The sequence below is a fragment of the Achromobacter sp. JD-1 genome (assembly GCF_038594925.1).
In the GTDB taxonomy this organism is placed as follows: Bacteria; Pseudomonadota; Gammaproteobacteria; order Burkholderiales; family Burkholderiaceae_B; genus Achromobacter; species Achromobacter spanius_C.
On sequence record NZ_JBCGCS010000012.1, the window covers coordinates 1 to 114,529 of the forward strand.

The window sequence follows — 114,529 nt, forward strand, 5'->3', positions numbered from 1 at the left end:
GAGCACGCCAATAGGATAAAAACCTATGTGTTACCCATGTCCCCGAACATGTGTCACCCATGTCCCCGGTCCATACAATCGCGCGTAACCCATCAGACGGCGGCGGTGCTGTGACCAGCTTCGTGTAGAACCCAACGGTGCTGTGGCGGATATTGTTGCGAGCCCTTGCGCTGCTTGATGGGTTTCGCGCGTTGGGGTGTTTTGGTTCTTGCGTTGACCGGCGCGCGCTGCACCCATCCTACGTTGCATCGCGTGATCGTAGGATGGGTGAAGCGCGAACGAATAGCGGCAAGAACCCGGCTGCGGATCGCGCGGAACCCATCAGACGGCGGCGGTGCTGTGACCAGCTTCGTGTAGAACCCAACGGTGCTGTGGCGGATATTGTTGCGAGCCCTTGCGCTGCTTGAGGGGTTTCGCGCGTTGGGGTGTTTTGGTTCTTGCGTCGATCGGTGCGCGCTGCACCCATCCTACGTTGCATCGCGTGATCGTAGGATGGGTGAAGCGCGAACGAATAGCGGCAAGAACCCGACTGCGGATCGCGCGGAACCCATCAGGCAACCGTCCCTGACAACCATCCATCCATTCGGGTATTCCCCTACCAAAAATCCACTCATCTAGGCTTGTATATACAACCATAGGCATCCTATGATGCGGGCAACCGCTGCGTGGGGAACTTCGCGGCAGAACCGATCAAGGAGACTCTCTTGGACCAATCGAACCGATACCGCGATGTCGTGATCCGCGCCGCACGTGGCAATAAACTGACGGCCAAGAGCTGGCTGACCGAAGCGCCGTTGCGCATGTTGATGAACAACCTCGACCCCGACGTCGCCGAAAATCCCAAGGAACTGGTCGTGTACGGCGGTATCGGTCGCGCCGCGCGCAACTGGGATTGCTATGACAAGATCGTCGAGTCGCTCACCAAGCTGAACGACGATGAAACCCTGCTGGTGCAGTCGGGCAAGCCGGTCGGCGTGTTCAAGACCCATGCCAACGCGCCGCGCGTGCTGATCGCCAACTCCAACCTGGTGCCGCACTGGGCCACCTGGGAACACTTCAACGAACTGGACGCCAAGGGCCTGGCCATGTACGGCCAGATGACGGCGGGCAGTTGGATCTATATCGGCAGCCAGGGCATCGTGCAGGGCACCTACGAAACCTTTGTGGAAGCTGGCCGCCAGCACTATGGCGGCAATCTGACCGGCCGCTGGGTGCTGACCGCGGGCCTGGGCGGCATGGGCGGCGCGCAGCCGCTGGCCGCCACCTTGGCTGGCGCATGTTCTCTGAACATCGAATGTCAGCAGGCCAGCATCGACTTCCGCCTGCGCACCCGCTATGTGGACGAACAGGCCACCGACCTGGACGACGCACTGGCGCGCATTGCCACGTACACCAAGGAAGGCCGCGCCGTATCCATCGCGCTGTGCGGCAACGCCGCCGACATCCTGCCCGAAATGGTGCGCCGTGGCGTCAAACCCGACATGGTCACCGATCAGACCAGCGCGCACGACCCGCTTAACGGCTATCTGCCCGCCGGCTGGACCTGGCCGGAATACCGCGAGCGCGCCAAGCGCGAGCCCGCCGTCGTCGTCAAGGCCGCCAAGCAATCGATGGCCGTCCACGTGCAAGCCATGCTGGCCTTCAAGCGCCAGGGCATTCCCACTTTCGACTACGGCAACAACATCCGCCAGATGGCCAAGGAAGAAGGCGTGGCCGACGCCTTTGACTTCCCCGGCTTTGTGCCCGCCTACATCCGCCCGCTGTTCTGCCGAGGCGTGGGTCCGTTCCGCTGGGCCGCACTGTCCGGCGACCCGCAAGACATCTACAAGACCGACGCCAAGGTCAAGGAACTGATTCCGGACGACGCACACCTGCATCACTGGCTGACCATGGCGCGCGAGCGCATCAGCTTCCAGGGCTTGCCCGCGCGCATCTGCTGGGTGGGTCTGGGCCAACGCGCCAAGCTGGGCCTGGCCTTCAATGAAATGGTCCGCTCGGGCGAACTGTCCGCACCGGTCGTCATTGGCCGCGACCATCTGGATTCCGGCTCGGTCGCCAGCCCCAACCGCGAAACCGAATCCATGCGCGACGGCTCGGACGCCGTGTCCGACTGGCCGCTGCTGAACGCCTTGCTGAACACCGCCAGCGGCGCCACCTGGGTGTCGCTGCACCATGGCGGTGGCGTGGGCATGGGGTTCTCGCAGCACTCCGGCATGGTCGTGGTGTGCGATGGCACCGACGAGGCCGCCGAGCGCATCGCCCGCGTGCTGACCAACGACCCGGCCACGGGCGTGATGCGGCATGCGGACGCGGGTTACGACATCGCCATCGACTGCGCGAAAGAGCAGGGCTTGAACCTGCCCATGGTCACGGGCCAGCGCTAAGGCCACACTCAATCCTATTCCGCGATACGCGGATTGCGGCGCACGTGCCCGCATGACGGCCGGCCTGACCACCCCATTGCAAGACGCCGACGCACCGGCGCAGGAGAAAAAAATGGAATTGCACTTGAAACCCGGCCACCTGACCTTGGCCGATTTGCGGCGCGTCTACCGCGAGCCGGTCCGGCTGACGCTGGATGCGGGCGCGGCGGACGCCATTGACGCCAGCGTGGCCACCGTCGAACGGCTGATTGCCGAGGGCCGCACGGTGTATGGCATCAACACGGGCTTTGGCTTGCTGGCGTCCACCAAGATCGCGCGCGAAGACCTCGAAGCGCTGCAAAGTTCCTTGGTGCGCTCGCACGCGGCGGGCGTGGGCGAACCCCTGGATGACGCCATGGTGCGGCTGATCATGGTCTTGAAGATCAACAGCCTGGCGCGCGGCTATTCCGGTATCCGCCGCCACGTCATCGACAGCCTGATCGCGATGGTGAACGCGGGTGTTTATCCGCATATTCCGCTTAAAGGGTCGGTGGGCGCCTCGGGCGACCTGGCGCCGTTGGCGCATATGTCCATCGTGCTGCTGGGCGAAAGCCGCGCCCGCCATCAAGGCGAGTGGCTGCCCGCGCAGGAAGCGTTGGCGCGCGCCGGCCTGGTGCCGTTGACGTTGGCGGCCAAGGAAGGGCTGGCGTTGTTGAACGGCACGCAGGTGTCCACGGCCTATGCCTTGCGCGGCTTGTTCGACGCCGAAGACATGATGGCCGCCGGGCTGGTGTGCGGCAGCCTCAGCGTGGAAGCCATGCTGGGTTCGCGCGTGCCCTTCGATGCACGCATCCACGCCGCGCGCGGCCAGCCGGGCCAGATCGCCGTGGCCGGCGTCTATCGCGACCTGCTGGGCCAGGACAGCGAAGTCGGCCATTCGCACGCCGATTGCGAAAAGGTGCAAGACCCGTACTCCCTGCGCTGCCAACCCCAGGTAATGGGCGCCTGCCTGACGCAGATCCGCCACGCGGCGCATGTGCTGCAAATTGAATCCAACGCCGTATCCGACAACCCGCTGGTGTTCGTGTCCCAGGGCGACGTGATCTCGGGCGGCAACTTCCATGCCGAACCCGTGGCCATGGTGGCGGACAACCTGGCGCTGGCGCTGGCCGAGATTGGCGCGCTGTCTGAACGACGTATCGCGTTGATGATGGACAAGCACATGTCGCAGTTGCCGCCGTTCCTGGTCGCCAAAGGCGGCGTGAATTCGGGCTTCATGATTGCCCAGGTGACCGCCGCCGCGCTGGCCAGCGACAACAAGGCGCTGGCGCATCCGGCCAGCGTGGACAGCATGCCTACGTCGGCCAACCAGGAAGACCATGTATCGATGGCGCCCAACGCCGGCAAGCGGCTCTGGGCCATGGCCGACAACGTGCGCGACATCCTGGCCATCGAATGGCTGGGCGCCTGCCAGGGGCTGGACTTCCGCGTAGGTTTGAAGACCTCGCCCCAGCTTGAACAGGCGCGCCGCGTGCTGCGCGAGCAAGTGCCGCACTACGAAGAAGACCGTTTCTTCGCGCCGGATATCGCCGCGGCCAGCAGCCTGATATCGGCGCAGGTCCTGAACGGGCTGATGCCCGCGGGGCTGCTGCCTAGCCTCTGATTTTCCTCTTTGCGGCCGTCGCCTGACGGCTGCATTCGCGCGCTGTGCGTACGCGTCCGTAGAAGACGCCCGCACGGCGTGATGCTGCACGCCTATAACAATTACGGAGACGGAAATGCAAGCAGAAACGCAGGATCTGAAACGGGGGCTCAACGCCAGGCACATACGCTTCATGGCATTGGGGTCGGCCATTGGAACCGGCCTGTTCTATGGGTCGGCCAAGGCCATCCAGGAGGCCGGCCCGTCGGTGCTGATCGCCTACCTGATCGCCGGCGCGGCCGTGTACATGGTGATGCGCGCGTTGGGGGAAATGGCGGTCAGAAACCCGGTGTCCGGGTCCTTCGGGCAGTACGCCACCAGCTATCTGGGGCCCATCGCGGGCTTTCTGACCGGTTGGACGTATGCCTTCGAGATGATCATCGTCTGCCTGGCCGACGTGACCGCCTTCGGTTTTTACATGGGCTTCTGGTATCCCGACGTGCCGCGCTGGATCTGGGTGCTGTCCATCGTGTTCTTCATCGGCGCCATCAACCTGTGTTCGGTCAAGGTGTTTGGCGAGCTGGAGTTCTGGCTGTCATTGCTGAAAGTGGGCGCGATTATCGCCATGATTGCCGGCGGACTGGGCATCATGCTGTTCGGCTTCGGGCTGAACGTGGATAGCGCGGCGACGGGTGTGCATAACCTGTGGGAGCACGGCGGTTTCATGCCCAACGGCGTGGGCGGGCTGATTGCATCGCTGGCGGTGGTGGTGTTCGCCTTTGGCGGCATCGAAATCATCGGCATCACGGCGGGCGAAGCCAAGGACCCCGGCCGCACCATCCCGCGCGCGATCAACGCGGTGCCGCTGCGCATTCTGCTGTTCTACGTGCTGACGTTGTTCGTGCTGATGTCTCTTTTTCCGTGGACGCAGATCGGCAGCCAGGGCAGCCCCTTCGTGCAGATCTTTGACGGGCTGGGCATCAAGTCGGCGGCCACCATTTTGAATATCGTGGTGATCTCGGCGGCCGTGTCGGCCATCAACAGCGACATCTTCGGCGCGGGCCGCATGCTGTACGGCATGGCGCGCCAAGGACAGGCGCCGCGCGGTTTCGCGGCAGTGTCGGAATCCGGCGTGCCGTGGATGACGGTGGTCGTGATGACCGTTGCTCTGCTGCTGGGCGTGTTGCTGAACTACCTGATCCCCGAAGACGTGTTCGTGCTGATCGCGTCCATTGCCACCTTCGCTACCGTGTGGGTGTGGCTGATGATTTTGTTGTCGCAGGTGGCGATGCGGCGCAAGATGAGCCCTGCGGAAGTCGCCGAGCTGAAGTTCCCGGTGCCGTTCTGGCCGATCGGGCCGCTGCTGGCTATCGCGTTTCTGGTGTTCGTGATCGGGGTATTGGGATATTTCCCGCGCACGCAGATGGCCTTGGTGGTGGGCGCGGTGTGGATCGCGTTGTTGTGCGTGGCCTACCGCTACCTGGTCCTGCCGCGCGGCCCCAGCGGCGGCATCTCGGTGCCGGTGGCGCAGGGGTCCGACTGAAAGGGTTTGACTGATGGGTCTGAATGACCGAGCACGGCGCCCGCCGCCCCTGGTGGCGCGGCGCCGGTTTCAAGGAGTACGTGCATGAGACAGATCTGGCGACATTGCCACGCCGCCACCATGGCGGGCGGCGCCTATTCGGTGATTGAAGACGCGGCCATCGTGACCCATGCCGATCGCATCGAATGGATCGGCCACGAAGCGGACTTGCCGCCGGTGGATGCGGCGCAGAAACACGACCTGGGCGGCGCGTGGGTGACGCCCGGGTTGATCGACTGCCACACGCACCTGGTCTTTGGTGGCAACCGCAGCAAGGAGTTTGAACAGCGGCTGCAAGGCGTGGACTATGCAACGATCGCCGCGCAGGGCGGCGGCATCGCCAGCACGGTGCGCGCCACGCGCGAGGCGTCCGAAGACGCGCTGTATGTCAGCGCCCGCCAACGCGCACTGCATCTGCTGCGCGATGGCGTGACCACGGTAGAGGTCAAGTCAGGCTATGGCCTGGACCTGCCCAATGAACGCAAGATGCTGCGCGTGGCGCGGCGTTTGGGGCAGACATTGCCGATGACCGTGCAGGCCACCTGTCTGGCCGCGCACGCGCTGCCGCCGGAGTTTGCGGGGCGCTCGGATGACTACATCGACGAAGTGGCGCGGCGCATGCTGCCGGTGCTGGCGGCCGAAGGGCTGATTGATGCGGTTGATGCATTCTGCGAGCATCTGGCGTTTTCGCCCGAGCAGGTTGAGCGGGTGTTCCAGGCCGCCAAGCATCTGGACCTGCCCGTGAAGCTGCATGCCGAGCAGTTGTCTTCGCTGCATGGCGCGACGCTGGCCGCCCGCTACGGGGCCTTGTCGGCGGACCATCTGGAATATCTGACCGAAAGCGATGTGCGGGCGATGGCCGAAGCCGGTACCGTCGCGGTGCTGTTGCCGGGTGCGTTCTATGCGCTGCGTGAAACGCAGTTGCCACCCTTGGACCTGCTGCGCCGCCACGGCGTGCCCATTGCCATTTCAACCGACCTGAACCCGGGGACTTCACCCGTGTTGTCGCTGCGCCTGATGTTGAGCATGGCGTGCACGCTGTTCAAGATGACGCCGGAAGAGGCCCTGGCGGGGGCCACGGTAAACGCGGCGCGCGCGCTGGGCCTGCATGCCACGCACGGCGCGCTGGAACCCGGCAAGGTGGCGGACTTTGTCGCGTGGCGCGTGGCGCATCCGGCTGAGCTGGCGTACTGGATCGGCGGTGACATCCCGAAGCGCGTGGTGCGTCATGGCGCGCTGGTGGACGTAGCGGCGCTGGCCTGAAGCCGCCTGGGTTCAGGCCAGCGTGCGCACCTCGCGTCAGGCGGCGATAGCCATCTGCCGTTGGTCCTGTATCAACGCTGGCAGGCGGAACGTACTGACCGCGCCCTGCAGACGTTGCGCCTGGGTTTCCAGCGACATGGCCGCCGCCGCGGCCTCTTCTACCAGCGCGGCGTTCTGCTGCGTGACCTGGTCCATCTGATTCACGGCGGTGTTGACCTGGTCGATGCCCGTGACCTGTTCCTGCGACGCCGTGGCAATGTCATTGACCAGCAGCGTCAGGCGTTCGATGGTCTGCAGGATTTCCTGCATGGTGTGCCCGGCTGCTTCGACCTGCGCCGAGCCAGCCTGCACGGTGGCGCTGGATGCCGACAGCAGTTGTTTGATCTCTTTCGCCGCCCCGGCGCTGCGCTGCGCCAGTGACCGCACTTCGGCGGCCACCACGGCAAAGCCCTTGCCCTCTTCGCCCGCGCGCGCGGCCTCGACCGCCGCATTCAGCGCCAGGATGTTGGTCTGAAAGGCAATGCCGTCGATGACGCCGACAATGTCTTCGATGCGGCCCGAGTCCTGAGCGATTTCTCGCATGGTGCTGACCGCTTCCTGCACGGCCATGCCGCCGCGCTGCACCACCTGGCTGGCGGTGGTCGCCATCTGGTTGGCCTGGCGGGCATTTTCGGCGTTGCTGGTCACGGTGGACAGCAACTGTTCCATGCTGGCGGCGGTTTCTTCCAGCGACGCCGCCTGCTGCTCGGTGCGGCTGGACAGGTCCTGGTTGCCGGCCGCGATTTCGCTTGAACCGGCGTTGATCTCGACCACGCCCTCGCGCACCGCGTGCACGGTTTGCACCAGGCTGTTCTGCATTTCCTGCAGATAAGGAATGAGCTGCCCCACGCAATTCTTGCCATACGAGGCGATGGGCGTGGTCAGGTCGCCGCTGGCGATGCGCTGAAAATGCGCCTGAACCATATCCAGCGGGCGCCGCACGAATATCACCACGTAGCGGTCGCCCAGCACCAGCAGCAACAGACAGACGCCCAACGTAAGCCCCATGCCGACATAAGCCTGCTGGCGCTTCGCGGCGGCGTCTTCCCACATTTGCGTTTCGCGGTCTTTTGCATAGGCTTCGTAGTTTTCCATGCTCTTGCCGAAGGCGCGGCTGGCCGTCACCACCACAGTGGCGGCGTGCTCTCGTGCACGCGCGATGTCGCCCGCTTCCAGGTGCTGGCGTTGCACGGCGATACCGCCGTTGACCAGCGCATCAAAACCCGCTTGCATGGGTTGCAGGATGCTGGCGGGGGCGTCGTTGCTGGCCAATTCAACAAAGATGGCCTGCTGCTTGCGCGCTTCGTTGAGCGCGGTGTCGATGCTGCGGCCTTCTTCCGCCACCTTGGCGGCCTGGCCTTCGGCGGCATATTCCAATTGCCGCGACAAGCGCAGGCGGGCGCGCATGATCTGGTCATTGACCCGGGATAGCGACGAGACCTCGTGGAGCAGGTCGGCGCTGGTGGCAAGCGCTTCCCCGGCGCTGCGTAATCCGTTGACGCTGATGGCTGACAAGCCCGTGACCAGCGCGCTGATGGCGAGCAAGGTGCACAGAATCATGCGTCGGATCGTGATGTTTTTCAGTATCTGTGTCATAGCGAGTCGTCCGATATACAGCGAGTGCTGCACTACGAACAACGACGCCGGTCAGGGGATATTTAGCAACTGTTTCACAACTTACGAATATATCGGTCTGTTCGACGAATATATCGATAAATAGTGCAACATTATTGCGTTTTGGATGCTATTTCATGGATCGTGGCGCGGGGCATGCCATCGGTTCAGAGGCATCAAAGCGCAGGCGCGAAAAGCTGGCGATGCAGGCCAAGGCGGCACACAAGCCGCCCAGCCACAAGGCGGTTATCGCGCCGTGCGTGGTGGACACGTGAAAACACGCGGCCACCAGCGCCGCGCCGGACGCCTGGCCCAGCAGTCGCACGGTGCCGATCATGCCGCTGGCGCCGCCCGCGCGGGAGGCAGGCGCCGACGTCATGATGGCCCGCAGGTTGGGCGACTGGAAAAAACCGAAGCCCGCGCCGCAGATGGCCATGCGCCAGCAGATATCCCACGCTGAAGGGGCGGCCGGCAGCAGCGCCAGCAGCACCATGCCCAAGGCCAGCAAGGCCAGGCCGACTCCCCCCAGGATGCCGGCGGGATAACGGTCCGACAGCCGGCCGGCAATCGGGGCCATGAAGGCCACCACCACCGGCCACGGCGTAATCAGAAAGCCGGTATGTACCTGGCTGTAGCCCAGCACGGTCTGAAGCATGAACGGCAGCGACACGAAGGCCAGCCCCTGGGCGGCGAAGGCGCAGACGGCGGTGGCGGCGGACAGGGCGAACAAAGGGCGCCGCAGCAGGTCAACGGCCAGGATGGGCGCGGGGTGGCCGGCCTGGCGCCGCATCAGCAGCCACAGGCTGGCGATGGCGCCGCCCCATTCCAGCGCGATGCGCGGCCAGGGCGCGCCATGCGCCAGTTCATTGGAGCCCAGCACGAACAGGCCCAGCGTCAACGCGCACAACACGGCGGCGATGCCATCAAACCCATGGCGCGCGCGCGCGGTTTCGGGCAGGCCGCGCAAGCCCAGCACCGCGGCCAGGATGCCGATGGGCACGTTGATCAGGAACAGCCAGTGCCAGGACCCCAGCAGCAGAATGGCCGACGCGGCGGTGGGGCCGGCCGCGAATGACAGCCCCACCACCATCGCGTTCAGCCCCAAGCCGCGTCCCAGCATGGAAGACGGATAGATAAAGCGCAGCAAGGCGCCATTCACGCTCATCACGCCGGCCGCGCCCAGGCCTTGCAGAATGCGCGCCACCACCAGCGTGGGCAAGGACGGCGCCAGGCCACAGGCCAGCGACGACAAGGTGAACACCACCAGGCCCACCATGTACACGCGCCGATGCCCCAGGATTTCGCCCAGCGCGGCGGCGGGCAGCAGGCCGGCCACCATGGCTAGTTGATAGCCGCTGATGACCCAGATCGACCCGGCGTCGCTGGCCTGCAGGTCGCGCGCGATGGTGGGCAGCGCCGTGTTGGCAATCGCCGTGTCCAGGCTTGCCATGCAAACCGCCAGCATGACGGCGAGCAAGGCGCCCAGGCGTTCTGAAGCGGGCAAGCCGGCGCCTGCCGGATAAACGGTATTGCGTAAGAACGGGAGCATGAGGCGGCAGAAGGCGAGGCGTGCGGGGCGGGGTGTCCGGCACCAAGAGGACTGATTCTAATGCGGCATCAGGCCTGCCTGGATGCGGGCCGGGGTTTGACCGGCCAGAAAAGCGTGGCGGGCCGCTGCCAGATGCGCTGGCGCACGCCGGCCGACAACGAATCGCGGTCGCCACGACGCAGTTCGCGCGAACGCAGCGCCACATTGAAGGCCAGCGCGAAGCTGACCGCCACGTTCAGCAGGCCCGTGACGGCCAGGCCGGCCACGGCCAGCCAGAACGTCTGCGTGCGCACGATGTCCCATCCCAACGTGCCGATCACCGTGCCCAACTGCCCGGCGCTGAGCGTCACGTGGCGTGCTTCCACATGCGCCCCTAGCAAGCCGATCAGCGCCGGCCCCAAGCCCAGCATCAGTCCCAGGGACACGTTGGCCGCGATGCCAGAAATATTGCGTTGCCAGAAGCCGGCCCAACGCACCGCGCCGCGCGCGCCAAACAGGCGCCGCGTTCGGCGGCTGTAGGCCATGACGTCGTGTACGCGGTGCAGCGCGAACCAGTTGTCGGCCCAACCGGCGATCAGGCTGGACAGCCACAGCAGCACGCCGGTGGCGGCGGCGTAGAGCGGGGTTGCGCCCCAGATCGAGAACGACGCCAGCGTTTCTTCCGCCTTGTCCGCGCTGATCAGCGGCCGCTCCAGGGCGTGGACCGCCACCCACTGTACGGCCCAGGCCAGCGGGAACACCACGGCGAGGTTGCCCGCGATGGCCGCGGCATTGGACCGGATCATGGCCAACGTGTCGTCCAGGAAGGCGTCGCGCCCTTCCGGCGAGTGGGAGTCATCCAGGCGGTGAGCCAGCGTGGGCCCGGTCATGGCGGGCTGCTTGGTGGCCAGCGAGAAGTGCGCAAAGTGGATCACCAGGAAGCCGCCCGCGTAGTTCAACGCCGCCAACAGCCCTTCGAGGAGCTTGTCCAGGTGCAGCGACAGGATGAAGAACTTCAAATACACCGTGAACACCATGACGAAGCCGCCGCCCAGCGCCGCCTTCAGCATCGCCAGGTATTCGACGCTGTCGCGCGCGATGTAGTGTTCGCCGGTCTGGGCCGTGCGTTCCATCACCCGGCGCGCCAGTTGCGCGAACGCCGAGCTCACCAGGTGGCGGATGCTGTTGCGCGCCTGGGTGGACCGGATCAGCTCGGTGGTCAGGTGTACGAATTTGTGGCGCTGAGTGGGGTCCACCCATACGTTCAGCAGCAGTTCGATGCGCGCCAGGCGCAGCTTCATGCGTTCGATCTGAAACACGACGTCGACCGACACGCCGTTTTTTGCGAGCTCGTCATAGACGCCTTGCGCGGCCACGCGGCAGCTATCCAGCAGCGCGCGAAACATGTTCAGGCGGCGTGCGAAGACGTCATCAGGCGTGTCGGGCGCGCGGTCGCAGAGTTCGGCCACGGCGGGGGCCAGCGCAAAGAACGGCGAGTCTTGCACCGGGCCAGGCAGGCGAGATCGAATGTCCTGGCCCAGGCCGGTGGCGCGCACCTGGCTGACCAGTACCTGGATGCTGCTGGTCAGGGCTTGTTCGATGTGTGGGGGAAACGGTTCAACGGCGGGCGCGGCGGGGAACTCGGGCGTGTCACCCGCGCGCAAGCCGGTGCGAAACACGGCGGACATGCGGGCCAGCGTTTCGTCGTCCAGCGCCTCGATCCATTCCACCGCGCCACGGCGGCGGAAGATCTGCGAGAACAGGTTGAACATGTCGCCACGAGTGGGGGGCGGCGGCAGCAGGCGTGTCTGGACACGGTTCCAGAACTCGTTCCAGAAGCCGGGATGCGCGGCCACGCCCGTGTCGCACAGCAGCGAAGTCGGGTCGTTGTCGTTCATCAGCGAACGCAGGGTGGCGGCAACCCGCTCGGCGCGCTCGGGGGTGTGTTCCAGCACTTGCAGCAGGTAACGCAGGCGCGCGTGCTGCGGGTAGCGCGGGCTTGGCGCGGCGTCAGAGGCAGCGGCCTGGGCCTGCGGCGTGTCTTGAGCTGGGACGCCGGGGCGGTCCAGCCAGCGGCACAGGTCCACCAGCCATAAATTGCGCTCGGCCAGCGGCGCGTCCGGATCGGCGTTGGCCAGTATCACGTCCAATTGCGGCCCGCCGTGGCGCGCGGCCTGCCACTTGCGCCATAGGGAGGTAAGCATCGATGGCCTCGCGGTTCAGGGGGGAATCGGGGGAATCGGGGGAATCGTGAAGACAAGCGGGGCGTTGCGCGGTGATCAATGGTACGCCTGAAGACGCCGTCCGGGCAGGGGCCGTCGGTGGATAACTATGTGGGCAAGCCGGTGGAAAACGGGTGGATAGCCAGTGGATAGGCGGTGGATAGCCGGTGGACAACACGGGATAACTTTTGGTGACGCATACGCGATCTCTGTTTCCGGGTATTCCCGTAGATTTCGGGTACGCTGCCCGGTGCTTCGCGCGTGCCGCTAAGGCTACCGCGTTTGCCCGTGTCGCCATGGCGGTGCGTCAGGGTATATGGGCGCCGTCCGTCGTCCGTGTCCGACGATATCTCCCGCCTTCCGTTCGCCGTCCGTTTTCACCCTTAGCTGCTTCTTGCCATGACCCTGACTTTCAATGGGCGCGCGTTCGCCGCCCTGCTTGCCGTAACCGCGCTGTTGGCGCTGATTGCCCTGTATGGCGCGCCCTATCCGTTCCTGCGCGGGTTCATGGGTGACGTGGTGGCGGTGGGTTGGGCCTTTCTGCTGTACCGCACGTTCATCCGCGCGCGCGTGTTGCCGTTGGCGGTTGCAGCCCTGTTGACGGGCTACGCGGTTGAATTCTGCCAATACCTGGCGCGGCTGTACGGCCTGCAAATCCAGCAGCCGGTGCTGCGCGTGGTGCTGGGCAGCGTGCCCGACTGGTGGGACGTGCTGGCCTATACCGTGGGGTTTGTGGTGGTGCTGATGCTGGCTGGCGCCAATGAACGCCGCCAACACGCGGCGTCCCTGCAACACGCGCGGATGCGGGCCAGTCTGCGCGCGCGCCGTTAGGCGGCACAAGGCAGCGTCCGGGGTCTGCGCCCCGGCGCGGCGACCGGCGCAACGCTACCCGGTCAGCAATACTTCAACCTGCCTGACACACCGGTTCGTCGTCGTGCCGACGAACCGTGGGGGCTGCTGCGCGCAGCGGTTGCAGACGGGCGCTGCGGAACGGGGCAAACAGCTCGGCCCAGGACGAGGGGAACAGGGGCGTGGCGTGGCGCACCGCATCGCGGCGGGCGTAATGCGTCAGCAGTTGCTGGCCGATGGGGGCGTCTCCCAGAGGGTGGTGGGTATTCATGGTATTTCCGTATTGCATTGATAATGTATTCATTGTACTCAGCACGCGCGGCGACGTCCACCCAGCCTCCTGCCGCTACATCTGCCACAACCCATTGATTTACATCGTTCCGGCCCTTTTTCTCCCGGCTTCTTCGGGATTGCCCTAACAGTCCAAAACAGTAGACGGTATACAATGTTCATCATTCCCGGGCTAAACCCAGCCTGGTATCCCTCCCTACTGGACTGGAGCGCGTCATGGCAGAACTGATGAACCGAGATGAATTCCGTACCGCGTTGGAAAACGCGATCAAGGGCAAGAGCGCCAATGCGTCGCCCTTTTCCATTGCCTGGGCCGAAGGCAAGCTCAGCCGCGAACATCTGTCGCGCTGGGCCGAGAACCACTACCACTACGTGGGCCCGTTCGCGGACTACCTGGGGTATCTCTACGCCCGCACGCCCGACACCTACACCGAGGCCAAGGATTTCCTGCTGGCCAATATGTATGAAGAAGAGATTGGCGGCGACCGCCATACCGACCTGCTGATCCGCTTTGCCGAAGCCTGCGGCACGACGCGCGAACGGGTCACCAACCCGGACAACATGTCGCCCACCACGCGCGCGCTGCAAAGCTGGTGTTATGCCGTGGCCATGCGCGAGGACCCCATCGTGGCGGTGGCGGGCCTGGTGGTCGGGCTGGAATCGCAAGTGCCGTCCATCTATCGCAAGCAAACGCCCACGCTGCGCGAGAAGTACGGCTTCACCGATGAAGAAGTGGAGTTCTTCGACTTGCACATCGTGTCCGACGAGATTCACGGTGAACGCGGTTATCAGATCGTGCTGGAACACGCGAACACGGTCGACTTGCAGCAGCGCTGCCTGAAGATCTGCGAAATCGGCGCCCAGATGCGGCTGCTCTACACCACGGCGCTTTACACCGATTACGTGCAGCACGAGATCAAGCTGCCCGAACTCGGCCTGGCCGCCTGATTGTTGTGGGTGTTTTCCCGGGCCGCGCCGCGCCGCGCAGGCGCCGCGCCCGGCCCGCAGTTCCTGGACGACAGACTCATGCCTACCGTTGTATTTCATAAAGGCGGCCAGACCTACACCGACGTGGTGAAGGACAACACCAATCTGGTGGTGCGGGCCGGCATCAAGCAGTTTCCGTATCCGCATCTGCGCTACGAATGCGGCATGGGCAAGTGCGCCAAGTGCGCGTGCCGCGTGCTGGCCGGCGCCGAGCATCTGCCACCCGTTAACTGGAAAGAGAAAAAGCAGTTGGGCGAGCGCATTGATCAAGGCTATCGGCTGGCCTGCCAACTGTGGTTGAACAACGATATCGAGCTGGTCCAGGACGGGGAGGCCTAGCGCGATGGATGCCGTGTACGTAATCCTGACGTCCAAACCTGGCGTGTTTCGCACCGAGGTCGGCGACGACGTCGACATCATTGAAACGTATGACTACGAGTTCTACGGGCGGGCCTTGGCCGTGTTCTGCATTGCGCGGCTGCACGGCGATACGCGCCTGATCGTGACGGAAGAAACGCCGCCCTACGTCGTCAATCGCGTGCCCTCCAAGTTTCTGGAGAAATTCGCGTCGGTGGAGGCGGCCCGCAAGGAACTTGCCCATCTGACTCGATTTGGCAGTATGGAATCCACCTTGACGCTGCGCCCCGCCGCCGCCGTCGCAAGGCATTGAAAAAAATGGTTCAGATTACATTCGTCTCGAACGGCGGCAAGGTCGCCACCGCGCCTGAGAACAGCAATTTGCTGCGCGTGTCGCTCAAGGAAAAGGGCGGCATCCCCTTCAAGTGCGGGGGCGGCCTGTGTGGCACCTGCAAATGCCGCATCGAGGAAGGGCTGGAGCACACGGACGCCATCAAGCCCAAGGAACGCAAGCACCTGCGGCCCGAAGACTTCGAAGCCGGCTACCGCATGGCCTGCCAAACTTTTGTGACCGGCGACGTGAAGGTGTCGTGGGTGGTGCAGAACGGCAAGGGCGTGGTGGTGGGCGTGGCCTCAGACGCGGCCGACGCGCCGGTGCCGTCCGCCTGACTCGGCGGGCGCCACGCCCGTGGCGCTGTCGCTTTTGATTTTTGACTGATCAGTCAACCGCGCCGTGCGGCTGTTGAGCGTCTGTATAGGCTTTGGCAGCGTTGTGCACGTGTTGGCTGGCCAACAAGGCGGCCAGGTCGCCATTGCCGGCAATCACCGCATTCAAGATCTGCGAATGTTCGTCCCAGTTCGCCTTGGCGCGATGCATGTTGCTGGGCGCGAACAAGAGCGCCGTGCGGTCACGCAACGAGCGCATCAAATCTGTCAGCACCACGTTGCCGGCAATGGTGGCCAGCATTTCGTGAAACTGGGAATTCAACGCCAGGAACTTGTCCAGTTGTTCCCCGCGCGCGGCTTCCGTGCCTTCGCGCAGGAATGCCTGCAAGCGTTCCACGGTTTTTGCATCGCGGCGTTGCGCCGCCAGCTTGGCGTTCAAGCCTTCCAGCGTGGCGCGCACTTCCACCATGTCGTAGGCGATGGCGTCGGACAGCACCGATACGGATGCGCCACGGCGCGGCTCGATGGTGACCAGCCCTTCGGCGGCCAAGGCGCGCAGCGCTTCGCGCACGGGGATGCGCGACACGCCCATTTCTTCAGACAAACGGCCTTCCACCAAACGGTCACCGGGGGTGAATTCCCCGCTGAGAATGCGTTCGCGCAGTTTGTCGCGGATAACGGCGAACAACTGCGGGTGCTGCTCGCCGATCTTCAGCGGAGCGGAAGACGGGGTCTCTGCGGCTTGCGGGCTGACGGGCGAAGTGGTCATGGCGAGCTGGGTTGGATTAATGGATACAGTCCGCATTGTATTACCCGGTGTAGCCGAATGCCGCGACGACAAGCGTGCATTGCGGCGCCGGACCCCGGGACTTCCGGCAGCGGGGTGGCCAACGTCGAGGCCGCCAATGTCGAGGCCGCCAACCTCAGGCGCCCCAGAACGCCTTGGCCAGCACCCCCACGGCGCTTAGCGCGCATACCGCCAGCAGCACGCTGCGCACGGCGTGTGGAGGCAGTCGGTGGCGCAAGCGGTTCGAGACCGCAAAACCCGCCAGCAAGAAGGGCGCCAGGCTAAGCGCCAGCCCAAGGTGGTAGCCCGTGTACCGCTTAGCCAGCGCCAGCATGGCCAGCGAGAAAATCGAACCCAGGAACAGCACCACGCCCAGCGTGGCGCGCAGTTGCGGCGGCGCGGTGTGCTGCAACACGATGGCGATGGGCGGCGCGCCCACCGACGTCATCGTTCCCATGATGCCGGAGGCCACGCCGGCCCCGGACACCCGGCCCGGGGTGGCGGTAAAGCGCAAGCCGGCCACGCTCAGGGCCACGGCCACGAGGATCATGCCGGCAAACAGCACGCCCAGGGTCTGGGGCGCAAAGCGCGCCATCGCATAGATGGCCAGCAGCGTGCCGACGGCGCGGCCGGCCAGCGCATACGACACGGACGACCAGTCGATAAAGGCCCGCTCACGCAAGGCAGTCAGTAGGGAAATGAAGCCGCCCAGCGTCAGTAGCGGGCCCGGAGCCAGTTGCGGAAAGAACATTGCCGCCACCGGGGCCGCGAACATCGCGAAGCCGATGCCACCCACGCCTTGCGCCACGGCGGCGCCAAACACCACCACGGCCATCGCGGCGTAATGCCAGACATCGGGAAAAGACAGGGCGGACATGGGCTAGGCCTATTGTTGTATACGATAGTCAGGCATGCATTTCTACCGCAATGCGACGCAGCTGTCGGATCTAGGGTGAACCCTTAAAATTCGGGCTGTATTCATGAGATTTTCAGAATTATCGGTTTCCCTAGGCACTGCATATTTCGATTGGTATGCCTGCAAACGAAATATAGTATACCGATTGTGGCGACCTAACAGCCACGTCACAAGGGGAATCACGCATGCAAGCGGACGTCGTGCTCACTGCTGCTCATTGGATGTATCTGATCAGCGTGGCCGCCATCATCCTGACGATGATTTTGCGGGCCAACGTGGTGGTGCCATCGGTAATCGGCACCTTTCTGGTGGTGCTGGCCATCACCGGCAACCCGATCAGTGCACTGATCGGCATCTTTTCGGCCAGCTTCGTGGCCGCCAAGGAATTGTTCAACATCTTCCTGGTCATCACCTTCATGACCGCCCTGCTGAATTCCCTGAAGACCTTGCAGGCGGACGTGCGCATGGTGCAGCCGTTTCGGCGCGTGATGCGGGGCGGCCATTCGTCGTTCATCATCATCGCGCTCTGTACCTATGTGCTTTCTCTGTTCTTCTGGCCCACGCCCGCCGTGCCGCTGGTGTCCGCCATCTTGCTGCCCGCCGCCATCGCCGCTGGCCTGCCTCCCTTGGCGGGCGCCATGGCGATTGCCATTGCCGGCCAAGGCATGGCCTTGTCGTCGGACTATGTGATTGGCGTGGCGCCCAGCATCAGCGCCAAGGCGGCGGGCGCGGGGGTCAGCGCGGCCGTGGTGGCCGACCGTGCGCTGGTGTTGTCGCTGATCACGGGCGCCGTGGCGCTGACAGCGGCCTATCTGCTGATCCGCAAGCACATCGTGCCGGCCAACGCGGGGCTGTTGGACGCCTGGCAGGCGCGTGCCCAGGACGGCAGCCTGGCGCGCATCGAGCAGTCCGGCTCGTTCGACAAGGCCGAACTCGCCCGCGGCACCATGGGCGCCGACCCGGCCTTGCCCAGCGGCCCCAGCGTCAGCGATGAAGAACGCCGCCGCGTGCGCTGGTCCAAGACCTTTGCCGTCGTGACGCCGCTGGCCTTCCTGGCCGTGATCGGCGTGATGGTGCTGCCCCGGCTGTTCCCCACGTTGCCCGCGCTGCGCGGCGGCGACGCGGCGGCGCTGGTGGGCGGCGTTGCCTTCGTGGTGATGATGCTGGTGACGCTGGCCGCCGAAGGCCCGCGCAAGATGCTGGACGTGTGCCCCGAGCACGTCACCGACGGCTTTGTGTTCGCCTTCAAGGCCATGGGATCGGTCCTGCCGATTGCCGGCTTCTTCTTCATCGGCGCCAATGAAACCGCGGCGCAGATCCTGGGCGTGCCGCAGGCGCAGGCCCCTGGGCTGTTGTTCGAAGCCATCTCGGCCGGGCAGCACCTGATACCCGAAAACCACTTCCTGGTCGCGTTCGGCGTCTTGCTGGTGGGCATGATTACCGGCATCGATGGCTCCGGCTTCGCCGGGCTACCGCTCACGGGCACCCTGTCTGGCGCGTTGGGTCCGGTGGTGGGCGTGGACCCGGCCACTTTGGCCGCGGTAGGTCAGATGGGCGCGGTGTGGACGGGGGGCGGCACGTTGATCGCGTGGTCGTCCTTGATTGCGGTGGCCGGCTTCGCCCGCGTGAACGTGCTGTCATTGGTTCGGGCCCTGCTGCTGCCGGTGGTGCTGGCGCTGTCGGTATCCACCATCTGCGCGGTGCTGATCTGGCGCTGACCTAGCTCTGATCACGCCATTCAAGCTGTCAAAAGGGGCCTACGGGTCCCTTTTTCACGCCGCTGCCTGGGGTTTCCACGTATCGTCGCGTAGAGATTAAAGTATACAATGTTCATAAGCTATCTCAGGCGACCCAATTCGGGCCACTCCCGTACCGGCAAAGGAAGCGCTTCCGTGGACGATCTTTCGCAGCAAACCTTCATGAACCATATCGGCGGTGCCTGGGTGCCCAGCGCCTCCGGCCGCACGGCCCCCAATATCAACCCGGCGGATACCAGCGACATCGTGGGCAACTTCCCGGTATCGGACGCCGACGATGCGCGGCGCGCGGTACAGGCCGCCGATGCCGCCTTCGCCGGCTGGCGCGACACGCCAATCTCGAAGCGCGCAGCCATCCTGTTCCGCGCGGCGCAGTACCTGGAAGACCATGCGGACCAATTCGCCCGCGAACTGACGCGCGAAGAGGGCAAGGGCCTGAACCTGGCCAAGGACGAAGTGCTGCGTTCAGCGCAGACGATCCGTTTCTACGCCGTCGAAGGCCAGAGCTTTACGGGCGAAACCTTCGTCAACGATGACCCGGACATGGTCGTCTACAGCCAGCGCGAACCGCTGGGCGTGGCCGCCGTGATCTCGCCCTGGAACTTCCCCATTTCCATCCCGGCCCGCAAGATCGCGCCCGCGCTCATCGCCGGCAACACGGTGGTGTTCAAGCCGTCTTCCGACGCGCCGCTATCCGGCTACCGCCTGACCGAAGCCTTTGTGCAGGCCGGCCTGCCGGCGGGCGTGCTGAATCTGGTGATCGGCCCCGCAGCGGCGGTGGGCGCCGCCATTACCAGCGCGCCGGCCGTGCGCGCCATCTCGTTCACGGGCTCCACCGCCGCGGGCGAACAGATCCACCGCAGCGCGGGCCTGACGACGCGCACGCAGATGGAATTGGGCGGCAAGAACCCGCTGATCGTGCTGGCCGACGCCGACCTGGACCGCGCCGTGGACCTGGCGGTGAAGGGCGGCTTTTCGCTTAGCGGCCAGGCCTGCACGGGCACCAGCCGCGTGCTGGTCGACGCCAAGGTGCGCCAGGCGTTCACCGACAAGCTGCTGACGCGCGTCAAGGCGCTGACCATCGGTAATGGCTTGAACGGCAACTTCGACCTGGGGCCGCTGGCCACCCGCAAGCAGTTGGACAACGTGCTGAGCTACGTGGCGATCGGCAAGGAAGAGGCCACGCACTTGTGTGGCGGCGAGCAACTGACCGGCCCGGACTTTGATGGCGGCTACTACGTTACGCCCGCGCTTTTCACCGACGTGACTCAGCAGATGCGCATCGCACGCGAAGAGATCTTCGGGCCGGTGATTGCGTTGATTGAAGTCGATGGCTATGACGACGCCATCGCCAAGGCCAACGACACGGAATACGGCCTGTCCGCCGCCATCGCCACCACCGACGCGCGTTACGCACACCGCTTCGCGCGCGACATCCAGGCGGGCACGGTGAAGATCAACCGCACCACCACCGGCAACCTGATCAACGCGCCATTTGGCGGCTTGAAGCATTCCAGCACGTCCACGTTCCGGGAATCCGGCCGCGTGGGCCTGGAGTTCTACACGCAGATCAAAACCATCTACCGCGCGGGCTGAACGCGCGCGATCAATCACTGAAGAGGCTACGAATATGAAGCAGATCTACCGCCTGGAACTGGAAGAAGCGCGCGTGATGGTGCGCGCCGCCATGGCCAAGTCTGAAGAAATCGGCGTGCTGGAATCCATTTGCATCGTGGACGACGGCGGCTATCCCATCGCGCTTGAGCGCATGGATGGCGCCCGCATCACCGGCCCGCAGATCGCCTGGAACAAGGCCTTTACCGCCGCCGGCCACAAACGGTCGACGCACCTGTTCAACACACCGCCCAATGGCCCCGCGCTGCCGGGCAACGAAGCCTTCGGGATCCAATGGAGCTTTGACGGCAAGTTCGCCGTGTTCGTGGGCGGCTTTCCCATCGTGGTGAACGACGAGGTGATTGGCGGCGTGGGCCTGAGTGGCGGCAACGGCGAACAGGATACGCAGGCGGGCCTGGCCGCATTGGCGGCCTTGGCCGAACTGCTGGAGCCGCGCGGCATGAAAGTGCTGGTGCAGGCGGACATCAAGAAATAAGCGAGGCCCGTCATGGCATACCGCGTGCACCTCCTGCAGACCGGCGAGACCTTTGTTGCCGGCGCCGACGAATCCCTGTTGGACGCCGCCGAACGCGCGGCGGTGAAGCTGCCGCACGAATGCACGTTCGGCGGCTGCGGCACCTGCCGCATCAAGCTGGAGACCGGTGCGGTGCGCTATGACGAATTTCCGATGGCCTTGACGCCGGAGGAAGCCGCCGAGGGCTACGCGCTGGCGTGTCAGGCGCGGGCAGAAAGCGATCTTTGCATCAGTGTGCCCAGCAGCCGCCAGGTGTTTCCCGAGCCGCGCCAACTGCCCGCCACCGTGCACCGCATTGAAGCCTACACGGACGACATCATCCACCTGACGCTGGCGCTGCCCGACGGCGGGCTGGACTATGTGCCGGGCCAGTACATGAACGTGCTGATGCCCGATGGCGAAACGCGCAGTTTTTCCATGGCGTCGGCGTCGGCGTCGTCGGAGGGGCTGGTCGACTTCCATGTGCGCCGCATTCCCGGGGGCCGTTACACGGACCAATGGCTGGGCCAGGCGCAAGCTGGCGCGGCCCTGACGATTGAAGCGCCCTTGGGTGTGTTCAGCTACCACGAGGAAGACTGGCGCCCGCTCATCATGGTGGCCACGGGCACCGGCATCGCGCCCATCAAGGCCATTCTGGAATCCTTGCTGGACCAGGAAGACTGCCCGCCCGTGACCCTGTATTGGGGTATGCGCGCGCAGGCGGACCTGTATCTGCAAGATGAAATCGCGGGCTGGGCGGGGCGCTTGTACGAATTCAATTTCGTGCCGGTGTTGTCGCGCGCCGACGCAAGCTGGCAGGGCCGGCGCGGTTACGTGCAGGACGCCGTTGCCGAAGACCACGACAACCTGTCCGAACACGCCATCTACCTGTGCGGCGCGCCCGCCATGATCCAAGACGCCAAGCACGTGCTGGCCGCGCGCGGCGCCAGCCTGGAGCATATCTACGCCGACAGCTTCACCTTCCAGCACGCGCTGGAGCCGGCGGTCTGAAGGCAATGGCGTCTGGCCTGGAAGCGCGGTCGCGCCGCGTCAGGCCGTGCCGCGTCAGGCCGTGCCGCGTCAGGCCGGGCCGCGTCAGGCCACGCCACCCCGCGCGCTAGCGGAACACCAGCACGGGCAGCCGCGTCTTGGCCAGCACGCGCTGGGTTTCGCTACCCAGCAGAAAGCCCGTCATGCCATGGCGCCCGTGCGACCCCATGATGATCAGGTCGCAGCCCTGGCCCTTTGCGGTTTCCACAATGGCCTCGTGCGGGTGGTCGTTGACCAGCACGACACAGTTGCACGGCACCAGCGCGTGGCGGGCTTCCATTTCAAGACCATTCAGGTAGTTTTCCGCGTTCTTGCGCGCCTGATCGGTGTGATGCGTTTGCGTGGTGCCCAGCATTTCGGCCTGGTGAACCAGTAGATGGTCCTCCGGAATGGCGCGGATGAGCGTGATGGTTGCGCCCATTTCCTTGGCGAAAATGAGGGCGCGCTTGAATGCCGATTCGGACAGCAGGGAGCCATCCACGGCGATGAGCAAGTGCCTGTACATGTTGCCTCTCCTTTAGGAAAAGGAATGTCGAGCAACGGCGAAATCAGTATAGGCCTGGCCCTGCTGGCAATCCAGTCCCGCAAACGGACGAGGCGCGCGGCGCCGGGCCTTCCCATGACAGAGTGATAGGCATATATTGACAGCGCGTTATCCGGCAGTTCCCTCGTGGCTTTCAGCTTCATGCGTTGCTTCACGGAGAACGGTTCATGCGTCGACTGCAGCGGTGGTTAATCGCTTGTTTGTGCCTGGGGCTGGCGGTGTGCCTGCCCGCGGCGGCGCAAACCAAGCTGGACAACGGGCAATTGGATCAGTTGATGGCGCCGGTGGCGCTGTACCCCGATTCCTTGCTGTCGCAGATCCTCATGGGGGCTACCTACCCCGACGACGTCGCCGCGGCTGCCAAATGGTCGGCCGCGCATACGTCCGAATCAGGTGACCAGGCGGTCAAGGCGGTGGAAGGCGAGGCCTGGGACCCCAGCGTGAAATCACTGGTGGCGTTCCCGTCCGTCATGGACATGATGGGCCGCCAGCCTGACTGGGTGAAGTCCGTGGGCGATGCCTTCCTGGCGCAGCCGGACGCCGTGATGGATTCAGTCCAGCGCTTGCGCACGCAGGCGCAAAAGGCCGGCAACCTGAAAAGCACGCCGCAGCAGACGGTCACCACCAACACCACCAACGATAAGACGGTGGTCGTGATCGAGCCGGCTGATCCGCAGGTGGTTTACGTGCCCAGTTACAACCCCACCGTGGTCTACGGGGCGTGGGCCTATCCTTCCTATCCGCCTTACTACTATCCGCCGCCGCCCGGGTCTGTCTTTGCGACCGCGCTGGTTTCCGGCATCGGTTTTGGCTTGGGCGTGGCTGCGGTGAATTCGATGTGGGGCGGGTTTAACTGGGGAAGCAACGACGTCGACATCGACGTCAACCGGTACAACAACATCAACGTCAATCAGCGGATCGACAACGCCCGCAACAATAATGTGTCCTGGAAACACAACCCGCAGAACCGAGGCAACACGCCTTATGCGGACCAGGCCAACCGTCAGCGCTTCGATAGCGAACGTCAGGCGGGCCTGCAGAACCGGCAAGCGGGCCAGCGGCAGGGGCAGGGCGCACAGGGCGGCCGTGTTGCCGGCGCTGCACCCGCGCCGAATTCACGCGACGCTGCGCGCGATCGCGCGGCACAGTCGTTCGAGGGACGTACCGGGGAACCCATTGCGGGCCATTCACAATCTGGCGCAGGACGTGGTCAGGGCGCCGCTGACCGTAGTGGCCAGGGGGCGGCGGGCCGTAATGGCCAGGGCGCGGCAGGACGGCAAGAGGGCCAAGGGGCGCGCAGCACGCAGACCGGCACCCCCAGCCCGCGCTCTTCAAGCGTTTCCACGCAAAACCAACAGGCGGCGGCCCAGCGCCAGCGGGCGGATGAAGCCGCGGCCCGCGACCGCGCCCGCACCGCCAACAGCAATAACGCGCTGCGCGATTCCGGCAACGGCGACCGCATGCGCCAGCAAAGCCAACGAAGCGACATGAGCCGCAGCGGTGGTGGCGCTCCTCGCGGCGGCGGCGGACACGCAGGCGGTGGCCGTTCCGGCGGCCGGAGGTAGCACCATGGATAAGGGAGCTTTCATGACGAATGCCTGGGTTCGTGCACGTGCGATGGGCGCCGCGACGTTGCTGGTGCTGGGGCTGACCGCGCCAGCGGCGGCGCAAAGTCTGTATCCCACCCCGCAGGCGGCGGCCGATGCTTTCGCCGACGCCCTGGCCACCAGCGATTCCGTTGCCATGGCAAAGGTGCTGGGGCCGAACCACAACCAACTGGTGCCGGGCGGTGTGGCGCAAGACGACATCTACCGCTTCCTGGCGGCCTGGGCCAAGAAGCACGAGGTCGTCACCGACGGCGGCCGTTCCTGGCTGGCCGTGGGCGATTCCGGCTGGACGCTGCCCGTGCCCATCGTGAGCGCGGGCAAGGGCTGGCGCTTCGACCCCGTGGCGGGCAAGGCCGAACTTCAGCGCCGTGCGATCGGCCGTAACGAACTGACCGCCATCGAAACGCTGCAACAGCTTCAGGCCGCCCAGGCCCGCTACCAGCAGGGCGTGGGGCAAGGCCGCTACGCCAGTCGCCTGGTCAGCCGCCCCGGCGCCATGGACGGCCTGTACTGGCCGGAAGTGCCAGGCGCCCCGCCGCAAGTCTTGGGCCCGGACGCGCTGGTCATGGGCCCGGAGGTGCCGGTGGCCGATGCCTATTACGGCTATCGCTACAAAATCCTGCCGGGCGGGAAATTGGCCGGCGAAGACTCGCCGTACCGCATCGTGGCATGGCCCGCGCGATACGGGCGGACGGGCATCGGCACCTTCGTCATCGGCCCGCAGGGCGGCGTGCGCGAGGCCGACCTTGGCCCCGCGTCCGCCACCCGAGCGCCAGCGCTGCGCGACCGCGACCTGGACGCTGACACCTGGGTCGATGCCGACGCGCAGCCCGCTGGCACCCAATAGCTTCTTGGCGCGTTCAGGGCGTCGTCTGTCGGGGTTGTTGCTGAGTCGCAACAGGCGCAAGCGAATGCACCCCCGCCCCTGCCTGATGCTCTTTTGAAAGGTGCGTGTGCATAAAATGTCGAGCACTGGGATCGGTGCCCGATCCTTCTTCGCCGGACCTTGAAATTGAACCCCTTGCATTTTGTCCGCTACGCCTTGGCCGGCGTAGGGATGGCGCTTAGCGCAGCGGCGGCATCCGCCCCGATTTTTGTCCTGAATTCTCTGGACGCCAACGTCAGCATCGTCGACCCGGTTTCCTACAAGGAACTGCGGCGCGTGCCCACCGGCAAAGAACCGCACCACCTGTACCTGACGCCCGACGAAAAGTCGCTGATGGTGGCCAACGCAACCGGCAACACCATCACCATGATGGATCCGAAAACGGGCCAGGTGCAGCGCACCCTGACAGATATCGTCGACCCCTATCAGTTGCAGTTTTCGCCGGACATGAAGTGGTTCGTCACCGCCGCCAACCGGCTGGACCATATCGACATCTATGCCTGGCAGCCGCAGCATGTGGGCGCGGAACTGAAGCTGGTCAAGCGCGTGCAGGCGGGCAAGACACCCAGCCACATCATGATCGACAAGAACAGCACCACGGCCTACGTCACCCTGCAGGACAGCGACCAGCTGATCGCCATCGACCTGGCCACGCAGACGCCGAAGTGGACCGTGTCGGTGGGCAAGACGCCGGCCGACGTGTTCCTGACGCCCGACCAGAAAACCCTGCTGGTGGCCTTGACGGGCGATTCCTTCGTGGAAGCCTATGACGTCAGCCACGGTCCCGCCAAGCTGGTCAAGCGCATCCCCACCGGGGCTGGCGCGCACGCCTTTCGCGCGCAGGGTGACAAGCACCACTTGTTCGTCAGCAACCGCACGGCCAACTCCATCAGCCGCATCGATATGCTGACGCTGACCGTCACCGACACCTTCCCCGTGCCGGGCGGGCCGGACTGCATGGATGTGCTGGCTGACGGCAAGACGCTGCTGGTCACGTCGCGCTGGGCACGCAAGCTGACCGTGGTGGACCTGGAGCAGAAAAAGGTGGTGCAGCAAGTGCCGGTAGGAAAATCGCCGCACGGCGTATGGACGCTGAACCATGCACCAACCCGTTAAGAGCCTGCTGGCCGCCGCCCTGGCATTCGCCGTTCCGATGGCGCATGCCGCGGCGCCGACGACCTGCGACAAGCCGGTCTACCTGACCTTCGACACCGGCCACATGGGCGTGGCGCCGCTGATCGCCGACGTGCTGGCGCGCCATCATGTGAAGGTCACCTTCTTCCTGGCCAACGAACGCACCAAGACCGACGGCGCAAGCCTGGACGACGTGTGGGCGCCCTGGTGGAAGGCGCGCGTGGCGGAAGGCCATGCGTTTGCCTCGCACACCTACGACCACGTTTACTGGCAGGGCGACCTGCCCGGCGGCAAATTCCGCGTGAAGCCCAGCGCCGGCCCCAACACCGGCAAGCGCGCTGAAATGTCGGCCGAACAGTACTGCGCCGAGATCAAGCGTTCCGCCACCCGCTTCCATCAGATGACGGGCGCCACCATGCTGCCGCTGTACCGCGCGCCGGGCGGCAAGACCTCGCCCGCCTTGCTCAAGGCCGCGAAGGCATGTGGCTACGAACACGTGGGTTGGTCGCCAGCAGGTTTCCTGGGCGATGAGCTGCCCAGCGACAAATTCCCCAACGCAAAGCTGCTGGACCAAGCCCTGCGCACCATCAAGCCGGGCGACATCCTGCTGGCGCACCTGGGCATCTGGTCGCGCAAAGATCCCTGGGCGCCCGCCGTGCTTGAGCCCCTGATTGTCGGCCTGCAGCAGAAAGGCTTTTGTTTCGCCACCCTGGACAAGAACCCCGTCTATCGCGACTGGATCGCCACGCATCATTGATCATGGACACGCTTAGCCAATTCTTCGGCGCAAGCCAGCAATGGCTCTTCGAAACGCTGATTCAGCCCGCGCTGTTTCACCTGGGCATGAGCAACCTCATCGAAGACGGCTACGACGCCACCATGTGGCTGCTGGTCGGCCTGGTGCAGGTGGCCGTGCTGGTGCTGGTGCTTGGTCCGCTGCAACGCCTGCGGCCGGTCGAGGCCGTTACCGACCGCCGCCAGATTGGCATCGACGTGCTTTACACCTTGATCCACCGGCTGGGCGTTTTCAGGCTGGCGTTGTTCTTCACCATCGATCCCTTCTGGGACAGCGTGTTCGGGCAGTTGCATGTGTGGGGTTTCGCGCCGTTCCAGCTTGACCAGTACTGGCCCGGCGTCACGGACAAAGCCTGGGTCAGCCTGATCATCTATCTGCTGCTGTTCGACGCGGTCGACTATTTCTACCACCGCGCGCAGCATCGCTTCGGCTGGCTATGGGCGCTGCATGCCGTGCATCACAGCCAACGCCAGATGACCGTCTGGAGCGATGACCGCAACCACCTGCTGGACGACATGCTGCGCGACGTGCTGGTCGTGTTCGTGTCGCAATTGGTGGGCGTGCCGCCCGCGCAGTTCGTGGTGGTGGTGGCCATTACCCAGCTTGCGCAGAGCCTGTCGCACGCAAACTTGCGCATGCACTTTGGCGCGTTGGGTGAACGCTTGCTGGTCAGCCCGCGCTTTCACCGACATCACCATTCCATTGCCTACGACGCATCCACCCCCGGCCCCGTCGGCGGCTATAACTTCGCCGCGCTGTTCCCCATCTGGGACGTGTTGTTTCGCACCGCCCGTTTTGGCGTGGGCTATGGCCCCACGGGTATTCATGACCAGCAGGCCGAATTGGGCGGACGCGACTACGGCCGCGGATTCTGGTCGCAACAATGGCTGGGCTTGAAGCGCATGGTGGGGCGTGATCGCGAGCCGGCGTCCGCACCGCCCGCGCCGCCGGGAGCGGCGGAACGGGCCTGATGTCGTGGCAGTTTTCACACGGGGCGGCGCCGGTTGGCGTCGCCCCGTGTGCTTTGGTTAGCCCTAAGACTCAGCCTTAGAAATCAGATCCAAGAATCAGACTTCTCCAATAGTCTTTTTGCCGGATCGGCACCACCCTGGTCGGTTGAGTGATTCGCTTGCGCAACGCCACGCACGCTTCGAAGGCCATGCGTTTGGCCGCTTAGGAACCCGCCATGACCGACACCGCCCCGACCGCACCGCGTTTCGCCCCGATGTCCTACGATGCCCGGGGCCACCCCGTGTTCCACTGGACCCTCACGCCCACGGCCCTCTGCGATCCGGTCATTCTGCTGATTCCGCCCGAAGCGATCCTGCCAGTCGTGTTCATCCCCGGCATCATGGGGTCAAATCTGAAGTCCGTCCCTGAGGCAGGCCAGGAGTCGGAACCCGCCTGGCGTCTGGATGCGGGCCTGGCAGGCAAGCCTATTGCTTTGTTCAAACGCTGGAACGGGGCTCCCCCGGGTATCCGGCAGGCGGTGTTGCATCCCGACCGCGTCACCGTCGATGACGGCGGGGCCGTGCCCGAACGCAGTGCGGGCACGGTGATCGTGCCTACTGTCGAATCCGCCGCGCAACGCAAACAGGCGCTTATCGATCGCTATCGCGAACGGGGCTGGGGCGAAGTCAGCGAAAGCAGCTATCACCCGTTCCTGCTCTGGCTTGAAGACTCGCTGAACAACTCCTACCGGCCGCACGAGTGGCCGGAATTCCAATTGAAGTCCATGCACCTGGACATGCCCGACGACGCCTCGCTACAGCCACGCCTGAAGCCCGGGCTGGAGGTGCCGCTGGCGGGCCTGGGCGAACACCTGTTGCACCAATTGCCGCATCTAAAGACGGACGACCTCTCCGCCCGTGCCGCGTACCGGATGCCGGTGCACGCGTTTGGCTACAACTGGCTGGCGGACAACGATGCGGCGGCAATAAAGCTTGCCGGGCGGATCGAAGAAATCAGGCATCAGTACGGATCCCAATGCCGGCAGGTCATCCTGGTTACGCACTCGATGGGAGGGCTGGTGGCACGGCGTTGTGCGCAATTGCCCGGCATGAGCGATGCAATTGCCGGCGTGATGCACGGCGTCATGCCAACCAATGGTGCCCCGGTGGCTTACCGGCGATGCAAAGTGGGAATGCAGCAAGAAAGTGAGATGGCCGCCGCCGTGATCGGCGTGACCGGCCAGGACGTCACAGCGGTATTCGCCCAGTCGCCGGGTGCGCTGCAATTGCTGCCCACCAAGAACTATTCGCTGGGATGGTTACGACTGCGAGACCCCGATCACGCGCCCGCCATGCCTGCGCTTCCGGAGGCAGACCCGTACCAGGAAATCTATCTGCGCCGTGATCGCTGGTGGGCATTGCTGCGCGAAGAGTGGTTAAAGCCGAAGGATGGAGTTCCCATCGAGTGGGTCCACTACGCAAGGAATATCAAAAAGGCGAAGCAGTTTCACGAAAGGATAGGCGCCGCCTATCACCCCTACACCTACGTGTATTACGGGGCCGACGCCAAACAGCCGAGTTTCGAAACCATTACCTGGCAAATGCGACCCGGACGGGGTGATCTGAATCGGCCCCTGGGCGTGCCCCCGGAGGCCTTCGTCGTGTCCACCATGCAGATGGAGCAGGTGCGCGATCAAGGATCCAGCCCCTTGTACGTTGGGGGCAGTCGCGTCGTAGAACACCTGCCGGCCAGAGCAGGCCGGCTAGCCCTGTCCATGGAAGTCAGTCATTGGGAACTGCATTGCGAGATGCAGGACGGCATCGGTGACGGCACGGTTCCGGTCAGTTCAGGCCAGGCGCCGGCCGCGCAGGCGCGTGAAGGCCAAGTGCGGGTGCAAGTCTGTGCCACGGGCTTTGACCATGAAGGCGCGTTCAAAGTGATGCAGACCCGGCACTTCACGCTGTATAGCCTCATCAAGATCGCAGCCCAAGCCAAGCGTCCGTCATGCGTCGCTTGATCCCGCTGCTTTGTCTGTTGGCCGGGCTCGCCGCTGGCGCGATGGCCCTATTTCATTCAAAGGAGGAACCCGCCGTGAACGAGATTACCGGCCCCATGCGAACGTGGGCGGTAGGCAGGCAACTGATCGAACTTCCTGCCGACTGGGGGTCGCCTTCCAGCGGGTTCGCGAAGATTTACTACGGAGGAGGGGCCGATCATACGAGCATTGAAATCGATATTCTGGGGCAAGACATCACGCTGGCTCAGTTTGACGAGGCGCTATCAGAACGAGCCCGCCGCATCCGCGCCGTCCAAAGTTCTGAAACCGGGAAGTCCATGCTTCTCGGCGCGGAGGAATTGGCTCGGGGCAAGTGGCTATTCCAATTTCAAGAGAGTCTGGGCGGTACATGGTCGCAGACCTATGAACTGCATCTGCTGGTGAACGGCACGCACGTCAAGCTGGCAGCAGACTCGTACGAGGGCAGCAACGCACAGGTCGAGTCGCGCCTGCTTGAGCTCGCTCCGCAAGTTGTCGCCGTCAAGCAAGCCGAAGCGGCCGGCCCCGGCATTTCGTTAGGCCCCGTCATCATCCGAGGCACGCACGACCACGAGATGGGCATCGTGAGCTTCATGGCGCGAGGCTCGAACGTCAAACTGCAAATCTACTTCAGTGACTCCGCGCGCAATGAGTCGCCCCGTCTTATCGAACGCATGGTCCGCGACTTCAAAGCCTTCCGCGTCTGGGACCCTGATCTGCTGCGTAAGGGGCATACCACGCTGGCCGGAAATCCCGCCGAGGAATACCTGATGCGGTATGACATGAAAGACCATCGCGGGTTGTTGTTCGTCGCCGAAAACTACCGTGATAGCCGTTCCTTGGCGAGTCCATCGGTCAATTTCCGCCTGACCGCGGGCGGCGTGCCCAGGCTGCACGTCGACCCGGAGATGACTCCGGACAAGTTGCTTAATTGGCTTCTGCCCAACTTTGTCCCTCGGGGCGATCCTCCGTTATGGCAACGAAAAAGGCCCCGTCCGCCCGTCGACTCCACCTTGAGCAAGGATCAGGCACTGGCAATCTGGGACCACGCCATGCGTTCACTGCGCCCGCGTTACGGGGCCGTTGTGCCTCCCCGCGGCGAACCGGAAAGGGCTTTCCGTGGTCCTACCCCCGCCCAGGCGGAAGCCGACCGGAAAGCTCTGGACGCCTTTATCGCAAGCAAACCCGGCACAGAGACATAGCGCGGCCGAATCGACCGGGCCCTACGCCGCGTCGTGCGTGGTTTCGCGCTTGATCTCGTTGTGGCGGCGTTCCATTTCCTGGCGCAGTTCGCGGCGCAGGCGGGCGGCTTCGAAGCGCTGCCTTTCTTCCAGGTTGCGCGGGGCCAGTGGAGGCACGGCAGTTGGCGCACCCTTGTCGTCCACCGCCACCATCGTGAAATAACAGCTGTTGGTGTGGCGCACGAGCTTCTGGCGGATGTCTTCGGTGACGACTTTGATGCCGATCTCCATCGACGTGCGGCCGGTGAAGTTCACGGCCGCCAGGAAAGTCACCAATTCACCCACATGGATGGGTTCGCGAAACACCACCTGGTCCACCGACAGCGTCACCACGTATTGGCCGGCGTAGCGGCTGGCACAGGCGTAGGCCACCTGGTCCAGGTACTTCAGGATGGTTCCGCCGTGGACGTTTCCTGAAAAGTTCGCCATGTCCGGCGTCATCAGGATGGTCATCGACAATTGGTGGCTAAAGGCGTCGTCCATGGCGGGCGCTCATCACTAAAAAATAAAACGCCTATGGTAGCGGCAGTGGCTGTCATGGTGCCGACATCAGGGCGCGTCCTAGGGTTTATTCGCGGGCGCCGCCTGCGCGACTGGCGATGCGGCGTCGGGCAATGCCTCTTGCCCGTCGCGCACCAGTGGTGGCGGCATCCACAAGCCATCCAGCAGCGCGGGGCGCGGTTCGTACACGCGCAGCAGCAGGGTTGCCGACCCCACCGACGGTAGCGGCAACCAGTTGGCCTGCTGTTCTGGCTCGGGCGGCGCGTGGCTGAGGCGCAATTCCAGCGAACCGTCGGCGTTGTAAAGCAAGGGCGAGCGGTCACCCAGGGCATAACGGTTCAGGATATTAGCCACTGGCATGCCCTGACCGTCGTAGGCCGCCAGCGACCACAACGCGCCGGCGGGCGGCAACTGCCCGGCTTCAAAGCGCATCACGTAGTGATGCGCGCCATCAATGGGCGCACCCTGGCTGTCGGCCGCCAGCAGCAGCACGGACAAGTCTTCGGGCAGGCCGGCGCCCGGCTGGGCCTGGGCGGCCAGCGCGCGGCGCAGATAGGCGTTGCCATACACGCCCACACTGGCCGTCTCCTGCTGCCACCCGTTCAGGCTGCGCAAGCTGGCGCCCGAGGCAGCAGCCATGCGCTCGCGCGCGGCGCGCAGGCCACGTCGCATGCCTTGCTTCGCGGGGTGGTCCAGCTTGTCGAAGTCAAAGGGCCTGCCGGTTATCAATCCCACCCGGCGCAGCATGGCCAGCACTGGCTGGTCGGTGGCGTGCGGCGGGTGCTTGCGCAGCAGCGCGGCGGCGTAGGTGAAGAAGGCATCGGTCGGCATGGATTCCACCTGTTCGCGCACCGGAATCTTCAGGTCCAGGTTCGGGTCGGACCTCACGCGTTGCGATTGCGCGGGCAGGTTCCATTGCGACAGCGGCGTCAGCGTGTAGCCGTCCTGCAAGGCGTGCACGGCCGCATAGTCGGCGGGTCCGTTGGTCTGGATGAGGATCTTGGCCCAGGCGTGGCGGGTCGGTGCGTCGATGCGCGCCATGCCCGAGGGCAGCGTGCCCGTCCAGCCGGGCGGCACGATGACGGTGTTGGACTTGGCGGTGCCCGTGGTGCGCGGGCCCAGCGTGGCGAAGACGTCCGTCCACATATCCAGCAGGGTCAGCGTGGACAGCCGGCCCTGAGTGTCGGGCACCGACAGCACGACGGGGCCAGCCGTCAAATCCACCCAGCCGGTGCTGCGCAGCATGTCGGGGTTGGCCCAGGGCGAGGCCGCAACGGCGCCGGCCTGGGGCAGCGCGCGGCCATGCAGAAAGGTGTTGGCGGCCGCGCCTTTGTCGCCTTGCGACGGGTGCGTGAACTGGCGCCGGGTCAGGTCCATCGTGACCAGCGGATAAAAGTACAGATAGCCCTCCATGGCCGCTTGATGCGCGGCTTCGGTGGCGGCGGCGGCGGGGGTGGGCTGGCCGGACGCGGGGGCGGCATGCACGGTGGGGGCGGGCGTTGCAGCCAGGCAGGCAAGCAAGAGGGCCGAGAGGGCAAAGCGGTCCAGACGGTCCAGACAGTCCAAGCGGGCAAAGCAAGCAAAGCGGCGCATCGGCGTTCCAACGATCAGGCAGTGAACGCGAAATGTAGCAGCCGCCAGGCAATCCAAAATCTGCGAACAACTTCCATTTCGCTTTCATTTCCGCAGTGCAGCGTGCGTTATGCATGGCGTGGGCGTCCGCCTTGGGCATATACTTTTGCAATGTCCTTCAGGGCCGTGGGGCTTTTCCGCATCGGGCGAGCCATCAGCCTTGTTCATTCACCAGGAGAGGAGTGCTTCATGGTCAACATGAATCGCCGCCAGTTCTTCAAGGTGACGGGTGCAACCCTGGCAGGCTCCAGCCTGGCATTGCTGGGGGTAGCCCCCGGCACGGCCATGGCCGAGGTCCGCCAGTACAAACTTGCGCGCATGACTGAAACGCGCAACACCTGTCCCTACTGTTCGGTCGCCTGTGGCTTGCTGATGTACGGTCTGGGCGATGGGTCCAAGAACGCGCGCGCCAGCATCATGCACATCGAAGGCGACCCCGATCACCCCGTCAACCGCGGGACGCTCTGTCCGAAGGGGGCGGCGCTGATTGACTTCATCCATAGCCCCAACCGCCTGAAGTACCCGGAATACCGGGCGCCCGGGTCGGACAAATGGCAGCGGATGTCGTGGGACGAAGCACTCACTCGCATCACCAAACTCATGAAGGCCGACCGCGATGCGAACTTCGTGGAAAAGACCGCGGACGGCAAAACGGTCAACCGGTGGCTGACCACCGGCATGCTGGCCGCCTCGGCAAGCAGTAACGAGGTGGGCTACATCACGCACAAGACCGTGCGCAGCATGGGGATGTTGGCGTTCGATAATCAAGCACGTGTCTGACACGGCCCGACGGTGGCAGGTCTTGCCCCGACGTTTGGCCGTGGAGCGATGACGAACCATTGGGTCGACATCAAGAACGCGGACGTAGTGTTGATCATGGGCGGCAATGCCGCCGAGGCCCACCCCTGCGGGTTCAAGTGGGTGACCGAAGCCAAGGCCCATAACAAGGCGAAGCTGATCGTCGTGGATCCGCGCTTTACGCGCTCGGCATCCGTGGCGGATTTCTACGCGCCCATACGCAGCGGCACCGACATCATCTTCCTGGGTGGCGTCATCAAGTACCTGCTGGATAACGACAAGATCCAGCACGAGTACGTGCGCAACTACACCGACTTTTCCTTCATCGTGCGCGAGGACTTTGCGTTCGACGCGGGCCTGTATTCGGGCTACAACGCCGACAAGCGCACCTACGACAAGGCAAGCTGGGACTACGAGCGCGGCGACGACGGCTACGTCAAGACAGACCCGACGCTGGCGCATCCGCGCACCGTCTACCAACTGCTGAAGAAGCACTATTCGCGCTACACCGAAGACATGGTCGAGCGCGTGTGCGGCACACCGAAGGACAAGTTCCTGAAGGTGTGTGAAATGCTGGCGTCCACCGCCAGCCCCAACCGCGCGGCAACCGTGCTTTACGCACTGGGCTGGACGCAGCATTCCGTCGGCTCGCAGATCATCCGAACCGGCGCGATGGTGCAACTGCTGCTGGGCAACATCGGCATCGCGGGCGGCGGTATGAACGCGCTGCGCGGGCACTCGAACATTCAAGGGCTGACCGACCTGGGCCTGATGTCGAACCTGCTGCCGGGCTACATGACACTGCCCAACGAACCCGAGCAGGACTACGCCAAGTACATCGAGACTCGTACGTTAAAGCCGCTGCGCCCCAACCAGCTCAGCTACTGGCAGAACTACAACAAGTTCCACGTCAGCCTGATGAAGGCCTGGTGGGGCAACGCCGCCACGGCGGAAAACAACTGGGCCTTTGACTACCTGCCCAAGCTGGACAAGCTCTACGACATGCTGCAAGTCTACGAGCTGATGGTCCAGGGCAAGATGAACGGCTACATCGCACAGGGCTTCAACCCGCTGGCGGCCGCGCCCAACAAGTCCAAGATGAACGACGGCTTCGCCAAGCTGAAGTACCTGATCATCATGGACCCGCTGGTCACCGAGACCTCGGAATTCTGGCGCAACGCGGGCGAACTCAACGATGTGGACCCGTCCAAGATCCAGACCGAAGTCTTCCGCCTGCCCACCACCTGTTTTGCCGAGGAAGATGGCGCGCTGGTGAACTCCGGGCGCTGGCTGCAGTGGCACTGGAAGGGCGCCGAGCCACCCGGCGAAGCCAAGAGCGACATCGAAATCATGTCGCTCATCTTCACGCGCCTGCGCAAGATGTACCAGGAAGAAGGCGGCAAGTATCCGGACCCCATCGTCAACCTGTCCTGGCCGTACTCCAACCCGCAGAACCCCACCGCGGAAGAGCTGGCCAAGGAATATTCCGGTCGTGCGCTGGCGGACCTGGTTGACCCCAAGGACCCCACCAAGATCACCCGCAAGGGCGGCGAGCAATTGGCGGGCTTTGCGGAACTGCGCGACGACGGCACCACGGCCAGCGGCTGTTGGATCTTTGCCGGCGCCTGGGGCCCCGGCGGCAACCTGATGGCGCGGCGCGACAACAGCGACCCCACCGGCATTGGCCAGACCCTGAACTGGGCGTGGTCGTGGCCGGCCAACCGCCGCATCCTGTACAACCGCGCGTCTTGCGATGTGACGGGCAAGCCGTTCGACCCCCGCCGCAAGCTGATCAGCTGGAACGGCAAGATCTGGGCGGGCGCCGACATCCCTGACTTCAAGGGCGATGAAAACCCCGCGGGCGGCATGGGCCCGTTCATCATGAACCCGGAAGGCGTGGCGCGCTTCTTCGCGCGGGCGGGCATGGCCGAAGGGCCGTTCCCCGAACACTACGAACCCTTCGAGACGCCACTGGGCTACAACCCGCTGTACCCGAAGGCCAAGGGCGTAACCAGCAACCCCGCCGCGCGCATCTTCAAGGACGACCTGGCCGCGATGGGCACGGTGGAAAACTTCCCGTATGTGGCCACCACCTATCGCTTGACCGAGCATTTCCACTACTGGACCAAGAACGTCGAGATCAATGCGATTCTCCAGCCGGAGCAATTCGTGGAGATCGGTGACGCGCTGGCCAAGGAACTGGGCATCGCCAACGGGTCGCGGGTGAAAGTGACGTCCAACCGTGGCTACATCAAGGCGGTGGCGCTGGTCACCAAGCGCTTGCGCGCCTTGACCATCGAGGGCAAGACGGTGCACCACGTGGGCATTCCCATCCACTGGGGCTTTGTGGGCCTGGCCAGACCCGGCTTCCTTGCCAATACCCTGACGCCATTCGTGGGCGACGGCAATTCCCAAACACCGGAATTCAAGTCGTTCCTGGTCAAGGTCGAAAAGGTTTAGGAGAACCGACATGTCCATGCAATCCCTAGACATCAAGCGGCGCTCCGCCACCACCACGCCGCCGCCCGGCATCCGGGAACCTGTCACGGGTTCGGTGGCCAAGCTGATCGACGTGTCCAAGTGCATCGGGTGCAAGGCCTGCCAAAGCGCCTGTATGGAATGGAACGATCTGCGCGACGAGATCGGCACCAACGTCGGCGTCTACGACAACCCGGCCGACCTGACCGAGCATTCCTGGACCGTCATGCGCTTCTCGGAATACGAGAACCCCGCGGGCGACCTGGAATGGCTGATCCGCAAAGACGGCTGCATGCACTGCGAAGACCCGGGCTGCCTGAAGGCCTGCCCGTCGCCCGGCGCCATCATCCAGTACACCAACGGCATCGTGGATTTCCACGAAGAAAACTGCATCGGCTGCGGCTACTGCATCACCGGCTGTCCGTTCAACGTGCCGCGCATCGCCAAGAAGGACAACAAGGCGTACAAGTGCACCTTGTGCTCCGACCGCGTGGCCGTCGGCCAGGAGCCGGCCTGCGTCAAGGCCTGTCCTACCGGCGCCATCGTCTTCGGCACCAAGGAAGACATGAAGCAGCATGCCGAAGAGCGCATCGTGGACTTGAAGTCGCGCGGCTTCGACCAGGCGGGCCTGTACGACCCGCAAGGCGTGGGCGGCACCCACGTCATGTATGTGCTGCATCACGCCGATCAGCCCGGGCTGTATCACGGCCTGCCCAAGGACCCGCAGATCAGCCCCATGGTGTCGCTGTGGAAGGGCCTGGCCAAACCGGTGGGCGTGGCCATGATGGCCCTGACCGCCCTGGCGGGCTTCTTCCACTACGCCCGCGTGGGCCGTAACGAGGTGTCGGAAGAAGACGAACGCCGCGCCGAAGAGGAGATGCGTCATGACTGAAGACCGCCATCACCGCCGCATCAAACGCTATTCGCCCGGCGAGCGCACCAACCACTGGATCATCGCGCTGACGTTCATCCTGTTGGCCTTGTCCGGGCTGGCGCTGTTTCACCCGTCGATGTACTGGCTCACCAACCTGTTCGGGGGCGGTCCGTGGACGCGCATTCTCCATCCCATCATCGGGGTGGTGATGTTCGTGTGCTTCGTGGTGTTCGCCGGCCACATGTGGCGGCACAACATGCTGACGAAAGCAGACCGCCAGTGGCTCAGGCAGTTGAACGACGTGGTTGAAAACCGCGAAGAAAAGCTGCCCGAAGTCGGCAAGTACAACGCTGGCCAGAAGCTGCTTTTCTATGTGCTGGTGCTGTGCATGCTGGGCTTGTTCGTAAGCGGCATCGTGATCTGGCGCGAGTATTTCGCGTTCTATTTCCCGATCTGGGTGGTGCGGGCTGCGTCGGTCGTGCATGCGGTAAGCGCGCTGGTATTGATCTGCTCGATCATCGTGCACATTTATGCGGCGATCTGGGTCAAGGGATCCTTGACGGCGATGCTGCGCGGTTACGTGACGGCGGGATGGGCCTGGAAACACCACCGCGCCTGGTTCCGCGAGCAAGTCAAGAAATAGGGTTCGCCCGACCCGCCCGGGGCTTGCCCTCGGGTAGCCAACGGCTGCTATCCTTCTTTTCACGAAGGCTGGCAGCCGTGTTTGTTTTCTTGGAGACGCAATTGCAGCGAATTCTTCCGCGCGGTGAGATCGAAGCGCTAGACCACAATGTCATCCCCCGCGTCAGCCTGCCTGAACGCGGCTCGGTTTTTTCGACGCGCGCCGCGCGCCTGCGGCAACTGGCATCAGACAGTCCGGTGGCCGATTACCTGCTCTTGATGGCGCAACTGGTCGACGCCCAACACCGTGCCTTGCAGGATTGCGCCGCGCCCGGCGTATCCGAAGACCGACTGGCGCTGGCGCAGGCCCATGGCATGCCGCCGTTGCAGGCGGTGGGCTGGCCGCGTGACCCGATGTGGCGCGGCATCCTGGCGCGGCTGGTGGATGACGTGGCGCGCGGCCAGGGCGTGCCGGCCGAAGCCATTGACGTCTGTACGGCGCTGCGCCGCGCGGTGGACGAAGACCCCGAATCGTTGGAAGACCTGGCCGAAGCCGTGTTGTCCGAGCAGGACCAGGGCGTGGACGGCGCCGCCGCGCCCTTCGTGATGGCGGCCCTGCAGGTCTACTGGACCGATCTGGCCAGCCGCTTCGACGCCAAGCAGTTGCCGGTGGTCAGCCCCTTTGGCGTGTGCCCCGTCTGCGCCAGCCTGCCCGTGGCCAGCGTGGTGCGGGTGGGCGGCCAGTTCGAGGGCTACCGCTACCTGTGTTGCAGCCTGTGCGCCACGCAGTGGCACATGGTGCGCGTCAAGTGCACGCACTGCGAAGACGTGGAATCCGTCGCTTACCAGGCCATCGACGGCCGCGCGCCCGCCATCAAGGCCGAAACCTGCGACCACTGCCACACCTATCGCAAGATCTTCTATCAAGACAAAGACCTGTACGTTGAGCCGGTGGCCGATGACCTGGCCAGCCTGATGCTGGATGTGCTGGTGGGCGAGGCCGGCTATTCGCGTGCCAGCGGCAACCCCCTGTTGTGGCATGGCAACGAGGAATAGCATGGCCCAGCAACCGTCTGGCGGTGAAGTGGCCGCCGTTTCGGATATCCCGCCGCTGGATCGTCTGCTGAACGCCGATGCCTTGCGCGCCGCCCTCGACACGCATGGCCGCACGCAAGTGGTGGCGGCGTTGCGGCGCGACCTGGACGCCTTGCGCCAACGCGCGCTGGCGGGCGGCTTGATGCGAGCGGAACTCGAAGCCGCCGCCGTGGCGTCCCGCGTGACGGCGGCCTTGGACAAGGCCGCGCAGCCGCGCCTGCGCGCCGTCTACAACCTGACCGGCACCGTGCTGCACACCAACCTGGGCCGAGCCCTGCTGCCCGACGAAGCGGTGGCCTCGGTGATGCGCGCGCTGACCACGCCGGCCAATCTGGAATTCGACCTGGACACGGGCGGGCGCGGCGACCGCGACGACCTCATCGACGAGCTGCTGTGCGAACTGACCGGCGCCGAAGCCGCCACCGTCGTCAACAACAACGCCGCCGCCGTGCTGCTGATGCTGAACGCCCTGGCCGACCGGCGCGAGGTCGTGGTGTCGCGCGGAGAGCTCGTCGAGATCGGCGGCGCGTTCCGCATTCCCGACATCATGAAGCGCGCGGGCGCCAAGCTGGTTGAAGTGGGCACCACCAACCGCACCCACGCCGCCGACTACGACGGCGCCATCGGCCCGCGCACCGCGATGCTGATGAAAGTGCATTGCAGCAACTACGCCGTTACCGGCTTCACCAAAAGCGTGGGCCTGGCCGAGGTGGCGGCGTTGGCGCATGCCAAGGGCCTGCCCGCCACCGTGGACCTGGGCAGCGGCACGCTGGTGGACCTGACGCAGTTCGGCCTGCCGCGCGAAGACACAGTGCGTGACACCATCGCGGCGGGCGCGGACCTGGTCACCTTCAGCGGCGACAAGCTGCTGGGCGGGCCACAAGCGGGCCTGCTGGTGGGCCGCGCCGACCTGATCCGCAAGATCAAGAAGAACCCGCTCAAGCGCGCATTGCGTGTCGGCAAGCTGACGCTGGCGGCGCTGGAACCCGTGCTGAACCTGTACCGCGCGCCGGAATTCCTGGCCCAGCGCCTGACCACCTTGCGCTTGCTGACCCGGCCGCAGCGCGACATCCAGCCGCAGGCCGAACGGCTGCGCGCCGTGCTGGCGCACGCGGTGGGCACGAACTACGCGGTTGAAGCGGTGCCCATGTTCAGCCAGATCGGCAGTGGCGCTTTGCCCGTGGACCAACTGCCCAGCTTCGGCCTGGCGGCGCGCTACACCGGCAGCGGCCGCCCGGGCCGGCATCTGGACAAGCTGGAAGCACTGCTGCGCGGCTTGCCTACGCCCGTCATCGGCCGGATTGCCGACGACGCTTTGTGGCTGGACCTGCGCTGCCTGGAAGCGCGTGACGAAGCCGCCTTCGTCGAGCAACTGGCGGAGCCGCTGGCATGATCATCGGCACCGCCGGCCATATCGACCACGGCAAGACCACGCTGGTGCGCGCCCTGACCGGGGTCGACACTGATCGGCTCAAGGAAGAGAAGGCGCGCGGCATCTCCATTGAACTCGGCTACGCCTACACCCCGCTCGCCAATGGCGACGTGCTGGGGTTCATCGACGTGCCCGGCCACGAAAAGCTGGTGCATACGATGGCGGCCGGCGCCAGCGGCATCGACTTCGGGCTGCTGGTGGTGGCGGCGGATGACGGCGTCATGCCGCAGACGCGCGAGCACCTTGCCATCCTGTCGCTGCTGGGCGTGACCCAGGGCGCGGTGGCGTTGACGAAGGCCGACCGCGCCGACGCCGCGCGGCTAGACGCCGTGCGCGCCGAGATCGCGGCATTGACTACCGGCACCTTCCTGGATGGCGCACCGGTCTACGCCGTATGCGCGGCGCAAGTGGACGACGCCGGCACGGCGCAACTGAAGCAACACCTGCATGCGCAGGCCGAACACCTGCAACGGCGCGACGCCGCCGGCCTGTTCCGACTGGCGGTCGACCGCGTCTTTACACTGGCGGGCCACGGCACGGTGGTGACCGGCACGGCGCATGCCGGACAGGCGCGCGCGGGCGACGACAGCGCCGACCTGCGCGTGATGCCGGCCGGCACGCGCGTGCGGGTGCGCAGCATCCACGCGCAGAACCAGCCCAGCGACACGGGCACGGCCGGCCAGCGTTGCGCCTTGAATCTGGCCGGCATCGACAAGCAGGCCATCGCGCGTGGCGATTGGATCGCGGATGCGCGCTGCTTTCAGCCGTCGCGCCATGTTGACGTGGCGCTGACCCTGCTGCCATCGGCCGACGCGCCCTTGCGGGCCTGGGCGCCCTTGCATGTGCACATCGGCGCTGCGCGCCAGGTGGCGCACGTGGTGCCGCTGAGCGCGGAGACGCTGGCGCCGGGGCAATCGGGCTGGGTGCAACTGGTGTTCGACGAGCCGGTGTGCGCCATGCCCGGTGACCGCTACATCGTGCGCAATGCGCAGGCCACCCGCACGGTGGGCGGGGGCCGCGTGCTGGACCCCAACGCGCCAGATCGCAAGCGCCGCGCGGCGGCGCGCATGCAAGGCCTGCAGGCCTTGTCCGACATGCTGGATGGCAGCGGGCTGGAACCGGTATTGGCACATGCGCCCTTGGGCTTGGACGAAGGCGCCTTGCAGCGCCTGACCGGCAAGCCCGTGCAGGACATCGCCGCGCCGCACGGTGCCTTGTGGATCGAGCCGCGCCACGCGCAGGGCCCGCGCACGCTGATCGGGTCAGCCCATTGGGATGCGCTGCTTGGCCGCGTGGAACAGGCGCTGGCAAGCTTCCATCTAAGTGCGCCGGACGAACCCGGCCCGGACAGCGCGCGCCTGCGCCGCATGGGCATGCCAGTGGGTTCGGATGCGTTGTGGACGGCGGTGCTGGACCATTTGCAACGCGATGGGCGGGTGGCGCGCAACGGCCCCTGGCTGCATCTGCCGTCGCATACCGCCACGCTGGCCGACGAGGAAAGCGCGCTGGCGCAGCGCTTGTTGCCGCTGCTGGATGCCGGCGCATTCGATCCGCCTTGGGTGCGGGACCTGGCGCGCATGCAAGGCGAACCTGAAGAGCGTGTGCGGCAACTGATGCGCAAGCTGCTGCGGCGTGGAGAGGTCGCGCAGGTGGTGAAGGACCTGTTCTATCACCGTGACCAGATGCGCGAGCTGGCACGCCTGGCGGCCGAATTGGCCGGTCAGCCGCAAGGCCTGAACGCGGCGGTGTTCCGCGACCGCACGGGGCTGGGACGCAAGCGCGCCATCCAGATCCTGGAATTCTTCGACCGCGTGGGCTACACCCGGCGCTTGCGCGACACCCACGTCCTGCGCGGTGAAAGCGCGTATGCAGCGCTGCAAGAGGCGACGTAAAACCCGCCGCAGCCGGTATCATAGGCAGTCCGCCACGGAAGGCATCCGTGCCCGGCGGCACGGCTGGGCTTCAAACCCAGTTGGGGGCGTCAGACGTTCCCAGGTAGGTTCGACTCCTGCTGCCTTCCGCCACCTCCTTCCTTTCTGGCCCAGGCGGCGTGTCTTGCCGTCTCAGACGGACACGGGTTTCGCGCTGATCCGATACCGGAAGCCGTCGGCGTCCAGGCTGTCCAGCCGGCCCGCGCTGGTTTCGCCATTGGGGTACATCAGGAACGGCACGGGGGCGTGGGCCGAGCCCGGCAGCACGACGTCGTGGCCATGGTTGTACGCCACCCAGTTCATTTCCCAAGCGCCAAACAGCATGACGCGCGCCGCGCGCACTTTGGCGTTGGTCAAGGGCAGTTCGCCCGGCGGCTCTTCCAGCATCACCTTGCGCACATCGGCCGGGTCGACCGGCACCCAGCCATAGCCCGCCGCGTAGAACTCGGCGCGGCAGTGCTGCGCCTTGGTGACGTCGCCTGCCTTGCCCAGGCTTTTGTAGCCCAGCTCGGAGTTGGCCACGCGCACGCCATAGGCATCGCGCGCCGGAATGCCCGAGGCGCGCGCCAACGCGACGAACAGCGCATTGATGTCGGCGCATTTGCCGTTCAAGTCGTTGGCGCTAAGCATGTAATGCACGTCGCCCACGCCGCAGCCCGGCGTTGATGCGGTGCGGCACGTGTTTTCAACGACCCATTCATAGATGGCGCGGGCGCGGGCCACGTCGCCCTGGTGGCCGCGTGCGATCTGGTCGGCGGTGGCCTTGACGATGCCGTCGGTGGGTAGCAGGGCTGTCGGCTTCAAAAATTCGCGCAGTACGGCCGGGTCTTCAAGCACGGCGTTGGCCGGGGGCGGCTGCGTCAGGTCGACGCGACGGTTGCGGGTCTGGAAGCGGCTGGTCACCGTCACCCTGCGTGGTGCGCGGGCGTCCGGCCATTGCACGGCCAGCATCTGCACGTCGTAGCCGGGGGCTTGCGTCAACTGCGCGATGCCTCCGCCGCTGACGTCCCAGGTGGTGGCCACGCCGCGCTGGTAGTCCGTGTCGGTAGCGTAGGGCACCGGAATCCAGATGCGCGTGTGTGCGGCGGAGTCCGCAACGCTGATGTCGGTAGTGAGTTCAAAGCCACGCCAGCCCACGGTAACGGGCGCCTGCTGCGCGCGCAGCACCTGGGGCAACGCGGTGGTGGTGGCGGCGCACAATGCGCCAGATAAACGGAGAAAGTGTCGGCGATCCATAGAGCCCTCACGCACGGTGAAGATTGGCTGTCGGTGCGCCCGGGGCCGGGCGGCCGTCCGTTGCTGCTGAAGTCGAGCATACTGCGGCATTGCCTGCCGCCGAAACATCATAGGACCATCGGCGGGCGCGGTGCTATTCTTTTTTGATTGATCCCCGGAGACTGAAATGACCCAGGAAGTCGCGTCCGCGGCAGTGCCGCGTTTGACATCGCTATCGCACGGTGGCGGCTGTGGCTGCAAGATCGCGCCGGGCGTGCTGTCCGAATTGCTCAAGCGTTTCGGCCCCGCCGCAAGCTATCCCAACCTGATGGTCGGCACCGAAACCGCCGACGACGCGGCGGTCTACCGGCTGAACGACGAGCAGGCGCTTATCGCCACCACCGATTTCTTCATGCCCATCGTGGACGACCCGCACGACTTCGGCCGCATCGCGGCCACCAACGCGCTGTCGGATGTGTACGCCATGGGCGGCACCCCCATCATGGCGTTGGCCATTGTCGGCATGCCGATCAATGTGCTGCCGCACAGCGTCATTGCCGAGATCTTGCGTGGCGGCGAATCGGTTTGCGCGGAAGCGGGCATTCCGGTGGCGGGCGGGCACAGCATTGATTCGGTCGAGCCCATCTACGGCTTGGCCGTGATGGGGCTGGTGCACCCCAGCCGCGTCAAGCGCAACGCCGACGCGCGCGCGGGCGATGTGCTGATCCTGGGCAAGGGGCTGGGCGTGGGCATCTTGTCGGCCGCGCTGAAAAAGAACCGCCTGGATGACGCCGGCTACCGCGTGATGATCGACACAACGACCCGGCTGAACCGGCCCGGCGCCGCCTTGGCGACGCTGGACGGCGTGCATGCCGTCACCGATGTCACCGGCTTTGGCCTGGCGGGCCACGCACTGGAAATGGCGCGCGGCGCGAAGCTGACGGCGCGGTTGCGCCTGGACGCGCTGCCGTGGTTGCCGGGGGTGGAAGCCTTTGCGGCGGATGGCGTGATTACGGGCGCATCGGGCCGCAATTGGGCGTCTTATGGTGAATCCGTGCAATTGGGCGCCAATGTGAGCGACACGCACCGCGCCTTGCTGACCGATCCGCAAACCTCGGGCGGGCTGTTGGTGTCATGCGCGCCGGAAGCGGCCGATGCGGTGCTGGCGCTGTTTCACAGCCAGGGCTTCGACGACGCCACGGTGGTGGGCGAAATGCTCGAAGGCGATGCGCGGGTGTTGGTGGAATAAGCGTGGAATAGGCGTGGAACAAGCGGGCGGACTGAGCGGCGGACTGAGCGGCGGACTGAGCGGCGGGCCGAGCAGGTGGGCTGACAGGCTCGGGCCGCCTCAAGCTGCCCGATGTTGCGCTCAAGCTCGCAGATCTTGCGCGGTGGTCGTGGCTTGCTCGATCAGCCATTGGGCCACGACGTCGGCGTCGGGCGTGCTGCGGCGCGCGTTGCGAACCAGCCAATAAGCCAGTTCGGTGGCGTGGGCGGTCTGGCTGCCCACCGCTTGCAGCCGGCCGTCGGCCAACATGGGCGCAATCAAGGCCAGCCGGCCCAGCGCAATGCCATGGCCGGCCAAGGCCGCCAGCACGATCTGGTCGTACTGGTTGAAACGCAGCATGCCCCGGGCACGCGTGCGGCCCAGCCCGCGCGCGCTCAGCCATTCCGACCATTGCAGCCAGGGCCGCGTCGGGTCGTCGAATTCCAGCAGGACATGGCGTTGCAGTTCACGCGCGTCGAGCTCGCACGCGTTCAGCGACGGGTGAGCCACCGGCACCACCGACTCCCCGAACAGCCAAACGGCGGCGTCCGGCACCTTGTCGCGCGGGCTATAGCGGATGGCGATGTCCACGCTTTCACGATCAATGTCGATCAGCCGGTTGTCGGCCGCCACGCGCACGTCGATGTGCGGATGCGCCGCCTGGAATGCCCCCAGGCGAGGCAGCAGCCATAACGAGGCCACGCCGATGGTGGTGGTGACGGTGACCGGGGTGCGCCGTTCGGGCGCGCGCAGTTGTTCGGTCAGCTCACCCAATTGGCTGAGCCACTCGTCGGCCATGCGGAACAGTTGCGCGCCTTCGGACGTGAACGACACGCTGCGAAAGCCACGCACCAGCAGGGACACGCCCAGATGTTCTTCCAGCGCGCGGATCTGGCGGCTGACGGCGGACTGCGTCACGTGCAGATCCTGCGCGGCCAGGGTGATGCTCATGCGGCGGCCCACGGCGACAAAGCCTCGGACCAAATCCAGCGGTGGGAGCTTGGCTAGCGGGTATGGCATTCGTGAAACTCATGCGTGTTGAACGGAAATGTCGCTTGAGGAATAGTACGCCGACAGCGTTCAATGGCAAGCATGCGATGGGCGAATGGGCTAGGCCCTGATGCCTGACGTGATCGCCGCCGTCGCGGCCTGGGGGTTGCCATGATTCAGCTACGCTGCACCACGGGAATGTCATTCCGTTTGAATGACGGCTCGACTATGCTGCTCAAGCGCGCTTCGGGCGTTCGCATCGTGTGCCATGCCGGCGCCGTGTGGATTTCCGAATACCGCCGCTTCGATGACAGCGTGCTGCAAGCGGGCGACTCGCTTACCGTCGCCAGCGATCGCGATGTCGTGCTCAGCGGCCTGCCGGATGCGCAGGTCGCGCTACTTTCCCAGCCGGAGTCTCCCGAATGACCACGCCTTTGCCCGATGGCCCCCGCATGCAGATGTGGTTCGATTTTGCCAGCCCATACAGCTATCTGGCGATCGAGCGCATCGACGCCCTGGCGCGCGACGCCGGCGTGCGGGTTGACCTGCGCCCCTTTTTGCTGGGGCCGATTTTTCAGGCGCAGGGCTGGAACGATTCGCCGTTCCGGCTGTTTCCGGGCAAGGGCGCGTACATGATGCGCGACATCGCGCGCCTGGCCGACAAGTACGGCGTGGTCTACAAGCGCCCGCGTCTGTTTCCGCGCATGAGCGTGCTGCCGGCCCGCATTGCGTTGCTGGGTCAGGATGAGCCCTGGTGCCGGGATTTCTGCGTGGCGGTGTTTCGCGCCAACTTCCAGCACGACGAAGACATCCAGGCGGAAGACGTGGTGCACGCTTTGCTGAACAGCCTGTCGCTGGACGCCGACGCGCTGATCGCGCGCGCCAAGTCCGAGGCCGCCAAGGAAGCCTTGCGCCGCCAGGTGGATCGGGCGCGCGACCTGGGTCTGTTCGGCGCACCCACGTTTTTTGTGGGCGATGAAATGTTCTGGGGTAATGACCGGCTGGAGGATGCGCTGGATTGGGCGCGGCGCGGGCAGGGCTGATTCACAGCCTGGCGCGCTATCCCTTCGTCACGGGCGCCACGCGCGCCCATTCGTCGTCCGAATACAGTCGCGAGCGCAGCAGAAAGCGCTTGCCTTCCGCGCTGTCCAGCGAAAACGCGCCACCGCGTCCGGGCACGGCGTCGATGATGAGCTGGGTATGTTCCCAGTACGCGAACTGGTCCTCGCCCATGTAGAACGGGCAGCCTTCAAGCTGGCCCAGCAACACGTCCGACCCGCCCACCATGAACTCGCCTTGTGCATAGCACATGGGCGAACTGCCATCGCAGCAACCGCCCGATTGGTGGAACATCAGCGCGCCGTGCTTGGCGCGCAACGTGTCGATCAACTGGCGCGCCGCGTCGGTCGCGACCACGCGCGGGGTGGGTTCATCCATGGAGTTTTCCTTGTCGCTTGCCTGGCGGCATTCCTTACTGCAAATACGCGCACCGGACCCCAGAGCCCGGTGCGCGTGTCGCGGTGTGATGCTTAGAAGAAACCCAGCTTCTTCGGCGAATAGCTCACCAGCAGGTTCTTCGTCTGCTGGTAGTGGTTGAGCATCATCTTGTGATTCTCACGCCCGATGCCCGACTGCTTGTATCCGCCAAACGCCGCATGCGCGGGATAGGCGTGATAGCAGTTGGTCCACACTCGGCCTGCCTTGATGGCGCGTCCCATCCGATAGCAGGTGTTGGCGTCGCGCGACCATACGCCCGCGCCCAGCCCATACAGCGTGTCGTTGGCCAGCGCCAGCGCGTCGTCGGCATCCTTGAACGTCGTCACCGCGACGACCGGCCCAAAGATTTCCTCCTGGAACACGCGCATCTTGTTGTGGCCCTTGAAGACCGTGGGCTGCACGTAGTAGCCGCCTTCCAGCGCGCCCTGCATCTGCGCGCGCGAGCCGCCCGCCAGCACGTCGGCGCCTTCCTGCTTGCCGATGTCCAGGTACGACAGAATCTTTTCCAACTGCTCGGTGGATGCCTGCGCGCCCAGCATGGTGTCGCCGTCCAGCGGGTTGCCCTGCTTGATCTCGGCCACGCGCTTCAAGGCGCGTTCCATGAACTTGTCGTAGAGCGATTCCTGGATCAGCGCGCGGCTGGGGCAGGTGCACACTTCGCCCTGGTTCAGCGCAAACATCACGAAGCCTTCCACGGCCTTGTCCAGGAAGTCGTCGTCTTGCGCGGCTACGTCGGCAAAGAAAATGTTGGGCGACTTGCCGCCCAGTTCCAGCGTGACGGGAATGATGTTCTGCGAGGCGTACTGCATGATCAGCCGGCCGGTGGTGGTTTCCCCGGTGAAGGCGATCTTGGCGATGCGCTTGCTGGAGGCCAGCGGCTTGCCCGCTTCCAGGCCAAAGCCCGTCACCACGTTCAGCACGCCGGGGGGCAGAATGTCGGCTATCAGTTCCATCAGCAGCAGGATGCCCAGCGGCGTCTGTTCGGCGGGTTTGAGAACCACGCAGTTGCCGGCCGCCAGCGCGGGCGCCAGCTTCCACGCCGCCATCAAGATGGGGAAGTTCCACGGAATGATCTGTCCCACCACGCCCAGCGGTTCGTTGAAGTGATAGGCGACCGTGTCGCTATCGATTTCCGACAAGCCGCCTTCCTGGCTGCGGATGCACGAGGCGAAGTAGCGGAAGTGGTCGATGGCCAGCGGGATGTCGGCGGCGCGGGCTTCGCGTATCGGTTTGCCGTTGTCCCAGGTTTCGGCGGTGGCCAGGCGTTCCAGGTTGGCTTCCATGACGTCGGCAATCTGCATCAGCATGCGCGCGCGTTCGGCCGCCGGGGTCGCACCCCATTTCGGCGCGGCGCGGTGCGCGGCGTCCAGCGCCAGCTCGATGTCGCGGTCCTTGGAGCGCGCGTTACGCGTCAACACCTGGCCGGTCACCGGCGTCACGTTGTCAAAGTATTCGCCGTCAGCCGGCTTCTGCCATTTGCCGTCGATGAAGTTGTCGTACTGCGTTTTCAGGTCCAGACGGGTGCCGTACGTGTCCGGGGTGATGCGGGTCGCGATGTCCATGCTTGTCTCCGATATTGTTGGGATTGCGGCAGTGGGCTGCCTGCTTCTTATCAAGCAAAGAGCATGCCAAGCTTGGGGCTTCCCCGCTGGACAGTGCGGCCTCCCGCGTGCGAAAGTTGATTTCGACGCGCCCCGACGGGCGTGCACGATTTTTGCCCTTTCAAGATGACGTTTTTTGCGACGTTGTCGCGGAACAGGTGTCGCAGAACACCCGTCCAAGGAGACATGCATGGCCAGTCAATCCCGTCAGCACGCGCTGACGCAAGCGCGCCTGCTGTTCAACCAGCAGGGAGCGGTGCCCGGCGGCATCGTCGCTGAACCCATCCTGCGATCGTGGCGGCGCTGCGCCGATTTGGGCTTTGACATGCGTGGCGTGCGCCGCGCCGAACTCATGACGCAAGGCGAACTGCGCGAAGCCCAGCAGCGCAACGAGGCTCTGCGCCGGCTGTCCGAACCCGCCATGTCCTACCTGCGCCGTCAGGCCGGCGGCAATGGCAATCTGGTGATCTTGTCGGACGCGCAAGGGCTGGTGCTGGACAGCGATGGCGACACCAGCTTCGCCAGCCGCGCGTCCCGCGTGGCGCTGATGCCCGGCGCGCCCTGGGACGAGGCCGCCGCCGGCACCAACGCCATCGGCACCGCGCTGGTCGAAGGCCGGCCCATCGCCGTGCATGGCGCGGAACATTACTTTGAACCCAATCGCATCCTGACCTGCGCGGCCGTGCCCATCACTGACAGTGAAGGGCGCATGCTGGGGGTGCTGGACCTGTCCAGCCAGGCGCGCGACGTTCGCCCGGATGTGCTGGCACTGGTGCGCGCGGCCGTGGACGTGATCGAACACCGGCTGTTCGAACAAGCCTACGAACATTACGCCGTGCTGCGCCTGCATGCCGATGCGTCCGGCCTGGGCGCGCCGGGCGAGGGCTTGCTGGCGTTTCAGGGGGATGTGTTGATTGGCGCGAACCGCCGCGCCTTGCAGGCCTTGGGCCTAGCCGCGACCGCCTTGGGCGTGTACCGCTACGCCGATGTCTTCGACGGCGAGCTGGAACGCTGCCCAGACGCGGCCGGCCGCGTGCAGGCGCGCGCGGGCACGAGCTACCACGCGCGCCTGCGGCTGCCGCGTTCGCGCCCGCCGCGACCGGCGGCGCCCGCGCTGCCGCTTACCGAGCCGCCCACCGAGGCCAAGCGCCCCGTGGCGCCCAGCTTCGACGCGGCCACCCTGGGCGCGTTGGCGCGTGCCGTGCATTTGTCGGATGCGGGCGTGTCGATTTTGCTGCAAGGCGAAACCGGCGTGGGCAAGGAAGTGTTTGCCCGCGAATTGCATGCGCGCGGCAAGCGCGCGGCAGGGCCGTTCGTGGCGGTCAATTGCGCGGCGCTGCCCGAAAGCCTGATCGAATCCGAACTGTTTGGCTACGAGGACGGCGCCTTCACGGGCGCGCGTCGCCAGGGCAGCAAGGGCTTGCTGCGCCAGGCGCATGGCGGCGTGTTGTTCCTGGATGAAATCGGCGATATGCCGCTGCTGCTGCAATCGCGTTTGCTGCGTGTGCTGCAAACGCGTGAAGTGTCGCCGCTGGGCGCGGCGCGGCCGGTGCCGGTGGACTTTGCGCTGGTGTGCGCCACCCATCGCCCGCTGGCGCATGAGGGGGCGGATGCGCCGGTGCGTCCTGACCTGTATTTCCGTATCGCCGAATACACGGTCACGCTGGAACCGCTGCGCGCGCGCGCCGATCGCCTGGAATTGCTGCGCGGGCTATGGGCGGCGCAAGGCCCTGGGCCGATGCTGCCGCCGCACATTGAAGCGTTGCTGGCGGCGTATCCCTGGCCGGGTAACTACCGGCAACTGGCGGCGGTGCTGCGCAACATGCATGTGTTGGCGGGGCCATCGGGCGTGGTGGATGCCGACATGTTGCCGGCCGAGTTGTTGCAGGCCAAGGTGTCGCCGACCGCATTGTTGTCGGCTTCGGTGCTGCCGACCTCATCGATGCCAACCGCGGCCGCGCGTCACGACGACACGGCCGCGCCCGCTTCCGCAAACAGCGGCATGGAAGATCTGCAATCGATCACCGACACGGCGATCCGCGACGCACTCGCCGCGCACGGCGGCAATGTCAGCCGCGCGGCGCGGGCCCTGGGTGTGCACCGCAGCACCGTGTACCGGCGCGCGGGCGGGCTGGGCTTGCCGCGATCACGCTAGGCCCTGGACCTCTTGGCTTTGGACATATCGGCCCTGGATGTCTGGGCCATGACGTCTGGCCCATGACCTCTGGGCCCCTGGCCCAGAGCCCGTGGCGCCTTAGTGCATCAGGCGGGCAAGTTCGCTGCCCGGGTCCTTGGCGCGCATGAAGGCTTCACCCACCAGGAAGGCGTTGACCTGGTGGTCGCGCATGAGCTTGACGTCTTCGGGCTTGAGAATGCCGCTTTCGGTCACGACGCGCTTGCCCGCCGGAATGTTGGGCAGCAGGTCCAGCGTGTTCTTCAGGCTGGTTTCGAAGGTGCGCAGGTTGCGGTTGTTGATGCCCAAAAGCGGCGTCTTCATCGTCAGCGCCACGTCCAGTTCACGGGCGTCATGCACTTCCACCAGCACGTCCATGCCCAGTTCCATCGCCAGCGTTTCGTAGTCGCGCAATTGCGACGGCGTCAACGCGGCCACGATCAGCAGCACGCAGTCGGCGCCCATCGCGCGTGCGGCGATGATCTGATAGGAGTCGATCACGAAGTCCTTGCGCAGCACGGGCAGCGAGCAGGCCGCGCGCGCCTGGCGCAGGTGGTCGTGCGAACCCTGGAAGAACTGCACGTCGGTCAGCACCGACAGGCAGGCCGCGCCATGCACGGCATAGGACGACGCAATGTCCGCGGGGGCGAAGGTGTCGCGCAGCACGCCTTTGGACGGTGATGCTTTCTTGATTTCAGCGATGACGCCGGCCTTGCCCTGCGAGATCTTGTCTTCGATGGCTTGCGCGAAACCGCGCACGTCCTGGCGAGCCTGCGCTTCGCGCAGGACTTCGGCTTCGCTGCGCATCTGGCGAGCGGCGGCGACTTCCTCGACCTTGACGGCGAGGATCTTCGCGAGAATATCGTTCATTTCTGGAATTTCCGGGTATATGCGCAGAATTCTTCCAGCTTGGCTCGCGCCGCGCCGGTGGCGATCAGTTCAAATGCTAGCGCTAAGGCTTCGGGAATGGAATCGGCTTTATTGCCGGCGTAGATGGCAAGTCCTGCATTCAGGGCGACGATGTCGCGGGCCGTGCCCTCGACATTTTCCAGCGCCTCGATGACAAGTTCGCGTGACTGCTCGCGATTGGACACCTTGATGGACCGGTTGGACATCATGGATAGCCCGTAGTCCTCGGGATGGATTTCATATTCCCGTATTTGACCATCTTTCAGCTCGCCCACCAGCGTGGCCCCGCCCAGCGAGGCTTCGTCCATGCCGTCCTTGCCATGCACCACCAGCACATGGCGCGAACCCAGCCGTTCCAGCACGCGCACCTGGATGCCGACCAGGTCAGGGTGGAACACGCCCATCAACTGGTTGGCGGCGCCGGCCGGATTGGTCAGGGGGCCGAGAATATTGAAGATGGTGCGTACGCCCAATTCCTTGCGCACGGCGGCCACGTTTTTCATGGCGCCGTGATGCGCGGGCGCGAACATGAAGCCGATGCCGGTGGCCTGGATGCACTCGGCCACTTCGTCGGGCGTCAGCACCAGGTTGGCGCCCAGTGCTTCCAGCACGTCGGCGCTGCCGCTGGACGACGAGGCGCTGCGGTTGCCGTGCTTGGCAATCGGCACGCCGGCGGCGGCCGCCACGAACATGGCGGTGGTCGAGATGTTGAAGGTGTGGCTGCCGTCGCCGCCCGTGCCGCACATGTCCAGCAGGTCTTGCGGGTTGGGCGTGACGACCGGCGTGGCGAACTCGCGCATGACCTGCGCGGCGGCGGTGATCTCGCCAATGGTTTCCTTTTTGACGCGCAGGCCCATCAAGAGCGCGCTGGCGATTTGCGGCGACATCTCGCCGCGCATCAGCATGCGCATCAGATGCAGCATTTCGTCGTGGAAAATTTCGCGGTGTTCAATGCAGCGCGTCAGGGCTTCGGTGGGGGAAATGGTCACGGTGCGTCCTTCTTGTCTTAGGCGAGGTTCAGGAAATTGCGCAGCAGGGCATGGCCGTGTTCGCTGAGCACGGACTCGGGGTGAAACTGTACTCCGTACAGCGGCAGGGTCTTGTGGCGCACACCCATGATGTCGCCGTCGGGCGCCGTGGCCGTCACGGCCAGGCAGTCGGGCAGGGTGGCGGGGTCGATGGTCAGCGAGTTGTAACGGATCACGGTGTACGGCGTGGGCAGGTCGGTGAAGATGTCGGTGCCGGTGTGCGAGATCTGCACCGTCTTGCCGTGCATGATCTGCTGGGCGCGCACGATGTCGCCGCCGTAGGCCGCGCCAATGGCCTGATGGCCCAGGCATACGCCCAGAATCGGCTTCTTGCCGGCAAACGCCTGGATGGCGGCCACTGAAATACCGGCTTCAGCAGGCGAGCACGGGCCGGGCGACACGCAGATGCGGTCGGGGTTCAGCGCGCTGATCTCTTCCAGCGTGATCTGGTCGTTGCGCGCCACGCGCACGTCTTCGCCGAGTTCGCCAAAGTACTGGACCAGGTTGTAGGTAAACGAATCGTAGTTATCAATCATCAACAGCATTTTTTTCTCCGTGCGGGCGGTGTCGTCTGGCCGGGGCCGGGATCAGATGGGTTCGTCCAGGCCGTGCTGGACCTGCTCGGCGGCGCGCAGCACCGCGCGGGCCTTGGCTTCGGTTTCAGCGTATTCGGCTTCGGGGTTGGAGTCGGCCACGATGCCGGCGGCGGCTTGCACGTACAGCGTGCCGTCCTTGATGACGCCGGTGCGAATGGCGATGGCCACGTCCATTTCACCGCCATAGCTCAGGTAGCCCGCAGCCCCGCCGTAGATGCCGCGGCGCACGGGTTCCAGTTCGTCGATGATCTTCATGGCTTCCACCTTGGGCGCGCCCGTCAGGGTGCCGGCGGGGAAGGATGCGCGCAGCACGTCCATGCTGCTCATGCCGGGGTTCAGGTTGCCGGTGACGTTGGACACCAGGTGCATCACGTGCGAATAGCGTTCGATGACCATGGTGTCGCTGACCTTGACCGAGCCCACTTCAGCCACGCGACCCACGTCGTTGCGCGCCAGGTCGATCAGCATCACATGTTCGGCCACTTCCTTGGGGTCGGCCTTCAGTTCGGCGGCCAGCGCCGCGTCTTCCTGGGGCGTGGCGCCGCGCTTGCGGGTGCCGGCCAGCGGGCGGATGGTGATCTGCGACTTGGGCACACCGTTGTCCACCACACTTTCCTGGCGCACCAGGATCTCGGGCGACGCGCCCACCACCTGGAAGTCACCGAAGTTCCAGAAGTACATGTAGGGCGAGGGGTTCAGCGAACGCAGCGCGCGGTAGAGGGACAGCGGGGAATCGCGGAAGGGCTTGGCAATGACCTGGCCGATCTGCACCTGCATCAGGTCGCCGGCGGCAATGTGTTCCTTGGCGCGGTGCACGGCGGCCAGATAGTCTTCTTTCTTGAAGTCGCGCCGTTCTTCGGTCTGCATGCTGGCGTGGCTGTACGGAATTTCAACAGGGCGTCGCAGGCGGGCGCGCAGGTCATGCAGGCGCTGCTGGGCGCGGCTGTAGGATTCGGGCTGGCTGGGGTCGGCGTACACCATCAGGTAGATGCGGCCGGCCAGGTTGTCGACGATGACCAGTTCATCCACATGCATCAGCATCAGGTCGGGCGTACCGCCTTCCATGCCGGCCGGGAACGGTTTGACGGCAGGCCCCAGGCAGGGCTCGATGTGGCGCACGGTGTCGTAGCCGAAGTAGCCGGCCAGGCCGCCGCAAAAGCGCGGCATGCCCGGGCGCAGCGCCACCTTGAAACGGCTTTGGTATTGCTCGATGAAGGCCAGCGGGTCGCCTTCGTGCGTTTCCACCACCTTGCCGTCGTGCAGCACTTCCGTCAGCGTGCCGCTGGCGCGGATCACGGTGCGGGCGGGCAGGCCGATGAAGGAATAGCGACCGAAGCGCTCGCCGCCCACCACGGATTCCATCAGGCAGGTCATGCGGCCGGCCAAGGGGCCCGCGTGCGCCAGCTTCAGGTAGATGCCCAGCGGGGTATCCAGGTCGGCGTAGGTTTCGGCCACCAGCGGGATGCGGTTATAGCCTTGTGCGGCGAGGGCCTTGAATTCGATTTCGGTCATGTCGGGTCTCGTGAGCGATTTTTGATTTGCTTTCAGACCGGGCGCACAACAAAAAAGCCCGGTCCAGGTGTCTGGTTCCGGGCTTGGCTCTGTGTTTACACAGCTACGGCACTAGGCGGCATACGCGTCCAGGGCCGGGAGGGATCATCGCCACCCGGAAGACAAACGCCACCAGCGCCACGAGGCGCTGAGCATTTGGTTCTGGGGGTAGGCGTTCATTGATCTGGCTGTGTATTCAGGTATTGGGGTATTGCGGCTGTTGTCGATGTACCGATGTTCAGTTTGCAGCACCGATCAGCAGGCGATTTTCGCGGCGTTCTGGTTTTGGTTCCAGAGCGCCACCCACTGGGCGGCGTCAACAAGCGTGTCAACTATACCATCGACATCCAGCTCTCGCACGTCACGACCTTCGTTGTAGCCATAAGGCACCACCAGCACCTGCGTGCCGGCCGTGCGGCCCGCCTGGGCGTCGTTGATGGAGTCGCCGATGGTGACGGCTTCGCCCACCGCCACGCCCAGCAGCTCGCAGGCGTGCACGACCTGGTCCGGGTCGGGCTTGCGGCGCACGCAGGTGTCACCGCAGACAACCACGTCGAAAAAGCCCGCCAAGCCGGTGCGCTGCAACAGCGGCAGCGTGAATTCGGTGGGCTTGTTGGTGACGACGGCCAGCTTCAGGCCCTGGTCGCGCATGTGCTTCAGGCCGTCGATGACGCCGGGGTAGATCTGGGCGCGTTCGCCGTTGACCAGGTGGTAGTGGCGATAGAAGGACTCGCGGGCACGGGCGAATTCCTCGGGCGAGGGGTCGGCGGCATCCAGGCTGCCCGCAAGGCTGCGGCGGACCAGATTGTCGACACCCTTGCCCACGAAGGTGGCCACCACGTCTTGGCGCAGCACGGTCATGCCGAGGTCCACGCGCATGGCGTTGGCGGCGAAGGCCAGGTCGGGAATGGAGTCCAGCAGGGTGCCGTCCAGGTCCAGCAGCGCGGCGCGAAAAGCGGTCATGTCGATTCTTCCTGGGGCTTAGACGGCGGTGGTTTCGCCGATGGCGATCTGTTCGCGCATGGACTTGATGATGCCGGCGTAGTCCGGCTTGCCGAAAATGGCGGAGCCGGCCACGAAGGTGTCGGCGCCCGCGCGGCGGATTTCGGCGATGTTGTCGATTTTGACGCCGCCGTCCACCTGCAGCACGATTTCCTGGCCGCCCGCCTGGGTCCAGGCGTCGATCCGGGCGCGCGCTTCGCGCAGCTTGGTCAGCGCGCCGGGAATGAAGCTCTGGCCGCCAAAGCCCGGGTTCACCGACATGATCAGGATCAGGTCGATCTTGTCCATGACGTAGTCCAGGTACGACAGCGGCGTGGCGGGGTTGAAGACCAGGCCGGCCTTACAGCCGTTTTCGCGGATCAAGGACAGAGTGCGGTCCACGTGGCGGCTGGCATCAGGGTGGAAGCTGATGTAGTCGGCGCCCGCCTTGGCGAACATCGGCACCAGGTCGTCCACCGGCTCAACCATCAGATGCACGTCAATCGGCACCTGCACATGGGGGCGGATCGCCGCGCACACCATCGGACCGATGGTCAGATTGGGGACATAGTGGTTGTCCATCACGTCCACGTGGATCCAGTCTGCGCCGGCGGCGACAACGTTGCGGACTTCCTCGCCCAGACGGGCGAAGTCAGCCGACAGGATGCTGGGGGTGATGCGAGTGGAGGCCATGGAGGATGACATGATGTTCGGGATTGGGGAGGGCATAATGTGCCATTATTGCAGTTTGAGGCGCGGGTTCGGGCAAGGCCCGGTTTCGCGGGACCGAAATCTGCGTCTCTTATACACGTTCCCATACGTCTCCCAAATGTCTCCCAAGCGCCCGGCGCCGTTCTGTGGCCCGGGGCGTCCAGCCACACAGGAAGGACTGTGAAACCTTACGACCTGAGCGTCTCTGTCTCTCCGCGCTTCGTGCCTGAACAGTCTGATCCCAGCGAACAGCAATTCGTCTTTGCCTATACCGTGCGCATCACCAATACGGGCGAGCATCCCGCCCAGGTGATCAGCCGCCACTGGGTCATCACCGACGGCAACCAGCGCGTGCAGGAAGTGCGCGGGCTGGGTATTGTGGGCCAGCAGCCCCTGTTGGCGCCCGGCGAAACCTTCGAATACACCAGCGGCTGTCCGCTGCCCACGCCAGTGGGCACGATGCGTGGCACCTACCATTGCGTTGGCGAAAACGGCATCCCGTTCGAAGTGCCGATCTCGGAATTCGTCCTGGCCATGCCTCGCACCCTGCATTGAATGGTCCGCCCGTCGCCCGTCGCCCGTCGCCCGTCGCCTGCTTTTTCCCTTTGCTCATGAAGCGCATTCTTAGTCTGTCCCTGCTGTCCATCCTGCTGGCGGCATGTTCCACCCCGTCGGATATTCCTCCTGATGCCGGCGGTTCCGGTATTCCCGGCGTGCCCACCCCGGCGGCCGACGGCCCGCTGGTGGTGCCGCAACTATCGGCGCTGCGCGATACGCCGCCTCGTGCGCTGGCCGGCAAGTTCAAGCCCGCCAACTGGTCCGAAATGCCGGGCTGGACGTCCGACGACCTGACCCGGTTCTGGCCCTTGTTCCTGCGTAACTGCAAGGGTTTGATGCGCCAGACCAGCGGCAACCTGGCCGCGCCCGCGCGCGCCACACCGCGCGTCTGGCAGCCTGTGTGCGCCGCCGCCATCGACCCGGCCCGCGCCCCGGCCGCCGGTGACGGCGAAGGCGTGCGCCGCTTCCTGCAAACCTATTTGCAGCCCTGGCGCCTGAACGCCGCCGATGGCAAGCCCGCCGCGAACACGGTCACCGGCTATTACGAACCCCTGGTGCGCGGCTCGCGTCGCCAGGGCGGCAAGTATCAGTGGCCGCTCTACGCCGTGCCGGCCGACCTGCTGACGATCGACCTGGGGTCGGTGTACCCGGACCTGGCCGGCAAGCGCGTGCGCGGCAAGCTGGACGGCAAGCGCGTCGTGCCTTACGACACCCGGGCGGCCATCGAGTCCTCCGGGCGCAAGCCCCCGGTGGTGGTCTGGGTGGACGACCCGGTGGATAACTTCTTTCTGCAGGTGCAGGGTTCCGGCCGCGTGCAACTGACCGATGGGCCCGACGCCGGCAAGACGATCCGGGTGGCCTACGCCGACCACAACGGCCAGCCCTATGCGTCCATCGGCCGCTGGTTGATCGACCGTGGCGAGCTGAGCGCCGATCAGGCGTCCATGCAGAACATCCGCGCCTGGGCGCAGCGCAACCCCAAGCGCGTGCCCGAGATGCTGAACGCCAACCCGGCGGTCGTGTTCTTCCGCGAAGAGCCGGTCATTGACCCCGAACAAGGGCCCAAGGGCGCCTACGCGATTCCGCTGTCTCCCATGCGCTCCATCGCGGTGGACGCCACCTTCGTGCCGCTGGGCACGCCGGTCTACCTGAGCACGACCTTCCCGGCCTCTGACCGGCCGCTGCAACGCCTGGTGTTCGCGCAGGACACGGGTACGGCCATCCGGGGCGCCGCGCGCGCCGACTTCTATTGGGGTTACGGCGAAGAAGCTGGCCAGCAGGCGGGTCGCATGAAACAACGGGGCCAGATGTGGGTGCTGTGGCCCAAGCAAGCGGGGGAGCCCTCGGCAAGATGAGCCATCAAATCGTTGTTTGCGGGGCCGGCATCGTCGGCCTGTCCACCGCCCTGGCGCTAGCCCGGCGCGGCCAGCGCGTTGCCGTGCTGGCGCCGCGCGCGGCAGTGCCCGCGGCGGACCCCAACCGCTACCACCCGCGCGTCTACGCCATTTCGCCCGCCAGCCAGCGTTTTCTGGCTGACCTGGGCGTCTGGGACGCCATGCCCGCCGCCCGGCTGATGCCGGTCGAGGCCATGGAGATCCATGGCGACGCCGACGGGCAGGTCAACCTGAACGCCTGGCAGGCGGCGTTGCCGCAACTGGCCTGGATCGTTGAGTCCGGCGAAATTGAGCGTGTGCTGATCCAGGCCGTGCGGATGTTCGGCATTCCCTGGCTGGAAGACCGCTGCACCGGCTACCAGGATGGCGCGGTCGATACCGAAAGCGGTGCGCGCATCCAGGCTGAACTATTCGTGGGCGCCGACGGCGCGGCCTCGCCGCTGCGCACGGCGGCGGGCCTGAAGCACGACGCGGTCTCGTACCACGATACCGGCCTGGTGGTGCATCTGGACGCCGAACACGCTCACCATGGCACGGCCTTCCAATGGTTCCGTGACGACGGCGTGCTGGCGCTGCTGCCTTTGCCCGATACCACCGATGGCCCGCAGGTGTCGATGGTGTGGTCCATGCGCAGCGAACTGGCGCAGGGCCTGCTGGCCTTGCCTCCCGACCAACAGGCCACGCGCCTGGAAACCTTGTTGGCCGATGCCGCCGAGGGCCGGCTGGGCCGCCTGAAGGTCCGCAGCAAGTTGCACGGCTTTCCGCTCACGCTGGAGCGCGCCCAGATGGTGGCGCCCGGCATTGCGCTGGCCGGCGACGCCGCGCACCGCCTGCATCCGCTGGCGGGGCAGGGGTTGAACCTGGGGCTGGGCGACGTCGAGGCGCTGGCCCGCACGGTGGCGGGGCGCGAGCCGTACCGATCGGCGGGCGACATCCGGGTCTTGCACCGCTACCAGCGTGCGCGTGCCGAGCCGGTGCTGGCCATGCGCCTGGCCACCGACGGCTTGCACAAGCTGTTCGCCTCGCGCGCCACGCCCCTGGTGTGGCTGCGCAACGCCGGCATGCACTGGGTGGAAAAAGCGCCCCTGATCAAGCGCCGCCTGATCGCCGGGGCCTCGGCCAATTGATACGGCTTCTAGGCGCGCGCCTTGTGGTGCGCGCTTTGAGGTTTTCTTTTGGAACCTTGAAGGGCGGCTGGCGTCTGAAGGACACTCCGCCTTTCCGCGTCGCCCCGGCAAGTCGTCCGGCCCGGCTCCCTGCCGGATGAGTTACGCTTTTCCCCAAAGAACACGATAAGTACAGGAGCACCCATGACTTTCCGCATCTCCGCCACGCTGGCGGCTTGTTTCCTGGCCGGCGGGCTGGGCTTGTCCGCCTCGGCGCTGGCACAGTCGCCCGCTCAAGGCGCCAAGACCATTTCCACCGACTCGGTCGGCCAACCCGGCAAGGGCGAGAAAAGCGTGTCGACGCCGCAGCTCGACGCCGTCAAGGAACGCTTCCAGCAACGTTTTTCCGGCATGGACGTAACCGCCGTGCGCCTGACGCCCTACGGCATTTTTGAAGTGCAATTGGGTATGGACCTGATCTACACCGACGAAAAGGTCACCTGGGTCATGGAAGGTCCGTTGATCGACGCCATGACGCGCCAGGACGTCACGCGCGCTTCGCAAGAAAAGCTCAGCGCCGTCACCTTCGACCAACTGCCGCTGGAATTGGCCATCAAGCAGGTCAAGGGCACCGGCGCGAAAAAGGTCGCCATTTTTGAAGACCCCAACTGCGGCTACTGCAAGCAGTTGCGCAAGACGATGGAAGAGCTTACCGACGTCACCGTCTACACCTTCATGTACCCGATCCTGTCGCCCGATTCCAAGGACAAGGTGCGCAACGTCTGGTGCGCCACGGATCAGGGCAAGACCTGGGACGACTGGATGGTGCGCAACAAGAAGCCAGCCACCGCCAACTGCGACGTGCCCGAAGACAAGCTGCTTGCGCTGGGCCACAAGCTGATGGTGCGCGGCACGCCCACGCTGTTCTTTGCCGACGGCTCGCGCGTCAGCGGCGCCATTCCGCTGGACCAACTGAAAGAACGCTTGAACTGACCGGCGCTGATCGCGCCGGCCGAGTGGCTGGCGCGATCAGCGCCTAGCCACCCGGAGACCTCACTTGAAAATCGCAATACTCGACGATTACCACGACGTAGCTCGGCGCTATGCGGATTGGACCTCGCTGGGCGGTGACGCCGAGGTGCAGATCTTCAATAACTTCATTCCGGTGGAACAGGTCGAGCCCACGCTCGAACCCTTCGACGTGATCGTCGCAATGCGCGAACGCACGCCGTTCCCCGCCGAGCGCATTCGCGCCTTGCCCCGCCTGCGGCTCTTGATCACCACCGGCATGCGCAACAACGCCATCGACATGCAAGCCTGCACCGAGCAGGGCATCGTGGTGTGCGGCGCGCCCGGTAGCGCCGACGCCAGCACGGCGACGGCCGAACTGGCCTGGGCGCACATACTGGGCCTGTTCAAGAACCTGCCGACAGAAGACGCGGCCATGCGGCGCGGCATGTGGCAAACCGCCATGCCCGAACCGCTGGCCGGAAAACGCCTGGGCGTGCTGGGCCTGGGCAAGCTGGGCGCGGCCGTGGCCAAGGTGGGCTTGGCGTTCGGCATGGATGTGGTGGCCTGGAGCCCCAACCTGAGCGACGAACGCGCCGAGGCCGCGGGCGTGAAGCGGGTCGACAAACATGCGCTTTTTTCCACGTCCGACGTGGTCAGCCTGCATCTGATCCTGTCCGACCGAACCCGCCACGTGGTGGACGCCGCGGCGCTGGCCGCGATGAAACCCACCGCCTATCTGGTGAACACGTCGCGCGCCGGGCTGGTGGACAACGAAGCCTTGATGGACGCGCTGGTGAAGTTTCGCATCGCGGGCGCCGGCCTGGACGTCTATCCTGAAGAGCCCCTGTCGCCGACAGACACCGTGCGCGACCTGGACAACGTGATCCTGACCCCACACCTGGGCTATGTCAGCCGCGAGAATTTCGAGGCGTTCTACCAGAACGCGCTGGACGCCGTGAAGGCGTTTCAGGCGGGCAAGCCGATTCGGGTGCTGAACGCATCATCCACGGCTTGATCGCAGGCGCGCCCGTTCGCGCGCCTGTCCACAAAAAAACTGAGGCCACCGCCCAGGCAACTACCCGCGCGTGAACATCACCTTTTTCTCGATGATGCCGCTTGCGTCGGTCGCTGCTTCGGGAGTGTCGCCGCAAGCCTCGTCCGCGCTGTCGTCCGGGTCCACCGCGTCAAACGCCGTGTCGCCGTTCGCATCCGGCACGCCGGTGGGCTTCAGGCCGACAAAGTCGAACAGGTCGCGATCCATCAGGTGCGAGGGCACCACGCGCGACAAGGCGTTGAACACGTTCCACGAACGGCCGGGGTGCTGCTTGTCCCAGTCCTTGATCATCCGGCCCACTTCCTTGCGCTTCAGGTTTTCCTGCGAGCCGCAAAGATTGCACGGAATGATCGGGAATTGCTTGAGTTCGGCGTAGGCCATCAGGTCCGTTTCGGCCACATAGGCCAGCGGGCGGATCACGGTGTGGCGGCCGTCGTCGGACACCAGTTTGGGCGGCATGCCCTTGGCCTTGCTGCCATAGAACAGGTTCAGGAAGAACGTGGCCAGGATGTCGTCGCGGTGGTGGCCCAGCGCAATCTTGGTGGCGCCCAGTTCAGACGCGACGCGGTACAGAATGCCGCGGCGCAAGCGTGAACAGAGCGAGCACATCGTTTTGCCTTCTTCCAGCACGCGGGTCACGATGGAATACGTGTCCTGCGTTTCGATATGGAAAGGCACGCCCAGGTCTTTCAGGTACTGGGGCAGGATGTGGTCGGGAAAGCCCGGCTGTTTCTGGTCCAGGTTGACGGCGATCAGTTCAAACTTGAACGGCGCGCGCTTCTGCAGTTGCAGCAGGATATCCAGCATGGCATAGGAATCCTTGCCGCCCGACAGGCAGACCATGACGCGGTCGCCTTCTTCAATCATGTTGTAGTCGGACAGGGCGCGCGTCGTTTCGCGGGCCAGGCGCTTGGTCAGCTTGTTGCCTTCGTGGCGGGCCTTTTCCTCGGCCTCGGTACGGTAGCGGACCTCGGGGGAGCGGACGGCGGGGGGCGGAGCAATATCGTTCATGGTCAGCGCGTGATCTGGATTTCCACGCCTACCGCCGCGCAGTCGGAAAAGGCCATGGGCTTGCTGATGCGCAAGCGCAACGAGCGGATTTCCTGAAAGTCGGCCAACAGGCGCGCGGCGACTTGTTCGGACAGGGTTTCGATCAGGTTCACATGCGCCTGCGTGCATTCCTCGACGATGGCCTCGCGCAGACGGCGGTAGTCCAGCACGCTGTGGATATCGTGGTCGTCGACCGAGCGATGGATGTCCACGTCGAACTCGGCGTCGACATGCAGGGGCTGGGTGGCGCGGCGCTCGTGTTCGAGGATGCCGATGCGGGCGTCGAGCGCAAGCCCGGAAAGGATGATGCGACGTGTGGGCATGATGAAAACCTGGGTGGGACAGCCGGAATTGTAAGGGGATGGCGGATCGGGGGCGGCGCGCTGGCTACAATTCAGCCACGTCCGTGCGCCCGTAAGGCGCCGGCGCGGTCAATAAGGGTTCAAATGCAACAAATGCACGATGCGGTGATTGTAGGCGGCGGCCCGGCCGGCGCGTCCTGCGCCCTGTGGCTGGCCAGGCTTGGTTTGTCCCCAATATTAATTGAGGCCAGCGCCCGCCTGGGCGGCCTGGCCCAGGACAACCCCTTCGCCGACGACTGGATCGCGGTGCTGCCTGGGGTGACCGGGCAACAAGTGGCTGACAACATCGACGCCAGCGTCCGCGCGGCCCAGGTGCCGCTGCGCATGGAAACCCGCGTCGTCGGCGTCGTGCCCTGCAAGGGCGGCATTGAAGCCAGCCTGGCCGGGGCGGATGGCAGCCAGACGCAGGTGCGGGGCCGCACGCTGGTGATCGCCTCGGGCGTGCGCGCCAAGGGCCTGCCGGATCACCCCGCTGGCGCGTCATGGCCCGGCGTGCTGATCGGCCCGGGTTCGCCCATCGTTGCGCAAGACTATTCCGGCTTGTCGGTGGCGGTGCTGGGCGGGGGCGACAACGCCTTCGAAAACTACGTCTATGTGCGCAACCGGGGCGCCCGCGCCGTGCATCTGTATGCCCGCAGCGTGCGCGCCCAGCAGCAATGGGTCACGCGCGCCAGCCGCGAAGGCGTGCGCATCGGCCCGTACACCGTGGACCCCGCCAGCCGCAGTGTCGATGGCCGGCAGTACGACTTGATCCTGGTGTTCTATGGCTGGGAACCGCAGGCCGCCTTTGCCGACACCCTGCAACTGGCCCGCGACGAACGCGGCTATATCCGTACCGACTTCGCCACCGCCGAAACCAGCGTGCCGGACATCTATGCCATTGGTGAAGTCGCCCATCGCATGCACCCCTGCGTGGTGACGTCGATGGCCGACGGCGTGGTGGCGGCCAAGGCCATCCAGCGCCGCTGGGAGCGGGCGGGCGACTAAGTCCCCGCGCGGCTGCTTGGCAGCCCAAGCCCGTTGGCGCGACCAGCCCGGCGTTCAGCCCAGGCGAAGCCTGCCCTCCAGATTGCAGAATTGGCATTTGCCCGCGTGGCGCACACACTTGCCTCACAAGTTGGTCACCCATGACCGCGTTCGGAGACAAGCATGTTGCAAGCGCATCGCTGGCTGGCCGCGGGCGTGATGGCGGCCGCCATTGCCAGCCCCGCCCTCGCCGCCTGGCCTGAACGGCCGATCACCCTGATTGTTCCGGCGGCCCCGGGCGGCACCACCGACATTTCCGCGCGGCTGATCGCCGACAAGATGGCCGCCAAGCTTGGCCAGCAGGTCATCGTGGAAAACCGCGCCGGCGCCGCCGGCATCATCGGCGCGCAAACCTTGGCGCGGGCCAAGCCCGACGGCTATACCCTGCTGATGGGCAACATCGGTCCCAACGCCATCAACTACGCGCTGTACAAAACACTGCCCTACAAGCCCACCGATTTCGCGCCCGTGACGCTGGTGATCTCGGTGCCCAACGTGCTGGTCGTCAACGAAGCGTCGCCTGCCCGCAGCGTGAAGGAATTGCTGGCCGAGGCCAGGCGCGACCCGTCCCAGGTGTCGTTCGGCAGTTCCGGCGCGGGCCAATCGCCGCACCTGTCCGCCGAACTCTTCAAGCAGCGCGCGGGCATCGCGGGCACGCATGTTCCCTACAAAGGGGCCGGCCCCGCCGTCGCCGCGCTGCTGGGCCAGCAGTTCACCTTCATGATCGACAACCTGCCCAGCTCGATGCCATTCATCCAGTCCGGCAAGCTGCGCGCGCTGGCCGTCACCAGTGACACCAGGCTGGCCGAGCTGCCGGACGTGCCCACCATGGCCGAGGCGGGCGTCAAGGACATGGTGGTCACGGCGTGGTTCGGCTTGATAGCCCCGGCCGGCACGCCCGAGGACGTGGTCGGCAAGCTGTACGCCGCCGCGCGCGACGTGGTGCGCAGCCCCGACATCAGCGGCCGGTTCAAGGCCATGGGCGGGCAGGCGGGTGGCAATACCCCTGCCGAGTTCACAGCCTTCATCGACCAGGAGCGCGCGCGCTGGAAGCAGATTGTGGATACGGCCGGACTGGCCCGGGAGCAATAGATGATCGACAAGATCCAAGCGTCCATGGCCGAGGCCGTGGCCGTGATTCCCGACGGCGCCTCGGTGCTGGTCGGCGGCTTTGGCGAAGCGGGCGTGCCGTACGAGTTGCTGCAATGCCTGGCGGATGCCGGGCGGCGCGACCTGACTATTATTTCCAACAATGCCGGCACGTTCGAACGCGGCATCGCCGCATTGCTGATCCGCAAGCAGGTCAGGAAGATCATCTGCTCGCATCCGCGCCCGCCCAATTCCGATGCCTTTGCCCGCGCCTACCGGGCCGGCGAGGTCGAACTGGAATGCGTGCCCCAAGGGACGCTGGCCGAACGCCTGCGCGCGGCCGGCGCGGGGCTGGGGCCGTTCTACACCCCCACCGGCTACGGCACGGAACTGGCCGAGGGCCGCCGCCAGGAAGTGATCGACGGCGTGGGCTACGTGCTGGAGCACCCGCTGCGCGCCGATTACGCGCTGATCCGCGCGCATCTGGGCGACCGTTGGGGCAATCTGATGTACCGGCACGCGGCGCGCAATTTCAACCCTGTCATGTGCATGGCCGCGGGCCACGCCATTGCGCAGGTGGACGAGGTGGTGCCGCTGGGCACCTTCGTGCCGGAACAGGTGATGACGCAGGGCATCTTCGTGAAAGCCGTGGTGCGGGTGGAGGCCTGACATGCAAGACGCGAACAACCCGAACGGCGTGAGCAACACGAACAACGCTAACAACGCAAACAACGCGCAAGACATCAAGGGCCTGACCCGGCAACAGATTGCGCAATTGCTGGCCAGCGATATCCCGGACGGCTCCATCGTCAACCTGGGCATCGGCATGCCCACGCTGGTGGGCGACTATCTTCCGCCCGACAAAGACATCCTGCTGCACAGCGAGAACGGCATCCTGGGCATGGGCCCCGCCGCCAGCGGCCAGGACGTGGACCCGGACCTGATCAACGCCAGCCGCCAGCCCATTACCTTGCTGGGCGGCGCGTCCATTACCGAACACACGGTGTCGTTCGCGATGATGCGCGGCGGCCATCTGGACTACGCCGTGCTGGGCGCGTTCCAGGTGTCGGAAAAGGGCGACTTGGCCAACTGGAAAACGGACGCAGCCGACGCCATACCGGCCGTGGGCGGCGCGATGGACCTGGCCGTGGGCGCCAAGCAGGTGCTGGTCACCATGGAGCACCGTGGCCGCGATGGCACGCCCAAGGTGCTGCGCCAATGCACTTATCCGCTGACCGGCAAGGGCGTGGTGACGCGCATCTATACCGACCTGGCGGTGATCGACGTAACGCGGGATGGGTTGAGCGTCTACGCCATGCTCGCCGGCATTGACGCCGCCTTCCTGCGTTCCGTTACCGGCGCACCGCTTAACTTCCCGGCGACGCCACGCGCGATCGTCCTGGACCCGGCCGGCGCGCCGCGCTACGCCTGATTGTTAGCGCCCGCCCGGGCCTAGGAGACCGTTGATGATCCGTTCCCTGTTCGCCGCAGCCTCGCTCTGCCTGGCGTCTTTGGGCGTCGCGCAAGCCGCGCCCACGTATCCCGACAAGCCCGTCACCTTGCTGATTCCATACCCGCCCGGCGGCAGCGCCGACATGCTGGCGCGCCCCTTGGGGGCGGAACTGCAAAAGAAATGGGGCCAACCCGTGGTGCTGGAATACAAGCCCGGCGCGGGTGGGGCGATCGCCTCGGCGCAACTGGCTCGCGCCAAGCCCGATGGCTACACCCTGCTGATGGTGCTGGCGGCCCACGCCATCAACCCCAGCCTGTACCCGTCTCTGCCTTACGACACGCGCAAGGATTTTGCCCCGGTGTCCCTGGTGGCCACCTTGCCGATGCTGGTGGCCGCGCCCCTGGGCACGCCGGCCAACAACATTGCCGAGCTGATCGCCTACGGCAAAAGCCATCCCGGCAAGCTCAGCTTTGCGTCGGCCGGCAACGGCAACACCAGCCATCTGGCCGCCGAGATGTTCAAGAGCCAGACGGGCGCCGACATGATGCACGTGCCCTACAAAGGCAGCGGCCCGGCCGTGGTGGCGCTGTTGGGCGGCGAGGTCTCGTTGATGTTCGACAGCATTTCCACGTCGTTGCCGCAGGTGCAGGCCGGCAAGTTGAAGGCGCTTGCGGTGACGGGCGAACGCCGCTCGCCCCTGTTGCCCGATGTGCCGACGGTGGCCGAGACCGTGCCCGGCTTCGTGGTCAACGGCTGGTACGGCGTGCTGGCGCCCGCGGGCACGCCGCCCGCCGTGGTCAACGCGCTAAGCCGCGCCATCGCCGACGCGGTGGCGGTGCCCGCCTTGAAGCAGCAACTGATGGGCTATGGCTACGAAACCGTCGGGTCCACGCCGGAGGCCTTCGCCAGCCATATCGATCGCGAACTGGATACGTGGAAGCAGGCGGTCGAAAGGTCGGGCGCCAAAGTGAATTGACGCCTGTCGTTCACCAGCAGGATATGTGGCGCGGCAACGCCACTATTTTTCCAGCGTCTTTCCTTTGAGAACTTTCTCATATTGCTTGCCGAGTGAAATCGAAACAATGACTGCCATCCCTCACATGGGGAAACAGGCATTCGGAGATTTCGGTGAATAAGAAGATTGTTGCGGCAAGTTTGGCCTTCTCGTCCCTGCTGTTGTGCGGCAGCGCGATGGCAGCGGATGTGAAGTTGGTGTTCACGGGCAAGGTGTCTCCGTCCACTTGCAAAATCGCGGATCTGGGCGAGCAAGGTGTCTTTCAGGTGGATCTCACCACCGTCAGCGTCAGCGCGCTGGCCAAGCAGAACGATGTGGCCGGCCGCAAGCTGGTCGCGTTGGACCTGACCGGCTGCTCGGGCAGCAAGGTCACCACGCGCTTTAATTCCGGTTCGAGCGTCGATCCCTCCACGGGCGCCTTGATCAACCAGGCCACGCCCGGCGGCGGTGAGACGCCGTCCAACGCACAAGTCCAGTTGCTGAACAGCAAGTACCAGCCCATCCATCTGTCCAACGGCGCTGGCACCGAAACCGTCAGCATCGAGGGCAACGCTGCAAAGATCGAGTTCTACGCCCAATACCTGGCGGCCACCGCCAACACCACGCCCGGCCCGGTCCAGACCGAAGTCCTGCTGGACCTGATCTACGAATGAAGCCGATCCCCCTTGAGCGCACGCTTGAGGGGCTTCCGGACCGTACCCGCCAGGCCATGTTTCGCCGCTTCTGCGCGTTGCTGTGCCTGGCATGCGCGACCCTGCTGCCCCCAGCCGCCCAGTCCAACGTGGTGATGGGCGGTACGCGCATCATTTACCCCGCCGAAGAACGCGAAGTCACGCTGCGCCTGAGCAATGACGGCAGCCAGCCGGCGCTGGTACAGGCGTGGATTGACGACGGCGACATGGACGTCGGTCCGGATGAAGTCAGCGTGCCGTTCATCATCATGCCGCCGCTTGCGCGCATCAATCCCGGCAAGGGGCAAACGCTGCGCATTGCCTATGCGCCATCTGCCAACATTCCTTCAGACCGGGAATCCGTGTTCTGGATGAACGTGCTTGACGTACCACCCCTGCCGTCCGCCCAGGTTGCCAACCACATGCAATTGGCTTTCCGCAGCCGCATCAAGCTGTTCTTCCGGCCAATGGGGCTGCCTGGAACGGTGGCGGATGCCGCCGCCCAATTGCGCTGGCGGGTCGTGCAGGCGGGCAAGGGTCCCACGCTGCAAGTGCGTAACGACAGTGCTTTCCATGTGTCGCTGACCTCGGTCGAATTGAGGCTGCCGGAGGGGCGGACAATGTCGCTGCCGAGCCGCATGCTTGCCCCTCGTTCCGTCACGCAACTCGACGACGGAAAACTGCCGCACGCGGCGGGCGCCAAGGGCGCCGTGGTGTTTGAATGGATCAACGACTACGGCGCCACGGTTCGGCGCGAAAGTCGTCTTGATCCTTAAACGGCGCCATGCTCCGCCGTCTCTCCATCAGCCGCTGGCTTTTACTGTGCTCCGGTTTGGCCAGCGCTGCGGCGCAAGCCAGCGAAGCGGTCGAATTCAACCCCGCGTTCTTTGGCAATCGCCGAGGGCAGACGTTGGACTTGTCGCGCTTTCAGCAGGGTAATCCGCTGGAGGCGGGCAGCTATCAATTGGATCTGTACCTGAACGGAAATCGAGTCGGTCGCGAGCAGATCCAGGTCAAGGCCTCGCCTTCGCCCAAGCCCAATGCCCATGCAAGCATGCAACCGTGCTTGCCGGCCAAGGTGTTGGCGCGGATAGGTGTAAACCTTGCCGCCCTGGGTTTGGCGTCCGACGCTCTCGCGTCGGATACGGCCTGCCTGGGCCCGGATCATCTTCCTCCCGCCAGCCAATTCCAGATTGACATGGGCGAGCTGCGCGCCGATCTTTCCATTCCTCAGATCTACCTGAAGTCGGTGGCGCGCGGCTATGTTCCGCCGGAAGAATGGGACGCGGGCATCGACGCTGGTTTTCTGGGGTATGGCATCAACCTGTCGTCCAACCGCCTTGGCAACCGCACCGAGCGCCAGTTCTTCAGCAGCGCGAACGCGGGCCTGAACCTGGGTGACTGGCGCTTTCGGCACAACGGGTCATTCAGCTATACCGATCGGCCGGGCGCTCCCCAGCGCAGTCGCTATCAGGCGTTAAGCAGTTATGCGCAGCGTGACGTGACGGCAGCCAGCGCCCAGCTCACGCTGGGGCAGTTCTACACGCCCGGCAATCTCTTTGACAGCATGCCGTACACGGGCGTCCAACTCAGCAGCGACGAACGCATGTTGCCGGATTCGATGCGCGGCTTTGCGCCGGTGGTGCGCGGCGTGGCCGACACCACGGCCAAGGTCAGCGTGCGCCAGGGCGCCAACCTGCTGTACGAAACGACCGTGTCGCCCGGGCCTTTTGCCATCGATGATCTTTACAACACCGGTTACGCCGGGGACCTGGACGTGACCGTCATCGAAGCCGATGGACGCACCAAGCAGTTCGTGGTGCCCTATGCGTCGGTGGCGCAATTGTTGCGCCCCGGCAGCGCGCGCTTCAGCGTGACGGGCGGACGGTATCGCGACCACACCCTGGATGCGCCGCCCGCCTTCGTGCAGGGAACGTATCAGCGCGGGTTGTCCGACACGGTGACGGGCTACGGTGGCGTCATCGCGGCGCAGCAGTATCGGGCGATGCAGGGCGGCGTTGCCTTGAGTACGCCGCTGGGCGCGTTGGCGGCGGACTTGACGCAGTCGTACGCCACAATGAAATCCACCGGTAACACCTCAAGCGGGCGCAGTGTGCGGCTCAGTTACAGCAAGCTGCTGGAGCCTACATCGACGAACTTCAGCGTGGTGGCGTACCGGTTTTCCAGCGAGGGCTATCTGAGCCTTGGCGAATTTGCACGCCTGCGCGAATCACGCGGCGCTGCGGTGTTTAGCGGCAAGGAACGCAGCCGCCTCCAATTCAACGTCAGCCAACCCCTGGGTGAAGGCTACGGACACGTGACGTTGTCCGGCGTGTCGCAGAACTACTGGAACCGCCACCAACGCCGTGATACCAGCTACTACGCCAGCTACGCCAACGGCTATGCGTGGGGCAGTGTCAGCATCAGTCTGGTGCGCACCCGTAACGATCGTGGCCGTTTCGGCAACCAGTATTTGCTTAGCCTCAACCTGCCCTTGGGGCGTGGGCCAAACTCGGCATATCTCAGTACGTCGCTGAACCTTGATGGCAATGGCAAGCGCGGCGCCAATGCATCTGTCAGCGGGTCCGCCGGTGATATGGGGCAGTTCGGGTACAACGTTTACGGAACCTATAACCGCACCGACGGCCAAGGCAGCCGCAATCAGGGTGGCAGCCTGCGCTATGACACGGCGCACGCGAACTACACCTTGTCGAGTAGCGGCGGCAGCGGCTATCGCCAATACGGCGCAGGCATGCGCGGCACCTTGATCGCCCACGCGGGTGGCATCAACGCGACCCAGGCGCAGGGTGAAACGATGGCGGTGCTTGAAGCCCCCGACGCCTACGGAGCCGGAATTGTGTCGGGCTCGCGAGGGCGCATCGGCAGTAACGGCTATGGCGTCATGGCGGGCCTGATGCCTTATCGCCGCAACGAGGTCGCGTTGGATCCCAAGGGCACGTCGCGTGACGTTGAACTGGAAATGACGTCACAGCAGGTTGCCCCGCGCGCGGGAGCGATCGTGTTGCTGCGTTATCCCACCGTGGCGGGCCGGCCGATCTTGTTGAAACTGGTGCGTGATCGTGGTGCGACGATACCCATGGACGCGGAAGTCATCATCCCGGGTATCGACGCCGTCACGCTGGTGGGCCAGGGGGGGCGGGCCTTTGTGCGCGGCTTGCAAGGGCAAGGGCAGTTGGCGGTCAAGTGGGGAGAAACTGCCGACCAGCAATGCCAGGCCATCTATCAGGTGGACGAGCAGGCGGCGTCCGAAGACGCGCATTACTACCCGCAGTTGGAGTTGTCGTGCACGTCCGTCCAACCCTTTGCTCTACAGGATTCAGCGTCATGAATACAAACTTGCGAAGGGCGGTTTTTGGAGTCGCCCTGTTGATGTGCCTGGCGCGTCCGGCTTGGGCGGCATGTACCGGAATGTCTTTGACGACGACCATCACCGCGCAGCACTTGAAAGAAATGAAGCCACCGCGAGACGCGGCGATAGGCAGCACGATCTACAAGAAAACGATTAACGAGGGTATTGCCTATCTCCATTGCAACACCGTCGGCGAGCGGTTCTCGTATGGTCTGCAGGCGGGTGCGAAAGCGGTGCCAGGCTACAAAAACGTGTATGAGAGTGGCATTCCGGGTATAGGTATGCGGATATTCTGGACGCACGAAGGGGGTGTGTATATGAACTACCCCAGACATGGGTTCAAGCTCGGAAACTACAAGTATTACCCGCCGCAGCATTTCGAGTTCGAGCTCATCAAGATCGGCCCCATCAAATCCGGCGTGTCCTTCGCGCATCGCGCTGATGTTTATTACGGCGCGCTGCGCAGCAATATGGTGGAGTTCAGTAACGTGGCCTACGAAGCCAATAGCAGCGGCTGCACGGTCGGCGAGCAAACGGTGAAGGTGGAGCTTCTTACGATCAACAACCGTCACCTGGGCCATCGCGGCGCCACGGCCGCGGACAAGGCGTTTGGCATCAAGCTGGAATGCGATCAAGGCGTCAAGGTGGCCTATCGGATCGATGCGGATGGCACGCCGGAACACGTCATCAAGAACGCTCATGGGGCCGATATGGCGCGGGGCGTCGGCGTGCAATTGCTGCAGGGCGATCTTGGCAGCAATCTCGTCCAACCGCTTGCGACCCGCACCGAATTCACAACCGCCGTGACGACGGTTGACAAGGAAATGCTGACTATCCCGCTGGTAGCGCGCTACTACCAGACCGATGACACGCTGGTGGCGGGACACATCAATACCACGGCCACCGTGACGCTGTTCTACGAATAGGGACCCGTGATTGGGGGCGGGCGCGGATAAAGCGGCCCGCCCGTTTTCCTACACCGTCAGCACGCAGTCCAGTGCTTCGGGCGCATTCAGCTTGACGCGGAACGCGCGCAGTTCGTCGCGCCGGAACACATGCACCGTCACGCGGTCGCCGGGCAGATACTGCGACAGCAGCATGTCCAGGCCTGCCGGCGAATCCACGCGCAGCCCGTCCAGCGCCACCAGCACGTCTCCCGCCGATAGTCCCCCCTTGTGGCCTGCGCCGCCTTCCAGCACCGTGGCCAGCATCACCGTGTCACCTTGCTTGCGGGGGCGCACATCCAGAGTCGGAATGTTCATCGCCGTTTTCCAGCTCAGCGTGATGCCCTGATCGGCCAGCAGGTCTGCCAAGGGCACATCCGCCGTGCCGTAAGCATGGCGCGCAATGAAGCGGCGGGTGTCGACGCCAGTGGCCTCCCGGATCAGTTCGGGCAGCGCGTCTTCGGGCAGGCCTTGCGGCTTGCCTTGATAGAAGTCGCGGCCATAGCGGGTCCACAGCAGGCGCATCACGTCGTCCAGCGAATGCTGGCCGCCGCTTTCACGGCGGATCAACAAGTCCAGGCCCAATGCCACCAGCGCACCCTTGGTGTAGTAGCTGACCAGCGCGTTCGGCGAATTCTCATCCTGCTTGTAATAGCGCGTCCAGGCGTCGAACGAGCTTTCCGCCACCGATTGCTTGGCGCGGCCCGGGGTGCGGGCCACGCTGGTGATGGTCTTGGCCAGCAAGCGCAGATATTCCGTTTGAGTGATCACGCCGGAACGCAGCAGCAGCAAATCATCGTAGTAGGACGTGAAACCTTCGAATACCCACAACAGGCGGGTCAGGTCGGGCTGCTCCAGATGGTAGGGGGCAAAGGCTTGCGGCTTGATGCGCTTGACGTTCCAGGTGTGGAAGTACTCATGGCTGACCAGCCCGAGAAACCCGCGATAGCCTTCGCCCTGGCCTTGCTGGCCCAGCACGGGCAGGTCTTTGCGCGCGGTCATCAGCGCGGTGCTGGCGCGATGCTCCAGGCCGCCGTAGCCGTCGCCCGTGACCATGGTCATGAAGACGTAGCGGTTGGCGCTGTCCAGGAAGGGCGCGCGCTTGGTGCGCGGTTCAAAGAATGCAATCTGCGTGTCGCAAATCTTCTTCACGTCGGCCGCGATGCGCGCCAGGTCCAGATTGGGGGCAACGCCGGTGAAGACCAGTTCGTGCTCGGCGCCATGGGACGTAAAGCTTGTGACCTGCGGCGTGCCCATTTCCACCGGATGGTCGATCAGCGCATCGTAGTCGGGCGCCTGGTACAGGCCAAAGCCGTGGCGCCGTGCCGCGCCGCGCTGGCCCGCCGCTTCGGGCAGGCTGGTGTAGACCTTCCAGCCGTCGATGCCGCGCGGGGGCGCCAGGTCAACCAGGCAGGGCAGGTGGTCTTGCCCATGCACGCGCAGGAACACGCTGGTGCCATTGAAGAAGCCGTGGGTTTCGTCCAGATGCGCGCCACGCACCGACAAGTCCCAGGCGTAGACCACGTACTCCACGCGCAGCGGGCCGTCGGTGGGGGCGGCCTGCCAGGTGTGGTTGTCGATCTTGTCGACAATCACGCGGCGCGAGCCCGCGTAAGCCGCCACCGATTCGATCTGGCGCGAGAAGTCGCGGATCAGGTAGCTGCCAGGAATCCAGGCCGGCAAAGACAAGCGTTGGCCGTCGGGCGAGGGGGCGTCGATCGTTAGGGTTATCCGGTAGCGGTGTCCGGCCGGGTCATGGGGCGTCAGGCGGTAAAGTACGGGGCAAGCGTTGTCTTTTTTCATGCTCGTATCTTATTTCATACTTCCTACTGGAGACATTCAATGAGCGAGTCGTTTGTACTGGTCGAAACCCGGGGCCGCGTCGGTCTGCTGACGCTGAACCGTCCCAAGGCGCTCAACGCACTCAACGATCAACTGATGGATGAGCTCGGCGCGGCGCTGCTGGCGTTCGAGGACAACGCCGACGTCGGCTGCGTGGTCATTACCGGCAGCGAAAAAGCCTTTGCCGCGGGCGCCGACATCGGCGCCATGAAAGACTGGTCGTACATGGACGTGTACGGCAGCGAATACATCACCCGCAACTGGGAAACCCTGAAGCGCATCCGCAAGCCCGTGATCGCGGCCGTGGCCGGCTACGCCTTGGGCGGCGGCTGCGAACTGGCCATGATGTGCGACATCATCATCGCCGCCGATACGGCCAAGTTCGGCCAGCCCGAAATCAAGCTGGGCGTGATTCCCGGCGCGGGCGGCACGCAACGCCTGCCGCGCGCGGTGGGCAAGGCCAAGGCCATGGACCTGGCCCTGACCGCCCGCATGATGGGCGCCGAGGAAGCCGAACGCGCCGGCCTGGTGTCGCGCGTGGTGGCCGCCGACAAGCTGATGGAAGAGGCGCTGGACGCCGCGACTGTCATCGCGTCGATGTCTTTGCCGTCCGTCATGATGGCCAAGGAATGCGTGAATCGCGCGTTCGAAGGGTCCTTGAACGAAGGTCTGTTGTTCGAGCGTCGGGTGTTCCATTCCCTGTTCGCCACGGAAGACCAGAAGGAAGGCATGGCCGCATTCACTGAAAAGCGCAAACCTGACTTTAAACACCGTTAAGCCTTGTTACGGCCGCGAAATGCCCGCGGCCACGTGACAGGATCCCCAGCGCGCCGACTCCGGCGCGCTTTTTCATGGGCGCCGAGGCCGCGCGCGGCCGTTGCGCCTTGAAACGTCTGGGCAGCACCTTGTTGCAGGCTTCTTCCCTATGCTGGTTAGGCGTCATCAAGAGGTGCCGCGCCAGAGCGGCTTGCCCCACTGGCAAGTCCCGCGCGGCGGCTCGCTAGCAAACAAGATAAAGAAGGAGCCTTGCATGCGTACATTTATTGCTCGCCGCCGGTGGTCAACCGCGGTGCTTGCCGGCGCGTTGAGCGCCTGCGCCATGACCGCCACCCAGGCTCAAGCGCCGCAGTCCACCCTGCGGCTGGTCTCGGAAACGCCGTACCCGGCTTCTTCCGCGCCCGCCCCGCAAATGAGCGAACAGGAACTGCGCGACACGGCGATCGACGCTTACGTCTACGCCTACCCGATGGTGTTGATGGAACTGGCGCGCCGCAAGGCCACCGCCGTGCAGACGCCCCTGGATGGCCGTGCGCCGGTCAACCAGTTCGGCCACAAGACCGCTTTCCCGGATCCGCGCGCCGCCGACACGCCGTGGCCCAGCGCCGATGCGCTGTATTCCAGCCTGTGGTTCGACGTGTCGCAAGCGCCCTTGATCGTGAACCTGCCTGATACCGGCGGCCGCTATTCGGTGCTGTCGGCGCTGGATATGTGGAGCGACGTGTTCGCCTCGCGCGGTACTCGCACCAACGGCTCCGGCGCGCAGTCGTTCGCCATCGTCGGCCCCAACTGGCAGGGCAGCGTGCCCGCGGGTGTCGATGTCATCCATAGCCCCACCTCCACGGGTTGGTTGATCGGCTGGACGCAGGCCAAGGGGCCGCAGGACTATGCCGCCGTCAATCAGATCCAGGCCGGCATGACGGCCTCGCCGATGATGGCGCCGATGGCCGCGACCCCCACCGGCTCTGCGCGCAACCGCAACGCCGGCAACGCCTATCCGCAAACCGGCTCGCGCGTGGGCTCGGCGCCCATCGGCAGTGGCTTGCCCATGCCAATGCCGGTGAACGTGCCTGACGGCACGCCCGCCGAACAAGCGGCCAGCATGGACGCGGCCTCGTTCTTTACGCTGTTCTTTGACGTGTTGCGCAACAACCCGCCGCATGCCAACGACACGCCGATCCTGGACCGCATGCGCCGCATCGGCCTGGACAGCCGCCAGCCGTTCTCGTACGGACGCTTGAGCCCGGCCGTGCAACAGGCGCTGGCCGACGCGCAGCCGCTGGCCGGCCGTCGCATTGCCGACGGGGTGTCGCGCCTGGGCACGCCGATCAATAACTGGAACACGGTGCTGTCGGGAATTGGCACTTATGGCACCGACTATTCGCGTCGCGCCGCCATTGCCTACGCGGGCTTGGGCGCGCCCACGCCGGAAGATGTGCTGTACCCGGTGACCATGTCGGACTCCAAGGGCCGCCAGCTGGATTCGAACGAAGACTACGTGCTGCATTTCGACAAGGGCCAACTGCCGCCGGCCAATGCGTTCTGGTCGCTGCATGTCTATAACGACAAGCATGGTTTTGCCGAGAATCCCGCCAATCGCTACGTGCTGCGCAGCACCGATGAACTGAAGTACAACGACGACGGCTCGCTGGATATCTACATCCAGCGCCGCGATCCGGGCGACCGGAAGCGTTCGAACTGGGTCAGCACGCCGGCCGCCGACGGCCCGTTCCTGTTGAGCATGCGTTTGTATTGGCCGCAGGATACGGCGCTGGACGGCTTGTGGGCACCGCCGCCGGTCAAGGAAGACTGAGCTTGGTCGCGGTTTAGAACCGCCTGACGGAACCAACAGCGGCTCTTCGATGAAGGGCCGCTTTTTCGTGCCGAGGCCACGCTGCGCAAGGCTTGCGCAGCGTGCGGCCAGCCCGGGTTCGCGTCCCTAATTTCGATGCTTGCCGGGACGTTGCGTGCACCTTACAAACTCCCGAAAGTTCATTTGCTTGGGAAAAAAGATTCAAGCTATACTCTGCGGGTTTGACGCTTGCGGGATAAGAACACGTGGCGGCCGGGTAGGCAAAAGTAGTTGAATAACACTGCTTTTGCGCAGGCTAAGCCGGTTCTGACAGGGGCAAGAAGTAGCGGGGTTTTTGATGCATGAGCCAATGCAAAACTCGATGCAAAGCACAGTGCGGGACTCAGTACGAGACACAATGCAAAGTGCGCAGCAGCGAGGGTTGTCGGGCCAGGGTGGGGGTGAAGTTGGCGGGGGTGGCATCAACTGTGATGGCATCAACGATGACGACATCAAGGTCCTGGTTCTAAGCGACGCGGATCGCGTGGCGTTGAATGCTCAGGCAAGCCGCGGTCTCCTGTTGGCACTGGCGGCGCAAGGCGCCATGGGGCTCGCAGCAGCGGTAATTGCGGGAGTTGTCGGAGGGGCGGCGGCTGGTTGGTCGGCGCTGGCGGGGGCGGGAGCGTATTTCATACCCAATGCATTGTTTGCATTGCGCCTGGCTGTCAGTGTTCGGGCCGGCAAAGCCAATCCCTTTACCTTTCTCTCTGGTGAGTTGATCAAGTTGTTCGCAACGGCGTTGTTGTTGTGGATGCTTTCGCGTGTTGCACAGGACAGCCTGGTTTGGCCTGCCGCATTGCTGGGTCTGATACTCACATTGAAGGGTTATCTCTTGCTCTTGATGTTCCGCAAGTTGTCTTAGCGCCGAGCAGTAAGTAGCGGCAAACGTGATCGTGGAATCGTCCGGCTCGCAAGGGTTCGGGCATACAGCAAATAGGGTAGGATTCAAATGGCTGCTGCCAGCGACGTGTCGCCTCAGTCCGCGTATATTCAGCATCACCTGGTGCATCTGAACAATACCGGTGAAAAACAGAGCGCAATTGCTCAGTTCGACATCATCAATTACGACTCGTTGTTCTGGTCCGGCCTGATGGGTCTGATCGTCATTTTCTTTCTGTGGCGCGCTGCTCGCCGCGCCACCAGTGGCGTGCCGACCCGCTTCCAGGCTTTCGTGGAAATGATCGTCGACATGGTCGACGACCAGGCCAAGGGCATCGTCCACAACGCCAAAAGCCGTCTTTTCATCGCCCCGCTGGCGCTCACCGTGTTCCTCTGGATCATCCTGATGAACGCGCTGGACTTGCTGCCGGTTGACCTGTTGCCTTCCATCTGGCGCCTGACCGGCCTGGGTGCCGAGCACGGCGATCCCCTCTATTACCACCGCATTCTGCCGACGGCCGACCTGAACGTGCCGATGGGCATGTCGCTGGGCGTGTTGCTGCTGATGTTCTACTACGGCATCAAGATCAAGCACCCGGGCGGCTTCGTCAAAGAATTGTTCACCGCGCCGTTCCACGCGCATGGCCTGGGCGCCATTGTGCTGGCCCCGTTCAACCTGCTGCTGAACCTGATCGAATACGCCGCCAAGTCCGTGTCGCTGGGCATGCGGTTGTTCGGCAACATGTTCGCCGGCGAACTGATTTTCATGCTGATCGCCCTGTTGGGTGGCGCCTGGACCGGCTTTAACGGCGCCAGCATCGGCTTGGGAATCGGCCACATCCTGGCCGGCTCCATCTGGGCGATCTTCCACATCCTGATCGTCCTGCTTCAGGCCTTCATCTTCATGATGCTGACGCTGGTTTATCTCGGCCAGGCACACGAAGGCCACTGATCCCCCGAATTTCCTGCGCTGGCCACCCGGCCAGCGTGGGATAGCAAGATTATCTTGCATTGAGCTGTACCCCTTATTTTCAATTTTTGACTTCAGATTTCTAACCAAGGAGTTGTCATGACCAACGTCGCTTTCGTTGCCCTCGCTTGCGGTCTCATCATCGGTTTGGGTGCTATCGGCGCTTGCATCGGCATCGCATTGATGGGCGGCAAGTATCTGGAAGCTTCGGCTCGTCAGCCTGAGCTGATGAACGCTCTGCAAACGAAGATGTTCCTGCTGGCCGGCCTGATCGACGCGGCATTCCTGATCGGCGTGGGTATTGCCATGCTGTTCGCCTTCGCCAACCCGTTCGTCGGCTAAGGCAGCGCCCGCCGGCGAATAGGCGGGTCATGACGTTGGCGGCGATGTGGGCAACAGCCCCGTCGCCGGCCAGCAAAGTATCGAGTGCTCCGTGACGCCCCTTTCCGGGTGCGGTCGGAGCCGCAAGGTGTTAAAGGAACGACCGTGAATCTGAACGCGACGATCATTTTCCAGATGCTCGTGTTCTTCGTTCTGGGCTGGTTCACGATGAAATTCGTGTGGCCTCCTCTGACGAAGGCGATGGACGAGCGCCGCCAAAAAATCGCCGACGGCCTTGCCGCCGCCGAGAAGGGCAAGGCCGATTTGGCTCAAGCCCAGGCGCGTGTCAGTCTGATCGAGGCTTCTGCCAAGTCCGAAAACCACGCCCGCATCATCGAGGCCGAGAAGCAAGCCGCCTCCCTGATCGAGCAAGCCCGCCGTGAAGCGGAAGCTGAACGCGCCCGTATCGTGGCTCAAGCCGCTCAGGATGCCGCGCAGGAAGTCCAGCGCGCTCGTGACTCGCTGCGCGACGATGTTGCCGCGCTGGCTGTCAAGGGTGCTGAACAGATCCTCAAGCGCGAGGTTGACGCCCGCGCCCACGCCGAGCTGCTCAACCAGCTTCGCGCGCAGCTTTAATCCGGGACCGTCATGGCTGAACTTTCCACTGTTGCCCGGCCCTACGCTGAAGCGCTCTTCAGCGCAGCGCGCGACGACAAGGCCGGCTTGCCGGCCTGGGCCGACCTGGTCAGCGAAATGTCGCAGGTCGCCTCCAACCCCGACGTGCGCGAGGCCATGGCCGACCCGCGTCTGGGTGACAAGCAGCGCGTCGAGCTGTTCTCCGGCCTGATCAAGGCCGAACTGCCCCAGGCCGCCCGTAATTTCATCGAGCTGCTGGTTGAAAACGACCGGCTGCTGCTGCTGCCCGACATCGCCACGCAATTCGTGGTGCTGCGCAATCGTCACGAGGGCACGGCGCAGGCGGAAATCACCAGCGCGTTCGAACTGAGCGACGCCCAGGTCAAAGACCTGGTCGACGCGCTCGAACAAAAATTCGGCCTCAAGCTCAAGCCCAACGTCACCGTCGACCAGTCGTTGATCGGCGGCGTGCGCGTGGCTGTCGGTGACCAGGTGCTCGATACTTCCGTACAAGCCCAATTGGTCCGCATGCGCGATCAGCTCGCCGCTTAAGGCAACTAACAGGATTCCAGGAGTCAATATGCAACTCAATCCCTCCGAGATCAGCGAACTGCTCAAGAGCCGCATCGAGGGCCTGGGCGCTTCGGCTGATGTCCGTACTCAGGGCACCGTCGTGTCCGTGACCGACGGTATTACCCGCATCCACGGCTTGTCCGACGTGATGCAGGGCGAAATGCTCGAATTTCCCAACAACGTTTTCGGTCTGGCGCTCAACCTCGAGCGCGACTCCGTCGGCGCCGTTATTCTGGGCGACTACACCGGCATCTCCGAAGGCGACCAGGTCAAGACGACCGGCCGCATTCTGGAAGTTCCGGTTGGTCCGGAACTGAAAGGCCGCGTGGTCAACACGCTGGGCGAGCCGATCGACGGCAAGGGCCCGGTCAACGCCAAAGAAACCGACATCATTGAAAAAGTGGCGCCTGGCGTTATCGCCCGTCGCTCGGTGTCGCAGCCGCTGCAAACCGGCGTCAAGGCTATCGACTCGATGGTGCCGATCGGCCGTGGCCAGCGCGAGCTGATCATTGGCGACCGCCAAACCGGCAAGACCGCTGTCGCCGTCGACACGATCATCAGCCAGAAGGGCAAGGGCGTCACCTGCGTGTACGTCGCTATCGGCCAGAAGGCTTCCACGATCAACAACGTGGTGCGCAAGCTGGAAGAGCACGGCGCGATGGAATACACCATCGTCGTGGCCGCTTCGGCTTCGGACTCGGCCGCCATGCAATACCTGGCCGCCTACGCCGGTTGCACGATGGGCGAATACTTCCGCGATCGTGGCGAAGACGCCCTGATCGTTTATGACGACCTGACCAAGCAAGCCTGGGCCTACCGCCAGGTGTCGCTGCTGCTGCGCCGTCCGCCGGGCCGTGAAGCCTACCCGGGCGACGTGTTCTACCTGCACTCGCGCCTGCTGGAACGTGCTGCCCGCGTGAACGAAGACTATGTCGAAAAGTTCACCAACGGCGCCGTCAAGGGCAAGACCGGTTCGCTGACCGCACTGCCGATCATCGAAACGCAAGCCGGCGACGTGTCCGCCTTCGTTCCGACCAACGTGATCTCGATCACCGACGGCCAGATCTTCCTGGAAACCGACCTGTTCAACGCCGGTGTCCGCCCCGCCATCAACGCCGGTATCTCGGTGTCGCGTGTGGGTGGTGCCGCGCAGACCAAGGTTGTGAAGAAGCTGTCCGGCGGTATCCGTACCGACTTGGCGCAGTACCGTGAACTGGCCGCCTTCGCGCAGTTCGCTTCCGACCTGGACGATGCTACCCGTCGCCAGCTGGAACGCGGCAAGCGCGTGGTCGAACTGCTCAAGCAGCCGCAATACCAGCCGCTGCAGGTGTGGGAACTGGCCGTCACGCTGTACACGGTCAACAACGGCTACCTGGATGACGTGGACGTGGCCCAAGTGCTGTCGTTCGAGAAGTCGCTGAAGGATCAGTTGAAGGCCAAGCATGCGGCCATGATCCAACGCATCGAAGACACCAAGGAACTGTCCAAGGACGACGAGGCCGAACTGGCCACCGCCGTTCAGGAATTCAAGAAGCACGGTGCTTTTTAAGAAAGTGATGGGTTAGGCGTCTGCAACGCCTCACCCGTCCTTACCGGATGGTTGAGGCGTGAGCGGAACCCATCGGCCAGTCTTCACAGGAAAGCGCAATGCCCGGAATTAAGGAAATCCGAACCAAGATCAAGAGCGTGCAAAACACGCGCAAGATCACCAAGGCGATGGAAATGGTCGCCGCATCCAAAATGCGCAAGGCGCAGGAACGGATGCGTGCTGGTCGTCCGTACGCCACCAAGGTGCGCGAGATTGCTGCGCACCTGATGCAGGCCAACCCCGAGTACAGCCACCCGTACCTGGTCGAACGCGAAGTCAAGGCGGTCGGCGTGGTCATGGTGACGACTGACAAGGGTTTGTGCGGCGGCTTGAACACCAACATCACTCGCGTGACGTTGGGCAAGCTGAAAGAGTTCGAGAAAAACGGCATCGCCGTGCAAGCGACCGCTTTCGGCAACAAGGGCGTGGGTGTGCTGACCCGTATCGGCGCCAAACTGGTTTCCCAGGAAGTGCAACTGGGCGACAAGCCGCAACTGGACCGCCTGCTGGGCGCGATCAAGGTGCAGCTGGACGCCTACCTGGAAGGCCGCATCGACGCGCTGTACGTGGCTTCGACCCGCTTCGTCAACACGATGAAGCAGGAGCCGTTGTTCTTGCGTCTGCTGCCCTTGGCCAGTGGTTTGGACGATCCGTATCAATCGGGCGCCGAGAGCCTGGCCAAGACGTCGGAAGTGAAGTCGGACTACAGCTGGGATTACATCTACGAACCCGACGCCCGTAGCGTGATCGACGACCTGCTGCAGCGTTACGTTGAAGGCCTGCTGTATCAAGCCGTGGCCGAGAACATGGCTTCGGAGCAGTCGGCCCGGATGGTCGCCATGAAGGCGGCGTCGGACAACGCCAAGAAGGTCATCGGAGAGCTGCAACTGGTCTACAACAAGACCCGTCAGGCCGCGATCACCAAGGAAATTTCGGAAATCGTAGGGGGCGCTGCCGCCGTATAAGGCAGGCAGCTCCCATCTAAAGCTATCAAGCAAGGAATCGACATGAGCAACGGAACCATCGTTCAGTGCATCGGCGCCGTGGTGGATATTCAGTTCCCCCGCGATCACATGCCCAAGATCTATGAGGCGCTTACCCTGGCCGACGACGAGTCCTCCTCGTTCGCCGAGAAGGGTCTGACGCTGGAAGTGCAGCAACAGTTGGGCGACGGCGTGGTGCGTACCATTGCGCTGGGCTCCAGCGACGGCCTGCGCCGCGGCATGCAAGTCACCGGCACCGGCGCCCCGATCTCGGTGCCCGTCGGCACCGGCACGCTGGGTCGCATCATGGACGTGCTGGGTCGTCCCATTGACGAAGCCGGCCCGATCCAACACGAAGAAAAGCGTGGCATTCACCAACCGGCTCCCCGTTTCGACGAACTGTCGCCGTCGGTGGAACTGCTGGAAACCGGCATCAAGGTTATTGACTTGGTCTGCCCGTTCGCAAAGGGCGGCAAGGTCGGCCTGTTCGGCGGCGCCGGCGTGGGCAAGACCGTGAACATGATGGAACTCATCAACAACATCGCCAAGCAGCACAGCGGTTTGTCGGTGTTTGCCGGCGTGGGTGAGCGTACCCGCGAAGGCAACGACTTCTACCACGAAATGGAAGAGTCGAACGTTCTGGACAAGGTGGCGATGGTGTTCGGTCAGATGAACGAACCCCCGGGCAACCGTCTGCGCGTGGCGCTGACGGGCCTGACGATGGCCGAGAAGTTCCGTGACGAAGGCCGCGACATCCTGTTCTTCGTGGACAACATCTACCGCTACACCCTGGCCGGTACCGAAGTGTCCGCACTGCTGGGCCGTATGCCGTCGGCCGTGGGCTACCAGCCCACGCTGGCTGAAGAAATGGGCAAGCTGCAAGAGCGCATCACGTCGACCAAGACCGGTTCGATCACGTCCATCCAGGCCGTGTACGTTCCCGCGGATGACTTGACCGACCCGTCGCCTGCCACGACCTTCCAGCATTTGGACTCCACCGTCGTGCTGTCGCGTGACATCGCTTCGCTGGGTATCTACCCGGCCGTGGACCCGCTGGATTCGTCCAGCCGCCAGCTCGACCCGCAAGTCGTTGGCGAAGAGCACTACGCCGTTGCCCGTGGCGTGCAGCAAACGCTGCAACGCTACAAGGAACTGCGCGACATCATCGCGATTCTGGGCATGGACGAACTGTCGCCGGAAGACAAGCAGGCCGTGGCCCGCGCGCGTAAGATCCAGCGCTTCCTGTCGCAGCCGTTCCACGTTGCTGAAGTGTTCACCGGCTCGCCCGGCAAGTACGTTCCGCTGTCTGAAACCATCCGTGGTTTCAAGATGATCGTGAACGGCGAATGCGACGCGCTGCCGGAACAGGCCTTCTACATGGTCGGCTCGATCGACGAGGCCTTCGAGAAGGCCAAGAAACTGCAATAAGGAACCGATATGGCTACCCTGCATGTGGATGTCGTCAGCGCAGAGGAAGCGATCTTCTCCGGTGAGGCGAAGTTCGTGGTGCTGCCTGGCGAAGCGGGTGAACTGGGCATTTTGCCCGGCCACACCCCGCTGATTTCGCGCATACGCCCCGGGACGGTCAAGATCGTTCGTGCCGACCAAGGCGAGGAAAACATCTTCGTCGCCGGGGGCATTCTGGAAGTGCAGCCGGGCAGCGTGACGGTTTTGGCCGACACCGCTATCCGTGCTTCCGACCTGGACGAAGCCCGCGCCGTGGAAGCTCGCAAGAAGGCCGAAGAGGCCCTGGCGAACGCCAAGGACAAGGCGGACATCGCAGTTGTCGAAGCCGAACTCGCCATGCTGGCTGCGCAAGCCATCGCGGCGCGCAAGCTGCGCCAAGGCGGCCGTTCGCACTAAGCGGCAAAGTAGTACGCCGGGGCTTGCTCCGGTAAGAAGAAAGCGGCCTCCGGGCCGCTTTTTTCATGCCCGCTCGAACGGCGTCGGCAAGCCGCGCCGGCTCTGCGCGTGGCGACCGCAATGCGTTCGATACGAATAGCTGGGCGGGTTATGCAACAGTAGCCTTCAAGCTTGCCTAACGAGCCTGGGGGAAAGCGTGCGAGAAGTCCTGGATTGCGGGGTGCTGCTGGCGCCCGGCCATGAAGCCGCCATGCGCGACTGGGTGGCGCGGTATCGGGCCGGGCTGCCTCGCGTGCGCCTGCACCTGGTGCCCTTGGCAACGCTGACGGCCGCGCCAACCGGGGCCGGGCCTGACGCCGCCGGCCTGCCCCCGAGCTTGCCAGCGGATGTGCAGGCGCTGGCCCGCGTTGCCGTGTCGCTGCGCCGTTATGACAGCTGCGTGCTGCCGGTGGCGCCGTCGTCGGTAGCCTGGGCGCGCATGGCTCTGTCGCACGCCGGCGATGCGCTGACGACGCCCTTGCTGCTGCTGATGGACGGCATGAAAGCGCCCGCCATCGAAGACCTGCTGGGCCTGGGCGTCACTGATTTCATGGCGCAACCCGCTTGCGTGGAAAGCATGCGCGTGCGCTTGGGCCGTATGCGCCGGCCCAATTCGGGCGCGCATCCCATGTGGCACCAGGTCGGGCTGGAAGAGGCGCCGGCGCGCTACCACTCGCCAGGCGGCAGCCCGGCACTGCCGCTGCAAGGTGCGCGGCCCGTGGTGGCGCCCGAAGTGCTGGAGCAAGGCCTGGCCAACTTGCGCGACACTCGACGTGAAGCCGCGCAAGAATCGTTTCGCCAGGCCAAAGCGCGGGTGGTCGACAGATTCGAACGCGACTACATTCGCCATGCTTTGTCGCGCCATGGCGGCAACGTGGCACAGGCTGCGCGGGCCTGCGAAAAGCATCGGCGGGCGTTCTGGGCCTTGATGCGCAAGCATGGCATCGAGGCCGCGCCGTATCGGCAGGCGACACAAGGACGCAGGATGAGTGACTAAACCGCCCTTGGGCCTCAAGGGAAGTAAAATCACGGCTTCCGACCAACGAGGATAGTCGTGTCTGCTTCCAGCTTGAAGAACGATGTGTTCTTGCGCTCGCTCCTGCGTGAGCCCGTGCCCTATACCCCGATCTGGCTGATGCGCCAGGCGGGTCGCTACCTGCCCGAGTACCGCGCCACGCGGGCCCGTGCAGGCTCCTTCATGGGCCTGGCTCAAAATCCGGACTACGCCATGGAGGTCACGTTGCAGCCGCTGGCGCGCTACGACCTGGATGCGGCCATTCTGTTTTCGGATATTTTGACGGTGCCGCATGCGATGGGCCTGGGCCTGGACTTCGCCGAAGGCGAGGGTCCGCGCTTTGCGCACCCGGTGCGCACCGAGGAAGACGTCGCCCGCCTGGCCGTGCCCGACATGGACAAGCTGCGCTACGTCTTTGACGCGGTCGGCGTGATCCGCCGCGAGCTGGACGGCAAGGTGCCGTTGATCGGCTTTGCCGGCAGCCCGTTCACCATTGCCTGCTACATGGTCGAAGGCAAGGGCAGCGACGACTACCGCCTGATCAAGACCATGCTGTATTCGCGCCCGGATCTGCTGCACCGCATCCTGGAAATCAACGCCGAAGCCACGCTGCAATACCTGAACGCGCAGATCGCCGCCGGTGCGCAGGCCGTCATGCTGTTCGACAGTTGGGGGGGCGTGTTGGCCGATGGCTTGTTCCAGCAGTTTTCGCTGGCTTACACCAAGAAGGTCGTTGACGGCCTGACCCGCGAAAACGAAGGTCGGCGTGTGCCCGTCATCGTGTTCACCAAGGGTGGCGGCCAATGGCTGGAACAGATTGCGGCTTGCGGTTGCGATGCCGTGGGGCTGGACTGGACAGTGGATCTGGCCGCGGCGCGCCGCCGCACGGGCGACTCGGTGGCCTTTCAGGGCAATCTGGATCCGATGGCCTTGTTTGGCGGCGGCCCCGCCATCCGCGCGGAAGCCCGGCGTGTGCTGGACGCTTTTGGCCCGGTCGGCAAGGGCGGCCATGTGTTCAACCTTGGACATGGAATTTCGCGTTTCACCCCGCCGGAAGCCGTAGCCGAATTGGTCGATGAAGTCCACCAACACAGCCGCACGCTGCGGGGGTAAGTGAGTGAACGCTTCGGTCCCAAGGGCCGACATTTGAGGGCCCCGGCAAGTACTTGTGCACAGCAAGAATTTGCTTGGGGAAAACCCTTTAGAAGCTAGTTTACAATCTTGGAACGTTATATAAGCCACTGTTTTTAAATGGAAAAACTGAGTTTTCCACCGGATTGCAACGTACTGCGCAATCTTGGCTTATTCCTAAAATTGACGTTGCTCCAGCCTTTTCCCCAAAGTTATCCACAGGCGGCGTTCCCGCCGTCCGGCGCGCCCAGGCGGCATTTGTCCGGCGCCGCCATCCCCCATCCTCTATCCGCCATTCGGATTAAAACTCTTTTCATGACCCGTCCAAGCCTCCATGTCTGAACCGTTGCCAGGAACGACTCCCGAAGCCGTCTGCTGGGTGCGGGTGGCGTTGGACGTGCCCTTGCCCGGCCCGTTCGACTACCGCAGCGACGCGCCTGTCGCCGTGGGCTTGCGGGTCATTGTTCCTTTCGGGCGGCGCAAGATGGTCGGCGTAGTGGTGGAAAACCCGGCCGAGCCGTCATACGACCCCAAGCAGATCCGGCCCATCGAACAGGTGCTGGACGATCTGCCGCCCTTTGACGAAGACTGGCTGCGCATGGCGCGTTTCGCGGCGGACTACTATCAGCGACCCCTGGGCGAAGTCATGCTGCCGACCTTGCCGCCGCCGTTGCGCAAGCCCACCGCGTATCAGGGCAAGCGGTCAGCAGGCGGCCCGGTGGCCCGCCTGGACAACCGCAAGCGCAAGCCGGTGCGTGCGCCGGCCAAGGCCGATCAGCCGCCGGAACTTAACGACGCACAGTGCGCCGCCGTGGACACCATTGGCGCACTGACCGGCTTCAAGCCGGTGCTGCTGCACGGCGTGACGGGCAGTGGCAAGACCGAGGTTTACCTGCGCGCGGCGGAAAAAGTGCTGGGCCAGGGGCGGCAAGTGCTGCTGATGGTGCCCGAGATCAACCTGACCCCGCAATTGGAAGCCGCGCTGCGTGCGCGTCTGGAAGCCTTGGTGGGGCCGGATGGCCTGGCCGTCATGCACAGCGGTTTGTCCGACGGTGAGCGGTTGCAGGCCTGGGCTCGCGCCCAACGCGGCGAGGCGCGCATGGTGCTGGGCACGCGGATGTCGATCTTTGCGCCCCTGAGCAAGCTGGGCTTGATCGTGGTGGACGAAGAGCATGACGCTTCCTACAAGCAGCAGGACGGCCTGCGCTATTCGGCGCGTGACCTTGCCGTGTGGCGCGCGCACGATCTGGATATTCCCGTGGTGTTGGGCTCGGCCACGCCGTCCCTGGAAACCTGGCAGCACGCCGAGCGCGGCCGCTATCTGCGCCTGACGCTGCCGGGCCGGGCGCGCTCCAGCACGCTGCCGTCGATGCGTCTGGTGGACACGCGCCGCCTGCAGATGAAGCACGGCATGTCGCCGCACTTGCTGGAGGCCATCGGCCAGCGGCTGGAACGCAAAGAGCAGTCGCTGATCTTTCTGAACCGGCGCGGCTATTCCCCGGTGCTGCATTGCCAGTCCTGCGCCTGGGTCAGCAATTGTCCGCGCTGCACCGCATTCACCGTGCTGCATCGCACGGATGGGCGCGGCCATCGGCTGCAATGCCATCACTGCGGCTACCAGGCGCCCGTGCCGCGTGCGTGCCCGGAGTGCGGCGACCAGGACCTGGCGCCCATGGGCCGTGGCACCCAGCGCATCGAAGAGCATCTGGCCGAGCTGTTCCCCGGGGCGCGCATCCTGCGCATCGATGCCGACAGCACGCGCAAGAAAGGCAGTGCCGAAGCGCTGTTTGCCTCCGTGCACGCGGGCGAGGTCGACATCCTGGTGGGCACGCAGATGGTGGCCAAGGGGCATGATTTTGCGCGGCTGGGCCTGGTGGGCGTGCTGAATTCTGATTCGATGCTGTTCGCGCACGACTTCCGCGCGCCCGAGCGTCTGTTTGCTCAGCTGATGCAGGTGGCGGGCCGGGCCGGCCGCCACCAGGGCAACGGCGAGGTGCTGATCCAGACCGGCTACCCCGAGCAGCCCGTGTATCAGGCTTTGCTGCGCCATGACTACGCGGGCTTTGCGCGCCATGCCCTGCACGAACGCGAAAGCACCGGCTTGCCGCCCTTCGTCTATCAAGCCCTGCTGACGGCCGAAGCGCGCGAACTGAAAGTGGCGCAAGCTTTCCTGGAGCGCGCGCGCGTGCTGCCGGAAGGGGAGTGGGCCGTCGACTTTCCCGGCCTGGACGCCATCATGCTGTACGACCCGGTGCCGCTGCGGGTGGTGCGGGTGGCGAATATCGAGCGTGCCCAACTGCTGGTGGAAAGCAGCAGCCGGCCGGCCTTGCAGGCCTTTCTGACGTCGTGGTCGCACCACTTGCCGTATATCGCCAACGAGGCGCGGGTGCGCTGGCAGTTGGAAGTCGATCCGCTTGAAATCTAGCTTAAGGTTCAACATGTCCGCCAACGAAGCCATTGCCCAAGGGATGAACCCCGCTCAACGAGAAGCGGTGCTGTACCTGGACGGCCCGTGCCTGGTGCTGGCTGGCGCCGGCAGCGGCAAGACGCGCGTGATCACGCAGAAAATTGCGTATCTGCTGCGCGAATGCGGCTACATGGGCCGCAACGTGGTGGCCTTGACCTTCACCAACAAGGCCGCGCGCGAGATGGACGAGCGCGTGAAGACGCTGGTGGACCGCAAGCTGTCCAAGGGCCTGATCATCAGCACGTTCCACTCGTTGGGCGTGAAGATGCTGCGCGAGGAAGCGCGCAACGCCGGGCTCAAGCCCACGTTTTCCATCCTGGATGCCGATGACGCCATGTCCATCATCCAGGAACTGCTGGCCACCACCGACAAGGCGCGGCTGCGGCACGTCCAGGGCATTATTTCGCTATGGAAGAACGCGCTGATGGAACCCGACGACGCCGCGCGCGAAGCCGTCACGCCGGGCGACGTGGAAGCCGCCAATATCTACCGCAGCTATGCCGCCACGCTGGCGGCCTATCAGGCGGTGGACTTCGATGACCTGATCCGCATTCCCGCCTTGCTGCTGTCCAGCAACGAAGAGGTGCGCACGCGCTGGCAAAACCGCGTCCGCTACCTGCTGGTGGATGAATACCAAGACACCAACGTGTGCCAGTACCGCTTGGTGCAGTTGCTGACGGGCTCGCGCGCCATGTTCACGGCGGTGGGCGACGACGACCAGGCCATCTATGCCTGGCGCGGCGCCACCATCGAAAACCTGGCCAAGCTGACCACCGACTACCCCAACATCAAGCTCATCAAGCTGGAACAGAATTACCGCTCGGTGCAGCGCATTCTGGCCGCCGCCAACGCAGTCATCGAGAAGAACCCCAAGCTGTTCGACAAGAAGCTGTGGTCCGACCTGGGCGTGGGCGAGCCCATCCTGGTGTCCGCCATGGATGGCGAAGAGCAGGAAGCCGAATCCATCGCCATGAAGGTGTCGGCCTCGCGCTTTGAACGCCAGGCGCAGTGGAAGGATTTCGCCATCCTGTACCGCAGCAATCATCAGTCGCGCATTCTGGAGCAGGCGCTGCGCAACCTGAAGATTCCGTACACGATCTCGGGTGGGCAAAGCTTTTTCGACAAGGCGGAAGTGCGCGACGTCTTGTCGTACCTGCGCCTGTTGGCCAACGACGATGACGACCCCGCGTTCATCCGCGCGGCCACCACGCCCAAGCGCGGCATCGGCCAGGCCACGTTGCAGGTGCTGGGCCAGTACGCGGCCACGCGCGAACTATCGCTGTTGGCCGCCGTGGCCGAAACCGGCTTGGAAAGCCTGCTGGCGCCGCGCCAGTTGGAGCCCTTGCGCACCTTTGCGGAATTCATCCGCCGCATGCAGTGGCGCGCCGGGCGTGGCGCCACCGGCAAGGACGCGGCGCCGGCCGAGCCCGCCGGCGTCATCCTGGACGACCTGCTGGAAGCCATACAGTACGAACGCCATCTGTTCGAACTGTTCGAAGAACGGCCCGCGCAAACACGCTGGCAGAACGTGCTGGAACTGACCGGCTGGCTCAAGCGCAAGGCCGAAGAAGACGACATGACGCTCTTCGATCTGGTGCAGCACGTAGCGCTGGTCACGATGCTGGAACGCGGCGAGGAAGACGAGCCCGATGCGGTGAAGATGTCGACCCTGCATGCGTCCAAGGGCCTGGAGTATCCGCACGTGTACCTGGCGGGCGTTGAAGAAGGCCTGCTGCCGCACCTGGGCAAGGACGACGAAGTGGGCGACCCCGCGCGCGCGGCCGAAAACCTGGCCACGCGCATCCAGGAGGAACGCCGCCTGATGTACGTGGGCATTACCCGCGCGCAGCGCAGCCTGAACCTTAGCTGGTGCAAGCGCCGCCGCCGTGCGCGCGAAGACCTGGTGCGCGAGCCATCACGCTTCATTGAAGAGATGGGGCTGGGCGATGTGCGCGTGCAGGAAGACGAAGCCACCGCCGCCATGAACCCCAAGGAGCGCATGGCCATGTTGAAAGCACTGCTGAAGAAGTAGCGCGCGGCCCGTCCCATGAAAGACGACGTCCGCTATCTGCCCGTGTCCGGCACGCCGGGGCTGGTGCTGGGGCAGGCGCGTCTCAGCGAATTCCAGTTCGACCGCCACTATCACGAGGACTATCACATCGGCCTGGTGACCCACGGTGTGCAACGCCAGCACTTTCGCGGGCAGAGCATTCTGCTGGGGCCAGGGGGTATTGCGCTGATGCCGCCCGGTGAAATCCATGACGGCATGGGGGCGGACGACCAGGGTTCGGCCTATGTGCTGAAGACGTTTCGGATTTCTTCGGCGCTGATGCGCAACTGGATCGAAGACGTATCGAATGCCGCGCCCCGCGAGCAGTTTTTCGGCACGCTGCTGCAAGACGCCACGCTGGCGCAGCGCTTCATGGCCTTGCACAACGTGTGGATGTCGCGCGCGCCGGACGAACCGCTGGCGCGGCAGTCGCAATCACTGGCCTTGATGGCCGACTTGTTCGTGCGCACGCGCACAGTGACGCCGCAGCAGGTCAAAGGCGGCCTGTCAGCGGCGCATCGGCTGGCCGTGCGGGATTACTGCCATGCGCATTTGAGCGAGAAGATCGCGTTGGACGACCTGGCCCGGTTGTGCGGACTCAGCCGTTTTCAATTCCTGCGGCGCTTCACGCACTCGGCGGGCTTGACGCCCCACGCCTGGCTGGTGCGGCTGCGGCTGGAGCGGGCCTGCGCGGTGCTGGCCACCGCGCGCATGTCGGTGGCCGAGGTGGCGGCGGAAGTGGGCTTTTATGATCAAAGCCATTTCAACCGCGCCTTTCGTGCGGCCTACGGAGCACCGCCTTCGGCCTATCAACCGGCGGTGTAGGTAAGGCCGAAAGCGCCCGCCGGCCGGTTCAACCCACCCGCGCGCGCAACGCCGACAGGAAGTGGTCGACGTCTTGTTCCGTGGTGGCAAAGGACGTCACCAGACGCACGACGCCCGGACCCCAGCGGTCGTGATAGAAGCGGAAACCGTCGGCCAGCAGGCCGTCGATGGCGGCGGCTGGCAACTGGCAGAACAGGATGTTGGCGTCGGCCTTGCCTTGCAGCGTCACGCCGGGCAGGCCTTGCATGCCTGCCGCCAGGCGGGCGGCCATGGCGTTGGCCTGGCGCGCGTTGCGCAGCCACAGGCCATCATCCAGATACGCTTCCATCTGCGCGGACAGCAAACGCATCTTTGACAACAGATGGCCGCCGCGCTTGCGCCGGAACGCCAGGTCGCGCGCACGCTCAGGGTTGAACATCACGATGGCCTCGGCGCCCAGCACGCCGTTCTTGGTGGCGCCGAACGACAGGATCTCGACGCCCGCCTTCCACGTCATTTCCGCCGGGGTGCAGTCCAGGCTGACCAGCGCGTTGGCAAAGCGCGCGCCGTCCATGTGCAGCGGCAAGCCCGCATCGCGGCAGACGCTGCCGATGGCCTGGATCTCATCCAGGGTGTAGACACTGCCGGTTTCCGTGGCCTGCGTGATGCTGACGCAGGACGGCTGCACGGAATGCACGTCGCCCACCTTGCGCCGCGCTTGCTCGGCCAGTTCGACCGGGTCGATCTTGGCGTCGGTGCCACCCAGCAGCATCAGGCGGGCGCCATGGGTGTAGAACTCGGGTGCCCCGCATTCATCATTGGCGATATGGCTTTGCGCATGGCACAGCACGGCGCCCCAGGGCGGCGTCAGCGCGGCCAGGCTGAGCGAATTGGCGGCCGTGCCGGTGGGCACCAGCAGCACGTCGACCTCGTGCTCGAACAGCTCGGCCAGCCGGCGCTGCACATTCAGGGTGCTGTCGTCGGCGCCATAGGGCTGGGCCTGGCCGGCGCTGGCGCGCAGCAGCGCCTGCATCACTTCGGGGCTGGCGCCCGCGATGTTGTCGCTGGAAAAGCCCATATTGGGGGCGGGGACGGATAAGGGCATGTTCACGGTTGGCGTTGGCGGATTCGGGAAAGTGGCCACTATGCCGGGACGCGCGCATGCGGGCTTGTAGAAAATTGCGGCTGGCTCCTACACTGGGCAGGTCCATCTTGAAGGAGCGCATCATGTGTCGTTGGCTGGCTTACACCGGAAGTCCCCTACAGATGGAAAGCGTGCTGTTCAAGGCCAAGCATTCGCTTATCGACCAGAGCCTGCATTCGCGCCTGGGCGTCACCACGACCAATGGCGATGGCTTTGGCCTGGGTTGGTACAGTCGGTTGTCCAATAGCCACATCGAGCCGCCGTTCCGCTACCGCAGCGTGCACCCCGCCTGGAACGATCGCAACTTGCGCGAAGCAGCGCGCGCCATCCACGCGCCGCTGTTCGTGGCGCATATCCGCGCGGCCACCGACACGCCCGCGCAAGAAACCAACTGCCACCCGTTTCGCCACGGCCAGTGGCTGTTTGTGCATAACGGGGTGATTCGCGACTACCCCTTGCTGCGTCGCGACCTGATGCTGATGATTGCGCCGGCCTATTTCGGATCGATGGAAGGGTCCACCGATTCCGAGGTGATGTTCCTGCTGGCACTGACTTTTGGCCTGGAGGAAGATCCGATTCCCGCGCTGGCCCGCATGGTGGGCGCGGTGGAAGAAACGGGCCGCCGCCACGGCGTGACGCATCCCATCAACATGACGGTGTGCGCGCTGGACGGCGAAAGGCTGATTGCGGTGCGTTATTCCAGCGAGGCAGAGTCGCGCAGCCTGTTCCACAACACCTGCGTGCGCCATTTGCGCGAGCTGTATCCGCAGGATCCGCAGATTGCCGCGCTGGACGAAGACGCCTTCCTGCTCTTGTCCGAACCCTTGAGCGAGATGCCCGGCGTCTGGAAGGAAGTGCCCGAAGCCACCGCCATCATCGCCGGGGGCGGCGACGTCCGGCATTACCCCTTCGCGCCGATCGCGCCAGGGCCGTAACGGGTATTTTGAGCAAAATCCGGCCAAATATCGTCGAAAATGGCCGATAAATAGGGGTCATCAAGCACGTATCGCCCATATAAGGGAGAATGCGTGTCGCAATGACTTTGCGACGTCCTGGGCCGCGAAAGCACCCCAACTCAATAAGGAAGTTGCATGACAGATAGCAAAACCCCGCAGGTCTCAGACGCATTGGCGGTGTTTACGCACACGGGGAACGCCCCGCTTCGCTTTGAATTGCATGACAAGGGCGTGGTCCGCCAGCAAGGCGACACACGCAGCTACACCGCCTTCGCGGATGTACTGGATCTTTGCCTGTTCCCCGCTGAAGCGGGCGCAACGGCAGGCCCGATCCACCAATTTGCCTACCGTACCAGCACGACGCAAGACTGGACCGTGGTGTCCGGCGACGTCAGCAACTTCGCCCAGCTCCTGGATGCATTCCGTTCGCGCTACGTCGCGCAGCGCCTGCCCGTGCTGGAAGCGTTGATGGCCGACGGCAAGCGCGTGGCATTCCGGACGATCAAGTCCGGTGAGTTTCCCGGCTTTGACATGCAGGAACTGGCCCTGTCGGCCGAAGGCCTGCATATTGATGGCGCCACCTGGCCCTATGAATCGTTGCAGCGCATAGACCTGAACGACTGGACCGAAACGATCACCCTGCAAGACGACAACGGCAAGACCGTGTTTTCATGCGTGGCAACGCGCATTCTCAGCTCGGATCTGCTGGTGAACCTGGTGTACGACCAGTTGGGTCAAACGGCGGAATACGCCTGACGGGAGTCGTCCCGCAAGCAGCGTAACGGGCTTGCTTGATACGTAATGATGAAGGGCCGCCCCAAGCGTTACGAGCGGCCCTTTTGCATGGGGTTTGGTGATTGTTGTTACGAGGATCAATGCCCCGCGTGCAGCGCGGGATTCAGCGTACCCCAGGCCGCGGTGCGGACCAGTGTTTCCACGACGCCCGTCTGTGAATTGCGGCGGAACAGCAACCCATGCTGGCCCGCCAGCGACGCGGCTTTCACCACCGCGCCTTCCGGCGTCAGCACCCGCGTTCCAGCGGTGATGTAGCAGCCGGCTTCCACCACGCAGTCGTCGCCCAGCGAGATGCCGATGCCTGAGTTCGCGCCCAGCAGGCAGCGCTTGCCGATGGATACCACCTGCTTGCCGCCGCCAGACATCGTGCCCATGATGGACGCGCCGCCGCCGATATCGCTGCCGTCGTCCACAATGACGCCCGCGCTGATGCGGCCTTCGACCATCGAGGCGCCCAGCGTACCGGCGTTGAAGTTGCAGAAGCCTTCATGCAGCACGGTCGTGCCCGCCGACAAGTGCGCGCCCAGACGCACGCGTGCCGTATCGGCAATGCGCACGCCGCTGGGCACGACGTAGTCCGTCATGCGGGGAATCTTGTCCACGCCGCGAATTTCCAGCGTTTGCCCCGTGGCGCGCAATTGCCAGCGCAAGGCGTCCACCTGATCCACCGCGCACGGCCCCACGGACGTCCACGCCACGTTGGACAGCACGCCGAACAAGCCATCCAGGTTCGCATCATGCGGGCGGATCAGGCGATGGCTGAGCAGATGCAGCCGAAGATAGGCGTCATGCGCATCGGCGGGCGGCTCATCCAGCGACGCAATGGCGGTGCGCACGGCAACGATATCCACCTTGCGGCGCGTGTCGCGGATCAGGGCCGTGGCCACATGTTCGCCCAGCGCCGCGCGGGCTTCTTCAGGCGTAAGGCGGCGCGTGCCGGCAGCGGGCGTACCCTCGGCCAGCGACGGGCGTGGATACCAGGTGTCAAGCACCGAGCCATCGGCAGCAAGCGTGGCAAGGCCATAGGCAATGGCGCTGGAAGAAGCGGCGGACATAATAATTTTCGGTAAAAAAAATAGAAAAATTCGACGTAGGATGGGTGAAGCGCGAGATACCGTTCAAAAGAACACCACCGTAGATCGCGCGCAACCCATCAACCGCCCGTGGATCAACCCGTGACCACCGCAAGATGGGTTACGCGCGATGGGCCACCGGCGCCCTTGCCAGGGACCCCGCGCGCTTCACCCATCCTACGATCCGCGGTAACGCGAATCACCCGTTCAATAGAACACCACCGTGCAACGCGCACAAGCCAACAGCCGCCGGTGGATCAACCCGACCATCGTAGGATGGGTGAAGCGCGAACCGCAGTTCAAAAGAACACCGCCGTAAATCGCGCGCAACCCATCACCCCTACGCCAATTCCTTCAACAGCAATTCCCAGAACTTCAGCCGCTGTTCCAGCGTCGACACCAGCACATACTCATTCAGCGTATGCGCCCCATCCCCATCAGCGCCCAACCCGTCCAGCGTGGGAATCCCCATCGCCGACGTGAAGTTCGCGTCGCTGCCGCCGCCGGTCATCGGCGCGTCTTCCAGCAGGAAGCCCGCCCGATCCGCGTAGCCCTGCACCAGCGACAGCAAGGCCGCCGCCTCGTCCGTCTTCACCATCGGCGGGCGGTTCAGTTCAACGTTGATGTCCAGTTCCACATCCGGCCCCACCGCGCACAACTCGCGCATGCGGCGCAGCACGTCTTCGGCGGCGCCCATGTCGGGCACGCGGAAGTCCACCACGCAGCGGCACAACGCCGGCACCGTATTCGTGACCGTGCCGCCCGCAATCGTACCCACGCTGACCGTGATGCCGCGGTCATAGTCGGTCATGGCTTCCAATGCCAGCACCTGGTGCGCCATTTCGCGGATTGCACTGCGACCCTTCTCGTGCTGCATGCCGGCGTGTGCCGGGCGGCCCTTCACGTTCAGGTTGAGCATGCCCGTGCCCTTGCGCGCCGTCACGCACTTGCCGCCGTTCGGGCGGGCCGGCTCGCACACCAGCGCGTACTTGGCGTTGGCGGCAAAGCGTTCAATATGCACGCGGGACGCATGGCTGCCCGTTTCTTCATCCGGCACCACCAGGAAGTCCACCGGCAGTTGCGTCGCGCCGGGCCGCGCCACGCCGGCCAGCGCGGTCAGCGCCAGGTAGATGCCCGCCTTCATGTCATAACTGCCCGGGCCGTAGAGGCGGTCGCCATCAATACGCACCGGGTTCTCCAGCAGCGTGCCCACCGGATGCACCGTGTCCATGTGCGCCAGGATCAGGATGCCGGGGCGCGTGTCGCCGGGGGCGCGGTTGGTGGCGTACAGCAGCGGACCCGTGGTGGGGCCCAGCGACGACAGCTCCACCGTCAGGCCCGCGGCGGCCGCGTAGTCGGCGATGATGCGCGCCATGGCGGCGATGCCTTCGGGAAAGTTGGACGGCGATTCGCATTGCAGCCAGCTTTGAATGCCGGCGACGATCTGTTCAGTGCTCTGGGTGTTGGACATGGCGGGTTCGGTGTTCAGCAATGAAAAAGAGTTGGCGATCAGAATCAGGCGACCTGCTGGCCGGCCAGGCGGGCCAGTTCGGCGTCGTCGGGCATCTTGCCGTCAAACCACAGGCTGGCGCAAACGGCCGACATGGCGCGGCCATCGTGGCCGATGCCGGGCACCACTTGCAGCGTCCAGCCAAACGGCACGCCACGGCGCTCGGCCTCTTGCTTGCCGAACTCGTAGTAGTTCTTGGCGCGCGCAAAGCGGTGCGGGCCTTGGCGCATCGCGGCGGGTTCGGACGGCAGGTTAGGGTCGTCGGTGGCGATGTCCTGATCGCCCGCCAGAATCGTCATCGGGTAGGCCAGCAGCTTGACCAGATGCTCTTCGGTCAGGCCCACGCCGTCCATGCCTTCGGGGAACGGGTAGTCGAACGTGGGCAGCGTGTACCAGCCGGGGTTGCCCGCCGTCACGGCCTTGAACGGCGCGTGCGACTGGCTGCTCATCAGGCGGTGCACGAACTGGCCGCCGGCCGAGTGGCCGAACAGGTAGACGTTCTGGCCGTCGGTGATTTCGCCGTCGATCATGTCCTTGATGACGTTGCCCACCAGCGCGTAGGTCCAGCCATCGATGTGGCGCGGGTTGCCACCAGCCGAGAACACGCGGCCGTTGTTGTAGCTTTCAACGCCGGGCCAGATTTCGTTGGAGAAGGTCAGCGCCACGATCAGCAGCTTGTGCTTGTCGGCCGCTTCGACCCAGAAGTCGCGATATTCATCGCCGTTGCGCAGCACGCCGTGCTGCACGATGACGACAGGGCGGTCGGGCGTGTAGCCGTAGGGGCGATATGTTTGCAGCTTGAACGGACGGTCGGAGTTGCGGTCCTCGTCGATGTACTGGATGGTGTTGCGGCCCGCATGGCCCATTTCGATGGCGATGCGGTCCACGTTGGACATGTCGGAGGGTTTCATCAGGCGCTCGCTTCGTTCAGGTGACAGGCCGACCAGTGGCCCGCCGAGATTTCTTTCAGGGCCGGCGCCTGCTCGCGGCAGCGCGGCATGGCGTGGGGGCAACGGGGGTTGAAGGTGCAGCCCGGGGGCGGGTTCAGCGGCGACGGGATTTCGCCCTTGATCGGTGTGAACTTGCGGCCACGGCGGGCCACGTCCGGCACCTCGGCCATCAAGGCCTGAGTGTACGGGTGGTTGGCGCGCGCGAAGATCTCGGCCGACGTGGAAATCTCCACGATCTTGCCCAGGTACATGATCGCGACGCGGTCCGAGATGTGCTTGACCACGCCCAGGTCGTGGCTGATGAAGAGATACGTAAAACCGTGCTGCTCGCGCAGGTCCATGAACAGGTTGATCACCTGCGCCTGGATCGACACGTCCAGCGCGGCCACGGGTTCATCGCACACCAGGAACTTGGGCGCCACCATCAGCGCCCGGGCAATGCCGATGCGCTGGCGCTGGCCGCCGGAAATCTGGTGGGGAAAGCGGTCGCGGTATTCGGCGTCCAGGCCCACTTCCTTCAAGGCCTGGTCGATACGCGAGGGGATCTCGGCTGGCGGCGCCAGCTTGTGGACCTTGAGCGATTCGCCCAGGATCTGGCGCAGGCGCTGGCGCGGGTTCAAGGACGCTTGCGGGTCCTGGAAAATCATCTGCACGCCCAGCGTATAGGCCAGCTTGTCGGCGCCGCGCAGGCGCACGGCATCGCGGCCCTGGTACAGCAGTTCGCCTTCGGTCTGCCGGTGCAGGCCAGCCACGACGCGGCCCAGCGTGGACTTGCCGCAACCCGACTCGCCCACCAGCCCGACGACTTCGCCGCGCTTGATGGACAGGTCCACGCCGTTCACGGCATACACCGTGCGGCGGTCCAGCGGGCGGCCGGTCAGGGCCAGGATGCGCTGGGCCAGGTCGGGGCGCTGTTCGAATCGCTTGTGGACGTTCTTGAGCTCGATGACGGGAGTATCGGCTTGGCTCATGCTTGCTGTGCCTCGCGGGCTATCGGCACGTAGCAGCGGTAGCTGCGCGGACCTTCGGTGGTAACAGAGGGGGCTTGTTCGGTGCAGCGCGTGACCGCCTTGGGGCAGCGCGGCCGGAACGCACAGCCCGACGGGCGGCCCGCCAGGCTGGGCGCCATGCCGTTGATCTGGTGCAGGCGCGCGCCGGGTTGGGTGGCGCCGGGCATCGAATCCAACAGGCCCCGGGTGTAGGGGTGGCGCGGCGATTCCAGCACCTGTTCAACCGGGCCGCTTTCCACGATGCGGCCGGCATACATGACGGCCACGCGGTCGGCCAGTTCGGCCACCACGCCCAGATCGTGCGTGATCCAGATAAGCGCGGTGTTGTGCTCGCGGCAAATCTCTTGCATGCGGTAGAGAATTTGGCCCTGGATGGTGACGTCCAGCGCGGTGGTGGGCTCGTCACAGATGATCAGGTCGGGCTTGTTCAGCATGGCGATGGCGATCGCCACGCGCTGGCGCATGCCGCCGGAGAACTCATGCGGGTAGCTCTTCAGCCGCTTTTCGGGCGACGGAATGCCCACCATCTCCAGCGCTTCGCGGCAGCGTTCCTCGGCTTGTGCCCGGGATACGTTTTCGTGCGTGAGGATGGCTTCCATCATCTGCTCGCCGATGCGCAGCACCGGGTTCAGCGTCATCAAGGGGTCCTGGAAGATCATGGCGATGCGGTTGCCGCGCAACTGGCGCATCTGCTCTTCCGTGAACTTGCGCAGGTCCGTGCCCTTGAAGTTCACTTCGCCGTCGACGACTTCCCCGGGCGGGTCGATCAGGCCCAGCAGCGAGAAACCGGTCACGGATTTGCCGGAGCCGGATTCGCCGACCAGGCCCACGATTTCGCCGCGGCGCACGGTAAGGTCGACGCCATCGACGGCCAGATACGCGCCGGCTTCGGTATGGAATGCGGTGCGCAGGCCGCGCACATCAAGAAGAATATCGCTCATTTCAGTAGTCCATTGCGCCACAGGCGACGGGCGGGCGTCATCGCTTGGGATCCAGGCTTTCACGCAGGCGGTCGCCCACGATGTTGATGGAAAGAATCAGCACCAGCAGGGCGATACCCGGGAACAGGCTGATCCAGTAGTCGCCGGACAGCAGGTATTGGAAGCCGTTGGAAATCAACAGGCCCAGCGACGGCTCGGTGATCGGCACGCCGACGCCCAGGAACGACAGGGTGGCTTCCAGCGCGATCGCGGTGGCGATCTGGATGGTGGCGAACACCATGACGGGGCCCAGGCAGTTGAGCAGCAGGTGGAACACCATGATGCGCCAGGCCGGAAAGCCCAGGTTGGCGGCGGCTTCCACGTATTCCTTGCGGCGTTCCTGCAGCGCGCGGCTGCGCATGATGCGGGCATAGTGCCCCCACTGCACCAGCACCAGCGCCAGGATGACTTTGTCCACGCCGCGCCCCAGCACCACCAGCAGCACCAGCGCCACGAGAATAGTCGGAAAGCCCAGGATGAAGTCGACGATGCGCATCAGGATGGTGTCGACCAGGCCGCCCACGTAGGCGGCAATCAGACCGATGGCGCCGCCGATGGCGGTGGCCAGCACCACGGCCGACAGGCCCACCATCAGGCTGATGCGCAAGCCATACAGGATGGCGCTGAGCATGTCGCGGCCCTGGTCATCGGTGCCCAGCCAGGCGATGCTGCCGTCCATCAGCGCCTGGCGCGGCGCCAGGCGGCCGTCCAGCAGCGACAGATTGGCCAGGTCATAGGGATTCTGCGGCGCGAAGTAGGGCGCGAAAACCACCAGGATGATCAGGACGGCCAGCGCGATCACGGAGCCGCGCACGGTGGGACGCGCACGGAGTTTCTTCAGGATGGAGGCACGCTGCGGGGTCTCGGCCAAAGGCTGGACGGTGCGGGTGCGGCCGGAATTGGGAATGTTAGCCATGGCGGATTATTGAGCGGGGGCCACGAGCTGCACGCGCGGGTCGAGCGCGGCGTACAGAATGTCCACAACCAGGTTGATGACCACGAAGATCAGGGTGATGAGCATCACGTAGGCGACCACCACGGGGCGGTCCAACTGGTAGACGCTGTCGATCAGCAGCTTGCCCATGCCCGGCCACGCGAACACGGTTTCGGTGATGGTGGAATAGGCGATCAGGCTGCCGAACTCCATGCCGATCACGGTCACGACCGGGATCAGGATGTTGCGCAGGATGTGGCGGCGCACGATGCGGCCGGGCTTGACGCCCTTGGCGCGCGCGAATTTCACGTAGTCCTGGCTGCGCGCCTCGACCACGCCGGACGCGGTCAGGCGCAGCACCAGCGCAATGTTGGCCAGCGCCAGGTTGATGGCCGGCATGATCAGGTGCGACCAGCCGTCGGCGGTCAGGATGGACAGGCGCACGCCCAGCACGGTGACCGTATCGCCGCGCCCGGTGGCCGGCAGCCAGCCCAGCCACACGGCGAACAGCAGAATCAGCATCATGCCCTGCCAGAAGTTCGGCAGAGAAAAGCCCAGTACCGACGACGACATGATGCCCCGGCCCAGGTAATCGTCGCGGTACAGGCCGGCGACCAGGCCCAGCGGAATCCCGATCACACAGGTCAGCATGATGGCCACGATGACCAGTTCGAACGTGGCGGGAATGCGCTGCACGATCAGTTCAATGGCCGGGATGCCGTGCACGAACGACGTGCCCAGGTCGCCGTGCAGCGCGCGCCACAGGAACCCGGTGTATTGCTGCCAAACCGGCAGGTCCAGGCCCAGGCGGGCGATCATCGCCTCGCGAGCTGCCTGGCTGGCTTCGGGGCTGACCAGCAATTCGATCGGGTCGCCCACGGCATACACCGCGAAAAAGACCACGACCGAAACGGCCAGCAGTACGAACAGACTCTGTATCAGTCTGCGCAGGATGAACAAGGCCACGTGATGATTTCCTTGGTGGGCTCAGGGTTGCTTGGCGCCGAGTGTTGACTTGGCGTGTTTGGCCGATATGGCCAGGGGTTTTTCAAAGTCAGACGATAGCTTGCGCGAGTCGGACCACGGTGACGCCAGGGCGCAGATTGGCGGTGGACGGCATGATCAGCACGCAGTCGTCATAGGGCGTGACAACGGCTTCGCCTTCGGACCAACCGATGACGGTGCCCGCCGTGGCCAAGGTTTCAAGGCCCTTCCAGGGCTGGTCGAAACGGAAGTCCGCGCTTTTGGCGGCGATGGCGTGGGTGACGCGCAGCGCGCGTTGGGCCGTTGCGGCGGGCGCGAACCAGGTGTCGGGGATATCGCCGCGGTCCACCGTGCCGGCTTCTACCAGGAAGCGCGCCATCTGGTCCACCGCCACGCCGCGCGCTTCGGGCGCGCCGTGGAAGCCGCATTCGATCAGCAGCGAGCGCGTGCCGTTGTCGCCGGCTTCGCCAAAGCGGCCGTAGTCGCGCATGCGCACGCCGGCGGCATGGCCCGCGTCCGCGATGATGGTGGCGGGGTTGCCCAGCGCCAGCGCCAGGTCGATATTGCGCTGTTCCATGCCGGTCAGTTGCAGCGGCACGTCGGAATTGCTCATGGAATGAAAGTCCAGCAGCCAGTCAGCCTGTTCCACCCACGGGCGGATCTGCGCGGCGCGGCGGCGTTCCTGGCTGATCGGCACGCTGAGCTTGTCGTCGCTCCAGACGCGGTTCATGTCTTCGTCGACAAAACGCGCGGGCGCGTAGTTGGTGGAGTCGAACCGGTCGAATGCCGCCAGGTTGCAAAAGGCCAGGGTCAGCGAGCCCCGGCGGGGGCGCAGCCCGGCCGCCAGCGCTTCCTTCAATGCCCAGGCGCCGCACAGCTCGTTGCCGTGGATCAATGCGCTCAGCATCACCCGCTTGCCCGGCACGCCGGAATCAAAATGCCAGACGCCGGGCGTATCCGTATTGCCCAAACGCTCCGACGACAAATCCGGACAGGCAAGAAGAAAGGGGCGCGGCTGAACCGCGGGGGATGGCGTGGGCATGAGGAACTCCGATGAAGCGGGGGAATTGTATAGGGATCCGGCAAAAGAAAACGGCTGCGCGAGGCAGCCGTTTTACGGTTCAGACGAACCAGATTACTTCTTTTCGGGCGTGACCGACGTCGCCAGGGTGTATTGGTCGCGGCGGCCTTCGTAGGTGATGCCCTTGCGGAACGCCCAGATGCTGCTTTCAAAGTGCAGCGGAATCAGCGGCACGTTGTCCAGGGCGATCTGGGTGGCTTGCTCAAGCAGCTTTTCGCGCTTGGGGGCGTCAACCGTCACGATGGCTTCCTTGTAGACCTTGTCGAAATCGGCGTTGGAGAAGCCGCCGTAGTTGCTGGTGCCCAGGCTCTTGGGCGAATCCAGCGACGCGACCCACAACTGGAACAGCGCCGAGGCTTCACCCGTTTCCGCCGGCCAGCCGCCCATCGAGAAGCTGAACTCGCGCTTGGCGCGCTTGGGGAAATAGATCGAGGCCGTCATGGCGTCCACGTTGGTCTTGATGCCGACGCGGGCCAGGTACTGAGCCACGGCCTGGGCAATCTGGCCATCGTTGACGTAGCGGTCGTTGGTGGACGACAGCGTCAATTCAAAGCCGTTGGGGTAACCGGCTTCGGCCAACAGCTTCTTGGCGCCTTCGGGGTCGTACTTGATTTCCGGGGCCTTGGGCAGCGCGCCGAACATGCCGTCGGGCATGAACTGGTAGGCCGGGGTGGCCATGCCGTCCATGATGCGGGCGGTGATGGTCTTGCGGTCGATGGCCATCGAAATAGCCTTGCGCACACGCAGGTCCTGCAGCGGGTTCTTGCCGTCGGCGCTCTTGACGAACGGGCTCGGGTTGCGCGCCACGTCCGGCTGGAAGAACACCAGGCGGGTGGACGGCGTGGCCACGAAGCCGAACTTCGGGTTGTCCTTCAGGCGGGGCAGATCGCGCGCGGCGGGGTTTTCGATCATGTCGAAATCACCCGACAGCAGGCCGGTCAGGCGCGGGCCGGCGGACGGCACCGGCACGAACTTCACTTCCTTCCAGGCCGGCTTTTCGCCCCAGTAGTTCTCGTTGCGGACGAGTTCGATGCCGGTGCCCTTCACGTAGGACTTCAGGGTGTACGGGCCGGTGCCGATGGCGTCCTTGCCGTTGTTGAAGTCGGCAACCGTGGGCCATGCGCCCGTCACGCCGCAACCCTTCTTGGGGTCGAACGTCAACTTGCCGTGCTCAACAATGCCGTTCCAGATGATGGGCAGCGAGCGGGCCAGCTCGGCGGGCATCAGCGGGAAGGGTTCGGCGGTCTTGATGATGACGGTGTGCGCGTCGGGCGTCTGCACGTCGGCGATGCGTTTGGTCATGTCCATGTAGGACTGCGACACGTTGGTTTCGTTGTTCAACGTGCGGCAGATCGTGAACAGCACGTCTTCGGACGTGAACGGCTTGCCGTTCGAGAATTTGACGTCGTCGCGCAGCTTGAATTCCCAGGTCAGGTCGTCCAGGTTCTTCCAGGACGTGGCCAACTGGGGCTTCAACTTCATGTCGGCGCTGCGGCCCACCAGCGAATTGTAGACGTGCGCGGAGAACGCATCGTTCTGCGTCATCTTGTGATAGTGGGGATCCGCCGAAGTGGGTTCGGCCGACAGGCCGATCTTCAGCGTCTGGGCTTGAGCGGCTGCCAAGGGAATGGCGGCGGCCACAAGGGCCAGGGTGGTGCGCAACTTCATGGTGACAACTCCGGAGGAATAACGAACCGGATCGTGCCTGCGCAAAAACCACCGCGGCTGCGGCCGAACACTTTTTCGGCCGCAGAAAATGGGATGGATTGGCGCCTGGCACAACGGCAAGGGGCCGATTATCAATAGGGGCTTCGCGCGTTGTCAATGAAGAACGGCGAATCTGGCGCTAGGGAAAACGCCGAGAAGAGGGTGCAGCGGGGAACGAAAATGGCGGCAAAGGTGCCAACATCGGCACCGAATGCCTGCCGTTGGGGCGCTTGCCGGGCAAGCGGGCCGCACAACGGCAACGCGCCGGGCGAAACCGCGGATATCTATTGCGGTTTCAGCCCAGCGCGGCTGTTTTTACCACTGCGAGCCGGAGAAGCGCGAGCTGGCGGCGCGAGCCTTGTTCATCGATTCGTTCACTTCGTCGATGAAGGCAAACACGCTAGCGACAGCGGCGATCACGGCTTGGCCGGCCTTTTTCAGGCTGGTCAGCGGATGGGAATTGGGTTGGTTCTCGAGGGCGCCGCGGAGCAGGTCGCGCTCCAGCGCGTCGGTCAGGCGGGCAGTGCTATTCAGGGTCAGTTCGCTCATGGTCTTTCTCCAGTCCGTTTCGTCTTGGTGAAAACCATTATAGGGATAACCCTAGTCACAAGCAATGATCTTTTCAGGGAAAACCCTAGTATGTTGTAAAAATGTTTATTTGACGGGGACTTAGCCGCGGAAGCTGCCCCAGTTTTCGTTCCGCAAGGCGCGGGCGGCGTCAGCGAGTTCACCCGCCGTTAAGCCGATTGGGCCGATTCCCTGGGCCACTAGCGCGTCGGCCGCGGCGCCGTGTAGCCAGACTGCCCCGGCCACGGCTTGGTCCACCGGCAGTTTTTGCGCCAACAACGAGCCAAGCATGCCGGCCAATACGTCGCCCGTACCCGCCGTGGCCAAACCCGGGTTGCCGCTGGTGTTGATCCGTATGTCGCCCGCCGGGCTGCAGACGATGGTGCCCGCGCCCTTCAGTACGATCCAGCCGTGGTAACGCTGCGCCAGTTGCCGGGCCGCGCCGGGCCGGTCGGCCTGGATCTGTGCGGCGCTTACGCCCAGCAAGCGCCCGGCTTCGGCGGGATGTGGGGTCAGCACGAGCGGGCCCGCGCCCCAATTGGGCTGGATGCCGCCCGTGGCCAGCAGGTTCAGTCCGTCAGCGTCCAGCACCAGCGGGGCTTCGCGCCGCAACACGAATAATTCCGACAGCGCGTTGGCCGCAAGCGCATCCGTGCCGATGCCGCAGCCCGCCACCCAGGCGGTCACGCCCCAGTCCGAGTCCAATAGCGAACGGGCGTCGCGCAGCATCAGTTCGGGTTGCAGCGGGTCGCACGCCAACGGCGCGGTTTCCTGGGCGAAGCCGACCAGCACCTTGCCAGCGCCCGTCCTCAATGCGGCGCGGGCGGCCAGCAGCGCGGCTCCCGTCATGCCCGGCCCGCCGCCCACCACGCCGACGGTGCCGAAGCTGCCTTTGTGCGTGTCTTGCCCACGGGGGGCGAACAGGGCGGGCAGGCTGGCGCGGTCGATGGGGGCGCCGACGGACGGGACGAGGGTGTTCATTGGCTGAGGCTCCATGGGAAAGCGGCGGGGCGGGCGCCCGCGTATCCACTATAGTGCGCAAAAACGCGCCGGGCAGAAGGCTCGCGCAGCGGCTAAAGACAACGCGGAGTAGACAATGACTGATATCACGCTGCAACACTATTCAGCCTATGAATCCCTGAAGCTGCGCCGGCATCCCGGCGGGGTGCTGGAGGTGATCATGGGGGCCAAGGGCGGCCAGCCCGGCAAGCTGTCCACGGCGGACGACCGCATGCACCGCGAGTTGGCCGACATCTGGCGCGACATCGACACCGATCCCGACACCCGCGTGGTGGTGATTCGGGGCGAAGGCAAGGGCTTTTCGGGCGGCGGCGACCTGGAACTGGTGCAGCAGATGGCCGACGACTTCGACGTGCGTACCCGCGTGTGGCGGGAAGCCCGCGATCTGGTCTACAACATCATCAATTGCAACAAGCCCATCGTGTCCGCCATGCACGGCGCGGCCGTGGGAGCGGGGCTGGTGGCGGGTTTGCTGGCCGACATTTCAATCGCGGCGCGCGATGCACGCATTATTGACGGCCACACCCGTCTGGGCGTGACGGCGGGCGACCACGCCGCCATCGTCTGGCCGCTGTTGTGCGGCATGGCCAAGGCCAAGTATTACCTGATGCTGTGCGAAACCGTGACCGGCGAAGAGGCGGAGCGGATCGGCCTGGTGTCGTTGTGCGTGGATGAAGCCGAGCTGATTTCGCGCGCGTTCGAGGTGGCCAACAAGCTGGCGGCAGGCTCGCAGACGGCGATACGCTGGACCAAATATTCGCTGAACAACTGGCTGCGCATGGCGGGGCCAAGCTTTGATACGTCGCTGGCTTTGGAATTCATGGGGTTTGGCGGGCCGGACGTGAAAGAGGGGATTCAATCGTTGCGCGAACGCCGGGCGCCGAATTTTCGGCCGGATTCACCGTTTTGAACGGTGTTGTTTGATGGCGGCTGTTTGATGGGTTTGCGCGGTTGGCGGCCGGGTTCTTTTGTCGGTCGTGCCGCGCCGCACCCATCCTACGTCCCAACCGTAGGATGGGTGAAGCGCGAATGACCCGACGTCAGAACGCCAAAGCCCAACGCGCGCAACCCATCGCTTCGTCCCTATTTCTTAAAAAAATTCGCGAACGCCGCCTGCGCTTCCTCGGTCTGCAGGCGGGCGCGGAACTGCTGGGCTTCGTAATCCAGCGTTTCCTGAATGGCCTGGCGGTCCGCCCGCTTCATCATGGCCTTGGTCAGGCGCAGCGCGGCGGGCGGTTGGCGCGCCAAATCAGCAGCCGTGGCCTGGGCCGCGGCCAGCGCCTGGCCTTGTGGCGTAACCGACGTCGCCAAGCCGGCTTCGCGCGCGTCTTCGGCGGAAAATGCCTTGCCCTGCAACAGCCATTCGGCAGCGCGACGCCCGGCCAGTCGGGGCATCAACAGACTGGAGGCGCCCTCCGGGCACAGGCCCAGCGCCACGAATGGCATGCGCAGCGTGGCGCCTTCGCCGATGTGGACAAAGTCGCAATGCTGCAGCAGCGTCACGCCGATGCCGATTGCGTAGCCTTCGACCGCGGCAATGACCGGGACCTCGGCGGAGGACAAGGCCCGCAGGAACGTCAGCCCGGCGCTGTCGCCCGCCCCACGCTCAGCCTGAAAGTCGCGCAGGTCGTTACCCGCCGTGAAGTGTTCGCCCGCCCCGGTCAGGATCACCGCTGACACCGCCTGATCGGCGCTGGCCAGGGAAATCTGTTCGGTCAGCGCCGCGTAGGTGGCCGTGTCCAGCGCGTTGCGGCGGTCCTGGCGGTTGATGACCAGGGTCAGCACCGCGCCATCACGGCTGACTGTCAGGCCCGCGCTCATGCGAACGACCTGGCGTTCAGTTGCGCCTTGGCCTCGGCGTATTCGCGGCGCAGCGTCTCGACGATCTCCCGGGTCGGCAGCACGCTGGCGATGCCGCCCACGCCCTGGCCGGCGCCCCAGATGTCTTTCCACGGCTTGACGCGTGTCGATCCGAAATTGGACGCGCCGCTGTCAGGCTGCGGCAGGTTGGCCGGGTCCAGCCCCGATGCAGTGATGCTGGCCTTCAGATAGTTGCCGGGAATGCCCGTGAAAAACGGGGTGTACAGAATGTCGGACGCGCTGGCCTCGACGATGGCGGACTTGTAGCCCTCGCTGGCGTTGGCTTCCTGGCTGGCGATGAAGCGCGTGCCCATGTAGGCAAAGTCGGCGCCCATGGCCAGCGCGGCCAGTACGTGCGCGCCGGACGTGATGGCGCCCGACAGGATCAGCGGGCCGTCGTAAAAACGGCGCACTTCGGACAGCAACGCGAACGGACTCAGGGTGCCTGCATGGCCGCCGGCGCCCGAGCACACCAGGATCAGCCCGTCCACGCCCGCTTCCAGCGCTTTTTCGGCGTGGCGCAGCGTGGTGACGTCGTGAAAGACCTTGCCGCCCCAGTCGTGCACACCCTTGACCAGGTCTCCCGGCGCGCGCAGGCTGGTGATGATCAGCGGCACGCGGTGGCTGGCGCACACGGCCAGGTCCTGTTCCAGGCGGTCGTTGGACTGGTGGATGATCTGGTTGACCGCGAACGGCGCCACGGCAGCGCCGGGGTTGGCTTCGCGGTACGACGCCAGCCCGGCCTGGACTTCGTCCAGCCAATCGGTCAAGAGGCTTTGCGGGCGCGCGTTCAGCGCGGGAAACGAACCCACGATGCCGCTTGTGCACTGCGCAATCACCAGTTGCGGGTTGGACACGATGAACATGGGGGCGCTGATGACCGGCAGGGACATCTGGCCATACAAATCTGTCACAAGAGAGTGGGGCATAGCGTCGTCGCGTTGTGTTCAGGTCAGTCCAGAAAAGGCGTTCCGCGATTGGGCCTTGAGCCTTGAAAGCGGATATGCCTATAATTACCTACCGACCGTCCGGTAATTAATTAATCTTTATTTAACGGCATGCGCCGAACCGCTGTCAATGGAGGCCCGCGCGGCCTGCCCGCAGCCTCAGGCGCGGCCCTTGCAAAGGCTGTCATGGCGACCTCCGCCCCTCCTGCTCAGAAACGCGCCCGCGCTGGCCGGCCCCCCACCCTGGTGGCCCCGCGTGAACGCATCCTGGAAGAAGCCGCCAAGCTGTTCGCGCAAAGCGGCTACGACGGCAGCTCGGTGGCCGACCTGGCCGCCGCCATCGGCGTGTCCAAGGCGGCCATCTATCACTACTACACCACCAAGCAGGATATCTACGACGCCATCATCCTGGGCGTGTTGAACGGGCTGACGCAAAACGTCGGCCAGGACGTTGCCGATGCCCAGGGCGCCGCAGACCGGCTGCGCGCGTTCATGGTGGGCCACGCCCGCTACTTTGAACAGCACCATGCTGAATTTGTCACCATGCTGATCGGTTATTCCGGCATGGCGCTACCCGAACGCGAAGACGCCGCCCGCCTGCGCGACGGCTACGAAAAGCGCCTGCGCGAACTGATCGCCCAGGGCGTGGAACAAGGCGTGTTCCGCCCGCTGGACGTGGCCGCCACCGGCCGCGCCGTGCTGTCCATGCTGAATTGGATGGTGCGTTGGTACAAGCCTGGCCAGGGCGATAGCGCCGAAGCCATCGCCGCCGGTTACTTCGATTTATTGGTCGGCGGCATGCGCGCCTGATCGCGCCGCCGTCCGGAAACGCATTGCTTATCTACTGAGACTTCCATCATGGCCCTCGACACCGAAACCCTGAACCTGTTGCTGGACGCCGTGCACCGCTTTGTGCACGAACGTTTGATTCCCGCCGAAGACGAACTGGCCTCTAGCGGCCAGGTGCCGCCGGACATCGTTAACGAAATGCGCGAACTGGGCCTGTTCGGCTTGTCGATTTCGCCCGACTTCGGCGGCCTGGGCCTGACGATGGAAGAGGAAGTGCGCGTGGTGTTCGAACTGGGCCAGACCTCGCCCGCGTTCCGTTCGCTGGCCGGCACCAACATCGGCATCGGTTCGCAAGCCATCGTGCTGGCGGGCACCGACGAGCAGCGCGCGCGCTATTTGCCCAAGCTGGCCAGCGGTGAATTGATTGGCTCGTTTGCCTTGACGGAGCCGGACGCCGGCTCGGACGCCATGGCGCTGCGCCTGTCCGCCGAGCGCGATGGCGACGGCTATGTGCTCAACGGCACCAAGCGCTACATCACCAACGCACCCATCGCCGGCCTGTTCTCGGTGATGGCGCGCACCGCGCCTGAGCGCCGCGCCAATTCCATTTCGTGCTTCCTGGTCGAAGCCGGCACGCCTGGTCTGATCATCGGCAAGCCCGACAAGAAGATGGGCCAGGCAGGCGCCTTGACCAGCGACGTGGTGTTCGACAACTGCCGCGTGCCCGCCAGCGCCTTGCTGGGCGGAGAAGAGGGCAACGGCTTCCGGACGTCGATGCGCGTGCTGGACAAGGGCCGGCTGCACATTTCGGCGCTGTGCGTGGGGATTGCCGAGCGCCTGTTGTCCGACGCGGTCAAGTACGCGCTGGAACGCAAGCAGTTCGGCCAGCCGATCGCCGAGTTTCAATTGATCCAGGCGATGATCGCCGACAGCCAGGCTGAACTCTATGCCGCCCGCTGCATGGTGCTGGACGCCGCCCGCATGCGCGATCGCGGCGAAAACACCACCATGCAGGCCGCCTGCTGCAAGCTGTATTCGACCGAAATGGTGGGCCGCGTGGCCGACCGCGCCGTCCAGATCCACGGCGGCGCGGGCTATATGTCCGAGTACGCCGTGGAACGCTTCTACCGCGACGTGCGCTTGTTCCGCATCTTCGAGGGCACCTCGCAGATCCAGCAACTGGTGATCGCGCGCGAGACGATCAAGGCGCATTCCTGAGCCGGCAGCAAGCGGAAATCCGGCCAGAGTGTCCAAACAGCTAATATCCGGATTGACGAATGGTGCTCTGGGCGCGACCCTAACGGTCCGCGTCCGGGTATGACGCGCTGGCGGCCCGGGCCGCCAGCATGACGGAATTCCAGTCTGGCTTCGCGCATGGCCGCAAGCCGGACGTTTTCATTTCTCATCTAGCGAAAAGACTACAGATGTCGCAACGTCCCGCTCCCCTTACCGGCATCCGCGTGCTGGACCTGACCCGCGTGCTGGCGGGCCCCTGGTGTACCCAGAACCTGGCCGACCTTGGCGCCGAAGTGATCAAGATCGAACGGCCCGGCGCGGGTGATGATACGCGCGCCTGGGGGCCGCCCTACCTGAAGGACGAAGCGGGCAACGACACCACCGAAGCCGCCTACTACCTGTCCGCCAACCGCAACAAGATGTCGGTGGCGCTGGACATCGCATCGCCTCGCGGCGCCGAGCTGGTGCGTGAACTGGCGCTGCAAAGCGACATCCTGGTTGAAAACTTCAAAGTGGGCGGCCTGAAGAAATACGGGCTGGACTACGAGAGCCTGAAGGCCATCAACCCGCGCCTGATCTATTGTTCGATCACCGGTTTCGGCCAGACCGGCCCCTATGCCAGCCGCCCCGGCTATGACTTCATGATCCAGGGCATGGGCGGGCTGATGAGCATCACCGGCGAACGCGACGACCTGCCCGGCGGCGGTCCGCAAAAGGCCGGCGTGGCCGTGGCCGATCTGATGACCGGCATGTATTCCACGGTAGGCATCCTGGCCGCCCTGCTTGAACGCGCCAACAGCGGTTTGGGCCAGCACATCGACATGGCCTTGCTGGACTGCCAGGTCAGCATGATGGCCAACCAGAACTTGAACTTCATGACCTCGGGCGTGGCGCCCCAGCGCGCGGGCAACGCGCACCAGAACCTGGTGCCGTACCAAGTGTTCGCCGCGGCTGATGGCCATTTGATCGTGGCGGTGGGCAACGACAGCCAGTTCCGCAATTACTGCGGCGCCATCGGGCTGCCCGAGTTGTCGGCCGACCCGCGTTTTTCCACCAATCCCCAGCGCGTGAAGAACCGTACCGAGCTGGTGCCGTTGCTGGCCGAGCGCATGGCCACCGGCGCGCGCGATCACTGGCTGGCCGCGCTGGAAGCCGTGGGCGTGCCGGCCGGCCCCATCAATACACTGGACCAGGTCTACGAAGACCCGCATGTGTTGGCGCGCCAGATGAAGCGCGAGCTGCCGCATCCGGCCGCCGGCAAGGTGCCGATGGCCGCCAGCCCGTTGAAATTTTCCGATAGCCCCGTTGAATACCGCCGTCCGCCGCCCATGCTGGGCGAGCACACCGCGCAGGTGCTGGCGGAAAAGCTGGGCTTGTCGGCCGAAGACATCCAGGCGCTGGCTCAAAGCCAGCCTTGATCGCGGCGGGACGGCAGTGAGCCGCCCCGTTTGCCACGCGCCATGCCGCGGCGCGCACCATCCATTCCAATACAGGCAGGAGAGAGTTGATGACGGAGATTCAAACCATCGGCGTCGTGGGCGCCGGGGCCATGGGGCGCGGCATTGCGCAGATTGCGGCGCAAGCCGGATTGCGCGTGCGTTTGTACGACACCAGCGCCGATGCGATCGCGGCCGCGCGCGAATCCTTGCGCCAAACCTGGGACAAGCTGGCGCAAAAGGGCAAGCTGACCGCCGCCGATGCTCAAGCCGCGCTGGAGCGTGTGGAGCCCGCCACCGCGCTGACCGACATGTCGGCCTGCCAACTGGTGGTGGAAGCCATTGTTGAACGGCTGGACGTGAAGCGCGACCTGTTCGCGGCGCTGGAAGGCGTGGTGTCGGAAGACTGCATCCTGGCGTCGAACACGTCGTCCTTGTCCATCACCGCCATCGCGGCCGCTTGCAAGCACCCGCGCCGCGTGGTGGGCTATCACTTCTTCAACCCGGTGGCGTTGATGAAGGTGGTTGAAGTGATCGATGG

General features: G+C 64.7%; 103 protein-coding genes and 1 tRNA gene (1 of these 104 cut by a window edge). 68 read left to right on the forward strand and 36 right to left on the reverse strand.

Annotation, left to right across the window (positions count from 1 at the left end):
• Window positions 1-704 precede the first annotated feature (704 nt).
• The 4 genes from hutU to hutI all read left to right on the forward strand — a co-directional run bounded on the left by hutU (window position 705) and on the right by hutI (window position 6,850).
• Window positions 705-2,384, forward strand: a complete 1,680-nt coding sequence (gene hutU / locus WBR68_RS18705; RefSeq protein ID WP_230694959.1) for a urocanate hydratase — start codon at window positions 705-707, stop codon at window positions 2,382-2,384.
• 112 nt (window positions 2,385-2,496) lie between these two features.
• Window positions 2,497-4,026, forward strand: coding sequence for a histidine ammonia-lyase (hutH, locus tag WBR68_RS18710; protein ID WP_050446865.1), 1,530 nt, complete (start codon window positions 2,497-2,499; stop codon window positions 4,024-4,026).
• Between the two features lie 115 nt (window positions 4,027-4,141).
• Window positions 4,142-5,548, forward strand: a complete 1,407-nt coding sequence (locus WBR68_RS18715; RefSeq protein ID WP_230694960.1) for an amino acid permease — start codon at window positions 4,142-4,144, stop codon at window positions 5,546-5,548.
• Window positions 5,549-5,632: 84 nt separating this feature from the next.
• Complete coding sequence (gene hutI, locus WBR68_RS18720) at window positions 5,633-6,850, forward strand: imidazolonepropionase (RefSeq protein ID WP_230694961.1); 1,218 nt, start codon at window positions 5,633-5,635, stop codon at window positions 6,848-6,850.
• 36 nt (window positions 6,851-6,886) lie between these two features.
• On the opposite strand, the gene WBR68_RS18725 is transcribed toward hutI, so the two are convergent.
• The 3 genes from WBR68_RS18725 to WBR68_RS18735 form a co-directional block, all read right to left on the reverse strand.
• The gene (locus WBR68_RS18725; protein ID WP_230694962.1) at window positions 6,887-8,485 is read right to left on the reverse strand and encodes a methyl-accepting chemotaxis protein; all 1,599 of its coding nucleotides are present in this window, start codon (window positions 8,483-8,485) and stop codon (window positions 6,887-6,889) included.
• Window positions 8,486-8,633: 148 nt separating this feature from the next.
• Window positions 8,634-10,052, reverse strand: coding sequence for an MFS transporter (locus WBR68_RS18730; RefSeq protein WP_050446830.1), 1,419 nt, complete (start codon window positions 10,050-10,052; stop codon window positions 8,634-8,636).
• A 68-nt stretch (window positions 10,053-10,120) separates the two neighbouring features.
• Window positions 10,121-12,235: a site-specific recombinase gene (locus tag WBR68_RS18735; protein WP_230694963.1), complete on the reverse strand. Its 2,115-nt coding sequence runs from the start codon at window positions 12,233-12,235 to the stop codon at window positions 10,121-10,123.
• A 417-nt stretch (window positions 12,236-12,652) separates the two neighbouring features.
• On the opposite strand from WBR68_RS18735, the gene WBR68_RS18740 reads away from it, so the two are divergent.
• Complete coding sequence (locus WBR68_RS18740) at window positions 12,653-13,084, forward strand: ribosomal maturation YjgA family protein (RefSeq protein WP_050446828.1); 432 nt, start codon at window positions 12,653-12,655, stop codon at window positions 13,082-13,084.
• A gap of 73 nt (window positions 13,085-13,157) precedes the next feature.
• Here the strand turns inward: WBR68_RS18740 and WBR68_RS18745 are convergent, their stop codons facing one another.
• The gene (locus WBR68_RS18745; protein ID WP_230694964.1) at window positions 13,158-13,373 is read right to left on the reverse strand and encodes a hypothetical protein; all 216 of its coding nucleotides are present in this window, start codon (window positions 13,371-13,373) and stop codon (window positions 13,158-13,160) included.
• Between the two features lie 236 nt (window positions 13,374-13,609).
• On the opposite strand from WBR68_RS18745, the gene WBR68_RS18750 reads away from it, so the two are divergent.
• The 4 genes from WBR68_RS18750 to WBR68_RS18765 all read left to right on the forward strand — a co-directional run bounded on the left by WBR68_RS18750 (window position 13,610) and on the right by WBR68_RS18765 (window position 15,406).
• Window positions 13,610-14,341 carry a TenA family transcriptional regulator gene (locus tag WBR68_RS18750; RefSeq protein WP_050446826.1) on the forward strand — a complete coding sequence of 244 codons (732 nt, stop codon included), beginning with the start codon at window positions 13,610-13,612 and terminating at the stop codon, window positions 14,339-14,341.
• A gap of 78 nt (window positions 14,342-14,419) precedes the next feature.
• Window positions 14,420-14,719: a 2Fe-2S iron-sulfur cluster-binding protein gene (locus WBR68_RS18755; protein WP_230694965.1), complete on the forward strand. Its 300-nt coding sequence runs from the start codon at window positions 14,420-14,422 to the stop codon at window positions 14,717-14,719.
• A 4-nt stretch (window positions 14,720-14,723) separates the two neighbouring features.
• Window positions 14,724-15,050, forward strand: coding sequence for a ferredoxin (locus WBR68_RS18760; protein ID WP_083447361.1), 327 nt, complete (start codon window positions 14,724-14,726; stop codon window positions 15,048-15,050).
• On the forward strand, window positions 15,047-15,406 hold the full coding sequence (locus tag WBR68_RS18765; protein ID WP_342490508.1) for a 2Fe-2S iron-sulfur cluster-binding protein: 360 nt from the start codon (window positions 15,047-15,049) through the stop codon (window positions 15,404-15,406). Before WBR68_RS18760 ends, WBR68_RS18765 begins: the two co-directional genes overlap by 4 nt.
• A 49-nt stretch (window positions 15,407-15,455) precedes the next feature.
• On the opposite strand, the gene WBR68_RS18770 is transcribed toward WBR68_RS18765, so the two are convergent.
• Window positions 15,456-16,172, reverse strand: coding sequence for a GntR family transcriptional regulator (locus tag WBR68_RS18770; protein ID WP_050446823.1), 717 nt, complete (start codon window positions 16,170-16,172; stop codon window positions 15,456-15,458).
• Between the two features lie 154 nt (window positions 16,173-16,326).
• Entirely contained in the window at window positions 16,327-17,067 is a 741-nt protein-coding gene (locus tag WBR68_RS18775; protein ID WP_050446822.1) for a sulfite exporter TauE/SafE family protein, read from the reverse strand.
• Between the two features lie 224 nt (window positions 17,068-17,291).
• Between WBR68_RS18775 and WBR68_RS18780 the strand changes: the two genes are divergently transcribed.
• The 4 genes from WBR68_RS18780 (at window position 17,292) to WBR68_RS18795 (ending at window position 22,002) form a co-directional block, all read left to right on the forward strand.
• Window positions 17,292-18,824, forward strand: coding sequence for a hypothetical protein (locus WBR68_RS18780; protein ID WP_230694967.1), 1,533 nt, complete (start codon window positions 17,292-17,294; stop codon window positions 18,822-18,824).
• A gap of 201 nt (window positions 18,825-19,025) precedes the next feature.
• A complete protein-coding gene (locus WBR68_RS18785; RefSeq protein WP_050446863.1) occupies window positions 19,026-20,459 on the forward strand; it encodes an aldehyde dehydrogenase family protein in 1,434 nt (477 codons plus the stop codon).
• Between the two features lie 34 nt (window positions 20,460-20,493).
• Entirely contained in the window at window positions 20,494-20,973 is a 480-nt protein-coding gene (locus WBR68_RS18790) for a GlcG/HbpS family heme-binding protein (protein ID WP_050446820.1), read from the forward strand.
• Window positions 20,974-20,985: 12 nt separating this feature from the next.
• The gene (locus WBR68_RS18795; protein WP_230694968.1) at window positions 20,986-22,002 is read left to right on the forward strand and encodes a 2Fe-2S iron-sulfur cluster-binding protein; all 1,017 of its coding nucleotides are present in this window, start codon (window positions 20,986-20,988) and stop codon (window positions 22,000-22,002) included.
• 106 nt (window positions 22,003-22,108) lie between these two features.
• On the opposite strand, the gene WBR68_RS18800 is transcribed toward WBR68_RS18795, so the two are convergent.
• Window positions 22,109-22,546, reverse strand: coding sequence for a universal stress protein (locus WBR68_RS18800; RefSeq protein WP_050446818.1), 438 nt, complete (start codon window positions 22,544-22,546; stop codon window positions 22,109-22,111).
• Window positions 22,547-22,752: 206 nt separating this feature from the next.
• Between WBR68_RS18800 and WBR68_RS18805 the strand changes: the two genes are divergently transcribed.
• The 7 genes from WBR68_RS18805 (at window position 22,753) to WBR68_RS18835 (ending at window position 31,196) form a co-directional block, all read left to right on the forward strand.
• Window positions 22,753-24,150: a DUF3300 domain-containing protein gene (locus WBR68_RS18805; RefSeq protein WP_230694969.1), complete on the forward strand. Its 1,398-nt coding sequence runs from the start codon at window positions 22,753-22,755 to the stop codon at window positions 24,148-24,150.
• Between the two features lie 4 nt (window positions 24,151-24,154).
• On the forward strand, window positions 24,155-25,039 hold the full coding sequence (locus tag WBR68_RS18810; protein WP_230694970.1) for a DUF2950 family protein: 885 nt from the start codon (window positions 24,155-24,157) through the stop codon (window positions 25,037-25,039).
• 174 nt (window positions 25,040-25,213) lie between these two features.
• The gene (locus tag WBR68_RS18815) at window positions 25,214-26,194 is read left to right on the forward strand and encodes a YncE family protein (protein WP_083447359.1); all 981 of its coding nucleotides are present in this window, start codon (window positions 25,214-25,216) and stop codon (window positions 26,192-26,194) included.
• Window positions 26,178-26,969 carry a polysaccharide deacetylase family protein gene (locus WBR68_RS18820; RefSeq protein ID WP_370641251.1) on the forward strand — a complete coding sequence of 264 codons (792 nt, stop codon included), beginning with the start codon at window positions 26,178-26,180 and terminating at the stop codon, window positions 26,967-26,969. Before WBR68_RS18815 ends, WBR68_RS18820 begins: the two co-directional genes overlap by 17 nt.
• Window positions 26,970-26,971: 2 nt before the next feature.
• A complete protein-coding gene (locus tag WBR68_RS18825; RefSeq protein WP_230694971.1) occupies window positions 26,972-27,979 on the forward strand; it encodes a sterol desaturase family protein in 1,008 nt (335 codons plus the stop codon).
• 215 nt (window positions 27,980-28,194) lie between these two features.
• Entirely contained in the window at window positions 28,195-29,976 is a 1,782-nt protein-coding gene (locus tag WBR68_RS18830) for an esterase/lipase family protein (protein WP_230694972.1), read from the forward strand.
• Complete coding sequence (locus tag WBR68_RS18835) at window positions 29,964-31,196, forward strand: T6SS immunity protein Tli4 family protein (RefSeq protein ID WP_127183234.1); 1,233 nt, start codon at window positions 29,964-29,966, stop codon at window positions 31,194-31,196. Before WBR68_RS18830 ends, WBR68_RS18835 begins: the two co-directional genes overlap by 13 nt.
• Window positions 31,197-31,217: 21 nt before the next feature.
• On the opposite strand, the gene WBR68_RS18840 is transcribed toward WBR68_RS18835, so the two are convergent.
• The gene (locus WBR68_RS18840; RefSeq protein ID WP_050446812.1) at window positions 31,218-31,718 is read right to left on the reverse strand and encodes an acyl-CoA thioesterase; all 501 of its coding nucleotides are present in this window, start codon (window positions 31,716-31,718) and stop codon (window positions 31,218-31,220) included.
• A 78-nt stretch (window positions 31,719-31,796) separates the two neighbouring features.
• A complete protein-coding gene (locus tag WBR68_RS18845) occupies window positions 31,797-33,329 on the reverse strand; it encodes a DUF1254 domain-containing protein (RefSeq protein ID WP_230694973.1) in 1,533 nt (510 codons plus the stop codon).
• A gap of 228 nt (window positions 33,330-33,557) precedes the next feature.
• Here WBR68_RS18845 and fdnG point away from each other — a divergent pair, with 228 nt between their 5' ends.
• From fdnG to WBR68_RS18880, 7 genes are all read left to right on the forward strand, one after another.
• A complete protein-coding gene (gene fdnG, locus WBR68_RS18850; protein WP_164741200.1) occupies window positions 33,558-36,626 on the forward strand; it encodes a formate dehydrogenase-N subunit alpha in 3,069 nt (1,022 codons plus the stop codon).
• Window positions 36,627-36,636: 10 nt separating this feature from the next.
• A complete protein-coding gene (fdxH, locus tag WBR68_RS18855) occupies window positions 36,637-37,536 on the forward strand; it encodes a formate dehydrogenase subunit beta (protein WP_050446809.1) in 900 nt (299 codons plus the stop codon).
• Entirely contained in the window at window positions 37,529-38,161 is a 633-nt protein-coding gene (locus WBR68_RS18860) for a formate dehydrogenase subunit gamma (RefSeq protein ID WP_050446808.1), read from the forward strand. Before fdxH ends, WBR68_RS18860 begins: the two co-directional genes overlap by 8 nt.
• Window positions 38,162-38,262: 101 nt before the next feature.
• Window positions 38,263-39,195: a formate dehydrogenase accessory protein FdhE gene (gene fdhE / locus WBR68_RS18865; protein WP_050446807.1), complete on the forward strand. Its 933-nt coding sequence runs from the start codon at window positions 38,263-38,265 to the stop codon at window positions 39,193-39,195.
• 1 nt (window position 39,196) lies between these two features.
• Window positions 39,197-40,627, forward strand: coding sequence for an L-seryl-tRNA(Sec) selenium transferase (gene selA / locus WBR68_RS18870; protein WP_230694974.1), 1,431 nt, complete (start codon window positions 39,197-39,199; stop codon window positions 40,625-40,627).
• Window positions 40,624-42,558, forward strand: coding sequence for a selenocysteine-specific translation elongation factor (selB, locus tag WBR68_RS18875; RefSeq protein ID WP_230694975.1), 1,935 nt, complete (start codon window positions 40,624-40,626; stop codon window positions 42,556-42,558). Before selA ends, selB begins: the two co-directional genes overlap by 4 nt.
• A 36-nt stretch (window positions 42,559-42,594) precedes the next feature.
• A tRNA-Sec gene (locus tag WBR68_RS18880) sits at window positions 42,595-42,690 on the forward strand.
• A 39-nt stretch (window positions 42,691-42,729) separates the two neighbouring features.
• On the opposite strand, the gene WBR68_RS18885 is transcribed toward WBR68_RS18880, so the two are convergent.
• Window positions 42,730-43,833: a transglutaminase-like domain-containing protein gene (locus WBR68_RS18885; RefSeq protein WP_230694976.1), complete on the reverse strand. Its 1,104-nt coding sequence runs from the start codon at window positions 43,831-43,833 to the stop codon at window positions 42,730-42,732.
• Between the two features lie 166 nt (window positions 43,834-43,999).
• Between WBR68_RS18885 and selD the strand changes: the two genes are divergently transcribed.
• Complete coding sequence (gene selD / locus WBR68_RS18890) at window positions 44,000-45,061, forward strand: selenide, water dikinase SelD (RefSeq protein ID WP_230694977.1); 1,062 nt, start codon at window positions 44,000-44,002, stop codon at window positions 45,059-45,061.
• 120 nt (window positions 45,062-45,181) lie between these two features.
• On the opposite strand, the gene WBR68_RS18895 is transcribed toward selD, so the two are convergent.
• Window positions 45,182-46,099, reverse strand: a complete 918-nt coding sequence (locus tag WBR68_RS18895; RefSeq protein ID WP_050446802.1) for a LysR substrate-binding domain-containing protein — start codon at window positions 46,097-46,099, stop codon at window positions 45,182-45,184.
• A gap of 141 nt (window positions 46,100-46,240) precedes the next feature.
• On the opposite strand from WBR68_RS18895, the gene WBR68_RS18900 reads away from it, so the two are divergent.
• Together WBR68_RS18900 and WBR68_RS18905 are read left to right on the forward strand one after the other, a co-directional pair.
• Entirely contained in the window at window positions 46,241-46,495 is a 255-nt protein-coding gene (locus tag WBR68_RS18900; protein WP_050446801.1) for a DUF2917 domain-containing protein, read from the forward strand.
• A complete protein-coding gene (locus WBR68_RS18905) occupies window positions 46,492-47,112 on the forward strand; it encodes a 2-hydroxychromene-2-carboxylate isomerase (protein WP_230694978.1) in 621 nt (206 codons plus the stop codon). Before WBR68_RS18900 ends, WBR68_RS18905 begins: the two co-directional genes overlap by 4 nt.
• Before the next feature lie 16 nt (window positions 47,113-47,128).
• Here the strand turns inward: WBR68_RS18905 and WBR68_RS18910 are convergent, their stop codons facing one another.
• Window positions 47,129-47,506: a DUF779 domain-containing protein gene (locus tag WBR68_RS18910; protein ID WP_050446799.1), complete on the reverse strand. Its 378-nt coding sequence runs from the start codon at window positions 47,504-47,506 to the stop codon at window positions 47,129-47,131.
• Window positions 47,507-47,598: 92 nt separating this feature from the next.
• Window positions 47,599-49,128, reverse strand: a complete 1,530-nt coding sequence (gene adh / locus WBR68_RS18915; protein ID WP_050446798.1) for an aldehyde dehydrogenase — start codon at window positions 49,126-49,128, stop codon at window positions 47,599-47,601.
• A 229-nt stretch (window positions 49,129-49,357) separates the two neighbouring features.
• Between adh and WBR68_RS18920 the strand changes: the two genes are divergently transcribed.
• Window positions 49,358-51,322 (forward strand): sigma-54-dependent Fis family transcriptional regulator, encoded by a 1,965-nt coding sequence (locus WBR68_RS18920; protein ID WP_230694979.1) that lies wholly within the window; start codon window positions 49,358-49,360, stop codon window positions 51,320-51,322.
• 99 nt (window positions 51,323-51,421) lie between these two features.
• Here WBR68_RS18920 and trpC read toward each other — a convergent pair whose 3' ends face one another.
• The 6 genes from trpC to rpe all read right to left on the reverse strand — a co-directional run bounded on the left by trpC (window position 51,422) and on the right by rpe (window position 57,134).
• Window positions 51,422-52,210: an indole-3-glycerol phosphate synthase TrpC gene (gene trpC / locus WBR68_RS18925; protein ID WP_127183245.1), complete on the reverse strand. Its 789-nt coding sequence runs from the start codon at window positions 52,208-52,210 to the stop codon at window positions 51,422-51,424.
• Entirely contained in the window at window positions 52,207-53,238 is a 1,032-nt protein-coding gene (gene trpD, locus WBR68_RS18930) for an anthranilate phosphoribosyltransferase (RefSeq protein ID WP_127183246.1), read from the reverse strand. The genes trpC and trpD overlap by 4 nt, the downstream gene beginning before the upstream one ends.
• Window positions 53,239-53,255: 17 nt before the next feature.
• On the reverse strand, window positions 53,256-53,822 hold the full coding sequence (locus WBR68_RS18935; protein ID WP_127183247.1) for an aminodeoxychorismate/anthranilate synthase component II: 567 nt from the start codon (window positions 53,820-53,822) through the stop codon (window positions 53,256-53,258).
• Window positions 53,823-53,864: 42 nt separating this feature from the next.
• Entirely contained in the window at window positions 53,865-55,385 is a 1,521-nt protein-coding gene (trpE, locus tag WBR68_RS18940) for an anthranilate synthase component I (protein WP_050446793.1), read from the reverse strand.
• A gap of 294 nt (window positions 55,386-55,679) precedes the next feature.
• The gene (locus tag WBR68_RS18945) at window positions 55,680-56,387 is read right to left on the reverse strand and encodes a phosphoglycolate phosphatase (RefSeq protein ID WP_230694980.1); all 708 of its coding nucleotides are present in this window, start codon (window positions 56,385-56,387) and stop codon (window positions 55,680-55,682) included.
• Between the two features lie 18 nt (window positions 56,388-56,405).
• Entirely contained in the window at window positions 56,406-57,134 is a 729-nt protein-coding gene (rpe, locus tag WBR68_RS18950; RefSeq protein WP_050446791.1) for a ribulose-phosphate 3-epimerase, read from the reverse strand.
• 162 nt (window positions 57,135-57,296) lie between these two features.
• On the opposite strand from rpe, the gene apaG reads away from it, so the two are divergent.
• From apaG to WBR68_RS18975, 5 genes are all read left to right on the forward strand, one after another.
• Complete coding sequence (gene apaG / locus WBR68_RS18955; protein ID WP_050446790.1) at window positions 57,297-57,671, forward strand: Co2+/Mg2+ efflux protein ApaG; 375 nt, start codon at window positions 57,297-57,299, stop codon at window positions 57,669-57,671.
• Window positions 57,672-57,727: 56 nt separating this feature from the next.
• A complete protein-coding gene (gene mltA / locus WBR68_RS18960) occupies window positions 57,728-59,029 on the forward strand; it encodes a murein transglycosylase A (protein ID WP_050446859.1) in 1,302 nt (433 codons plus the stop codon).
• A complete protein-coding gene (locus tag WBR68_RS18965; protein ID WP_050446789.1) occupies window positions 59,026-60,195 on the forward strand; it encodes a UbiH/UbiF family hydroxylase in 1,170 nt (389 codons plus the stop codon). The genes mltA and WBR68_RS18965 overlap by 4 nt, the downstream gene beginning before the upstream one ends.
• Before the next feature lie 183 nt (window positions 60,196-60,378).
• Entirely contained in the window at window positions 60,379-61,167 is a 789-nt protein-coding gene (locus tag WBR68_RS18970) for a DsbC family protein (protein ID WP_050446788.1), read from the forward strand.
• Window positions 61,168-61,231: 64 nt separating this feature from the next.
• Window positions 61,232-62,200, forward strand: a complete 969-nt coding sequence (locus WBR68_RS18975) for a D-2-hydroxyacid dehydrogenase family protein (RefSeq protein ID WP_050446787.1) — start codon at window positions 61,232-61,234, stop codon at window positions 62,198-62,200.
• Window positions 62,201-62,260: 60 nt separating this feature from the next.
• Here WBR68_RS18975 and ttcA read toward each other — a convergent pair whose 3' ends face one another.
• Together ttcA and folB are read right to left on the reverse strand one after the other, a co-directional pair.
• Window positions 62,261-63,250: a tRNA 2-thiocytidine(32) synthetase TtcA gene (gene ttcA, locus WBR68_RS18980; RefSeq protein WP_127183250.1), complete on the reverse strand. Its 990-nt coding sequence runs from the start codon at window positions 63,248-63,250 to the stop codon at window positions 62,261-62,263.
• Between the two features lie 2 nt (window positions 63,251-63,252).
• Entirely contained in the window at window positions 63,253-63,612 is a 360-nt protein-coding gene (gene folB, locus WBR68_RS18985) for a dihydroneopterin aldolase (RefSeq protein ID WP_050446785.1), read from the reverse strand.
• A 123-nt stretch (window positions 63,613-63,735) separates the two neighbouring features.
• On the opposite strand from folB, the gene WBR68_RS18990 reads away from it, so the two are divergent.
• The 9 genes from WBR68_RS18990 (at window position 63,736) to WBR68_RS19030 (ending at window position 73,201) form a co-directional block, all read left to right on the forward strand.
• Complete coding sequence (locus tag WBR68_RS18990) at window positions 63,736-64,638, forward strand: NAD(P)/FAD-dependent oxidoreductase (protein WP_127183251.1); 903 nt, start codon at window positions 63,736-63,738, stop codon at window positions 64,636-64,638.
• 162 nt (window positions 64,639-64,800) lie between these two features.
• On the forward strand, window positions 64,801-65,769 hold the full coding sequence (locus tag WBR68_RS18995; RefSeq protein ID WP_127183252.1) for a Bug family tripartite tricarboxylate transporter substrate binding protein: 969 nt from the start codon (window positions 64,801-64,803) through the stop codon (window positions 65,767-65,769).
• Entirely contained in the window at window positions 65,770-66,435 is a 666-nt protein-coding gene (locus WBR68_RS19000) for a 3-oxoacid CoA-transferase subunit A (RefSeq protein WP_230694981.1), read from the forward strand.
• 73 nt (window positions 66,436-66,508) lie between these two features.
• A complete protein-coding gene (locus tag WBR68_RS19005; RefSeq protein ID WP_050446858.1) occupies window positions 66,509-67,198 on the forward strand; it encodes a 3-oxoacid CoA-transferase subunit B in 690 nt (229 codons plus the stop codon).
• A gap of 34 nt (window positions 67,199-67,232) precedes the next feature.
• Window positions 67,233-68,195, forward strand: a complete 963-nt coding sequence (locus WBR68_RS19010) for a Bug family tripartite tricarboxylate transporter substrate binding protein (RefSeq protein WP_230694982.1) — start codon at window positions 67,233-67,235, stop codon at window positions 68,193-68,195.
• Between the two features lie 152 nt (window positions 68,196-68,347).
• Window positions 68,348-68,887 carry a fimbrial protein gene (locus tag WBR68_RS19015; RefSeq protein WP_050446780.1) on the forward strand — a complete coding sequence of 180 codons (540 nt, stop codon included), beginning with the start codon at window positions 68,348-68,350 and terminating at the stop codon, window positions 68,885-68,887.
• Complete coding sequence (locus WBR68_RS19020) at window positions 68,884-69,681, forward strand: fimbria/pilus periplasmic chaperone (RefSeq protein ID WP_230694983.1); 798 nt, start codon at window positions 68,884-68,886, stop codon at window positions 69,679-69,681. The genes WBR68_RS19015 and WBR68_RS19020 overlap by 4 nt, the downstream gene beginning before the upstream one ends.
• Window positions 69,682-69,689: 8 nt before the next feature.
• A complete protein-coding gene (locus WBR68_RS19025; RefSeq protein WP_230694984.1) occupies window positions 69,690-72,254 on the forward strand; it encodes a fimbria/pilus outer membrane usher protein in 2,565 nt (854 codons plus the stop codon).
• A complete protein-coding gene (locus tag WBR68_RS19030; protein ID WP_230694985.1) occupies window positions 72,251-73,201 on the forward strand; it encodes a fimbrial protein in 951 nt (316 codons plus the stop codon). The genes WBR68_RS19025 and WBR68_RS19030 overlap by 4 nt, the downstream gene beginning before the upstream one ends.
• Before the next feature lie 48 nt (window positions 73,202-73,249).
• On the opposite strand, the gene WBR68_RS19035 is transcribed toward WBR68_RS19030, so the two are convergent.
• The gene (locus WBR68_RS19035; RefSeq protein ID WP_127183256.1) at window positions 73,250-75,022 is read right to left on the reverse strand and encodes a M61 family metallopeptidase; all 1,773 of its coding nucleotides are present in this window, start codon (window positions 75,020-75,022) and stop codon (window positions 73,250-73,252) included.
• Window positions 75,023-75,061: 39 nt separating this feature from the next.
• On the opposite strand from WBR68_RS19035, the gene WBR68_RS19040 reads away from it, so the two are divergent.
• From WBR68_RS19040 to WBR68_RS19115, 16 genes are all read left to right on the forward strand, one after another.
• Window positions 75,062-75,838 carry an enoyl-CoA hydratase gene (locus WBR68_RS19040; protein ID WP_127183257.1) on the forward strand — a complete coding sequence of 259 codons (777 nt, stop codon included), beginning with the start codon at window positions 75,062-75,064 and terminating at the stop codon, window positions 75,836-75,838.
• 253 nt (window positions 75,839-76,091) lie between these two features.
• A complete protein-coding gene (locus WBR68_RS19045; RefSeq protein ID WP_050446774.1) occupies window positions 76,092-77,651 on the forward strand; it encodes a DUF1254 domain-containing protein in 1,560 nt (519 codons plus the stop codon).
• Between the two features lie 397 nt (window positions 77,652-78,048).
• Window positions 78,049-78,552: an ATP synthase subunit I gene (locus WBR68_RS19050; RefSeq protein WP_230694986.1), complete on the forward strand. Its 504-nt coding sequence runs from the start codon at window positions 78,049-78,051 to the stop codon at window positions 78,550-78,552.
• Window positions 78,553-78,639: 87 nt separating this feature from the next.
• The gene (gene atpB / locus WBR68_RS19055; protein WP_050446773.1) at window positions 78,640-79,521 is read left to right on the forward strand and encodes a F0F1 ATP synthase subunit A; all 882 of its coding nucleotides are present in this window, start codon (window positions 78,640-78,642) and stop codon (window positions 79,519-79,521) included.
• A gap of 117 nt (window positions 79,522-79,638) precedes the next feature.
• The gene (atpE, locus tag WBR68_RS19060) at window positions 79,639-79,881 is read left to right on the forward strand and encodes a F0F1 ATP synthase subunit C (protein WP_003815363.1); all 243 of its coding nucleotides are present in this window, start codon (window positions 79,639-79,641) and stop codon (window positions 79,879-79,881) included.
• A 144-nt stretch (window positions 79,882-80,025) separates the two neighbouring features.
• Window positions 80,026-80,496 carry a F0F1 ATP synthase subunit B gene (locus WBR68_RS19065; protein ID WP_006227275.1) on the forward strand — a complete coding sequence of 157 codons (471 nt, stop codon included), beginning with the start codon at window positions 80,026-80,028 and terminating at the stop codon, window positions 80,494-80,496.
• A gap of 12 nt (window positions 80,497-80,508) precedes the next feature.
• Window positions 80,509-81,048, forward strand: a complete 540-nt coding sequence (locus WBR68_RS19070; protein ID WP_050446772.1) for a F0F1 ATP synthase subunit delta — start codon at window positions 80,509-80,511, stop codon at window positions 81,046-81,048.
• A 28-nt stretch (window positions 81,049-81,076) separates the two neighbouring features.
• A complete protein-coding gene (gene atpA, locus WBR68_RS19075; protein ID WP_006217061.1) occupies window positions 81,077-82,618 on the forward strand; it encodes a F0F1 ATP synthase subunit alpha in 1,542 nt (513 codons plus the stop codon).
• Between the two features lie 98 nt (window positions 82,619-82,716).
• Window positions 82,717-83,622: a F0F1 ATP synthase subunit gamma gene (atpG, locus tag WBR68_RS19080; protein ID WP_050446771.1), complete on the forward strand. Its 906-nt coding sequence runs from the start codon at window positions 82,717-82,719 to the stop codon at window positions 83,620-83,622.
• A 42-nt stretch (window positions 83,623-83,664) separates the two neighbouring features.
• Window positions 83,665-85,068, forward strand: a complete 1,404-nt coding sequence (gene atpD / locus WBR68_RS19085) for a F0F1 ATP synthase subunit beta (protein ID WP_050446770.1) — start codon at window positions 83,665-83,667, stop codon at window positions 85,066-85,068.
• A 9-nt stretch (window positions 85,069-85,077) separates the two neighbouring features.
• A complete protein-coding gene (locus WBR68_RS19090) occupies window positions 85,078-85,503 on the forward strand; it encodes a F0F1 ATP synthase subunit epsilon (protein WP_006217064.1) in 426 nt (141 codons plus the stop codon).
• A 196-nt stretch (window positions 85,504-85,699) separates the two neighbouring features.
• Window positions 85,700-86,539 carry a helix-turn-helix domain-containing protein gene (locus WBR68_RS19095; RefSeq protein ID WP_230694987.1) on the forward strand — a complete coding sequence of 280 codons (840 nt, stop codon included), beginning with the start codon at window positions 85,700-85,702 and terminating at the stop codon, window positions 86,537-86,539.
• 57 nt (window positions 86,540-86,596) lie between these two features.
• Window positions 86,597-87,670 carry a uroporphyrinogen decarboxylase gene (gene hemE, locus WBR68_RS19100; protein WP_127183258.1) on the forward strand — a complete coding sequence of 358 codons (1,074 nt, stop codon included), beginning with the start codon at window positions 86,597-86,599 and terminating at the stop codon, window positions 87,668-87,670.
• A 352-nt stretch (window positions 87,671-88,022) separates the two neighbouring features.
• Window positions 88,023-90,113, forward strand: coding sequence for a primosomal protein N' (locus tag WBR68_RS19105; protein WP_127183259.1), 2,091 nt, complete (start codon window positions 88,023-88,025; stop codon window positions 90,111-90,113).
• 13 nt (window positions 90,114-90,126) lie between these two features.
• Window positions 90,127-92,187: a UvrD-helicase domain-containing protein gene (locus WBR68_RS19110; protein WP_050446767.1), complete on the forward strand. Its 2,061-nt coding sequence runs from the start codon at window positions 90,127-90,129 to the stop codon at window positions 92,185-92,187.
• Between the two features lie 15 nt (window positions 92,188-92,202).
• Entirely contained in the window at window positions 92,203-93,030 is an 828-nt protein-coding gene (locus tag WBR68_RS19115; protein WP_230694988.1) for an AraC family transcriptional regulator, read from the forward strand.
• A 28-nt stretch (window positions 93,031-93,058) separates the two neighbouring features.
• Here the strand turns inward: WBR68_RS19115 and WBR68_RS19120 are convergent, their stop codons facing one another.
• Window positions 93,059-94,114: a threonine aldolase family protein gene (locus WBR68_RS19120; RefSeq protein ID WP_230694989.1), complete on the reverse strand. Its 1,056-nt coding sequence runs from the start codon at window positions 94,112-94,114 to the stop codon at window positions 93,059-93,061.
• Window positions 94,115-94,236: 122 nt separating this feature from the next.
• On the opposite strand from WBR68_RS19120, the gene WBR68_RS19125 reads away from it, so the two are divergent.
• Window positions 94,237-95,088: a class II glutamine amidotransferase gene (locus tag WBR68_RS19125; RefSeq protein ID WP_127183262.1), complete on the forward strand. Its 852-nt coding sequence runs from the start codon at window positions 94,237-94,239 to the stop codon at window positions 95,086-95,088.
• Between the two features lie 156 nt (window positions 95,089-95,244).
• Complete coding sequence (locus WBR68_RS19130) at window positions 95,245-95,865, forward strand: hypothetical protein (protein ID WP_050446763.1); 621 nt, start codon at window positions 95,245-95,247, stop codon at window positions 95,863-95,865.
• A 116-nt stretch (window positions 95,866-95,981) separates the two neighbouring features.
• Here WBR68_RS19130 and dapD read toward each other — a convergent pair whose 3' ends face one another.
• The 11 genes from dapD to WBR68_RS19185 form a co-directional block, all read right to left on the reverse strand.
• The gene (gene dapD, locus WBR68_RS19135) at window positions 95,982-96,959 is read right to left on the reverse strand and encodes a 2,3,4,5-tetrahydropyridine-2,6-dicarboxylate N-succinyltransferase (RefSeq protein ID WP_127183264.1); all 978 of its coding nucleotides are present in this window, start codon (window positions 96,957-96,959) and stop codon (window positions 95,982-95,984) included.
• A gap of 358 nt (window positions 96,960-97,317) precedes the next feature.
• Window positions 97,318-98,448, reverse strand: coding sequence for a M20 family metallopeptidase (locus WBR68_RS19140; RefSeq protein ID WP_050446855.1), 1,131 nt, complete (start codon window positions 98,446-98,448; stop codon window positions 97,318-97,320).
• A gap of 44 nt (window positions 98,449-98,492) precedes the next feature.
• Window positions 98,493-99,398 carry an alpha/beta hydrolase gene (locus WBR68_RS19145; RefSeq protein ID WP_127183265.1) on the reverse strand — a complete coding sequence of 302 codons (906 nt, stop codon included), beginning with the start codon at window positions 99,396-99,398 and terminating at the stop codon, window positions 98,493-98,495.
• On the reverse strand, window positions 99,398-100,408 hold the full coding sequence (locus tag WBR68_RS19150; protein WP_230694990.1) for an ABC transporter ATP-binding protein: 1,011 nt from the start codon (window positions 100,406-100,408) through the stop codon (window positions 99,398-99,400). The genes WBR68_RS19145 and WBR68_RS19150 overlap by 1 nt, the downstream gene beginning before the upstream one ends.
• Complete coding sequence (locus tag WBR68_RS19155) at window positions 100,405-101,388, reverse strand: ABC transporter ATP-binding protein (RefSeq protein ID WP_050446759.1); 984 nt, start codon at window positions 101,386-101,388, stop codon at window positions 100,405-100,407. Before WBR68_RS19155 ends, WBR68_RS19150 begins: the two co-directional genes overlap by 4 nt.
• A 37-nt stretch (window positions 101,389-101,425) precedes the next feature.
• Window positions 101,426-102,343, reverse strand: coding sequence for an ABC transporter permease (locus WBR68_RS19160; protein ID WP_230694991.1), 918 nt, complete (start codon window positions 102,341-102,343; stop codon window positions 101,426-101,428).
• Between the two features lie 6 nt (window positions 102,344-102,349).
• Window positions 102,350-103,327, reverse strand: a complete 978-nt coding sequence (locus tag WBR68_RS19165; protein ID WP_230694992.1) for an ABC transporter permease — start codon at window positions 103,325-103,327, stop codon at window positions 102,350-102,352.
• A gap of 88 nt (window positions 103,328-103,415) precedes the next feature.
• Window positions 103,416-104,387, reverse strand: a complete 972-nt coding sequence (locus WBR68_RS19170; RefSeq protein WP_050446756.1) for a succinylglutamate desuccinylase/aspartoacylase domain-containing protein — start codon at window positions 104,385-104,387, stop codon at window positions 103,416-103,418.
• 93 nt (window positions 104,388-104,480) lie between these two features.
• Window positions 104,481-106,094, reverse strand: coding sequence for an ABC transporter substrate-binding protein (locus WBR68_RS19175; protein WP_050446755.1), 1,614 nt, complete (start codon window positions 106,092-106,094; stop codon window positions 104,481-104,483).
• Window positions 106,095-106,448: 354 nt separating this feature from the next.
• Entirely contained in the window at window positions 106,449-106,682 is a 234-nt protein-coding gene (locus tag WBR68_RS19180; protein WP_050446754.1) for a hypothetical protein, read from the reverse strand.
• Window positions 106,683-106,802: 120 nt separating this feature from the next.
• Window positions 106,803-107,681, reverse strand: a complete 879-nt coding sequence (locus tag WBR68_RS19185; RefSeq protein ID WP_230694993.1) for an NAD(P)H-hydrate dehydratase — start codon at window positions 107,679-107,681, stop codon at window positions 106,803-106,805.
• Between the two features lie 115 nt (window positions 107,682-107,796).
• Here WBR68_RS19185 and WBR68_RS19190 point away from each other — a divergent pair, with 115 nt between their 5' ends.
• A complete protein-coding gene (locus WBR68_RS19190) occupies window positions 107,797-108,630 on the forward strand; it encodes an enoyl-CoA hydratase/isomerase family protein (protein ID WP_050446752.1) in 834 nt (277 codons plus the stop codon).
• 173 nt (window positions 108,631-108,803) lie between these two features.
• On the opposite strand, the gene WBR68_RS19195 is transcribed toward WBR68_RS19190, so the two are convergent.
• Together WBR68_RS19195 and WBR68_RS19200 are read right to left on the reverse strand one after the other, a co-directional pair.
• The gene (locus tag WBR68_RS19195; protein ID WP_230694994.1) at window positions 108,804-109,541 is read right to left on the reverse strand and encodes an enoyl-CoA hydratase-related protein; all 738 of its coding nucleotides are present in this window, start codon (window positions 109,539-109,541) and stop codon (window positions 108,804-108,806) included.
• Window positions 109,538-110,509 carry an NAD(P)H-dependent flavin oxidoreductase gene (locus WBR68_RS19200; protein WP_127183269.1) on the reverse strand — a complete coding sequence of 324 codons (972 nt, stop codon included), beginning with the start codon at window positions 110,507-110,509 and terminating at the stop codon, window positions 109,538-109,540. Before WBR68_RS19200 ends, WBR68_RS19195 begins: the two co-directional genes overlap by 4 nt.
• Before the next feature lie 204 nt (window positions 110,510-110,713).
• Here WBR68_RS19200 and WBR68_RS19205 point away from each other — a divergent pair, with 204 nt between their 5' ends.
• The 4 genes from WBR68_RS19205 to WBR68_RS19220 form a co-directional block, all read left to right on the forward strand.
• Window positions 110,714-111,337, forward strand: a complete 624-nt coding sequence (locus WBR68_RS19205; RefSeq protein WP_050446749.1) for a TetR/AcrR family transcriptional regulator — start codon at window positions 110,714-110,716, stop codon at window positions 111,335-111,337.
• 48 nt (window positions 111,338-111,385) lie between these two features.
• The gene (locus WBR68_RS19210; RefSeq protein ID WP_050446748.1) at window positions 111,386-112,534 is read left to right on the forward strand and encodes an acyl-CoA dehydrogenase family protein; all 1,149 of its coding nucleotides are present in this window, start codon (window positions 111,386-111,388) and stop codon (window positions 112,532-112,534) included.
• Window positions 112,535-112,740: 206 nt separating this feature from the next.
• Window positions 112,741-113,970: a CaiB/BaiF CoA transferase family protein gene (locus tag WBR68_RS19215; RefSeq protein ID WP_230694995.1), complete on the forward strand. Its 1,230-nt coding sequence runs from the start codon at window positions 112,741-112,743 to the stop codon at window positions 113,968-113,970.
• Between the two features lie 89 nt (window positions 113,971-114,059).
• Window positions 114,060-114,529 carry the beginning of a 3-hydroxyacyl-CoA dehydrogenase gene (locus WBR68_RS19220; RefSeq protein ID WP_230694996.1) on the forward strand. 1,054 nt of this gene lie beyond the right edge of the window, so the window shows 470 of its 1,524 coding nt (coding positions 1-470); it begins with the start codon at window positions 114,060-114,062; its stop codon lies beyond the right edge, outside the window.

Coding starts and splice junctions, on each gene's coding strand:
- hutH (WP_050446865.1), top strand. CDS start 2,497: ATGGAATTGCACTTGAAACCCGGCCACCTGACCTTGGCCGATTTGCGG.
- WBR68_RS18715 (WP_230694960.1), top strand. CDS start 4,142: ATGCAAGCAGAAACGCAGGATCTGAAACGGGGGCTCAACGCCAGGCAC.
- hutI (WP_230694961.1), top strand. CDS start 5,633: ATGAGACAGATCTGGCGACATTGCCACGCCGCCACCATGGCGGGCGGC.
- WBR68_RS18725 (WP_230694962.1), bottom strand. CDS start 8,485: ATGACACAGATACTGAAAAACATCACGATCCGACGCATGATTCTGTGC.
- WBR68_RS18730 (WP_050446830.1), bottom strand. CDS start 10,052: ATGCTCCCGTTCTTACGCAATACCGTTTATCCGGCAGGCGCCGGCTTG.
- WBR68_RS18735 (WP_230694963.1), bottom strand. CDS start 12,235: ATGCTTACCTCCCTATGGCGCAAGTGGCAGGCCGCGCGCCACGGCGGG.
- WBR68_RS18740 (WP_050446828.1), top strand. CDS start 12,653: ATGACCCTGACTTTCAATGGGCGCGCGTTCGCCGCCCTGCTTGCCGTA.
- WBR68_RS18745 (WP_230694964.1), bottom strand. CDS start 13,373: ATGAATACCCACCACCCTCTGGGAGACGCCCCCATCGGCCAGCAACTG.
- WBR68_RS18750 (WP_050446826.1), top strand. CDS start 13,610: ATGGCAGAACTGATGAACCGAGATGAATTCCGTACCGCGTTGGAAAAC.
- WBR68_RS18755 (WP_230694965.1), top strand. CDS start 14,420: ATGCCTACCGTTGTATTTCATAAAGGCGGCCAGACCTACACCGACGTG.
- WBR68_RS18760 (WP_083447361.1), top strand. CDS start 14,724: ATGGATGCCGTGTACGTAATCCTGACGTCCAAACCTGGCGTGTTTCGC.
- WBR68_RS18770 (WP_050446823.1), bottom strand. CDS start 16,172: ATGACCACTTCGCCCGTCAGCCCGCAAGCCGCAGAGACCCCGTCTTCC.
- WBR68_RS18775 (WP_050446822.1), bottom strand. CDS start 17,067: ATGTCCGCCCTGTCTTTTCCCGATGTCTGGCATTACGCCGCGATGGCC.
- WBR68_RS18780 (WP_230694967.1), top strand. CDS start 17,292: ATGCAAGCGGACGTCGTGCTCACTGCTGCTCATTGGATGTATCTGATC.
- WBR68_RS18785 (WP_050446863.1), top strand. CDS start 19,026: ATGAACCATATCGGCGGTGCCTGGGTGCCCAGCGCCTCCGGCCGCACG.
- WBR68_RS18790 (WP_050446820.1), top strand. CDS start 20,494: ATGAAGCAGATCTACCGCCTGGAACTGGAAGAAGCGCGCGTGATGGTG.
- WBR68_RS18795 (WP_230694968.1), top strand. CDS start 20,986: ATGGCATACCGCGTGCACCTCCTGCAGACCGGCGAGACCTTTGTTGCC.
- WBR68_RS18800 (WP_050446818.1), bottom strand. CDS start 22,546: ATGTACAGGCACTTGCTCATCGCCGTGGATGGCTCCCTGCTGTCCGAA.
- WBR68_RS18805 (WP_230694969.1), top strand. CDS start 22,753: ATGCGTCGACTGCAGCGGTGGTTAATCGCTTGTTTGTGCCTGGGGCTG.
- WBR68_RS18810 (WP_230694970.1), top strand. CDS start 24,155: ATGGATAAGGGAGCTTTCATGACGAATGCCTGGGTTCGTGCACGTGCG.
- WBR68_RS18820 (WP_370641251.1), top strand. CDS start 26,178: ATGCACCAACCCGTTAAGAGCCTGCTGGCCGCCGCCCTGGCATTCGCC.
- WBR68_RS18825 (WP_230694971.1), top strand. CDS start 26,972: ATGGACACGCTTAGCCAATTCTTCGGCGCAAGCCAGCAATGGCTCTTC.
- WBR68_RS18830 (WP_230694972.1), top strand. CDS start 28,195: ATGACCGACACCGCCCCGACCGCACCGCGTTTCGCCCCGATGTCCTAC.
- WBR68_RS18835 (WP_127183234.1), top strand. CDS start 29,964: ATGCGTCGCTTGATCCCGCTGCTTTGTCTGTTGGCCGGGCTCGCCGCT.
- WBR68_RS18840 (WP_050446812.1), bottom strand. CDS start 31,718: ATGGACGACGCCTTTAGCCACCAATTGTCGATGACCATCCTGATGACG.
- WBR68_RS18845 (WP_230694973.1), bottom strand. CDS start 33,329: ATGCGCCGCTTTGCTTGCTTTGCCCGCTTGGACTGTCTGGACCGTCTG.
- fdxH (WP_050446809.1), top strand. CDS start 36,637: ATGTCCATGCAATCCCTAGACATCAAGCGGCGCTCCGCCACCACCACG.
- WBR68_RS18860 (WP_050446808.1), top strand. CDS start 37,529: ATGACTGAAGACCGCCATCACCGCCGCATCAAACGCTATTCGCCCGGC.
- selA (WP_230694974.1), top strand. CDS start 39,197: ATGGCCCAGCAACCGTCTGGCGGTGAAGTGGCCGCCGTTTCGGATATC.
- selB (WP_230694975.1), top strand. CDS start 40,624: ATGATCATCGGCACCGCCGGCCATATCGACCACGGCAAGACCACGCTG.
- WBR68_RS18885 (WP_230694976.1), bottom strand. CDS start 43,833: ATGGATCGCCGACACTTTCTCCGTTTATCTGGCGCATTGTGCGCCGCC.
- selD (WP_230694977.1), top strand. CDS start 44,000: ATGACCCAGGAAGTCGCGTCCGCGGCAGTGCCGCGTTTGACATCGCTA.
- WBR68_RS18895 (WP_050446802.1), bottom strand. CDS start 46,099: ATGCCATACCCGCTAGCCAAGCTCCCACCGCTGGATTTGGTCCGAGGC.
- WBR68_RS18900 (WP_050446801.1), top strand. CDS start 46,241: ATGATTCAGCTACGCTGCACCACGGGAATGTCATTCCGTTTGAATGAC.
- WBR68_RS18905 (WP_230694978.1), top strand. CDS start 46,492: ATGACCACGCCTTTGCCCGATGGCCCCCGCATGCAGATGTGGTTCGAT.
- WBR68_RS18910 (WP_050446799.1), bottom strand. CDS start 47,506: ATGGATGAACCCACCCCGCGCGTGGTCGCGACCGACGCGGCGCGCCAG.
- adh (WP_050446798.1), bottom strand. CDS start 49,128: ATGGACATCGCGACCCGCATCACCCCGGACACGTACGGCACCCGTCTG.
- WBR68_RS18920 (WP_230694979.1), top strand. CDS start 49,358: ATGGCCAGTCAATCCCGTCAGCACGCGCTGACGCAAGCGCGCCTGCTG.
- trpC (WP_127183245.1), bottom strand. CDS start 52,210: ATGAACGATATTCTCGCGAAGATCCTCGCCGTCAAGGTCGAGGAAGTC.
- WBR68_RS18935 (WP_127183247.1), bottom strand. CDS start 53,822: ATGCTGTTGATGATTGATAACTACGATTCGTTTACCTACAACCTGGTC.
- trpE (WP_050446793.1), bottom strand. CDS start 55,385: ATGACCGAAATCGAATTCAAGGCCCTCGCCGCACAAGGCTATAACCGC.
- WBR68_RS18945 (WP_230694980.1), bottom strand. CDS start 56,387: ATGACCGCTTTTCGCGCCGCGCTGCTGGACCTGGACGGCACCCTGCTG.
- rpe (WP_050446791.1), bottom strand. CDS start 57,134: ATGCCCTCCCCAATCCCGAACATCATGTCATCCTCCATGGCCTCCACT.
- mltA (WP_050446859.1), top strand. CDS start 57,728: ATGAAGCGCATTCTTAGTCTGTCCCTGCTGTCCATCCTGCTGGCGGCA.
- WBR68_RS18965 (WP_050446789.1), top strand. CDS start 59,026: ATGAGCCATCAAATCGTTGTTTGCGGGGCCGGCATCGTCGGCCTGTCC.
- WBR68_RS18970 (WP_050446788.1), top strand. CDS start 60,379: ATGACTTTCCGCATCTCCGCCACGCTGGCGGCTTGTTTCCTGGCCGGC.
- ttcA (WP_127183250.1), bottom strand. CDS start 63,250: ATGAACGATATTGCTCCGCCCCCCGCCGTCCGCTCCCCCGAGGTCCGC.
- folB (WP_050446785.1), bottom strand. CDS start 63,612: ATGCCCACACGTCGCATCATCCTTTCCGGGCTTGCGCTCGACGCCCGC.
- WBR68_RS18990 (WP_127183251.1), top strand. CDS start 63,736: ATGCAACAAATGCACGATGCGGTGATTGTAGGCGGCGGCCCGGCCGGC.
- WBR68_RS18995 (WP_127183252.1), top strand. CDS start 64,801: ATGTTGCAAGCGCATCGCTGGCTGGCCGCGGGCGTGATGGCGGCCGCC.
- WBR68_RS19000 (WP_230694981.1), top strand. CDS start 65,770: ATGATCGACAAGATCCAAGCGTCCATGGCCGAGGCCGTGGCCGTGATT.
- WBR68_RS19010 (WP_230694982.1), top strand. CDS start 67,233: ATGATCCGTTCCCTGTTCGCCGCAGCCTCGCTCTGCCTGGCGTCTTTG.
- WBR68_RS19020 (WP_230694983.1), top strand. CDS start 68,884: ATGAAGCCGATCCCCCTTGAGCGCACGCTTGAGGGGCTTCCGGACCGT.
- WBR68_RS19025 (WP_230694984.1), top strand. CDS start 69,690: ATGCTCCGCCGTCTCTCCATCAGCCGCTGGCTTTTACTGTGCTCCGGT.
- WBR68_RS19030 (WP_230694985.1), top strand. CDS start 72,251: ATGAATACAAACTTGCGAAGGGCGGTTTTTGGAGTCGCCCTGTTGATG.
- WBR68_RS19035 (WP_127183256.1), bottom strand. CDS start 75,022: ATGAAAAAAGACAACGCTTGCCCCGTACTTTACCGCCTGACGCCCCAT.
- WBR68_RS19040 (WP_127183257.1), top strand. CDS start 75,062: ATGAGCGAGTCGTTTGTACTGGTCGAAACCCGGGGCCGCGTCGGTCTG.
- WBR68_RS19045 (WP_050446774.1), top strand. CDS start 76,092: ATGCGTACATTTATTGCTCGCCGCCGGTGGTCAACCGCGGTGCTTGCC.
- WBR68_RS19050 (WP_230694986.1), top strand. CDS start 78,049: ATGCAAAGTGCGCAGCAGCGAGGGTTGTCGGGCCAGGGTGGGGGTGAA.
- atpB (WP_050446773.1), top strand. CDS start 78,640: ATGGCTGCTGCCAGCGACGTGTCGCCTCAGTCCGCGTATATTCAGCAT.
- atpE (WP_003815363.1), top strand. CDS start 79,639: ATGACCAACGTCGCTTTCGTTGCCCTCGCTTGCGGTCTCATCATCGGT.
- WBR68_RS19070 (WP_050446772.1), top strand. CDS start 80,509: ATGGCTGAACTTTCCACTGTTGCCCGGCCCTACGCTGAAGCGCTCTTC.
- atpA (WP_006217061.1), top strand. CDS start 81,077: ATGCAACTCAATCCCTCCGAGATCAGCGAACTGCTCAAGAGCCGCATC.
- atpG (WP_050446771.1), top strand. CDS start 82,717: ATGCCCGGAATTAAGGAAATCCGAACCAAGATCAAGAGCGTGCAAAAC.
- atpD (WP_050446770.1), top strand. CDS start 83,665: ATGAGCAACGGAACCATCGTTCAGTGCATCGGCGCCGTGGTGGATATT.
- WBR68_RS19090 (WP_006217064.1), top strand. CDS start 85,078: ATGGCTACCCTGCATGTGGATGTCGTCAGCGCAGAGGAAGCGATCTTC.
- WBR68_RS19105 (WP_127183259.1), top strand. CDS start 88,023: ATGTCTGAACCGTTGCCAGGAACGACTCCCGAAGCCGTCTGCTGGGTG.
- WBR68_RS19110 (WP_050446767.1), top strand. CDS start 90,127: ATGTCCGCCAACGAAGCCATTGCCCAAGGGATGAACCCCGCTCAACGA.
- WBR68_RS19115 (WP_230694988.1), top strand. CDS start 92,203: ATGAAAGACGACGTCCGCTATCTGCCCGTGTCCGGCACGCCGGGGCTG.
- WBR68_RS19120 (WP_230694989.1), bottom strand. CDS start 94,114: ATGCCCTTATCCGTCCCCGCCCCCAATATGGGCTTTTCCAGCGACAAC.
- WBR68_RS19125 (WP_127183262.1), top strand. CDS start 94,237: ATGTGTCGTTGGCTGGCTTACACCGGAAGTCCCCTACAGATGGAAAGC.
- WBR68_RS19130 (WP_050446763.1), top strand. CDS start 95,245: ATGACAGATAGCAAAACCCCGCAGGTCTCAGACGCATTGGCGGTGTTT.
- dapD (WP_127183264.1), bottom strand. CDS start 96,959: ATGTCCGCCGCTTCTTCCAGCGCCATTGCCTATGGCCTTGCCACGCTT.
- WBR68_RS19140 (WP_050446855.1), bottom strand. CDS start 98,448: ATGTCCAACACCCAGAGCACTGAACAGATCGTCGCCGGCATTCAAAGC.
- WBR68_RS19145 (WP_127183265.1), bottom strand. CDS start 99,398: ATGAAACCCTCCGACATGTCCAACGTGGACCGCATCGCCATCGAAATG.
- WBR68_RS19150 (WP_230694990.1), bottom strand. CDS start 100,408: ATGAGCCAAGCCGATACTCCCGTCATCGAGCTCAAGAACGTCCACAAG.
- WBR68_RS19155 (WP_050446759.1), bottom strand. CDS start 101,388: ATGAGCGATATTCTTCTTGATGTGCGCGGCCTGCGCACCGCATTCCAT.
- WBR68_RS19160 (WP_230694991.1), bottom strand. CDS start 102,343: ATGGCTAACATTCCCAATTCCGGCCGCACCCGCACCGTCCAGCCTTTG.
- WBR68_RS19170 (WP_050446756.1), bottom strand. CDS start 104,387: ATGCCCACGCCATCCCCCGCGGTTCAGCCGCGCCCCTTTCTTCTTGCC.
- WBR68_RS19175 (WP_050446755.1), bottom strand. CDS start 106,094: ATGAAGTTGCGCACCACCCTGGCCCTTGTGGCCGCCGCCATTCCCTTG.
- WBR68_RS19180 (WP_050446754.1), bottom strand. CDS start 106,682: ATGAGCGAACTGACCCTGAATAGCACTGCCCGCCTGACCGACGCGCTG.
- WBR68_RS19185 (WP_230694993.1), bottom strand. CDS start 107,681: ATGAACACCCTCGTCCCGTCCGTCGGCGCCCCCATCGACCGCGCCAGC.
- WBR68_RS19190 (WP_050446752.1), top strand. CDS start 107,797: ATGACTGATATCACGCTGCAACACTATTCAGCCTATGAATCCCTGAAG.
- WBR68_RS19195 (WP_230694994.1), bottom strand. CDS start 109,541: ATGAGCGCGGGCCTGACAGTCAGCCGTGATGGCGCGGTGCTGACCCTG.
- WBR68_RS19200 (WP_127183269.1), bottom strand. CDS start 110,509: ATGCCCCACTCTCTTGTGACAGATTTGTATGGCCAGATGTCCCTGCCG.
- WBR68_RS19205 (WP_050446749.1), top strand. CDS start 110,714: ATGGCGACCTCCGCCCCTCCTGCTCAGAAACGCGCCCGCGCTGGCCGG.
- WBR68_RS19210 (WP_050446748.1), top strand. CDS start 111,386: ATGGCCCTCGACACCGAAACCCTGAACCTGTTGCTGGACGCCGTGCAC.
- WBR68_RS19215 (WP_230694995.1), top strand. CDS start 112,741: ATGTCGCAACGTCCCGCTCCCCTTACCGGCATCCGCGTGCTGGACCTG.